We start from the raw sequence: 115,343 nt of genomic DNA on the forward strand, positions 1-115,343 counted from the left end.
CACCCCCGTCGTCACCCTCGACGCCCGACGGCGCGACAGCGCCAAGAGCGCCCTCATCACCCTCGTCGAACACGCCCTCCTCGCCCGCCTCCGCTAGGCCCTGGGCGGGCCGTAACACGGGACGACGCGGCCCACGGACCCTGGGGGAGTCCGTGGGCCGTGGGCGTGCGCCCGCTGCCGCGTGCAGCCCCTTACTCGGTGGGCTCCAGGCCGGCGCGGATCAGGCCGTAGGTGTACGCGTCCTCCAGGGCCAGCCAGGAGGCGGCGACCACGTTGTCGGCCACCCCGACGGTGGACCAGCTGGCGGTGCCGTCGGTGGACTCGATCAGCACCCGGGTCTTGGAGCCGGTGCCGTGCTGGCCCTCCAGGATGCGGACCTTGTAGTCCACCAGCTCCAACGTGGCCAGCTGCGGGTAGATCCGCTCCAGCGCGGTGCGCAGCGCCTTGTCCAGCGCGTCGACCGGGCCGTTGCCCTCACCGGTGGCGATCCGCCGCTCGCCCTTTGCCCAGAGCTTGACGGTCGCCTCGTTGCCCGTGAATCCTCCCCCGGCCTCCGGCCCGGTGGACCCCCCCGGCCCCTGCTCGCTGATGGTCCGCCAGGACTCCAGGCTGTAGAAGCGCTCGCGGCTGCCGCGGACCTCGTCGCGGAGCAGCAGCTCGAAGGAGGCGTCGGCGGACTCGTAGGTGTAGCCGAGGCTCTCCTGCTCCTTGACCCTGGCGACCACCCTGCCGGCGAGGTCCCGGTCGGTGGAGAGGTCGTAGCCCAGCTCCTTGCCCTTGAGCTCGACCGAGGCGCGGCCCGCCATGTCGGAGACCAGCATCCGCATGGTGTTGCCGACCGTCTCCGGGTCGATGTGCTGGTAGAGGTCCGGGTCGACCTTGATCGCCGAGGCGTGCAGGCCGGCCTTGTGGGCGAAGGCGGAGAACCCGACGTAGGGCTGGTGCGTGGAGGGGGTCAGGTTGACCACCTCGGCGATGGCGTGGGAGATCCGGGTCATCTCGGCCAGGCTGCCGGCCGGCAGCACCCGGCGGTCGTACTTGATCTCCAGCGCGCCGACCACCGGGAACAGGTTGGCGTTGCCCACCCGCTCGCCGTAGCCGTTGGCGGTGCACTGGACGTGGGTGGCGCCGGCGTCCACCGCGGCCAGGGTGTTGGCCACCGCGCAACCGGTGTCGTCCTGGGCGTGGATGCCGAGCCGGGCGCCGGGCTTGTAGGTGTGGCAGTCGGCGAGGACGTCGGCGACGATGTCGCGGACACCGGCCGGGAGCATCCCGCCGTTGGTGTCGCAGAGCACCACCACGTCGGCGCCGGCCTCGTGGGCGGCGCGGACCACCGCGAGGGCGTACGCGCGGTTGGCCTTGTAGCCGTCGAAGAAGTGCTCGCAGTCGATGAAGACCCGCCGGCCCTGGGAGCGCAGGTGGGCCACGCTGTCCCGGATCATCTCCAGGTTCTCGTCCAGGGTGGTGCGCAGCGCCAGTTCGACGTGCCGGTCGTGCGCCTTGGCGACCAGGGTGACGACCGGCGCGCCCGAGGTGACGAGGGCGGCCAGCTGCGGGTCCTCGGCCGCCTTGCCGCCGGCCCGGCGGGTGGCGCCGAACGCGACCAGCTGGGCGTTGCGGAGGTCCAGTTCGGCGGCGGCCCGGGCGAAGAACTCGGTGTCGCGCGGGTTGGCGCCCGGCCAGCCGCCCTCGATGAAGCCGACGCCGAACTCGTCCAGGTGCCGGGCGATGGCCAGCTTGTCGGCCACCGTGAGGTTGATGCCCTCCCGCTGCGCGCCGTCGCGCAGGGTGGTGTCGAAGACGTGGAAGCTGTCGTCGGTACGGCTGGCCTCGGCCATGGGGACTCCTTGTATCGAGTCGGTAGTGCTCTGCCGGTTTCGGGGACCCGGCTCCACTGTCCAGCATCCCGCGCGCACCCGGTGTCCCTCGGCCCCTTGTGGGGGCTTCGGCCGGTCCGGGCACTGTGCCGATTGGGGCTGAGCCCAAAAAGCGAAAAGACCCCTCGCGGGTGCGAGAGGTCTGCGCGCGGGTCTGGACGCTGGTGGTCGCTCCGCATCGGGTACTGCGGAAGCGGTCACTGCGGACCGGCGCGCCTGCTGCCAATAATCAGCGAAAGCGAGGACACGTTCGCAGTGTGGCACACCGGTCCGGAGTCCGGCCCGGCCGTCTCGGTATCCGAAACAGCACAGGCCGGACGGGGTGCCGAATCAGACGATCTTGTGCAGCCAGCCGTGGGTGTCGGGGGCCTGGCCGCCCTGGATCGCGAGCAGGGTCCTGCGCAGCTCCATGGTGACCGGGCCGGGCTCGCCGGTGCCGACCGTCCAGTCGCCGCCGACCGACTTGACCGAGCCGACAGGGGTGATGACGGCCGCGGTGCCGCAGGCGAAGACCTCGGTGAGGGTGCCGTCGGCGTTGCCCCGGCGCCACTCCTCGGTGGAGATCTTCCGCTCCTCGACCGCGTAGCCGAGGTCGGCGGCGAGCTGGAGCAGCGAGTCGCGGGTGATGCCGGGCAGCAGCGCGCCGGAGAGCTCGGGGGTGACGATCTTCGCGTCCTTGCCCTCGCCGAAGACGAAGTACAGGTTCATGCCGCCCATCTCCTCGATCCACCGGTGCTCGGCGGCGTCGAGCCAGACGACCTGGTCGCAGCCCTTGGCGGCGGCCTCGGCCTGGGCGACCAGGGACGCGGCGTAGTTGCCGGCGCACTTGGCGGCACCGGTGCCGCCCGGCGCGGCGCGGACGTAGTCCTCGGAGAGCCAGACCGAGACGGGCTTGACGCCACCGGGGAAGTAGGCACCGGCCGGCGAGGCAATGATCATGAAGAGGTAGGAGTTGGCCGGGCGGACACCCAGGCCGACCTCGGTCGCGAACATGAACGGCCGGAGGTAGAGGCTCTGCTCCGGCTCGTTCGGGACCCAGCCCTGCTCCTGCTGGACCAGCAGCTCGACCGCCTCGACGAAGGTCTCGACCGGCAGCTCCGGCATCGCCAGACGGCGGGCGGAGGCCTGGAAGCGGGCGGCGTTGGCCTCCGGGCGGAAGGTGGAGATCGAACCGTCGGTCTGGCGGTACGCCTTGAGGCCCTCGAAGATCGCCTGGCCGTAATGGAGCGTCATGTTCGCCGGGTCGATCTCCAGCGGCGCGTACGGCGCCAGCTGGGCATCGTGCCAGCCCAGGCCCTCGGTCCAGCGGATGGTGACCATGTGGTCGGTGAAGATGCGTCCGAAGCCGGGGTTGGTCAGCCGGGCCTCGCGCTCCGCGTCGGACAGCGGGTGGGCGGAGGGCTTGAGGTCGAACGTGATGGGCGCCTGGGTGGGCGTGCTCATGGCTGTGTGTCCTTCACCGTGGGGTTGGTCCGGGCCGCCTCCGTCGGGTGAACGTTTCGGCGAACGAACGCACGACGGCACGGCCCACTGTCGATACTCGCATCCAGAGGGCCGTGCCGAACAGTCGCGGGCTCCTTGGGGAGCTGCAAGCTGTCGTTATGCGGTCCGGCCCGTCAGCCGGAACACGTGGTGTCGGTTCCGGCCCGCTAGCCGGAACACCGCTCGTCGGTTCCGGCCCGCTAGCCGGAACACCACTCGTCGGTTCCGGCCCGCTAGCCGGATACTCGGTCGGCGAGCGCGTCGCCGACCTGGGAGGTCGTACGGGTGCCGGCGCGGTCGGCGAGGTCCGCGGCGACCGCGGCCTCGACCTTGGCGGCCTCGGCGGCGAAGCCGAGGTGCTCCAGCAGCATGGCGACCGAGAGCACGGTGGCGGTCGGGTCGGCCTTGCCCTGGCCCGCGATGTCCGGCGCCGAGCCGTGCACGGGCTCGAACATCGACGGGAAGTCGCCGCTGGGGTTGATGTTGCCGCTGGCCGCGAGGCCGATGCCACCGGTGACGGCGGCGGCCAGGTCGGTCAGGATGTCGCCGAACAGGTTGTCGGTGACGATGACGTCGAACCGCTCGGGCTGGGTGACGAAGAAGATGGTCGCCGCGTCGACGTGCAGGTAGTCGGTGGTGACCTCGGGGAACTCCCGGCCGACCTGCTCGAAGATCCGGGTCCACAGGTGACCGGCGTGCACCAGCACGTTGTTCTTGTGGACGAGCGTGAGCTTCTTGCGCGGGCGCGCCTGGGCCCGGCGGTAGGCGTCCCGGACGACCCGCTCGATGCCGTACGCGGTGTTGAGGCTGACCTCGGTCGCCACCTCGTGCTCGGTCCCGGTGCGCAGCGTGCCGCCGTTGCCGACGTACGGGCCCTCGGTGCCCTCGCGGACGACCACGAAGTCGATGGCCGGCTCGCCGGCCAGCGGCGACTTCACGCCGGGGAAGAGCCGGCCTGGGCGCAGGTTGATGTGGTGGTCGAAGGCGAACCGCAGCTTCAGCAGCAGCCCGCGCTCCAGCACGCCCGACGGCACGCTCGGGTCGCCGATGGCGCCGAGCAGGATCGCGTCGTGGCCCTTCAGCTCCGCCAGCACGCCGTCCGGCAGCGTCTCGCCGGTGCGGTGGTAGCGCCGGGCGCCGAGGTCGTACTCGGTCGTCTCCAGCTTCACGTCGGCGGGCAGTGCGGCACCGAGGACCTTGAGGCCTTCGGCCACCACTTCCTGGCCGATTCCGTCACCGGGGACAACTGCGAGACGAATGGTGCGAGACATGCTCGGACCCTACTCCGCCGTCCCAGGGGCTGACACCTCGTGTCCACTATCCGGACGAACGGTCAGGTGAGGTCGATGCCGACCGGGAACGGCCGTTCGATCTTCAGCTGCTTGTGGTGGATCCCGGTCAGACCGTAGGACATAGCGGCCGGGTCGAGCTCGTAGGTGTGGACGACCGGGCGCCCCTCGTCGTCACCCTCCACCCACCAGAAGTGCGGGATGCCGGCAGCTACTCGGCCGAGTTCGTCCGCACGTCCCTCCCGCGAGGGAGCGCGTGAGACACCACTCGCACCCAGGGCGCCCTTATGCTCGCGGGGATCTGGTTCGGAGAATCCTCGCAGAACGGGGTGAAACACCCATGGACGCGCGGTGGCGCGAGGCACGGGTCTGCGCGGTGGGGGCCGGGCTGGGGATGGCCGGGTACGCCGTGGCGGCCGGGCTGCGCGGGGCGTGGCCGCCGGAGTCGGCGCAGACGGCGGTGCCGTTCCACGCCCAGCTCTGGGACCTCGTGCACGGGCGCTCCCCCGGCGACCTGCTGTTCAACTGGAACAGCGGCTACGGGGCGCCGTTCCTCGCCGACTTCTTCGCCTACCTGATGAACCCGTTCTCCTGGCTCACGGTCCTGCTGCCGCGCAGCCAGGGGCAGTTCGCGGTGTTCCTGGTGGAGCTCCTCAGCATCGGGCTCGGCACCGGCCTGATGACGTACGCGCTGGGGCGGCTGCACGCCGGGCCGCACTGGCTGCGGGCGCTCGTCGCCGTCGGCTACGGGCTCTGCGCCTGGGTGCCGACCGTCGGCGGGACGGCCCCGATGTGGCTCTGGGGCCTGGTCTCGCTGCCGCTGCTCGTCCTGGCCGGCGACTGGTGCCTGCGCGAGCGGCGCTGGGTGGCCGGCACCCTCTGCGTCGCGCTCGCCTGGGCGGGGAACCTCTACACCGCCGCGATGGCCACCATCACGGCCGGCCTGGTGCTCGCGGTCCGTCTGCCGGCCGTCCGGCGGCCGTTCAGGACACTCGTCCGGGTGACCGGCCGGGCCGTCACCATGGCCGTCGCCGGGGTGCTGCTCGCCGCGCCCGTCCTCTTCGTCGCCGTGCGGGCCGCACAGGAGGCCCAGCCGGAGTCCCCGGTGCAGCCGCTCGGCCCGTCCGGGCTCGGCGGGCACCTGGCCCAGCTGCTGCCGGGCACCCACGGCGGCCCGCCCGTCCCGGACGTCTCCGTCGGCCTGTTCGGCCTGCTGCTGGTGGCCGGGCTGCCGTTCAACCGCCGGGTGCGGGCCCGTGAACGGATCGCCTGGTGCGGGCTGATGGTGCTCGTCGTGCTCAGCTTCGTCTGGACGCCCACCGTCCTGGTCTGGCACGGCCTGGCGATCCCGGCCGGTGGCCCCTACCGGGTGGCCTTCGCGCTCAGCGGCCTGCTGGTGCTGGCCGGCTGGGTCTCGCTGGCGCACCGGCCGGACACCCCGACCCTGCTCGGCGGGGCCGCGGTGGTGCTGCTGGTGGCCGCCGTCGCCGCGGGCCGGCACTCGGTGCGGGCGTCCGCCTGGGTGCCGCTGACGGTCGGCGGGGCCGTCCTGATCGCCGCGCTCCGGACGCTGGACCACCGGCACACCGACCGGCGGGCGGGCGCCGCGGCCACGGTGGCGCTGGGCTGCGTGGTGCTCGGCGGCGCGATCTGGTCCTCGTACACCGCGCTGGGCACCCCGGCCTCCGGCACCGCCTCCGGGGCGCCCGTCCGGGCCGGGTACGCGGCCCTGCAACAGGCCGCCGACTGGCCACGCGCCCGCGCCGACCCCGGCCCGCACGCCTTCACCCGGAACGACCCGCTGCTGCTCGACGGCCAGGGCGGCGGCTATTCCAGCGGCTACCTGCCCACCGTCACCGCGCTGCTGCTGCACGACCTCGGCGCGGGCTGGACGGCCGGCGGGCGGCAGACCGAGAGCGTCACCGACCCGGTCGGACAGGCCCTGTTCGCCGTCCGCACCCACCTCGCCGACGGGCCCCCGCCGGACGGCTTCACCGTCGGCCGGGCCGCCGCTCCCCCGCTGGTCACCGTCCTGCCACCGGGGGCGGCGACCGACACCTCCTCGGTGTGGTCCCGGCAGGAGTCGCTGCTCGGCAGCCGGGTGTACGACGCGCCCGAGCCCGTCCCGGCCGGCGGCCCGGCGCCGGCCGCGCACGGCAGCAGCGGCTGGTCCGTCCCCGCCACCCCGGCCGGCTCGGACGGCACCGCGTTCACCGTGGTCTGCACGCCGGGCGGCACCGCGTACTTCCACGGGGTCTGGTTCGACGGCACGGTGAGCGGCCTCGGCACCGCCTACCGCAGCGACGGCGAGCAGCCGACCACGGCCGTGCCCGTCCACCTGCTGGGGCCGGTGCCGGCCGACGGCGTCGTCCGGGTGGTGCTTCGCGCGGACACCGTCACCCAGGTCCCCGCCCGGCCGGTGGGCTGCCTGCGGCCCGGCGCCCTGGACGCCGCCGTCGCGCGGCTCACCGCCACCGGTGCCACCGGGGTCACCGCGGGCGGACACGCCCTCACCGCCTCCCTCCCGCAGGGCAGCACCGGGACCGCGCTGCTCTCCGTCCCGGCCACCACCGGCTGGACCTGCTCGGCCGGCGGCGGCCCGTACGCGGCGCCGCGGTCCGTCCTGGGCATGATCGGCGTCCCGCTCGGGCCGGGCGCCGACCGGATCACCTGCTCCTTCCGCCCGCCCGGCCTCACCGAGGGCCTCACCGTCGCCCTCGCCTCCGCCGCGGTCACCACCCTCACCGCCGTCTTCGGCCGCCTCCGCCACCGGCCCACCCGGACACCGCGCCGGGTCCGCCGCAGGACGGCCGAGCGGCAGTGACGGGAGGAGTGGAGGCCTCCGGGAGGAACATGGGCCGGAGGTCGCGCCGACCCGGTTGCTCCGGGCGCGGGGCGGGGCAGCACGGAGCCGCCGCCCCTCGCCGGGGCGGCGGCTCCGTGGGCGGGGGCGGGGCGTCAGGGCAGGTTCAGGATCTGGCCCCGCCGGCCGTCGCGGTTGAAGTGGTGCAGGAGCAGCAGGCGCGAGGTGTCCCCGTCGGCCCGGCGGACGTCGAGGACGCTGCCCGGGGGAAGCGGCGCCGCCACCGCGGCGGGGCCGCCGGGGCCGGTGCGGACGTCGAGGGCGGGGTGGAGGACGTCGACGGTGAGGGTGGGCCGGGTGCCGCGCAGGCCGATGGCGGAGAAGGCCTCGGCCGGGTCGGGCTTGCCGGCGGTCGCGGCGCCCGTCCAGAGGCCGTAGCGCACGGTGCTGTGGCCGGCCTTCACGCCGGGCAGGACGCTCAGCCGGACGGGGAGCACCAGCACGTCACTGTCGAGCAGTTCGGTGTCGGTGTCGCCCCAGCGGGCGTTGAGCGGCTGGACGTCCAGCTCGGTGCCCGTGCGGGCGTCCACCGTGCGGGCGACCAGCACGTCGCTGCCCCGCTGCCGGTCGGCCTTGACGAAGACGTCCGTGGTGCCGTCCCCGTCGGTGTCGAGCGAGGCCCGGACGGCGAAGACACCGACCGGGGTGGTGGCGGGGGCCCAGACCTGGGCGGCGAGGTAGAGCGTGCCCTGCCCGTCGCCCACGGCGGGCGCGTCGGAGGCGGCTCCGACGGCGCGCAGGTTGGCGCCCCGGTCCCCGGCGCGTTCGACGCAGACGTCCTGCGGGGCCTGCGGTTCGGTGCTCTCCTCGGGGACGATGCCGGCGCCGGGGCCGACGGCGGCGCCGCTGCCGGGCGGGCAGTCGGGCCAGCGGGCGCCCTCGCCGCCGAGGGCGAACGCGCTGAGCAGGCCGGGCTGTTCGCCGGGGGCCCCGGTGCCGCCGAGAGGGACGAACGCGCCGGAGCGGATGGTGCGGATCGGGGCGGCCGCGCTGAGCTCGGAGGCGGGCCGGGGGGCGGCGAGGACGGGGACCCGCAGCGCCGGCAGGGTGGCGTCGGACTCGGGGGTGAGCAGCAGCCGGCCGGAGAGTTCGCCCCGGTAGCTGCGGGCCTGGCCGCCCTGGAGGGTGGCGATGGTCGGGTCGGGGGTGCGGCCGAGCGCCCCGGGGACGACCAGGGTGACCCGGACGCGGGCGGTGCCGCCGGCCGGGACGTCGATCCGCTCGGGGGTGATCTCGTAGTGGGCGCCGGGCAGTTCGGTGGCGGCCGCGTAGCCGGTGCGGTAGGCCACGGCGGCGCCGGAGAGGTTGCGGACCTCGACCTCGCGGGCCTCCGTCCCGCGGGCTTCGCCGGGCGCCCCGCCGACCGCCACCACCCCGAAGGAGACGCCGACGCTGCCCTGGACCGCGCCCTCACCGGCCGCGTAGGCGACGGCGGGGGTGCGGACGGCGGCGTCGACCCGGGCCCGTCCGGCGCCGGTGCGCTCGGGGCCGTAGACCGGGCCGGTGCCGCCGTCGCCGAGCCAGGTGTCCCCGGCGGTGTTCATCAGCGCGGCCTTGAGCTGCTCGACCGTCCAGTCGGGGTGGGCGGCGCGGACGAGGGCGGCGAGGCCGGCGACGTGCGGGGTGGCCATCGAGGTGCCGTCCTCGCGCTGGCCCCCGCCGCCGCTGCCGGCCTTGGCGGACCAGATGGTCTCGCCGGGCGCGGCCAGGTCGGGCTTGACCACGCCGGGCACGCCGATGCCGCGCGAGGTGAAGTCGGTGAGGGTGTCGGTGCGCTGCGGCTGGTCCTGGGAGACGACGCCGTGCAGCGGGTTGCCGGGCGCGGCCAGACGGATGTCGACCGGGCCGTCCGCCGCTCCCTGGCGCAGCCGTTCGCCGTCGGCGTGGGCGAGCAGGGCGACGGGGATGCGGTCGTTGCCGGCGATCTCGGCGAGGTGGTCGTCGTCGGCGGCGAGCAGGGCGCCGATCGCGCCGGCGTCGGCGGCATGGTCGGCGCGCGGGCCGGAGCCGCAGGCGCGTTCGGACTCCCGGGTGCGCCAGGCGAGCACGGCGATCCTGCCGGCGAGCCGCTGCCTGTCGGCCTCGGTGAAGGCGGTGCAGCCGTCGGCCTGGTCGGCGGGCAGGGCCAGCCGGCCGGCCACGTCGGCGGTGGACCAGCCCTGGTAGCGGCCGCTCCAGTGGGCCGGGACGGTGCCGGCGAGCGGTTCGGGGCCGAGCACGGTGAGGCCGTCGGCGTCGCTGTGCGCGTCGACCGAGGCGGCGACGGCGAGGGCCCGGGCGGCGGTGCCCGGGCTGCCGCCGATGCCGTAGAGGTCGCCCTCGTTGCCGACTGCCGCGACCACCAGGGTGCCCAGTTCGGCGAGGTGGTCGACGGCGACGGCGTCGGCGTCGTCGGTGGAGCCGAAGCGGCTGCCGAGGGAGAGGTTGACGACGTCGAGCCGGTCGCCGAGGTCGCCGTCGCCGTCCGGGTCGGCGGCGACGTCGAGGGCCTGGGCGAGCTGGTCGGTCGCGCCGTCGCAGCCGAAGACGCGGATCGCGTACAGCTGGGCGCCGGGTGCGGCGCCGGGGCCGACCTTGAAGCCGGCCGGGTCGAGGCCGGGCCGGTAGGGGCCGGTGTACGGGTGGCCGTCGGCGGTGACGCCGAGCCCGGCGGCGGTGCCGGCGACGTGGGTGCCGTGGCCGTTGAGCGCGCAGTCGATCGGGTTGGCGTCGGGGTGCGGGTCGGGCTGGTAGTGCGGGGCGGACGGGTCCGGGTTGTAGTCGTCGCCCACCAGGTCCCTGCCGCCGACCACCTTGGCGTTGGGGAAGAGGTCCGCGGGGGCGGGCTTGGCGCCGTCGACGGCCCGGAAGGCCTCCTCGGTGCCGGGGCCGCCGAAGTCGGCGTGGGTGTAGTCGATGCCGCTGTCGATGACGCCGATCCGCACGCCCTGCCCGGTGTTGCCGCCGGCCCCGCCGTCCGCGGAGGGGCCGGACCACACCGCGGGTGCGCCGGTGAGCGGCACGGAGTAGGCGTTGTCCCGCTGCTTGCGGACGATCGGGTGGACGGCCCGGACTCCCGGCAGCGCGCGCAGGGCGGGCAGCCGGTCGGCGGGCACGGTGACGGCGAGACCGGTGAGCAGGGTACGGGTGCGGTAGAGCTCGCGGGCGGTGGGCGCCGCGTCGTGGACGGCGCCGGCGAGCCGGTCGAGCGCGTCGGAGGCGCGCGACCGCTGCCCGGCGCCGGCCTGCGCGGCCTCCCGGCGGACGACCTCCGGCGAGCGCAGGCTCCGCCGCGCCTCGGCGGCCGCCCGCCGCCAGGCCGGTCCGGCCGCCTCGGTGGCGAGTTCCAGCAGGACGGAGGCGGAGCGCCCGGGCGGGGCGTCCGGAGCCGGCGGACTCGTCGGTGGACTGCCGGCCGCCGGGGCCGCGGTGAGCAGCACCGGCCCCGCCAGCAGGGCCAGGGTGAGTCCGATCCTGGCGATCGGACGACGGACGGGTGGCTGACGCACTGGGCCCTCTCCCCCGGCAAGGGGAACTGATCCGCACGCCGTGTCGCTGACGCCCGCCCGCGCGGACGTCGATCACCCCTCCGGGGCCCCACATATAGGAGACCGCACCGGAGAGTGCGAGCAACTTCCCTCCAACGGGCGCTACTTGCACTCTCCCGGGTGACGCGCCGTCAGCCCGTCCGGGCTATTCGGCGGATGAACGCCACGCGCGGGAGCCACCCGCCCGGGAGAGGCTCAGAGGTGCCCGGTCACGCCGCCGTTGTCGCGGCGGTCCAGGGCGCGCTGCAGGGCGTCGGCCGCGAAGGGCGGCCGCTCGGCCGCACGGCGCCGGCGCGGGGTGCGGGCGGGGGTGGCGGCGGGGGCGGGAGTGGCGTGGCGGTCCGCGGTGAGGGGCATACCGGGCTCCTTGAGTCGAATGCGCAAGGGGGGCGCAGAGGGTGGGGCACAAGGGGTGCCGTGCGAAGCACGCCGCAGGAAGGACTGGTGGGCGGCGGGAGGGCACGCGGAGCAGGGATCGCCTGCCCGTCGGGCGCACAGCGACACACGGGCCGCACACCCTGGCTACAGGGGCGGCGCACCGTATGGCTCTTCCACGGTACGACCCCGGCCCTGCCGTGTCTCCACGAATACTTGGATTTCCTACTATCTGAGACGGGAGTCGTCCGCGGGCACGCAACAGGGCCCGGACCACCGGCGAACGGTGGTCCGGGCCCTGCGGGAGCCTCTGGAATCAGGCGCCCAGGTCGACCGAGCGGGCGAAGCGGGCGCCGATCTCGGCGGCGATCGCGGACAGCACGTCCTGCGGGATCTGGCTGTCCACGGTGATGGAGGCCAGTGCGCCGCTGCCGTCGCGGGCCACCTGCATGCCGGCGATGTTGATGCCGGCGTCGCCGAGGTGGCGGCCGAGGACGCCGACCACGCCCGGGCGGTCCTCGTACTTGAAGAACGCCATGTGGTCGGTGAGCGCGACGTCCACGTCGAAGGCGTCCACACCGACGATCTTCTGGGTCTGCTTCGGGCCGGCCAGGGTGCCGGAGATGGCGATCTCGCTGCCGTCGGCCAGGGTGCCGCGAACGGTGATCACGTTGCGGTGCTCGGGGCTCTCGCTGGAGGTGGTCAGACGCACCTCGACACCGCGCTCCTGGGCGAACAGCGGGGCGTTGACGTAGGACACCGTCTCCGCCACCACGTCCTCGAACACGCCCTTGAGGGCGGACAGTTCGAGCACCTTGACGTCGTGCTGGGTGATCTCGCCACGGACCTCGACGTCGAGCCGGACGGCCACCTCGCCGGCCAGCGCGGTGAAGATCCGGCCGAGCTTCTCCGCCAGCGGCAGGCCCGGGCGGACGTCCTCGGCGATCACGCCGCCCTGGACGTTGACCGCGTCCGGGACCAGCTCGCCGGCCAGCGCCAGGCGCACGGACTTGGCGACCGCGATGCCGGCCTTCTCCTGCGCCTCGTCGGTGGAGGCGCCCAGGTGCGGGGTGGCGACCACGTTGTCGAAGGCGAACAGCGGGGAGTCGGTGCACGGCTCCTTCGCGTACACGTCCAGGCCGGCGCCGGCCACCCGGCCGTCGCGCAGGGCGCCGGCGAGCGCGGCCTCGTCCACGATGCCGCCGCGGGCGGCGTTGACGATGCGGACGGTCGGCTTGACCTTGTGCAGCGCCTCGTCGCCGATCAGGCCGATGGTCTCCGGGGTCTTGGGGAGGTGGACGGTGATGAAGTCCGAGACCTCCAGCAGCTCCTCCAGCGAGACCAGCTTGACGCCCATCTGCGCGGCGCGGGCGGCCTGGATGTAGGGGTCGTACGCGACGATCTTCATGCCGAACGCGGACATCCGCTGGGCGACCAGCACGCCGATCCGGCCGAGGCCGACGACGCCGAGGACCTTCTCGCTCAGCTCGACGCCGGTGTACTTGTTGCGCTTCCACTCGCCCTGCTTGAGCGCGGCGTTGGCGGGCGCGATGTTGCGGGCGACCGAGATCAGCAGGCCACAGGCGAGCTCGGCGGCGGTGACGATGTTGGAGGTCGGCGCGTTGACGACCATCACGCCGGCCTTGGTGGCGGCGGAGACGTCCACGTTGTCCAGGCCGACGCCGGCCCGGGCGACCACCTTGAGCTTGCGGGCGGCGGCGAGCGCCTCCGCGTCCACCTTGGTGGCGGAGCGGATCAGGATGGCGTCCACGTCGGCGATCGCGGTCAGCAGCTCGGTGCGGTCGGCACCGTTGCAGTGGCGGATCTCGAAGTCGGGCCCGAGGGCGTCGACGGTGGCGGGCGACAGCTCTTCGGCGATCAGTACAACGGCGTTTTTGGATGTCACAGTGCTCACGACAGTGTGGTCCTTAACTGTCCGGTTCTCCCCGGCACGAAGGTGGCGTGGAAGGCGGGGGGAAGGTGGCATGCCGCGTAGGTAGACGCACGACGCTGTGGGCCTGACGCGCACTCGGAAGTGTATCGACGGGCTGGGTGCCAGGCTGCTCCCGTCCGGCGAAATCACCCGGACGGGAGCAGCCTAGTTGTACAAGGGCCCTACGGAACGGAGCAGAGCCCGGCTGGGGCGGGGACGGAGGCTCAGGCCTCTTCCTTCACCCAGCTCATCAGCTTCCGGAGCTTCTTGCCGGTGGTCTCCAGCAGGTGGTCCTCGTCGGCCTTCTTGTACTCGTTGTACTTGGGCAGACCGGCCTTGTACTCGGCGATCCAGGTGTTGGCGAAGGTGCCGTCCTGGATCTCGGTCAGGACCTTCTTCATCTCGGCCTTGGTGGCGTCGGTGATGATGCGGGGGCCGGTGACGTAGTCGCCCCACTCGGCGGTCTCGGAGACCGACCAGCGCATCTTCTCCAGGCCGCCCTCGTACATCAGGTCGACGATGAGCTTCAGCTCGTGCAGGCACTCGAAGTAGGCGATCTCCGGCTGGTAGCCGGCCTCGACCAGGGTCTCGAACCCGGCCTTCACCAGGGCGGCGGTGCCACCGCAGAGGACGGCCTGCTCACCGAACAGGTCGGTCTCGGTCTCCTCGGTGAAGGTGGTCTTGATGACGCCGGCCTTGGTGGCGCCCAGGCCCTTGGCGTACGACAGCGCCAGCGCGAACGCGTTGCCGGAGGCGTCCTGCTCGACCGCGACGATCGCGGGGACGCCGCGGCCCTCCTCGTACTGGCGGCGGACCAGGTGGCCCGGGCCCTTCGGGGCGACCATGCAGACGTCGACGTCGGCCGGCGGCTTGATGAAGCCGAAGCGGATGTTCAGGCCGTGGCCGAAGAACAGGGCGTCGCCGGCCTTCAGGTGCGGGGCGATGTCCGCCTCGTAGACGTCGGCCTGGATCGGGTCCGGCACGAGGATCATGATGACGTCGGCCTCGGCGGCGGCCTCGGCGGGGGTGACGACGCGCAGGCCGGCCTCCTCCGCCTTCTGGCGCGACTTCGACTCCGGCTTCAGGCCGACCCGGACATCGGCGCCGGAGTCGCGCAGGGACAGCGCGTGGGCGTGGCCCTGGCTCCCGTAGCCGATGACCGCGACCTTGCGGCCCTGGATGATGGACAGGTCGGCGTCGTCTTCGTAGAACAGCTCGGCCACGGGGGCACATCTCCTTGCGTGATGGTCTTGCCGGGTACTGCGATTCCTACGGTACGTGGACCCGGCGGGGGTGTGGGGCGGTGCTTCAGGGGGTGAGACGGGCTCCAGGCCGAGCCTGGCGGGCCGCGTCCTCGGGGGTCACGCGCTCCGGTCGAGGGCGCGCAGCGAGCGGTCGGTGATCGAACGGGCTCCGCGCCCGATCGCGACCAGACCGGACTGGACCAGCTCCTTGATGCCGTACGGCTCCAGCATCCGGAGCATGGCCTCCAGCTTGTCCGAGCTGCCGGTGGCCTCGATGGTCACCGCGTCCGGGGACACGTCGACCGTCTTGGCGCGGAACAGCTGGACGATCTCGACGATCTGCGACCGGGTCTCGTTGTCGGCGCGGACCTTCACCAGGACCAGTTCCCGCTGGATCGCAGCGGACTGGTCGAGCTCGACGATCTTTATCACGTTGACGAGCTTGTTGAGCTGCTTCGTGACCTGTTCCAGCGGGAGGTCCTCGACGTTGACCACGATGGTCATCCGGGAGACGTCCGGGTGCTCCGTCGGGCCGACGGCGAGGGAGTCGATGTTGAAGCCCCGACGGGAGAACAGCGAGGCGATGCGGGCGAGCACGCCGGGCTTGTTCTCGACCAGGACGGAGAGGGTGTGCTTGGACATGTCTCTGGGGTTCCTCGGTCGCTCGGAGGGGCCCGGCGCAGCCGGACGTGAGAAGGGTGGCGGTGGACGGGCTACTCGGAGTCGTCGCCGAAGTCGGGGCGCACGCCCTTGGCGAACTGGATCTCGTCGTTGCTGGTGCCGGCCGCGACCATCGGCCAGACCATGGCGTCCTGGTGGACGATGAAGTCGATGACGACCGGGCGGTCGTTGATCTCCATCGCCTGCTTGATCACCGCGTCCAGGTCCTCCGGGCGCTCACAGCGCAGGCCGACGCAGCCCATCGCCTCGGAGAGCATCACGAAGTCGGGGATCCGGGTGCCCTGGGCCGGCGGCTCGATGCCGTCGTGGCCGGGGCCCGCGTGCAGCACGGTGTTGGAGTACCGCTGGTTGTAGAAGAGGGTCTGCCACTGGCGGACCATGCCCAGCGAGCCGTTGTTGATGACCGCGACCTTGATCGGGATGTCGTTCAGGGCGCAGGTGACCAGCTCCTGGTTGGTCATCTGGAAGCAGCCGTCGCCGTCGATCGCCCAGACCGCCGTCTCCGGGCGGCCCGCCTTGGCACCCATGGCGGCCGGGACGGCGTAGCCCATGGTGCCCGCGCCGCCCGAGTTGAGCCAGGTGGCCGGCTTCTCGAACTGGATGAACTGCGAGCTCCACATCTGGTGCTGGCCGACGCCCGCGGCGTAGATCGCGTCCGGGCCGACCAGCTTGCCGATCCGCTCGATGACCTGCTGCGGGGAGAGCTGGCCGGCCGGGGCCGGCTCGTAGCCCAGCGGGTACGTCTTCTTCCACTCGTTGAGCTTGACCCACCAGTCCGCGTAGTCGCCCTTGTGGCCGGCGTCGAACTCGGCCTGGACGGCGACGATCAGGTCGGCCAGCACCTCGCGGGCGTCGCCGACGATCGGCACGTCGGCCGGGCGGTTCTTGCCGATCTCGGCCGGGTCGATGTCGGCGTGGACGACCTTGGCGTACGGGGCGAAGCCGTCCAGCTTGCCGGTGACGCGGTCGTCGAAGCGGGCGCCGAGGGTGAACAGCAGGTCCGACTTCTGCAGCGCGGTGACCGCCGGGACGGAACCGTGCATGCCGGGCATGCCGAGGTGCTGCGGGTGGCTGTCGGGGAAGGAGCCGAGCGCCATCAGGGTGGTGACCACCGGGGCGCCGGTCAGCTCGGCGAGGATCCGCAGCTCGGCCGTGGCGTTCGCCTTGATCACGCCGCCGCCGACGTACAGCACCGGGCGCTTGGCGCCGACCAGCATCTTCGCGGCCTCGCGGATCTGCTTGGCGTGCGGCTTGGTCACCGGGCGGTAGCCGGGCAGCGAGGTCTCGGCCGGCCAGCGGAAGGTGGTGGTGGCCTGCAGCGCGTCCTTGGCGATGTCGACCAGGACGGGGCCGGGGCGGCCGGTCGCGGCGATGTGGAACGCCTCGGAGATCACCCGGGGGATCTCGGCCGGGTCGGTGACGAGGAAGTTGTGCTTGGTGATCGGCATCGTGATGCCGCAGATGTCCGCCTCCTGGAAGGCGTCGGTGCCGATCGCCTTGGAGGCGACCTGCCCGGTGATGGCCACCATCGGCACCGAGTCCATGTAGGCGTCGGCGATCGGGGTCACCAGGTTGGTCGCGCCCGGGCCGGAGGTGGCCATGCAGACACCGACCTTGCCGGTGGCCTGGGCGTAACCGGTGGCGGCGTGGCCGGCACCCTGCTCGTGGCGGACCAGGATGTGACGCACCTTGGTCGAGTCCATCAGCGGGTCGTACGCGGGAAGGATGGCCCCGCCCGGGATGCCGAAGACGGTGTCCGCGCCCACGGCCTCCAGCGAGCGGATGAGCGACTGGGCGCCGGTCATGGTCTCGACGACGTGCTGGGGAGCGGGAGCGTGGGCGGCCGGGGTGTCCCCGCGGCGGGGGGATGCGGCGTGCTCAGTCATCTGCCTGTCTCTTCTCGGTTTTTGCCGGCCCGGGTGGTTGCGGGCCCCGGTCTTTCGAGGGTGGGGTCCCGGTGGTCGGGCCGATCGCCGGCTCTGCCCCAATCGTCCCCCTTTTCCCGCTGATTCGGGGCGGTCGGGGGCGGCCGGGGCCAGTGGTCTTGCGGAGTGGAACAGTGTCAGTGCAACAAAAAACCCCTCGTGCCAAGGGCATGCGAGGGGTGGCGCGTCGGTCTCTCACGAGTCGGGCATGGCCCGCTCAGCCGACGCGCCCGCCAAGTACGAGAATTCGGGTGCGCATGGCAACGACCTTCCTCCCGTGCGGGGCCGACTGTCAAGCAGGTGGGACGACAGTCTCGCCATGCGGACCATGCCCCGGCCCCCTCACGGCGCGGTGTTCGGGCAGGTCGGAGCCACTGTGGTGATGTACGACACGCCCTCCGGCGGACTCCCCGCGGCCACCCGTCCGGGTGTCCGCGGCGAGGTACGCGCGGCGGGCCGAGAGCGAGCCGAACGGCCGCGGCAGCGGGTACACCCGGCGGACCAGCGCGCGCCGCAGCCTGGTCTCGTCCAGCGGCGGGGCGAAGGCCGAACCCTGGCCCTGCCGGCAGCCCAACTCCTGGAGCAGGGAGACCTGGCGCGGCAGGTCCACCCCCTCGGCGGCGGTGACCAGGCCGAGGTCGCGGCCGAGCCGCAGGGCGTGCCCGGCCAGCGTCCGGCTGAGCCCCGACTCGCCGAGGCCCTGGACGAGCGTACGGTCCAGCTTGAGCCCGTCGAAGGGCAGCCGGGCCAGCGCGCCGAGCGAGCCGTGGCCGGCCCCGAAGCCGGCCAGGGCGGTGGAGACGCCGAGCCGGCGCAGCGCGGCCAGCCGGCGGCCGAGTTCGTCGGCCAGCCCGTCCGGGCCCATCCGGGCCACCTCGACGATCAGTTGGCCGGCCGGCAGCCCGCTGTCCCGCAGCGCGGCCACCACGGCCTCGTACATGCCGGGTGAGCAGAGCCGCTCGGCCGAGAGCCGGACCGAGACCGGGACGGGGGTCGGCGCCGAGCGGGTTCTGACCGGCAGCCCGCGCCGCAGCGCCGCGGCGGTCACCGCCTCGTGGATCAGCCAGCGGGAGAACCGGGTGGCCGCGTCGCCGTGCTCGGCGGAGCGCAGGAACTCGGCGGGGGTCAGCAGCAGGCCCTGGGCCGAGCGCCACCGGGCTTGTGCCTCGACACTGGCGACGGCGCCGGAGGAGAGGTCCACCACGGGCTGGTGCAGCAGCGTGAAGCCGCCCTCGCGGACGGCGACCCGCAGCCGCTCCTCCAGTTCGGTGCGGCGTTCCAGGTCGGCCCGCATGGCCGGGGTGTAGAGCACCACCCGGCCCTTGCCCTCGGACTTGGCCCGGTACATCGCGAGGTCGGCGTTGCGCATCAGCTCGTCGGCGGCGGCCCTGGGGTCGGCGGCCGGGCCGCGCTCGGGGGTGCCGAAGGCGATGCCGATGCTGGCCGCGACGGCGAGTTCGGCGCCGCCGATCCAGTACGGCTCGGAGAGCGCGACCCTCAGCCGCTCGGCGAGCTCCTGGACCTGGAGGCGGCCGAGCGGGCCGCAGACCAGGGCGGCGAACTCGTCCCCGCCGAAGCGGGCGACGGTGTCCCCGCACCGGACGGCGCCCTGCAGCCGGCGCGCGGCCTGCACCAGCAGCTCGTCACCGACCTGGTGGCCGGCGCTGTCGTTGACCGCCTTGAAGCCGTCCAGGTCGAGGAAGAGCACGGCGACCCCGGTGCCGGCCTCGCCCTGCTGTCCGCGCGCGGCGAGAGCGCCCCGCAGGCGCTGGGCGAAGAGCGCCCGGTTGGGCAGGTCGGTGAGCGGGTCGTGGAAGGCGTTGTGCTGCAACTGGGCCTGGAGTATCACGCGTTCGGTGACGTCCCGGCTGTTCAGGATCAGGCCGTCGCGGTACCGGTTGACGGTCGACTCGACGTGCAGCCACTCGCCGGTGCCGGAGCTGATCCGGCACTCCACCCGGGCCGCGGACACCTCGGCGGCGGCGCCCGGCGAGCGGTGCGCCAGCAACCGGCCGCGGGCCAGGAAACGGCGGACCTCCAGCAGCACCCGGTCGACGTCCTCGGGGTGGACGAGGTCCAGCAGGTTCCCGCCGACCAGCTCCTCCGGGTCCCGCCCGTAGACGCCGAGCGCGGCCGGGGAGACGTAGGAGAGCACGCCGCTGGCGCCGGCGATCATGATGACGTCGCTGGAGCCCTGCACCAGGGAGCGGAAGTGCGCCTCCTTGTGCGCGAGCTCCTGCGCCAGCGAGAGGTTGTCCAGCAGCATCACGCCCTGCCGCAGGATCAGCGCCAGGCCGACGGTGCAGGCGGCGGCGGCCACCACCCGGTCCAGCGGCCGGCCGCCGAGGGCGTTGTAGAGGATGCCGGCGGTGCAGACCGCGGCCGCCGCGTACGGGGTGAGGGCACTGAAGGTGGTGGCCACCCGGCGGCGCGGCAGGCCCCCGGCCGAGGGGTGCTCGCGCAGCGGGCGGCGCCAGCGCGAGCACCACGGCGCCCAGGCGAGCAGCAGGCTTCCGGCGAACCAGCCCGCGTCCAGGAGCTCTCCCGAGTGGTAGCTGTTGCGCAGCTCGGGGGAGGTGAAGAGGGCGTCGCAGAGCACGGTGAGGGCCAGGCCGATCATCGCGGTGTGGACCGCCGCCCGGTTGCCGTCGCGGCTGCCGAAGCGCAGCCCGACCACCAGGCTGACCAGCAGGATGTCCAGCACCGGGTAGGCCAGGTTGAGGGCGAGGCGCAGCGGGGAGCCGACCTCGCCGGCGGCGATCCGGCCGAGCGCCAGACTCCAGCTGAGGGTGAACAGCGAGCCGGCCACCAGCCAGCCGTCCAGCATCAGGCAGAGCCAGCCGGCGGCGCTGCGCGGGCGCTGGGCGAGGACCAGCACGCCGGTGATGGCGAGCGGGGCGAACAGCAGGAAGGCGTACTCGGCGAGCGAGTCCTGCGGCAGCTGGGTGCGCTCGACCAGCTCGTACCAGCCCCAGGTGCCGTTGCCGAAGGCGACCATGAGCGAGGAGAGGCCGAACAGCAGCCAGGCCGGCCGGGCGTGGCCGCCGATCGTGCAGCCGTACGCGAGGCAGGACACCGCGGCCGCGAGGGCGGCCGCGGCCAGGCCGAAATCACCCATGAAGATGGCGAGTTGGCGGGACCCCCAGCCCAGGGCCGCGCCCGTCGCGTAGGCCAGGCAGAGGGCGCCGAGGACGGCGCCGGGCAGGCTGCGGCTGTCGAGCAGCCGGCGGACCGGGCTTGGCCGCGCGGTTGCGGACATGTCGGTGTCCGGTACACCCGGCCGTCCGGCCCCGGGCAGCACCGCATCGGTGGAGCTCACTCGGCCTCTCCCCCTCCGGCCCGGGGCCTGGCGCCCCGGCCACGGGCCACCGGCCGCGCACCTGGTGGCCGTACGCGGTGGCCTGGCGCCCCGTCAGGGCGGTGGCCCAGGGGGTGGACGGCCTGCCAGCCGACGCACCGCACCGATGTTCCCACTCGGGACCCTACACCACTTCGGTCACTCAATGACACGCACACTCCACTTAGAGTAATGGTGCGTGCGTGGGGAATTGCACCCGAATCGACCGGAACGGGCCGGTTGGCGGGGGCGCACGGGAAGGGGCTCACGCGGCGCGCACAGGAGCACATGGAGGCGCCCGCCGATCACCGCCCGGTTCGGGCGGTGCGGCCGGCGGGCGCCGACGGCGGCCCGGCTCAGCGGCCGGCGGGCGCCAGGTCCTCCGGGAAGAGCCGCAACCGGTGGGCCAGCGCGGCGGCCTCGCCCCGGCCGGCCACCGCGAGCTTGCCGAGGATGTTGGAGACGTGCACGCTCGCGGTCTTCGGGGAGATGTACAGCTCCTCCGCGATCTGCCGGTTGGTGCGGCCCCGGGTGAGCAACCGGAGCACGTCCCGCTCACGGGGGGTGAGACCGAGGGAGTCGCCGGCCGGCGCCGGCTTGGCAGGCGTGGCCGCCCGGGCGGTGAGGGCCAGGCCGGCTCGCTCGGCCAGGCCGGTGATCTCGGCCAGCAGCGCGCTGTCGGACCGCACCCCGGCCAACGTCCTTGCCTCGCGCAGCAGTTCGGTGCCCGACTCCCGGCAGCCGACCAGCACATCGGCCTCCGCGGCGCGCATCAGCGCCACCGCCAGCGGGCCCGGCAGCCCGGTCGGCCGCAGCGCCTCGACGGCGGCCGCCCAGTGCGCCGGGGTGTCGGTGCCCTCGGCGCGGGCCAGTTCGGCCTCCAGCAACCGGGCCCAGCCGTGGTGCAACGGCGCCTTCGGGGTCAGCCGGGCGGCCAGCTCGGCGATCTTCGCCAGTACCTCGGCCCGGCCCTCGGCGGCCTCCGGCAGGCCCCTGCTGTCGGCCTCGGCCGCGGCGCCGTCCACCAGCAGGGGGTAGAGCGCGGCCTCGTTCCCCGCGGGGACTGGACCGTCGATCACGGCGAGCAGCTCGGCCCGGGCCTCCAGCGGTCGCCCGCCGCGGGAGGCGATCATCACCGCGAGCCGGGAGATCGGCACGGAGTGCTGGAACTGGCAGACCCGGTCCGAGGCCCGGGCCTGGGCCAGCATGCCGGCCGCCGAGGGGAGGTCCCCGCGCATCAGGGCCAGCTCGCCCCGCAGCCGGTCGAGGAACTCGGCGTGGCTGCCCGGGTGCTGGGTCCGCTCGGCGCCGGCCAGCAGCTCGGCCGCCTCCTCGGTACGGCCGACGTCGATCAGCGCCTCGGCGAGGTTGCCGACCAGCAGGGTGCCGATGTTGCGCAGCAGGCCGGTGCCGTCGGCCGTCTCCAGCCCCTCCCGGGCGAGCGCCACGGCCTCCTCCGCGCGGCCGAGCGACTGCAACAGGCTGGCCAGGTTGTTGAGCCCGCGGAGCATGAGGTCCGGGACGCCGAGCTCGCGGGTGGCGGCGACCGCCTCGGTCAGCTCGGCGATGGCGGCGTCGGGGTCGTTGCCCAGGTCGTTGCGCAGGGTGCCGAGGGTCATCCGGGCGTGCTGCTCGACGGCGTGCGCCCCGACCTGGCGGGCGATCGCCGCGGCCCGCTCGGCGAGTTCGATGCTCTCGCCGGTGGGGCTGTTGAGCATGGCGATGCCGGCGCTCAGCGCGAACACCTCGGCCTGGACGGCGGACGGCGGCAGGTGCTCGACCAGGCGCCGGGCGTAGGCCGCCTCGTCCTGGTCCTTGGAGCGGTTCAGGTGGCCGAACATCCGGGCTCGGTTCATCCGGAACCAGGCGGCGCGGGCCGGGTCCCTGGTCTCGTCGACCAGCTTCAGCGCCCGCCGGGAGAGGCTCAGCCCGCGCTCGCGGTCCCCGCTGCGGCGAGCCGCGACCACCGCCTCGGCGAGCACGTCGACCAGCTGCAGCCGCTCGCAGTCCTGGTCGTGCGTCTCCACGTCGCAGGAGCACGGCGGGTAGGTCTCGGCCCAGTCGTACGGGCGCAGGGTGTGCTCCAGCACCTCCTCGGAGACCTCGTCCCACAGCTCCAGGGCGCGCTCCAGCATCCGCAGCTGCTCGGCGAAGGCGTTGCGCCGGCGGGCGGCCCGGGCGGCGTCCAGCGCGCTCGGCAGGGCACGCGCGGGATCGTGCGCGTGGTACCAGTAGTTGGCCAGCCGGGCCGGGCGGACGTCGCTGCCGACCAGGTGCGGCTGCTCCTCCAGCGCGGTGGCGAAGCGGCGGTTGATCCGGTGCCGCTCGCCGGGCAGCAGGTCGTCCGAGACCGCCTCGCGGACCAGGGCGTGCCGGAACCGGTAGCCGTCGCCGTCGGTGTCCGGGCGCAGGATGTTGGCGCCGACCGCGGCGCGCAGCGACTCGATCAGCCCCTCCTCGTCGTCCAGCACGGCGGCCAGCAGCGCGTGTTCGACGTAGGAGCCGCCCTCGGCGGCGATCCGCAGCACCCGCTGGGTCTCCTCGTCCAGCGCCTCGACCCGGACCAGCAGGATGTCCCGCAACGAGTCGGTGAGCCCGGTCGAACAGCCGTCCTGGAAGGCGGTCGCGAGCTCCTCGACGAAGAACGGGTTGCCCTCGGAGCGGCGGTGGATCCGGTCGACCAGCTGCCGGTCCGGATCGGTGGTGCCGAGGATGCCGGCCAGCTGCGCGGCGACCTCGCCCGGGCCGAACCGCTCCAGCTCCATCCGCTGCACGGTGCGCAGCCGCTCCAGCTCGGCCAGGAACGGCCGCAGCGGGTGCCGCCGGTGCAGGTCGTCGGTGCGGTAGGTGGCGACCAGCAGGACGCGGGCGCGGTGCAGGGTGCGCACCAGGTAGGCGAACAACTCCCGGGTGGAGCGGTCCGACCAGTGCAGGTCCTCGACGGCGAGCACGAGGGTACGGTCCGTGCCGAGCCGTTCGAACAACCTCGCGGTGTGCTCGAACAGCCGGGCCCGGCCGTACTCGTCGTTGGGTTCGCCGTCGGCCTCGCCGAAGTCGGGCAGCAGCCGGGCGAGATGACCCTCCATACCGGCGGCGGCCACCTCCAGCTCGGTGCCCAGACCGCGGTGGAGCCGGCGCAGCGCGGTGGCCAGCGGTGCGTAGGGCAGCCCCTCGGCACCGACCTCCAGACAGCCGCCGACGGTGGTGACCACTCTCCCGTCGCCGGTACAGGCGCGGGAGAGGAACTCCTCCAGCAACCGGGTCTTGCCGACGCCGGCCTCGCCGCCGATCAGCACGGTCTGCGGGTTCCCGGAGCCGGCCCGCCGCAGCGCGTCTGTCAGATCGGTGATCTCCGTGCCACGGCCGACGAAGACGGGACTCACCGATATCTGCTGCATGGAGCTGAGCATGCCATAAGCCGATCCGCCCGGCCGAGGGGATATCCCACCTCCCGGACGCCCGGAAGGGGAGGCGCTGGACCGCGCCTCCCCTTCCGTCTCCGCCCCGGCCTCGGCCGGGTGGCGGCCCGTCAGCACTCGCGCAGGCGCGCGGTGCGCCGGTCGGCACGGGTGGCGACCAGGCGGCGGATCCCGCGGCCGGCCTTCGGGACGACGGCCTCGCGGACCATCCGCTCGTGCTCGGCGCGGTGGCGGAGTTCGCTCTGGTGCTGCTGGATGAGCTCGTACTCGATCACGGTGTTTCCCCTCGTGGTGGTCTCTCGTTCTGAGGTAAAGACTCCTCTCCCAGGGGGGTGCACCACATCGGCAGCCTGCCGCATCTTCCGGGCGCCGATCGCCTTAGGGGGAGCCCCGGAAACGGCGAAGGCCCGGTTCTACCCCTCTTATAGGGGTGAAACCGGGCCTTAGACCGCACTAAGGCACCTTAGAAGGCCTTAGTCGCCTTAGAAACTCAGGCCGAGTAGCCGAACCGCTCCGGGCTTTCGGGCTCTGCCCGCTGCCCTTCCACGCCGGGCCGCTCCGGACCGTTCCTACTGCCCTTCCACGCCGAGCCGCTCCAGGATGAGGTCCTTCACGCGGGCCGCGTCGGCCTGGCCGCGGGTGGCCTTCATGACCGCGCCGACCAGCGCGCCCACCGCGGCGACCTTGCCGTCGCGGATCTTGGCGGCGATCGCCTCGTTGCCGGCGATGGCCTGGTCGACGGCGGCACCGAGCGCGGAGTCGTCCGAGACGACGGCCAGGCCGCGCTTCTCGACGACCTCGTCCGGCTCGCCCTCGCCGGCCAGCACGGCCTCGATGACCTGACGGGCCAGCTTGTCGTTCAGCTTGCCCTCGGCGACCAGCGCGGTGACCCGGGCGACCTGCGCCGGGGTGATCGGCTGCTCGCTCAGCTCGGTGCCGGTCTCGTTGGCCCGGCGGGCCAGCTCGCCCATCCACCACTTGCGGGCCTGGTCGGCCGGGGCGCCGGCGGCGATGGTCTCCAGGATCGGCTCGACCGCACCGGCGTTCAGCACCGACTGCATGTCCTTGTCGGACAGGCCCCACTCGCCCTGCAGCCGGGCCCGGCGCACGCGCGGCAGCTCGGGCAGGCCGGCCCGCAGCTCCTCGACCCACTCGCGCGAGGGCGCGATCGGGACGAGGTCCGGCTCGGGGAAGTAGCGGTAGTCCTCGGCGTTGTCCTTGATCCGGCCCGAGGTGGTGCTGCCGTCCTCCTCGTGGAAGTGCCGGGTCTCCTGGACGATCGTGCCGCCGTCGGTCAGGACGGTGGCGTGCCGCTGGATCTCGAACCGGGCGGCCCGCTCCACGCTGCGCAGGGAGTTGACGTTCTTGGTCTCCGAGCGGGTGCCGAAGGTCTGGGTGCCGTTGGGGCGCAGCGACAGGTTGACGTCGCAGCGCATCTGGCCCTTGTCCATCCGGGCCTCGGACACGCCCAGCGCCTTGATCAGCTCGCGCAGCTCGGCGACGTACGCCTTGGCGACCTCGGGGGCGCGCTCGCCGGCGCCCTCGATCGGCTTGGTGACGATCTCGATCAGCGGGATGCCGGCCCGGTTGTAGTCGAGCAGCGAGTGGGTGGCGCCGTGGATCCGGCCGGTCGCGCCGCCGACGTGGCTGGACTTGCCGGTGTCCTCCTCCATGTGGGCGCGCTCGATCTCCACACGGAAGGTCGAGCCGTCCTCCAGCTGCACGTCGAGGTAGCCGTTGAAGGCGATCGGCTCGTCGTACTGCGAGGTCTGGAAGTTCTTCGGCATGTCCGGATAGAAGTAGTTCTTCCGGGCGAACCGGCACCACTCGGCGATCTCGCAGTTCAGGGCCAGGCCGATCTTGACGGCCGACTCCACGCCGATCGCGTTGACCACCGGAAGCGAGCCCGGCAGGCCCAGGCAGGTCGGGCAGACCTGGCTGTTCGGCTCGGCACCCAGCTCGGTCGAGCAACCGCAGAACATCTTGGTCTTGGTGCCCAGCTCGACGTGGACCTCAAGGCCCATCACCGGGTCGTACGACGCGAGAGCGTCCTCGTAGGAGACCAGGTTCATGACGCTCACAGCGTCCCCTTCGCTAAAAGTCTGTGGAGGTACGGGCCCGGCCGCGCACCGGGGTGCGGGCCGGGCCGGGGGCTTCTCAGCCCAGCAGCACGTCGTCGTCGCCGAGGCGGCGCAGTTCGCGCACGAGCAGGGCGGTGCCGGTGACCAGGGCCGCGGCGCCGACCAGGGCGTTGATCAGCTTGAGCGTGTCGTTCTCGCCGCGGGCCTTCTTCACGTCCTTGACGATCGAGACCGCGCCGAAGGCGCTGGTACCGATGGAAAGCCACAGGCCGGGCTTGCTGTGCTTGAAGCCCTTGGCCTTCTCGATCTTGCTCACAGTGCCGGTGCCTCCTCCAGCAGGGGGTGCCCCCACTTGTCGTTGAGTGCGGCCTCGACGGCGCCGCCCACGCGGTACAGGCGGTCGTCCGCCATCGCGGGTGCGATGATCTGCAGGCCGACCGGGAGATTGTCCTCCGGGGCCAGTCCGCAGGGCAGCGACATGGCCGCGTTGCCCGCGAGGTTCGACGGAATCGTGCACAGGTCGGCCAGGTACATCGCCATCGGGTCGTCGGCGCGCTCGCCGATCGGGAAGGCGGTGGTCGGCGTGGTCGGGGAGACCAGGACGTCCACGCCGGCGAACGCGGCGTCGAAGTCGCGCGAGATGAGCGTGCGCACCTTCTGGGCCGAGCCGTAGTAGGCGTCGTAGTAGCCCGAGGAGAGGGCGTAGGTGCCGAGGATGATGCGGCGCTTCACCTCGGGGCCGAAGCCGGCCTCGCGGGTCAGGGCGGTGACGTCCTCGGCGGAGCGGGTGCCGTCGTCGCCGACCCGCAGGCCGTAGCGCATCGCGTCGAAGCGGGCCAGGTTGGACGAGGCCTCGCTGGGCGCGATCAGGTAGTACGCGGGCAGCGCCAGGGTGAACGACGGGCAGGAGACCTCGACGACCTCGGCGCCCAGCTCGCGCAGCAGCTCCACGGACTCGTTGAACCGCTGCATCACGCCGGCCTGGTAGCCCTCGCCGGCGAACTCCTTGACGACGCCGATCCGCATGCCGCGGATGTCGCGCCGCTTCGCCGCCTCGACCACGGCCGGGACCGGCGCGTTGATCGAGGTGGAGTCCAGCGGGTCGTAGCCGGCGATGGCCTCGTGCAGCAGTGCCGCGTCCAGCACGGAGCGGGCGCACGGGCCGCCCTGGTCCAGGCTGCTGGAGAACGCGACCAGGCCGTAGCGGGAGACCGAACCGTAGGTCGGCTTCACGCCGACGGTGCCGGTCACGGCGCCGGGCTGGCGGATCGAGCCGCCGGTGTCGGTGCCGATCGCCAGCGGGGCCTCGTAGGCGGCCAGCGCGGCGGCCGAACCGCCGCCGGAGCCGCCGGGGATGCGGCTGAGGTCCCACGGGTTGCCGGTGGCGCCGTAGGCGGAGTTCTCGGTGGAGGAGCCCATCGCGAACTCGTCCATGTTGGTCTTGCCGAGGATGACCACGCCGGCGTCCTTGAGACGGGTGGTCAGGGTGGCGTCGTACGGCGGGATCCAGCCTTCGAGGATCTTGGAGCCGCAGGTGGTCGGCACACCCTTGGTGGTGAAGACGTCCTTCAGCGCGAGCGGGACGCCGGCCAGCGGGCCCAGCTCCTCGCCCTTGGCGCGCTTCTCGTCCACGGCCTTGGCGGCGCTCAGCGCGCCCTCCGTGTCGACGTGCAGGAAGGCGTTGACCTTCTTGTCGACGGCCTCGATGCGGTCGAGGTGCGCCTGGGCGACCTCGACGGCGGAAACCTCGCCGTTGGCGATGGCGCTCGCGGTCTGAGCGGCGGTGTAGCGGATCAGCTCGGTCATCTCGGTCAGTCCTCCCCGAGGATCTGCGGCACACGGAAACGCTGCTCCTCGGCGGCGGGGGCGCCGGCCAGCGCCTGCTCCGGAGTGAGCGACGGCCGCACCTCGTCCGCGCGCATGACGTTGGTCAGCGGGAGCGGGTGGGAGGTCGGCGGGACGTCCTGTCCGGCGACCTCGGAAACGCGGGCGACCGCGCCGATGATCACGTCGAGCTGCTCGGCGAAGTGGTCCAGCTCTTCGGCCTGCAACTCCAGACGCGACAGCCGAGCGAGGTGGGCGACCTCCTCGCGCGTGATGCCAGGCATGCAGCGATCCTCAGGGTGAGTTCTGGTGAGGCCCGGCGGTGCGGTGAAGCGTGCCGGGCCCGGGCAGGAGCAGCCGGCTCGGCGCTCCCGTCCTCTTGGTCTGTGGCCCCATCCTATGGGGCCCGGCCCGGCCACCGGCCAACGAGTAACGCCGGGGCCCGGTCACCGCGGCGCGGCGCGACGGCTCCCCGCGGCGTCGGGGAGCGCCACTGCGGGCCGCCCGGAGGCTAGTTCGGGCTCCCCGGGGCCCGGATCTCCATCTGCGCGGCCTGCGCGGCCTGGACCACGGGCGGTAGGACGGGCGGGACGACCGGGTTGATCACCGGGTTGATCACGGGCTGGATCCCGGGCTTGAGCACCGGCTGGATCGCGGGTGGCATCACCGGCTGGATGCCGGGCTGGAGCACCGGCGGCAGCTGCGCGGCCGTGGTGAGCCGCTCCACCGGCGGGGCGCCGGTGCGGTGCACCCGCAGCCAGGCGGTGGCCTGCTCCGCCGGCAGCGCCGCGGAGACCAGCCAGCCCTGGACGGCGTCCACGCCCATGCAGTGCAGCCGCTCCCAGGTCTCGTCGTCCTCGACGCCCTCGGCGACCACGGTCAGGCCGAGCGAGTGCGCCAGCTCCACCGAGCAGCGGACCACCGCCGCGTCGTGGTCGTCGGCGACCATCCGGGAGACGAACGAGCGGTCGATCTTCAACTCGCCGACCGGCAGGCTGCGCAGCCGCACCAGCGAGGAGTGGCCGGTACCGAAGTCGTCCAGGGACATCCCGACGCCGTAGCCGCGCAGCTCGGCCAGGGTGTCGGCGGCGCGTCGGGAGTCGTCCAGCAGCAGCCGCTCGGTGATCTCCAGCTGGAGCGCGTGGGCCGGCACCTGGTGGCGGACGAGGTGGCCGGCGACCCGCTGGGCGAAGCCCGGGTTGAGCACGTCGCGCGGCGAGACGTTCACCGCGACCTGCACCTGGAGCCCCTGGTCGCGCCAGTAGGCGAGCTGGCCGACGGCCGCCTCCAGCACGTAGTCGGTCAGCCGTGGCATCAGGCCGCTGGACTCGGCGAGGCCGACGAACTCGTCCGGCGAGACCTTGCCCTGGCCGGGCCGCTCCCAGCGCAGCAGCGCCTCCAGCCCGACCACCCGGCCGTCGAAGGCCACCTTCGGCTGGTAGTGCAGCTGCACCTCGCCGGTCTCCAGCGCCCGCCGGAGATCCCCCAGTAGCCCGATCCGGTACGGCGTGTCGGCGTCCTGGGTCTCGTCGTACTGCTCGACCGAGGTGTGGCCGCGCTGGGCGTGGCCCATCGCGACGTCGGCGCGGCGCAGCAGCGACTCGGCGTCCTGGGCGTGCTGCGGATAGACGCAGACGCCGGCGCTGGCCTCCAGGACGAGCAGCAGCCCGTCGAGGCGGATCGGCGCGGCCAGCTCCGTGATCAGCGCCTTGGCGACCCGCTCCAGGGTGTCCGGGCAGCCGATGCCGGGCAGCAGGACGGCGAACTCGTCGCCGCCCATCCGGGCCACCATCGGGCGCCCGCCCCGGTAGTGCCGGGGCAGCCCGGCGAACACGTCGTCGATGGACTCCCTGGTGGCGCTGCCGGCCGGGCCGCCGGAGCGCAGCGCCCGGTGCAGCCTGCGGGCGATGTGCACCAGCAGCCGGTCACCGGCGGTGTGCCCGAGCGTGTCGTTGAGCGACCGGAACCGGTCGAGGTCGAGCAGTATCAGCCCGACGCTGTACCCCTGGTCGTGTTCGGCGATCGCCTCCTGGGCGGCCAGCAGTAACGCCTGGCGGTTGGGCAGGTCCGTCAGCGGGTCGGTGAGCTGGTCCCGGGCACGGTCGCGGGCGATCCGCCAGGCCGCGACCAGCACGGCCAGCGGCACGGCGAACAACGGCAGCAGCTCGGGCTCGTACCGGTAGACCAGAACGGCCAGCGGAATGAGCGGCGCGGCGCCGGCCAGCAGCACGCCGAGCAGCAGGACCGCACCTGCCACCCCCTGCGGCGGGCGTGTGGGCGCACCGCCGGTCGTACGATCCATAAGCCCTGTCCTCCGTCGGGCCCGCCCCGTCAGGCCGCCTTACGGTGAGGCACCGTGCTGGTGCCGGCAGCTGCCGGGCATGGAGCGACCCCGCGGAGACCGGCTCAGCCGGTGCCCCCACCCCTGCTGACACTCTGTTGCGCTCCAGGGTATTCCGGGGTCCACCGCGCGGGCAGACTTTCGGACAACCGGGAACGCGCCACCGCGTTCGGGTGTCGCACAGTGACACAATGCCCGCTTTCACTGTGGAGCACCCGGTGACGTTGCATCAGGACGATAACAAGACGGACTCGGCGCTTCCGCGCGCGGGTCACTCCCCGGCCGGGGCCGCCTCCTCCTCGGAACCCGCGGCGGACCCCTCGGCGGTCTCCGGTTCGGGCAGGCCGAGGTGGCGGCGGGCGGCGTCCGGCCCCTGCTCCAGCAGGACGGCGAAGCCCGCGTCGTCCAGCACCGGCAGGCCGAGCTGAACGGCCTTGTCGTACTTGGAACCGGGGTTCTCGCCGGCCACCACGAAGTGCGTCTTCTTCGACACCGAGCCGGTCACCTTGGCTCCGCGCGAGGTCAGCGCCTCCTTGGCGCCGTCCCGGGTGTGCCCGGTCAGCGTGCCGGTGACGACGACGGTCAGGCCCTCCAGCGGACGCTCGCCCTGCTCCTCGGCGAACTCCTCGGTGAAGCGGACGCCTGCGCGGCGCCACTTCTCCAGGATCTCCCGGTGCCACTCCTCCTGGTGCCATTCCTTGATCGAGCGGGCGATGATCGGGCCGACGCCCTCGACCGCCGCCAGCTCCTCCTCACTCGCCCCGAAGATCCTGTCCAGATCGCGGAACTCCCGGGCCAGCTCCTGGGCGGCCACCGGGCCGACGTGACGGATCGACAGCCCGTTGATGAATCGAGCCAGCGGGCGGTCCTTCGCCTTCTCCAGGTTGTCGAGAAGCGTCCGGAGCGACTTCTTCGGCACACCCGTCGTGGTGGCGAAGAAGAAGACCTCCTTCTCCTTGCCGGTCTTGTCGTCCAGCTTGGGCATGCCCGTCTTCGGATCGCGGACCAGCACCTTGATCGGCAGCAGCTGCTCCTCGGTGAGGCCGAAGATGTCGCCCTCGTCCTTCACCGGAGCCTCGGCCGGCTCCAGCGGCTGGGTCAGCGCGGTGGCCGCGACATAGCCGAGGCCCTCGATGTCCAGGGACGAACGGCCGCCGAGGAAGGCGATCCGCTCGCGGACCTGGGCCGGGCAGAACTGCGCGTTCGGGCAGCGCAGGTCGATGTCCCCCTCGGCCATCGGGCGCAGCTCGGCGCCGCACTCGTGGCAGTGCGAGGGCATCACGAACTCCTGCTCGGTGCCGTCCCGCAGGTCGTAGACCGGGCCGAGGATCTCCGGGATGACGTCGCCCGCCTTGCGCAGCACCACGGTGTCGCCGAGCAGGACGTCCTTGGCCTTGACGACCTGCTGGTTGTGCAGCGTCGCGTACTGGACCATCGAGCCGGCCACCTTGACCGGCTCCGCCAGCACCGCGTACGGGGTGGCCCGGCCGGTGCGGCCGATGCCGACCTTGATCGCGGCCAGCTTTCCGGTGACCTCCTCCGGCGGGTACTTCCACGCGATCGCCCAGCGCGGGGACTTGGAGGTGGCGCCGAGCCGGCCCTGGAGCGCGATCTCGTCCACCTTGACCACGACGCCGTCGATCTCGTGCTCGACCGAGTGCCGCTGCTCGCCGTACTGCTTGATGAAGGCGCGGACCTCGTCGAGGGTGGCGACCACCCGGTTGTGCCGGGCGGTGGGCAGGCCCCAGTCGTGCAGCAGCCGGTAGGCGTGCGACTGGCAGTCGATGTCGAAGCCGACCCGGGCACCGATGCCGTGCACCACCATGTGCAGCGGGCGGGAGGCGGTGACGTGGGCGTCCTTCTGGCGCAGCGAACCGGCGGCGGCGTTGCGCGGGTTCATGAACAGCCGGATCATCGCCCGGGGCCGCCTGCCCTCCTTGGCGCGCTCCTCGTTCTCCTGCCGGCGGCGTTCGTTCTCCTCCGCGAACGAGGCGTTGAGCGCCTCGAAGGCGTCGGTCGGGAAGTAGACCTCACCGCGGATCTCGACCAGCTCGGGGATGTCGTCGCCCTTGAGCCGGTGCGGGATCTCCTTGATGGTGCGGACGTTGGCGGTGATGTCCTCGCCGACGCGGCCGTCGCCGCGCGTCGCCGCCTGCACCAACTGGCCGTTCTCGTATGTCAGGTTGACGGCCAGGCCGTCCACCTTGAGCTCGCAGAGATAGTGGTACTCGATGCCGTGCAGCTCGCCGGCGACGCGCTCGGCCCAGGCCGCGAGCTCGTCGTCGTCCATGGCGTTGTCCAGGCTGAGCAGCCGCTCGCGGTGCTCGACCGCGGCGAACAGCTCGGCGACGGCGCCGCCGCCCACCTTCTGCGACGGCGAGTCCGGCGTGACCAGGGCCGGGTGCTCGGCCTCCAGACCCTCCAGCTCGCGCATCAGCGCGTCGAACTCGGCGTCGCTGACGACCGGCGCGTCCTGCTCGTAGTAGCGGGCGCGGTGGTCCTCGATCTCGGCCGCCAGCTCGGCGTGCCGTCTGCGCACCTCCGCCGGGATCTCCTCCCAGCCCTCGACAGCCACCACCGCAAGCCCTCCGTTACGTCCTACTCCGGGTTGTCCACCAGGCTCTGGGCCGCCCGCGCGCTGAGCGACAACGCCTGGCGCGCGTACGCCGGGGAGGCCCCGGCCAGCCCGCAGGTGGGTGTCACCAGCACGCGGCGGCCCAGCAGCTCCGGGGCGAACCCGAGCCTGCGCCACAACGTCCTGACACCCTGGACACTACCGGCCGGGTCCGACAGTCCCTGGTCAGTGGACGGGACGACACCCGCGAGGATCATCGTGCCCGCCTCGACCGCCTCGCCGAGGTCGTCGTCCATCCGGTCCGTCAGGAGCGAGAAGTCCAGCGAGATCCCGGCCACCCCGGCCCGCCGCAGCAGGGGAACCGGAACGTCCGGCGCGCAGGAGTGCACCACGACGGGCGCGTCCAGACCACGGATCAGCTCGCGCAGGGCCTCCTCGGCGACCTGCCGGTCCACCGAGCGCAGCCGCTGGAAGCCGCTGGCGGTCTTGACCTGGCCGGCCAGCACCGCGGGCAACGACGGCTCGTCGAGCTGGAGCACCACCTCCGCGCCCGGGATCCGCTTGCGGACGTCGTCGAGGTGGCGGCGCAGGCCCTCGGCGAGCGAGCCGGCGATGTCACGGCAGGCCCCCGGGTCGGCGAGCGCCTTCTCGCCGTGCTTCAGCTCGATCGAGGCGGCCAGCGTCCACGGCCCGACCGCCTGCACCTTGAGCGCGCCCCGGTAGCCCTGGGTGAACTCCTCGAGTGCGTCCAGGTCCTCGCCCAGCCAGGAGTGGGCCCGCCGGGTGTCCCGGCCGGGGTGGTCGGCGAAGCGCCAGCCGCTCGGCTCGGTCTGGGCGAACAGCTCGACCAGCAGGCCGGCCCCGCGCCCGATCATGTCGGCGCCCGGCCCGCGGGCGGGCAGCTCCGGGAGGAAGGGCAGGTGCTCCAGCGCCCCGGTGGCCGTCTTCGCGGCCTCCCGGGCGTCGGTGCCGGGCAGCGATCCGACGCCGGTGGCGGCGCCGACCAGGTCGGGGAAGGGGTGTCCGTTGCTCACCCTCGAAGCGTACGAGATCGGGGGGACGGCGGCGGACGGGAGCGAGTGGGCTGTCCACGGCCACGGACGGCCGCGGCCCCGGCCCCGAGCGTGGAGCTCGGTGCCGGGGCCGCGGGTGTCCGGGCCGACCCGTTCCGGTCAGTACTCCTCGCTGCCGAAGGAGTCGACCACCACGTGGATCGGCGCGCCGCTCGCGTTGTAGAACGACACCCAGTCCCCCTTCACCGGCACCACGACCTGGTTGGCGATGGTCTCGCCGGCCACGAAATTGAGGTTCGAGACGTTGGGCATCACCTGACCGCCCGGGTAGACGGTGAGGTGGCCCTCGGCGCCCGGCTCGGTGACCGTGACGTTCAGGGTCCTCGCGGCGGTGGAACTGCTGGAGCCCACGTAGACCGACAAGGTGCTCCAGGCCGGAACGGCACCTGGGGGACGCGAGTGGTACCGGTCGGTGCTGAAGTACGTCCGGGTGTCCATCACCCGCGTCGGACCGTACGGGCGGTAGCTGAGCCTGCCCTCGGCCGTGTAGTAGCCGGCCAGGTCCGCGAGCAGGTGCACGGTGCCGCCGGAGGCGTTGTAGAACGACACCTTGCCGTCCTTCACCGGGACCGTCACCAGGTTCGGAATCGTCCGGCCCGCCGTCCAGTTCACGTTCGACGCGTTGGGCGCGGCACCACCGTGCGGGTAGACGGTGAGGTGGCCGTCCACCGTCGGCTCGGTCACGGTCACGTTCATCGTCACCGCGGTCACACCCGTCGCCGGGATCCCCGCCACACCCGCGACCGGCAGGTCGACGGTGCCCCACGCCGGGACGGCCTGCGCCGACGCCACCCCGATCGGCTCCCGGGTGTCCAGCAGACGGGACGGACCCTGCGGGTGGAAGAGGTCGCCCTTCGAGCTGTAGTAGCCGGCCAGGTCGGCGATCAGATGCACCGGGCCGTCGGAGGCGTTGAAGAAGGACACCTTGCCGTCCCGCACCGGCACCGTCACCAGGTTGGCGATCGTCCGGCCGGCCTCCCAGTTCAGGTTCGACGCGTTCGGTACCGCGTCACCGTGCGGATACACCGTCAGGTGGCCGTCCTTCGTGGGCTCGGTCACCGTCACGTTCATCATCACCGCCGTCAGGGCGGTGGCCGGCACCCCCGCCCCACCCGCGACCGGCAGCTCCACACTGCTCCAGGCCGGGACGGCCTGCGCCGACGGGACACCGATCGGCTCACGAGTGTCCAGCAGACGGGTCGGGCCGGCCGGCGTGAACGCGCTGCCGACGTTGGTCTCCTCTCTTGAACCGCGGTCGCGGAAGCCGCTGCCGGTACCGGTGTTGGGCACCCGCGGGTCGTCCGCGGGGGCATAGCCGTCGCTGTCGGTCGCCGGCATCCCGGGCGCGTTCTCGTCGGCCGAGTCGATCCTGTGGCTGACGGGTGTGTCCGGTCCCGGCGAGGCGGGCGAGGCCGGCTCCACGTAGTCGTGAACGCCCTGCCCGCTGGCGGCGGTGAACGCCGGCTGGTCGGCGTAGGCGGTGCCGGCCCAGTTGTAGACGAGGCCGTCGCTGCGCGAGTCGACGATGTTGTAGTCCACCTTGGTCCCGGCGGTCGCGGCGGCCGCGACGGTGATGCCGGTGTGCTGCGCCGGGTCCACGCCGGCGCAGGACCCCCCGAACAGGGGCCCCGTCTCGACCACGTTGTTCTCCACCGTGGCACCGCCGGATGCCCCGGTCAGGACCACGCCCGGTCCGCAGAACGACAGCATGCTGTTGCCGACGATCACCGTGTTCGGGGCGCCGTCGACCAGGACGGCCGTGCCGCCGGTGCCGCTGACGAGGTTCGTGGTCAACACGGTCCCGGTGGAGCCGCCGTCCACCGTGAAGGCCGTCCCCTTCACGTTGACGCTGGTTTCGCTGCGGGAGAAGACCACCTGGCTGGAGGCGTTGGTGACATGGGCGCCCCCGGTCATCAGGTTCACACCGGTGAACGACACGTCTCGCGCGCCGTCCACCGTCAGCGGCTTCCCGTCGGGCATGAAGACGACCAGGTTCTCGAACCTGAGGTGCTCGCCCTTGACGACGAAACTGTTGATCGAGTGGCCCCACTCGCCGATGTGGGCCATGCCTCCGGAGTACCGGGCCGGGCCGCGGAAGGTGATCGGCGCCTCGGCCGTACCGGAGCCCGCGACGGTGAGGTCCCCCTCGTCGTAGACGCCGTCGGCGATCTCGACCGTCTGGCCCGGACGGGCGACTGCGGCGGCGGCACCGACGTGGCAGAACGGCGCGGCCTGGGTACCGGCGCCGCTGTCGGTGCAGTTCAGCCCGGCCTTGTTGTTGACGTACAGCGTGGTGGCGCCGGCCACCGCAACGCTCGTACCGACGGCCGGCAGGCCGACCGTGCCGAGCAGCGTGGCCCCGACGGCCAGGGCTGTGCGAAGTCTGGAAATGGGATGCCCCCCTGGGCGGAAATGCGGACCGGTGCCGCGTGTGAGCCCTCGTCGGCCTGGGGTTCCCGGCGGAGGGCGAACGGGATCATGCCACAGGGGTGAAGCCCCCGCCAAGGTGCTTTCCGGGGGCTGCCTGTACGCCCGTGGGGCAGGAAGTCGGACCGGCCGACTTCCTGCCCCACGGGCGGCGCGATCAGTACGCCTGGAAGCCGAAGAAGTCGACCACGAGGTGCAGCGGCGCACCGCTCGCGTTGTACAGGGAGATCATGCCGTCCTTCACCGGCACCACGACCTGGTTGGGGATGGTCTCCCCGGCCAGGAAGTTGAGGTTCGAGGCGTTCGGCGCCGCGTCGCCGTGCGGGTACACGGTGAGGTGGCCCTCGGCCCCCGGCTCGGTGACCGTGACGTTCAGGGTCGCCGCGGCCAGGTACGGCACGTCGCCGACGTAGACGTCGAGGGTGCCCCAGGCCGGAACGGTGCCCGCCGGACGGTCGCCGTTCTCGCGGTGGGTGTCCTCACGGGTGTCCATGAACCGCACCGGCCCCGCGGAGTAGTAGGTCAGCCGGCCCTCGGCTGCGTAGTAGCCGGCCAGGTCGGCGATCACGTGCACCGTGCCGCCGGAGGCGTTGAAGAACGACACCTTGCCGTCCTTCACCGGAACCGTCACCAGGTTCGCGATCGTCCGCCCGGCGGGCCAGTTGAGGTTCGACGCGTTGGGCGCCTTGCCGCCGTGCGGGTAGACCGTGAGGTGGCCGGCCTGCGTCGGCTCGGTGACCGTGACGTTCATCGTCACGGCCGTCACGCCCGTGGCCGGCACTCCGGCCACACCCGCGACCTGAAGATCGACCGTCCCCCAGGCCGGAACCGCCTGCGCACTCGGTACGCCGACCGGCTCCCGGGTGTCCAGCAGCCGCGCCGGACCCTGCGGGTGGAAGAGATCGCCCTTGGCGCTGTAGTAGCCCGCCAGGTCGGCGATCACGTGCACCGTGCCGCCGGAGGCGTTGAAGAAGGACACCTTGCCGTCGTTCACCGGGACCGTCACCAGGTTCGGAATCGTCCGGCCGGCAGCCCAGTTGAGGTTCGAGGCGTTCGGCGCGACGTCACCGTGCGGGTAGACCGTGAGGTGGCCGGCCTGCGTCGGCTCGGTGACCGTGACGTTCATCGTCACGGCCGTCACGCCCGTGGCCGGCACTCCGGCCACACCCGCGACCTGAAGATCGACCGTCCCCCAGGCCGGAACCGCCTGCGCACTCGGTACGCCGACCGGCTCCCGGGTGTCCAGCAGCCGCGCCGGACCGGCCGGTGTGAACAGGCTGCCGAAGGTCAGGGACTCGTAGGCGCCCCGGTCGCGGAAGCCGCTGCCGGTGCCCGTGTTGGGCACGGTCGGGTCGTCGGCGGGCGCCTTGCCCCAGTAGTCGGTCTTCAGCATGCCCGGCGCGTTCTCGTCGGCCGAGTCGACCAGATGGTCGAGCGGCGCGTCCGGGCCCTTGTGGACCCAGGTCGACGCGACGAAGTCGTGCGCGCCCTGACCGCTCGCCGCCGTGAACTCCGGCTGGGCGGCGTACGTGGCGCCGGCCCAGCTGTAGGCGGCGGCGCCGCTGATCGGGTCGACGACGTTGTAGTCCACCTTGGTGCCGGCGGTGGCGCCCGCGGCGACGCTGATGCCGGCCGCCCGTGCGATGTTCTCCCCGCACGGCGTCGTGCCGGCCTGCGCGGTGTTCACCGCGTTGTTCTCCACGACGGCACCGCCCGAGGCGCCGTCGAGCGTGATGCCCGCGAAGCACTCCGTGCGGACGTTGTTGCTCACCACGACGGTGTCGGGGGCGCCGTCGACCAGGATCCCGGGTCCGTCCGGGCTGCCGCCGGTGTCGATGATGTTCGTGCTCAGCACGGTCCCGGTGGAACCGCCGTCGACCCGGAAGGCCGGGCCGCGCAGATTGTGGAGGAAGCCGCCGGCGAAGGTGACCTGGCCGGAGCCGTTGGTGATGTGTGCACCGCTGCCGCCGGAGCCCCAGACGCCCGTGAAGGACACGTCGTGGCCGCCGTCGACCACCACGACCGGCTTCTGGTACGAGCCGAGGGCCAGGTTCTCGAACCTGATGTGGTCGGCGCCCCGGACCACGACGGCGCTGTCCGGGTAGTTCGGTGCGCCGCCGGTGATGTTGGCGTTGCCGTGCTGCTTGTCCGGGCCGCGGAAGGTGATCGGCGCCGCCGCCGTTCCCGAGCGCGTCACGGTCACCGCGGTGTCGACGTAGCTGCCCGCGGCGATCTCCACTGTCTGCCCCGGCTGGACGACGGCGGCGGCCGCGGACACGTGGCAGAACGGGGCGTTACGGGTGCCGGCGCCGGCGCCGCTGTCCGAGCAGTGGGCCTCGGCCGCGTTGTTGACGTAGAGCGTGGTGACCGCTGCTGCCGCGACGCTCGTACCGACGGCCGGCAGGCCGACCGTGCCGAGCAGCGTGGCCCCGACGGCCAGGGCTGTGCGAAGTCTGGAAATGGGATGCCCCCCTGGGCGGAAAATGCGGACCGAATGCCGCGTGCGAGCCCTCGTCGGCCTGGGTCTCCCGGCGCAGGGCCTGGGTCTCCCGGCGGAGGGTCGATCGGGATCATGCCACAGGGGGCGGGAACCGCACCACGCGGCAACCCGAAGCGGCCCCGGCACCGAGCACGGGGCTCGGTCCGGGGCCGCTGCGGTGCCATGGGGCCGGTCAGTACGCCTGGTAGCCGAACAGGTCGACGACGAGGTGCAGCGGCGCACCGCTGGCGTTGTAGAACGAGATCACGCCGTCCTTGACCGGGACCACGACCTGGTTGGGGATGGTCTCCCCGGGCAGGAAGTTGAGGTTCGAGGCGTTGGGGGCCGCAGCGCCGTGCGGGTACACGGTGAGGTGGCCCTCGGCTCCCGGCTCGGTGACCGTGACGTTCAGGGTCACCGCGGTGACGTTCGGGATGTCACCGAGGGGGATGTCCAGCGTGCCCCAGGCCGGGACGGTGCCCGCCGGACGCTCGCTGTCCTCCCAACGGATGTACTCACGCGTGTCGATCAGCCTCCACGGCCCCACCGGGCGGTAGCTCACCTTGCCCGCGGCGGTGTAGTAACCGGCGAGGTCCGCGATCAGGTGAACGGTGCCACCCGAGGCGTTGTAGAAGGACACCTTGCCGTCCTTCACCGGGAGCGTCACCAGGTTCGGGATCGTCCGCCCGGCCGTCCAGTTGAGGTTCGAGGCGTTCGGCGCCTTGTCCCCGTGCGGGTAGACGGTGAGGTGGCCGGCCTCCTGCGGCTCGGTCACCGTCACGTTCATCGTCACCGCGGTCACGCCCGTCGCGGGGATCCCCGCCACGCCCGCGACCGGAAGGTCGACGGTGCCCCACGCCGGCACGGCCTGCGCCGCCGGGACACCGATCGGCTCACGGGTGTCCAGCAGACGGGTCGGACCCTGGGCGTGGAAGAGGTAGCCCTTGGTGCTGTAGTAGCCGGCGAGGTCCGCGATCAGGTGCACGGTGCCACCCGAGGCGTTGAAGAAGGACACCTTGCCGTCCTTCACCGGGACCGTCACCAGGTTCGGGATCGTGCGACCCGCCGCCCAGTTGAGGTTGGACGAGGCCGGCGCCTCGTCGCCGTGCGGGTAGACCGTCAGGTGGCCGTCCGCCTGCGGCTCGGTCACCGTCACGTTCATCGTCACCGCGGTCACGCCGGTGGCCGGGATGCCCGCCACGCCCGCGACCGGCAGGTCGACGGTGCCCCACGCCGGCACGGCCTGCGCCGCCGGGACACCGATCGGCTCACGGGTGTCCAGCAGACGGGTCGGGCCGGCCGGGGTGAACGCGCTGCCCACGTCGAGGTTCTCGTAGGCGCCGCGGTCGCGGATGCCGCTGCCGGTGCCCGTGTTGGGCACCGTCACGTCGTCCGCCGGCGCCCAGGCGCCACGGTCGGACGGCAGCATGCCCGGGGCGCTCTCGTCGGCCGAGTCGACCGTGTGGTCCAGCGGCGCGTTCGGGCCCTTCTGGGACCACGACGGCACCACGAAGTCGTGCGCGCCCTGACCGGTGGCCGCGGTGAAGGCGGCCTGGGTGGCGTAGGTGGTACCGGCCCAGTTGTAGCCGGCGCCACCGCTGCGCGACTCGACGACGTTGTAGTCCACCTTGGTATCCCGGGTGGAGTTCGCCCCGACGGTGATCCCGGTGGCCCTGGCGGCCTTGTCACCGCAGGACTTGTCGAGGTCCGCGGCGGCGTTCACCACGTTGTTCTCGACCACCGCGCCGGTCGACGCGCCGTCCAGCACGACGCCGGGGAAGCAGCGCGTGTTCATGGAGTTGCTCACCACGACGGTGTTCGGGGCGTCCTTGACCAGGATGCCCGTCTCGTCGTCCACGGAGCCGGGCTGCAGGACGTTGGTGGTGACCACCGTTCCGGTGGAACCGCCGTCCACGATGAGCCCCGGGCCCGCCGTGTTGATGTCGCCTCGCCCGAACAGCACCTTGTCGGACCCGTTGGTGATCCGGACGCTGTTGCCTCCGGAGATTCCGGTGTTGTCGAACGCCACGTCACGGGCGCCGTCCACCACCACCGACGGCCCCCGGTAGACCGGGGTGATGACCAGGTTCTCGAAGCGGACGTGCTCGGCACCCTTGACGAAGAAACCGTTGACCGGCTTGTCCCAGCTGCCGAACCGGGCGCCGCCACCCGAGGTGTTCTCGTTCTTCTTCGCGCGGAAGGTGACCGGCGCGTCCGCGGTGCCCGACCGGGTGATGGTCAGGGTCTCGTTGTAGGTGCCGTCGGCGATCTCGACGGTCTGGCCCGGCTGGACCACGGCCGCCGCCGCACCCACGGTGCAGAACGGTGCCGCCTGGGTGCCGGTGCCGCTGTCGGTGCAGTTGGCGCCCGCGGCGTTGTCGACGTAGAGCGTGGTGGCCGCGGCGACCGCGCTGTTCGCTCCGACAGCCGGCAGGCCGACCGTGCCGAGCAGCGTCGCGCCGACGGCCAGCGCTATGCGGGTTCTGGAAATTGGGATGCCCCCCTGGGCGGGAAATGCGGTCGAATGCCGCGTTCATACCCTCGTCAACCTGGGGTTCTCCCGGCGGAGGGCGGAGGGATCATGACACAGGGGGGAAGTCCTCGCCAAGGCGGTTTCAGGGGCCCGTCGTAGCACCGTGGAGCAGGAAGTCGGCCGGACCGACTTCCTGCTCCTCTGCCCTACTTCCCGGGGCGGACGGTGATGTCGGTGATCTCCGCGTCGCGGGAGGCGTCGAGCGCGGCGAGGATCGCCTTCGCCACCGACTCCGGCTCGATCCAGCGGTCCGCGTCGTACGCCTTGCCCTCCTGCTGGTGGACCTTGACCTGCATCGCGGTGGCGGTGCGGCCCGGGTAGACCGAGGTGACCCGGACCCCGTTGGCGTGCTCCTCCTGGCGCAGCGAGTCGGCGAGCGCCCTCAGCCCGTGCTTGCTCGCCGCGTACGCCGACCAGTCGGCATGGGCGTTGAGGCCCGCGCCGGAGTTGACGAACACCACGTGGCCCTTGACCAGCCGCAGCGAGGGCAGAAGCAGCCGGGTCAGCTCGGCGGGGGCGACCAAGTTGACGTTCAGGGTCTCCTGCCAGGCCTTGACCGGCAGTTCACCGACCTGGCCGAGCTCGACCACGCCCGCCACGTGCAGCAGCGAGTCCAGTTCGACCGGGAGCGCCTGGTGACCGAAGGCCCAGGAGAGCTTGGCCGGGTCCTTGAGGTCCCCGACCAGCGTCCGGGCGCCGGGGAAGCGCTCCCTCAGCTCGGCGCCCCGGCGGGCGTCGCGGGCCAGCAGCCAGAGTTCGTCCCCGCGCTCGGCGAGACGTTCGGCGAGAACGGCGCCGATGCCGGAGCCCGCGCCGGTGATCAGATGTGCAGCCATGGCCCCGATCCTCTCAGGCCTTGAGCTGGTCGAAGACCTGAGCCGGAGTGTCCGCGAAGTTGATCAGCTCACCGAGCGGGCGCGGCAGGAAACCCTCGGCGTCCATCCGCTCCAGCTGGGTGCGCAGGCCCGCGTAGAACCCCTCGGTGTCGAGGACGATCACCGGCTTGTCGTGCAGCGCGTGCTTCTTGAGCTCCAGCACCTCGGTCACCTCGTCCAGCGTGCCGAGTCCGCCGACCAGCACGACCACCGCGTCCGCGCGCATCAGCAGCTGCGCCTTGCGCTCGGCGAGGTCCCTGGTCATGACGAGCTCGTCGGCACCCTCGTACCCCTTGTGCCTGAGCAGCTCGACGAGGACACCGACCAGCTTGCCGCCGGCCGCCTTCACCCCGTCCGCGAGCAGCCCCATCAGCCCGGCGTTCGAGCCACCCCAGACGAGGGTGTGGCCGCCCTCCCCGAGGAGCCGGGCGAACTCGGCGGCGGGGGCGGTGTAGCGGTCGTCGAGGGAGTACGCGGAGCAGAAGACAGTGATGTTCATAGTGCTCCCCGGTCTATCACGCCCCGATGATCCTTCTCACCGGCATTACGCGCCACCGGCCGAACAGGGCGGGCGCCGGCCGGCGAACTCAAAGGGTCAGTCCTTGTACGGGACGAGCTCCGACAGTCCCAGTGTGAAGCCGAAGGGCTCCGGGATGCCGATCGGCGTCGTTGCTCATGCGCAGGAGGATAGGAGCCCCGAGCCACCGCGGGCATGTCGGTCCGAGAGGACACACAGGACGGCGACCAGACCGGCGGCGAGGCGGTCCGCAGGGGCGGCGGGGGCGTCCTCCGGCCGGTGGGACGCGAGGCGGGCGGCGAGCCACCCCGGGGACGCCCAGCCGGCCTGGATGGCCATGGTGGTGACCCGGCGCAGCAGGTCGTCCTCCGGGACGGCGCGGGCGCGCTCCCGGAGGTCGGGCGGCAGGTGCACGGTCATCCGCTCCCAGGCCGTCGGGTCGGGCGGTGGCGTGACCGGCGCGGGCGCTTCGCCCGCGCGCGGAGTGGTAGCTGTCACCACAACAGCAACCATCTGCTCTACCTGGTAAGGGACTTCCTGGTTGTGTCCGCACGTGCGGAGCGTCGATCCCGTACGTGCGGACTTGTCCGGCTCCGCACCTGCGGACTTCTGCTCGCCGCAGCGCGGTTGTGGCAACACCGCACGTGCGGACCTGGCCGACTCCGCACGTGCGGGCTTCCCGGAATCGCAGCGGAGCATTTCCTGCTTGACGCGCCGGGCGTCGGCGCGCAGGACGGCGAGGGCGGCGTCCCAGTCGGGGACGCCGCCCAGGGGCATGGTGATGGCGTAGCCGCGCACGCGGGTGCCGGAGGGGCCGTGGACGAGGGCCATGACGCCGGCCGCCTCTGCGGCGCGGTAGAAGCCGGGGACGGAGTCCTTGGAGACCCGGCAGGCGCGGGAGAACCAGAGGTTGGACGGCGGGCAGTGGAGGTTGGTCCCGTCCGCGTCGGCCTTCTGCGCGGCGTGCATGAGGAAGAGGACGAAGGACGGCCCGAGGGACTTCCAGGGCCCGCCGGTCGGGACGCTCTGCATCCACTGGCCGATGCGAACCCGGAACTCGTTCGCGGGTGGTGTGCCGGTGGGACGGGCGAGGGCAAGAGCCTCGGTGGTGACGACGTGCACGTTCGACCTTTCGTGGCCGATATGCGAGCCGGACGACAGCACGGCTGGCATACTGGCCGAGTTCGGTATGACGCGTGCGCCGGAACCGCCAAGTTGTAGGCGTACGCGTGGAAATGGCCACCGCCCGACTGGGCGGTGGCCATTGCAGTTTATGCCACGAGAGCAGCGGATTTGACGGACAGTCATAGATTCGCTGCGGTAAGTGCTCGCGCGCACGGACTGCTTGCTACGCGAGGTAGACCTTCTGCCACTCCAGTGAGGTCATCGAGAGTGCCGCCTCGGCGAGCTCGCGAGCGGAGTCGGTCTTGAGGCTGCCGAGGCTGCTGTCGATCCAGGGCTGAACGTTCTGATAGCCCTGCTCGCGGTACTCGACGGCCTGAAGGAGACATTCGAGCTTGTCAGCATCGTGCGCCACGACGACCTCCAGGCTGTCCGCATTCTCGTACTCCTCCACGATCGCCTGGACACCGGAGACGACAGCCGGATGCGCGGCACTGACCTGGTCGGCCGTGACCCCCTCGTTCGAGGCGGCGGTCAGGTAGCGGCGGCCGATGTGCGGGATGTCGCCGATCCGGGTCTCCTGCGTGTCGTGGAAGAGGCAGAGCAGGGCGACCTTCGCGGGATCAGCGCCCTCCATCATCGCCAGGACCGCGCCGACGAGCCCGGTGCGGAACGAGTGCTCCGCAATGGTCTCGGGGTCCTTCACCCCAGCGATCCACCAGCCCGACCGCTTGGCCCGCTTGAGCATCCCCGCCTCGAAGAGGTAACCCGCCGTGCCCTTCGCCTGCGCTTCCTCGGCCATAGCCGCCCTCTCGGTCATCCGTTGTAGCCCTTGTGAGAACACATCCAGAAGCCTTCTGCTCCCGGCGGCCTGCTCCGCGAGCAGGCCGCCGGCTGCTCCGCGAACGCCTCCGCAAAGACCTCCTTTAACTGCCCCTCAAGATCCGCTGTTTGCTCCCATCCAGGAGGTGAACCGTCACTGTCCCCACGCCTCCGCCCCGTCACGCAGGTACAGGGTGCTGCCGTCAACGAGCGCCTTGACGGCAGCGCGCAGCCGGTTCCGTTGGCGAATGCGCAGCCGGCCTGTGACCTCCGCTGCGGGGAGGAACAGGGCCTCGGACAGTCCATCGTCGTGCGGGCACACCCGCGCTGCCAGCTCAGGTGCAAGGGTGCCAGCGTCGAAGATGAACGCGATCTGGTCGTCCCACGGGCCATGCGGAGAAACCCAGTCCACGACCAGCAGGCGGCGGATGGTGATCTCCAGGGCCAGTTCCTCGCGCAGTTCCCGCACCGCTGCGTCGTCCGGCGGCTCATTGGCTTCTGCCATCCCCCCGGGTAGGTCCCTGCCCGCCTTGTAGGTCGGGTTGACGGTCAGAATGCGACCAGCCTGGTCACGCAGGATGACGTCCGCCGAGACGCGCTTCCGTGCCTGTCGCGCATTGCCCTCGGCGAGGTAGGCGTTCCAGGCGTCGGTGTCGGTGGGTGCGGGCCTCACGTTGAACCGCCCCCAGACGACGGGATGATGTCGGCGAGCAGGGTTGAAGCTACGTACCCGCTCCGGATTCGTACCCAGCCGACGGCCTACTCGCCCAGCAGGCACCGGCCGTCGTGGGAGCGGACACTCGGCGCGGAGTCGTCCCGGAGCGCGTCCAGCAGACGCACGGCGTAGACCTCAGCCATGCGGTCGGACACCTCGGCTGGAGTGAGCCAGTCGACCGCGGTCGACTCGGCCGAGAGCCGTTCGGTCCCACCCTCGGGGTGACAACGGAAGACCAGGGCGACGATTCCGCGGTTGATGTTCTTGTAGATCCCGGTCAGCCGCTCAACACTGACCTTGATCCCGGTCTCCTCGTAGATCTCGCGCCGTACACCGTCCTCGACCGCCTCCGTCAGCTCCAGCACACCGCCCGGCGGCTCCCACGTGCCGTTGTCCGCGCGGCGAATTGCCAGCACCCGGCCGTCCTCCCGCACCACCGCCCCCGCGACGGACACCGAGTGGAGCGGCGTTGACTGGGCCTTCCCGGCGCTGTTACTCATGTGCAGGAGAATAGGAGCCCTGAAAGACTATGGCGAGTGGTGAAGTGGCCTCCTCGGCCAAGGCGAAGTATCTGTAGATCGCGGATGATCTCGCCGCACAGATCAAGTCGGGCGTTCTCGCTCCTGGCGCGGCCGTGCCCAGTGAGGCTGAGCTCATGCAGCGGTACGGAGTCGCGTCCGGGACAGTCCGCAAGGCTGTCGCCGAACTCCGGACGTCTCAGCTGGTCGAGACGCACCACGGTCGCGGTTCATTCGTCCGTTCCCGGCCGCCGGTCCAACGCAAGTCTTCGGACCGTTTCCGCCGCGCCCACCGCAAGGCTGGCAAAGCCGCCTATCTCGCAGAGGCGGAGGTGGCCGGCGGCGTCCCATCCGTGACCGTGCTGTTCGTCGGCCCCACCGAGGCACCACCGGACATCGCCGAGCGGCTGAGCCTCCCTGCCGGCACTCAGGTACTGGCCCGCAAGCGCCGGTACTTCCGAGACGGCGTGCCAACCGAAGAAGCCACGTCGTACCTGCCGTGGGACATGGTCAAGGACATCCCGGAAGTCTTCGCCGAGAATCCCGGCGGCGGTGGCATCTATGCCCGTCTCGAAGAACACGGACATGCGCTCGCGGAGTTCACTGAGTCCGTACGGGCCCGGCTGGCGACCAAACCCGAGACCGCAGCACTGGCGCTGAGCCCTGGTTCGCCGGTGATCCATCTCGTTCGGGATGCGATCACCGCGGACGGCCGTGTGGTGGAGGTATGTGACACCGTCATGGCCGCTGATCAGTTCGTCCTGGACTATCGCTTCCCTGCGTGCGACTGACTCACAATCAACTTCAGTAATCCGACGCGAGGTTACCTCTCGCGGCAGGGTTGACTCATGCACAGGAGTCGGGCACTCTTCTACTCATCACTCATGTACATAAGTGCAGGAATATGCCTCATCTAGAGGAGATAGCCGCCATGGCCGTTCCCCAGCCACGCGCGTTGCTGGAGACTCGCACACGTCCCGGCGCCGAATCGGCGCCGGCCCTTACGCCAGATGAAGTGCTGTTGCCCTATCAGCCCGAGTCGGTGAGCCAGGCTCGAAAGCTGAGCCGCGACAAACTCGCGGAGTGGGGATTGGCGCAGCTGATCGACGCGGCCCAACTGGTCACCAGCGAACTGGTGACCAACGCTGTGAAGACAGGCTGCGGTCATCACATGACGGTCACCGTCCGGCGAGTCTCCGATGGGACCGTACGGATCTCGGTGCGTGACGGCTCGCGATCGCTGCCGGTGCTGATCCGCGCTTCCGACGATGACGAATGCCACCGGGGGCTCGGACTCGTCCACCTGCTGACGAACGGCCGGTGGGGAGTCACGGTCGAGCCGTTCGGCAAGGTCGTCCACGCCGACATCGGTCGGTGACGGAAGCCTCTGCGGCGCAGCTCCCCGACGACCGCGAAGTCGCCGAGCCCGAGCCTCTTCGTGTCTGGACCGCCTACGCCGTATCAGCGGCGGCCCTGTTGCACGTCGTCGCAGCCACGCTCGTGCTGATCTCCCGCGTGTGCCGCTGATACAGCGGCACACGCGGCACTCACCAACCGCGAGGAGCACAGCCATGTCCACCCCGCAGCCCCCGCCGCCACCCGAGCCCAAGCCCGACGGCCACCCCTCGCCCCGGCCGCCGGGCCGGTAGCGCCAGGGCAGGTCAAGCCGGCAACAGGCAGTAACCCCACCAGCTCCCGCTGTCCGGAAAGGCGATCCACGGTGACAGCGGAGGCATCCCCGAGGGCGGTCGCGCGCCCTCGGGGAGCTGCCGCCCGCCATACCTCCTGGAGGATGCGAGAGGCGGCCGGGCAACACCCCGGCAGGCGACCGCCTGTCGGCCCGACCAGCACGGAGGTACGGACATGGGTAAGCGCGGCGGCGGTTCCGGCGACGGCAAGGGCGGCGGCCAGCAGGACGACGGCAACAAGGGCGCCGGCCACGGCGGTGGGGGCTCCGACGAGGGTGGCAACACCTCGGACGGTTCGGCCCCGGCGGGCGGCGGCGGCAAGTGACCGGCGAGACGCACAAGGAGGCGGGCCCCCTGGGGCTCGCCTCCGCGCTGGTGGCCGGCGGCGCGCTCTCCTCGGACTGGCTCCCCTCCTTCAAGGCAGTGCCCCGTGAGCTGTTCGTCCCGGATCGGATCTGGCCGGGCATCGCGGACGGCACCGAGCAGACCCCCGTGGTGCACCGGTCGCAGGACCCCGAGGCGTGGCGGAGGGCGGTCTACTCGGACATCCCGCTGACCACACAGTGGGACGACGGGGACCACGAGGGCGACGGACTCGGCACGACGCCGAGTTCGTCCAACTCCATGCCGACCATGGTGTTCTCGATGCTCCAGGACCTCGACGTGCGCCCGGGCGACAGGGTGCTGGAGATCGGCGCCGGGACCGGCTGGAACGCCGGCCTGCTGGCCCACCGCCTGGGCGGCCCCAACGTGGTGACCGTCGAGTACGACCCGGACGTTGCTCGCGGGGCCCGGGAGAACCTCGACCGGGCCGGACTCGGGCCAACCGTGGTCGAGGGCGACGGGCGGGCGGGGTGGGCGACGGGCGCTCCGTACGACCGGGTGATCGCCACCTGCTCCCTGCTGGAGATCCCTCCGGCGTGGCTGGAACAGACTGCCCCCGGCGGGATCATCGTCGCCCCGTACGGCACCGAGTACGGCGGCGAGCAGATCGTCCGGCTGGCCGTGAACGACGACGGGACCGGCGCGAGCGGCAGGTTCACCCGGAGTTCGGCGTTCATGCGGCTGCGCCAACAGCGCACGGACCGGCCGCCCTTCGAGGACTACCTACGCGGGCAGGAGTGGCCGGCCGACGGGGTGAGGAGCATGACCACTCTCGCCCCTGCGGACACGGGCGGGTGGTTCGAACAGTTCGTCATCGGGTCCGGCGTGCCCGGGGCGTTCTGGCGGGCGGAGCGCTACGAGGACGGCGCGTACACGCTCTGGCTCTACAGCCGCGACACCCTGTCGTGGGCCTCTGTCGACCACGAGCGGGGCCGCACGGAGTACGAGGTGTACCAGTCCGGCCCCCGCAGACTGTGGGACGAGGTGGCCGCCGCGTACCGGTGGTGGGCCGACCGGGGCCGCCCCGGATACGAGCGGTTCGGCCTGACGGTCGCCCCGGACGGGCAGTACGTCTGGCTGGACTCCCCGGACAACCCCGTTCCGCAGCACGCGTGACACGCGCTGGGGCTCGGCCGTCCGGTGCGGACGGCCGGGCCCCCGGAACCGGACTACGCGTTGACCGCCGGGCGCTCCGTCGTCGCGATGGTGGCGGAGCCGACGACGCGGGTGCCGTCGTAGAGCACCACCGCCTGGCCGGGGGCGATGCCGCGGACCGCGGAGTCGAGCTGGACCCGCAGTTCGCCGTCGACGACCGAAGCCGTCACCGGGACCTCCTCGCCGTGGGCGCGGAGTTGGGCGGTGTAGCGGCCGTCGGCGAGCGGCTCGGTGCCGCACCAGCGGGGGCGGATCGCGGTCAGCCCGGTCACGTCGAGGCCTTCGACGGGGCCGACGGTGACGGTGTTGTTCACCGGGGAGATGTCGAGGACGTAGCGCGGCTTGCCGTCCGCCGCCGGGCGGCCGATCCGCAGGCCCTTGCGCTGGCCGATGGTGAACCCGTAGGCGCCGTCGTGCTCGCCGACCTTGGTGCCGTCGGCGTCGAGGATGTCGCCGGTGGCGGTGCCGAGGTGCTTGGCCAGGAAGCCCTGGGTGTCGCCGTCGGCGATGAAGCAGATGTCGTGGCTGTCGGGCTTCTTCGCGACGGCGAGGCCGCGGCGCTCGGCCTCCTCCCGGATGACGTCCTTGGTGGTGTCGCCGAGCGGGAAGAGCGAGTGGGCGAGCTGGTCGGCGTCGAGCACGCCGAGGACGTACGACTGGTCCTTGGCGGCGTCCACGGCGCGGTGGAGCTGGCGCTCGCCGGACGGCAGGTCGACGATCCGGGCGTAGTGGCCGGTGCAGACGGCGTCGAAGCCGAGGGCGATCGCCTTGTCGAGCAGTGCCGCGAACTTGATCTTCTCGTTGCAGCGCAGGCACGGGTTGGGCGTGCGGCCGGCGGCGTACTCGGCGACGAAGTCGTCGATGACGTCCTCGCGGAACCGCTCGGCGAGGTCCCACACGTAGAACGGGATGCCGATGACGTCGGCGGCGCGGCGGGCGTCGCGGGAGTCCTCGATGGTGCAGCAGCCGCGGGCGCCGGTGCGGAAGGACTGCGGGTTGGCCGACAGGGCCAGGTGCACGCCGGTCACCTCGTGGCCCGCTTCGGCGGCGCGGGCGGCGGCGACGGCGGAGTCCACCCCTCCGGACATCGCCGCGAGCACACGCAGGCGGCCAGTGGACGGGGCGGTCGGGGCACCGGGGAAGTCAGTCATGATGCCAACAAGAGTACGTGAGCCGCACCGGCGCTCGACCGGGATCTACCGGGCCCGGGCCGCCGCCGCGAGCCCCGCGTTGCGGGCCCGCTGGACGGCCGGGGCGATGGCCGCGGCCAGCGCGGAGACGTCCTCCCGGCTCGACGTGTGACCCAGCGAGAAGCGGAGCGACGCGCGGGCCAGCAGCGGGTCGACGCCCATCGCCAGCAGGACGTGGCTGGGCTGCGGGACGCCGGCGGAGCAGGCCGAGCCGGTGGAGCACTCGATGCCCTGGGCGTCGAGCAGCATCAGCAGCGCGTCGCCCTCGCAGCCGGGGAAGGAGAAGTGCGCGTTGGCGGGCAGCCGGCCCTCGGTGGCCGGGTCGCCGTTGAGGATCGCGTCGGGGACGGCGGCCAGCACCGAGGCGACCAGTTCGTCGCGGAGCGCACCCAGCACGACGGCGTGCTCGGCCCACCGTTCGGCTGCCAGGGCCGCCGCGGCCGCGAAGCCCGCGGCGGCGGGCGCGTCCAGCGTGCCGGAGCGGACGTCGCGCTCCTGGCCGCCGCCGTGCAGCAGCGGGACGGGGGTGGCGCCGCGGGAGAGCAGCAGGGCGCCGATGCCGTAGGGGCCGCCGATCTTGTGGCCGGTGACGGTGAGCGCGGTCAGCCCGGACTCGGCGAAGGAGACCGGGACCTGGCCGAGCGCCTGGACGGCGTCGGCGTGCATCGGGATGCCGTACTCGGCGGCCACGGCGGCGAGTTCGACGACGGGCTGGACGGTGCCGACCTCGTTGTTGGCCCACATCACGGTGACCAGCGCCACGGACGCCGGGTCGCGTTCGATCGCCTCGCGCAGCGCGGCCGGGTGCACCCGGCCGAGGCCGTCCACCGGCAGGTACTCGACGGTGGCGCCCTCGTGCTCGGAGAGCCAGTGCACGGCGTCCAGCACCGCGTGGTGCTCGACCGGGCTGCTGAGCACCCTGGTCCGGGCCGGGTCGGCGTCGCGGCGGGCCCAGTAGAGGCCCTTGACGGCGAGGTTGTCGGACTCGGTGCCGCCGCCGGTGAGGACGATCTCGCTGGGGCGCGCGCCCAGCGACTCGGCGAGCGACTCGCGGGCCTCCTCGACGACGCGGCGGGCCCGGCGGCCGGATGCGTGCAGGGAGGAGGCGTTGCCGACGACCCCGAGGTGTGCCGTCATCGCGGCGATCGCCTCGGGCAGCATCGGCGTGGTCGCCGCATGGTCCAGGTATGGCATAACCACACGATTGTAGAGGGCGGTCGGCCACCGCTCGGGCCACCGGTGCAATCCGGCCACCCGGCAGCGGTGACGGACCCCCCGGCCCGCCGGACACCCGCGTCCGGGGCCGGTTTGGCCGCCCGCCGGGGCGAGCGGTTAGCCTGGCGGCCCACCGCACAAGAGGCCGGACCGGACAGGGCCGCACGGGACAGGACTGGGGGCGCGATGTCGCAGTCGGTCGATCGCGCGCTCACCCTGCTCGGATCCCTCGGCGACGGCCCGGTGACCCTCGAACAGGCCGCGAACAGCATCGGCGTGCACAAGTCCACCGCGCTGCGGCTGCTGCGCACGCTGGAGGAGCACGGCTTCGTCCACCGCCAGTCCGACCGGCGCTACCGGCTCGGCGGCCGGCTCCTGTCGCTCGCCCACCGGGCGCTGGAGGAGATCGACGTCCGGCAGATCGCGGCGCCCTACCTGGCCGCTCTCAACCGGCGCTTCGGCGTGACCGTCCAGCTCGCCGTCCTGCAGGACGGCGAGGTGCTCTACCTGGACGAGGTGGCCGGCCGCTGGCACCCGGGGGCCGGCCGGGCGTCCCGCATCGGGCGGCGGGCCCCGGCGGCCGGTACCGCGATCGGCCGGGTGCTGCTGGCCGGACTGCCCGAGGACGGTATCCGCGAGGACGAGCTGCCGGCCGATCTGGCCAAGGTCCGCCGCCAGGGCTGGGCGGCGGAGTCGGCCGAGCACCGGGAGCCGGTGGCCTGCGTGGCCGCGCCGGTGGCGGGCAGTGCCGGGCGGCCGGTGGCCGCCTGCGCGGTGAGCGCCCCGACGTACGAGATGGCCCCGTTCGAGCTGGTCCGGCTACTGCCTGAGCTGCTCTGCACGGCCGAGGCGATCTCGCTGGCGTACGGGGGTTCGCCTACTCCTCGCTGGTGCGAGAACCGTTGCGGTGCCAGGCCCGCGGCGCACGCCAGCCGTACTTGAGGGCGAGCATCCTGAGCACGAAGGCGGTCAGCGCGGCGGCCGTGCCGGTGAACGCGGTGAGCCGGTCGAGGCCGATCAGCACCACCACCAGCGCGGAACCGACCAGCGCCGGCACGGCGTAGATCTCCCGGTCCCAGCGGAGCAGCGAGGGGATCTCACCGGCCAGCACGTCGCGCATCACGCCGCCGCCGGCGGCCGTCACCATGCCGAGAGCGACGGCGGCCACGGCGCCGAGGCCGTAGTCGTGGGCCTTGGCCGTGCCGGTGACGCAGAACAGGCCGAGGCCGAGCGCGTCGAGGGTCTGCACGGCGCGGTTGATCCGCTCGACCTCGGGGTGCAGGAAGAACACGACCAGACCGGCGATCAGCGGGGTGACGAAGTACCCGAGGTTGGTGAAGGCGGCTACCGGCGTGGCCCCGATGACGAGGTCGCGCATCACCCCGCCGCCGAGGGCGGTGACCTCCGCCAACACACAGATCCCGAAGATGTCCATGTTCTTGCGGACGGCGAGCAGCCCTCCGGAGAGGGCGAAGGCGAAGATGCCGATCAGGTCCAGCGACTGCTGGACGTCGGAGGGGAAGATCTGCGAGGTCACCGGACAACTATGGACCAGCGGAACCTTCCCCTCCGCATCGCGTCAGACGGAGGGAACGGACGTCACGCCGAGGCGGGCGTTCCGCCGGCGGCCCCGGACGGCGCGCTCTCCGGACGCCGCCGGCCGTTCCCCTCGCCCCTCTCGGGACCCCGCTAGTCGTTCCCCTCGCCCCGCTCGGGACCCCGCTAGTCGTTCCCCTCGCCCCGCTCGGGGAAGTGACACGCCACCTGGTGCCCGGTCTTGAGCGCGGCCAGCGGCGGCTCCTGGGTGGCGCAGATCTCCTGGGCCTTCCAGCAGCGGGTGCGGAACCGGCAGCCGGACGGCGGGTTGATCGGGGACGGCACGTCGCCCTTGAGCAGGATCCGCTCGCGCCCGCCCTGCTGCCGGCGGCGCGGGTCGGGCACCGGGACGGCGGACATCAGCGCGTTGGTGTAGGGGTGCATCGGGCTCGCGTAGAGCGAGTCCCGGTCGGCGATCTCGACGATCTTGCCGAGGTACATCACGGCGACCCGGTCGGAGACGTGCCGGACCACCGAGAGGTCGTGCGCGATGATCAGGTAGGTCAGGCCGAGCTCGCGCTGGAGGTCGTCCAGCAGGTTGACCACCTGCGCCTGGATGGAGACGTCGAGCGCGGAGACCGGCTCGTCGGCGACGACCATCTTGGGCCGCAGGGCGAGCGCCCGGGCGATGCCGATGCGCTGGCGCTGGCCGCCGGAGAACTCGTGCGGGTACCGGTTGTAGTGCTCGGGGCTGAGCCCGCACAGCTCCAGCAGCTCCTGGACGGCCTTCTTGACCCCGCCGGCCGGTTCGGCCTTCTGCAGCCTGAACGGTGCGCCGACGATGGTGCCGACGGTGTGCCGGGGGTTCAGCGAGGAGTACGGGTCCTGGAAGATCATCTGGATGTCGCGGCGCAGCGGCCGCATCGCACCCGTGCCCAGGTGGGTGATGTCGGTGCCCTCGAACTCGATCTTCCCGCCGGTGGGTTCGTCGAGCCGGGTGACGAGCCGCCCCATGGTCGACTTGCCGCAGCCGGACTCGCCGACCACACCGAGGGTCTCCCCCGCGTTGACGGTGAAGTCGATGCCGTCGACGGCCCGCACCGCACCGGTCTGGCGACGCAACAGCCCGCCGTGGATCGGGAAGTGCCGCGTCAGTCCGGTCACCCGGAGCAGCGGCTCGCGGTCGGGAGCGGGCGAGGGCGCCGGCACCTTGTTCGAAGGCGAGGGGGCTGCCGCCTGAGTCTCCGTCATCGGTTCTCTCCAGAATGGTGGTACGAAGCCGGGCTCACAGCCGGGGCGCGATCTCTTCGGTGAAGATGCGGTGCCGGTCGGCGGTGGCGAGGTGGCAGGCCGCGTGGTGCCCGGGCGCGGCCTCGGTCAGCACGGGGGTCTCACCGGCGGATCGGCCGTCGGTCAGCGCGGCATACGGGCAGCGCGGGTGGAAGGCGCAGCCGGTGGGCACGTTGATCAGGCTGGGCGGGGTGCCCTTGACCGGGACGAGCCGCTCCTGTAGCTCGCGGTCGAGGCGCGGCATCGAGCCCAGCAGGCCCCAGGTGTAGGGGTGTTCGGGCGCGTCGAAGAGGGTGTCGGCGGGGCCGCGCTCGACGCACTTACCGCCGTACATGACCAGGATGTCGTCGGCGAGTTCGGCGACCACCCCGAGGTCGTGGGTGATGATGATGACGGCCGAGCCGAACTCCTGCTGGAGGTCGCGGATGAGGTCCAGGATCTGCGCCTGGACGGTGACGTCCAGGGCGGTGGTGGGCTCGTCGGCGATCAGCAGCGAGGGGTCGTTGACCAGTGCCATGGCGATCATGGCGCGCTGGCGCATGCCGCCGGAGAACTGGTGCGGGTAGTCGTCGACGCGGCGGTCGGGCTGCGGGATGCCGACCCGGTCGAGCATCTCGACCGCGCGGGCCCGGGCCTGCTTCTTGGTGGCCTGCGGGTGGTGCACCCGGTAGGCCTCCACGATCTGCGCCCCGACCGTGTAGTACGGGTGCATCGCGGTCAGCGGGTCCTGGAAGATCATCGCCATCTCGCGGCCGCGCAGCTGCCGGACCCGCTCGGGGCCGGCCGCGATCAGGTCCTCGCCGTCGAGGCGGATCTCGCCGCTGATCCGGGCCCGCTTGGAGCGGTGCAGGCCCATGATGCCGAGCGAGGTGACGGACTTGCCGGAGCCGGACTCGCCGACGATGCCGAGGGTCCGGCCCTTGTGCAGGTCGAAGCTGACCCCGTCGACCGAGCGGACCAGGCCGTCGTCGGTGTCGAAGTGGATCCGCAGGTCCCGGACGGAGAGGAACGGGTCCCCCGTCGGGGCGGCCACGGGCGCCGGGGTCTTCTGGAGCTCGGTCACGACAGCCTCACCCGGGGGTCGACAGCGGCGTACAGGAGGTCAACCACGAGGTTGCAGAGAACGATGAAGAAGGCTGCGAGCAGGGTGACGCCGAGGATCTTCGGCAGGTCGTTGTCGGCGATCGCGGAGACCGCGAAGGCGCCGACGCCCTGGAGCGAGAAGACCTGCTCGGTGATGAGCGCACCGCCGAGCAGCAGGCCGAGGTCCATGCCGAAGATGGTGACGACCGGGGTGAGCGCGGAGCGCAGTCCGTGCTTGACGACGACCTTGCGCTCGACCAGGCCCTTGGCCCGGGCGGTGCGGATGTAGTCCTCGCTCATCGTCTCCAGCATGCCGGCGCGGGTGAGCCGGGCGTAGAGCGCGGAGTAGAGGAAGGCCAGCGAGATCCAGGGGAGGATCAGGTTGCGGGCCCACATCAGTGGGTCGTCGGTGAAGTTGACGTACTGCAGGTTGTCCAGGATCGGCCACTCGTAGCTGAAGAGCGTGAGCAGCAGCGCGCCGGTGAAGAAGACGGGCAGCGAGACGCCGGCCAGGGCGATGCCCATGGAGAGCCGGTCGAAGATCGAGCGCGGCTTGAGCGCGGAGATGACGCCGGTGGTGACGCCGGAGACCAGCCAGAGCACGGCCGCACCGACGGCCAGCGACAGCGTGATCGGGATGCGCTTGGTCAGCTCGGGCCAGACCTCCAGGTGGTTCTTGAAGGAGTAGCCGAAGCAGGGCACGTGGCAGGTGGCCGCGTCCGGGCCGAACTTGTACTCGGCCCCGGTGACCAGCGCCTTGAGGAAGCGCCCGTACTGGACGTAGATCGGCTGGTCGAAGCCGAGGTTCTTCTTGACCGCCGCGACCGCTTCGGGGGACGGGTTCTTCCCGATGTACTGCGTGGCCAGCTGGTCGGTCGTCTCGCCGGCCAGGCGCGGCAGCAGGAAGAAGATCGCGAAGGTGACCGCGCTGACCACCAGCAGCAGCACCACGGCCGCGAGCGTCCTGCGGAGGATGTAGGCAAACACAGTTGGGCGGCTCCGGCGGCCCGCCGCCGTCCGGGATCTTCCGGACGGCGGCGGGCGCCGCTGCCTTCACCTGCCTTCAGGGATGCGGAGCCAGGCTCTTACTTGGTCGTACCGATGTTCAGGTAGTCGTACTCACCCGAGAAGGCCGAGGTGGAGACGACGTTGGTGGCGGTGTCCGAGCGGTACAGGAACACCTTGAAGTAGGTCAGCGGGACGTAGACCGCGCTCTCCATGACCTTCTTGTCGATCTCCGCGTAGATCTTCTCGCGGGCCGCCTTGTCGGTGTTGACCGCGGCGTCGTCGATCAGCTTGTTGATCGCGGGGTCGTTCAGCGAGGCCAGGTTGTTGTTACCGGCCTCCTTGATGGCGCGGCCGTCGACGATCTGCTGCAGGAAGCCGTAGCCGGTCGGCCAGTCGGCGCCCCACTGCATCATCATCAGGCCGATGTTCTTCTCCTTGTTCTTCGCCGGCACGCCGACGTTGTCGGAGAGGTACTTGCCCTGCGGGAACTGCTGGATCTCGGCGTTGATGCCGACCTTCTTCAGCGCGGCCTGGATCGAGGTCGCGGCGGCGATCTCGGTGGCGCGCTCGGTGCGGGCGCTGAGCACGGTGGAGAAGCCGTCCGGCTTGCCGCAGGCCTTGAGGGCCTCCTTGGCCTTGGCCTCGTCGCCCTTGTTGTCCTTGGTCTCGTACAGGTTGATGTCCTGGTGGCCCGGGATGTCCGCCGGGAGCACCGAGTTGGCGATCTGGCCGCGGATCGGGCCGCCGATCGCGGTCTGCACCGAGACCTTGTCGATCGCGTACTGGACGGCCTTGCGGCAGTCGACGTTGTCGAACGGCGCGACGTGGCTGTCGATCGCGGTGTAGACCAGGCGGCCGCCGTACGCGTTGTCGGTCTTGGCCTTGAGCTTCGGGTTCTGCAGGATCTGCGCCTGGGTCTGCGGGTCGACGCCGCCGCCGACGAGGTCCACCTGGGCGTTGCCGGCCAGCAGGTCCTTGTCGATGGTGGACTGCTCGATGTTCATCTTGAGCACGATCTTGTCCGCGAGCTGCTTGCGGATCGTGTCGCTGCCCTGGTCCCAGCTGGTGTTCGGCACCAGCGTGAGCTGCTTGCCGTCCTCGTAGGACTCGAACTTGTAGGAGCCCGAGGCGAGCGGGTGCTTCACGTAGTCGGCGCCCTTGTCCTTGTCCTTCGGGACGGGGACGGTCTGCGGGGCGGAGACCAGGTAGTCGAAGTCCGCGAAGGCGTGCTTCAGGTGGAAGACGACGGTCTGGTCGTCCGGCGTCTCGATCGACTTCAGGTCACCCGACGGGTCCTTGTAGGGGCCCTCGTACGGGGTCGGGTTGTCGACCAGCAACTCCTTGAAGTACGTCGGGCCGTTGGAGAACACGTCCGGCGCGAAGTTGGAGCGCTCCACCGCGTACTTGACGTCCTTGGACGTGATCGCGCTGCCGTCCTCGTACTTCAGGCCGGCGCGCAGCTTGTACGTCCAGGTCAGGCCGTCCGCGCTGGGCTGGCCCATGGACTCGGCGAGGTCCGGGACGAGCTTGTTGCCCTCGTCGCCGGGGCCAGGCGCGAAGGTGGTCAGCGGACGCCCGTACAGGCGCGAGAAGTTGTAGATGTAGGCGTAGTACGTGTTGCCCGGGTCCAGGGAGTCCGGGGTGCCCTTCATCTCGTAGGTGACCGTCCCGCCCTTCTTGTCCGAGGCGTTGACGACCCCCTTGGTGGCCGCGTCGGCGCCGCCGCCGGAGGCGGCGGAGGACGAGTTGCTGTCCCCGCTCTTGGAGGAACCGGAGGAACATCCGGTGACGACCAGGACAGCGGCGGCGGCCACTGCGGTCAGCGCGACGGTACGGGACCTACGCATGGTGGGATCAACCCCTTGAGGAGTGGTGGCGGATCGGAGGGTCCTGACCGGAGGTCAGTTGCTCTTGGGATCGAGGGCGTCACGCAGCCCGTCGCCGAGCAGGTTGAAGGCGAGCACCGTGAGGAAGATCGCCATACCGGGGACCACCATGTACTGGGGGTCCACCTGGTAGTACTTGATCGCGTCGTTGAGCATCCCGCCCCAGGAGGCCTGCGGGGCCTGGATGCCGACACCGAGGAAGCTGAGGCCCGCCTCGAAGAGGATGTTGGTCGGGATCAGCAGGGTCGAGTAGACCAGGATCGGACCGACCAGGTTGGGCAGCAGCTCCTTGAACAGGATGAACGGCCCGCGGGCGCCCAGGCTGCGGGCGGCGTAGACGAACTCGCGCTCGCGCAGCGAGAGGGTCTGGCCGCGCACGATCCGGCCCATGTAGGGCCAGTTGAAGAAGCCGATCACGAAGATCAGCACGATGATGTGCAGCGGGAGGCCGTGCAGGCCGAACGCGCCGCCCTGGAGCGAGGCGGAGATCGCGATGGCGAAGAGCAGCAGCGGGAAGGCGAGGAAGACGTCCATCACCCGGCTGATCAGGTTGTCGACCCAGCCTCCGTAGTAACCGGCCATCACGCCGAGCACGGTGCCGATGGTGTTGGAGAGCAGGGTCGCCCCGAAGGCGACGAGCAGCGAGACCCAGGAGCCCTCGATGACGCGGGCGAGCAGGTCACGTCCCTGGAGCGGGTCCACGCCGAGCGGGTGGTCCGCGCTCATGCCGCCCCAGTCCCCGAACGGCAGGCCGCCGAGGTTGGCGTCCAGGAGGTCCTGGTTGAGCGCGTCGGGGTCCAGGCCGAAGACCGACTCGATCGGCTTGGCCAGCACGGCGAGCAGGATGAGCAGGATCACCACGACGCCGCCGGCGACGGCGGCCTTGTCCCGCTTGAAGCGGGTCCAGGCGATCTGGCCGAGCGAGCGGCCCTCGATCTTCTTGGCCGGGCTCGCGGCGGCGTCTGCCTCCGGAGTGTTCCCGGCGGTCTTGATGGGTGCGGTCATGGTCAGTTCGGTCCCCTCGCCGACGGTGGCCGGCCCACGGGTGCCGGTCGCCGGGATCGGCGGTACGGCTGGTGCGGACGTGCGGAGGTGCGGACGTGCGGAGGTACAGGGCGGTGTTCGCAGCGGTACGACGTGCGGTTCTGCGTGCTCGGGTACTGCTGCCGCGCGGGATGGGCATCGCGTGGATCAAGCTGTCCGCCTGCGCGTTCGCCTTTGTGAGGCGCCAACCACGCGCGGTGCGTTTGCAGAACTCTCTGCCATCCGAACTGGCTTGCGCCAGCCCTGACAACCGACAGATGCCCAACTGTGATCTGCGGACATGCACCTCCCGATCTTCGGCATACCGGTCTTCACACAGCTGTAACAGTCATGTCAAGATGCCTGCCAGCGCGAACGGGAAGTTCGTCCGGAAAACGCCGAAACCGGTCCGACGGATCGTCAGACCGGTTTCGTTGATCGGCGTTTACCGCGTCAGCGGGTGGGGTAGCCGGGCCACGGCTGCTGCGGTGGCGGCTGGCCCTGCCAGCCCGGACCGGGCGGCTGGGTGCCGTAGCCGTACCCCGGCCCCGCCTGCGAGGCGTACGGCGGCGGGGGCACCGGCGGGTAGGGCCCGGTCGGCGGCCGGCCCTGGGCGCCCGCCTCGCGGTCGTAGAACGGCCGGGCGTTGGCCCGCATCCAGAGCGCCACCGGGTCGTACTCGTCCCCCATCGCCACCGTGGAGACGGCCAGCCCCTCCGGCGCGACCGCGATCGCCCGCTGCATCAGCGCCCGGACGGCCTCCACGGTGGGCGGCGAACTCTCGTACAGCTCAAGACCGATGGCCAGGTACGGTTCGCCCACGGAGGGCTGCACCCAGGCCCGGCGCAGCGCCTTGACCGCCCGCACCTCGCCCGCCTGGCGCTCCAGCAGCGCGAAGAACTGCTGGGCCGGCACCTGCGGTTCGCTCAGCTTCAGCGGCCCGGCCGGCAGCCGGTCCAGGCCGGCCGCGATCCGCCGGAGGTCCGCCCAGGGCACGCCGACCCCGCCGCCGGGGGCGTGCGGGTTCAGCCAGAGGCCCCAGCGCGTCCGGTACAGCGAGGCGGCGATCTCGCGCCCCGAGATCACCTCGTGCGCCCGCGCCCAGCCGGACGCCGCAAGCTGCTCGGGCGAGGTGACCGCCGGCGCGTAGCCGTGGCCGCTGATCTCCATGTTCCCGTACTGGGCATCCGGGCTGCCCGGCGTCCCGTGCCAGAGCAGCATCAGCACCTGGCCCTCGGCCAGGGCGTGCAGCAGCGCCTCGTACGCCTCCCAGCGTTCCGGCGCGACCTCGCGCAGCGCGTGCTCCAGCGCTCTCGGATCCGCGCCGGGGCGCCCGGCGGGTGCCTGGCCCCAGGGCCCCGGTGCACCGCCCGCTACCGCTCCCGCACTCATGCGCCCACCTCGCTGCGCCTCTTCTTCTCTCACCTGCCGCCGGCCCGACGGGTGTCTGCACGCACCCTATGGGGCGCCACCGACCACCGCCACGCCGACGTGCCTGCCGTGAGCCCCTCCGGCCCGATGGCGGGCTGCCCGACGGCGGGCGGGGAGGGGCACGTCGCTTTCGCGGCGGGTCACATCCGTGTGTAGAACGGCTGGACCCGGTTGAGCAACCACTCGACCACGGGGTCCTCCGCGAGGTCGAGCAGCACGAGGTGGACGCCACCGGGCAGCGGCGCGGTTCCCAGCGCCCGGCCGAGCGCCTCGTTCACGGCGGCCGGTTCGGCCGGGGCCAGCTGGTCCAGCTGGACGCCGACGAACATCACGGTGGGCTCGCCCTCGACACTGGCCAGCGCCCGCCGCGCGGTCACCACACCGGGCAGCGCCGACAGTTCGTTCCGGCAGGCGGCCAGGAAGGCCTCCGGGTCCTCGCCCGGCACCGGCTCGCGCAGCGCCACCCGGCCGCCGGACGGCGCGTCCGGGCCCCCCGCGGCCTCCCAGCGGTCCTCGCGCGGCCCGCGCCGCAGCTCGGCCACGCCCTGCGGCGGCACCGGGATGCCGACCGGGGCCTCCGGATTCACCGCGATGCCCACGCCCAGCGGCAGCCCGCGGGCGAACTCCCAGACCGGCGCGACGGCGAACGCCATCCCCGGCGCCTGCTGGAGGAACACCTCCTGCGAGGAGAAGACCGGCACGTACGGGTCGCCGGCCAGCTCGACGGTGGGCAGGTCCAGCGCCTGCCCCTGCGGATCGGCGCCGACCGGCAGCGGGATCCACACGCGGCTGCGGGCCAGCACCTCGAACACCCGCGGGGTCGCGCCCGGATCACCGAGCGCGGCGGTGAGCACCTGCTCCAGCTCGTTGGCCGGCCATCCACCGCCGGGCGGCGCCGGCTCCGCGCCGCCCCACCCCTGCTGCTGCTCCACCGGGTACCCCATGCGCCCCTTGTACCGCCTCACTGGCTCGTCGACGCGTGCAGCCTAGCGGGCCGTCCGGGGCCCCTCTCCCGCACGGGCGCCGGACGTGCCATGATGTGCGCGGCTCCGCGTTCTCGCACGGGCCGCCCCCTAACTCCATACCGGCCGCTCGAACCCGCGCGGGAGAGTCCGGAGTGCCGCCGACAGGCGGCCGAGCCGGCGCCGAAGGAGCAAGTCCTCCCCGGAATCTCTCAGGCACCCCTACCGCACGGATTAGGCACATCTGGAAAGCGGCGCACGGCCCGGTCGCGCGCCCACCCACGGTGCAAGCCGCCATGCTGTCCTGTTAGCTGTAAGAGCTGCGGGCCCGCGTGCGGTGAAGCTCTCAGGTACGACGACAGATGGGGAGACCCAGCCGCCGCATGCCCGCGCGCAGGCCAGGTCCCTCACCGAGCGGGACCGGTCCGGCGTGCGCACCCCTGAGTGCCCAGACCGAGGAGTTCCAGGCCATGTCGTCCCTCCGCCTCACCGCGCTCGACGCGCTGCACCGCGCCCTCGGCGCGACCATGACCGACTTCGCCGGCTGGGACATGCCGCTGCGATACGGCAGCGAGCGCGAGGAGCACCTCGCCGTCCGCACCAAGGCCGGTCTCTTCGACCTCTCCCACATGGGCGAGATCACCATCACCGGCCCGCAGGCCGGCGAGATGCTGGACCACGCGCTGGTCGGGTTCGTCTCCGCGCTGGGCGTCCTGCGCGCCCGCTACACCATGATCTGCGCCGAGGACGGCGGCATCCTGGACGACCTGATCGTCTACCGCCTGCGCGAGGACGCCTTCCTGGTCGTCGCCAACGCCTCCAACGCCCAGCTGGTCCTCGACGAGCTGATCGCCCGCGCCAAGGGCTACGGCGCCGTCGTCACCGACGACCGCGACACCTACGCGCTGATCGCCGTCCAGGGCCCGGAGGCCACCGCGATCCTCACCGCCACCACCGACGCCGACCTGCCCGGCCTGAAGTACTACGCGATCCTCCCGGCCCAGGTGGCCGGCCGCGACGTGCTGCTCGCCCGCACCGGCTACACCGGCGAGGACGGCTTCGAGATCTTCTGCAACCCGGGCGACGCCGAGCAGATCTGGCAGGCGCTGACCGAGGCCGGCTCCGACCGCGGGCTCGTCCCCTGCGGCCTGTCCTGCCGCGACACGCTGCGCCTGGAGGCCGGCATGCCGCTGTACGGGCACGAGCTCTCCACCGACCTGACCCCGTTCGACGCCGGCCTCGGCCGGGTGGTCCGCTTCGACAAGACCACCAACGAGGGCGCGTTCGTCGGCCGCAAGGCGCTGGAGAAGGCCGCCGCCGAGGCCGAGGCCAACCCGCCGCGGGTGCTCGTCGGCCTGGTCTCCGAGGGCAAGCGGGTGCCGCGCGCCGAGTACACCGTGGTCTCCGCCGACGGCGCCCCGATCGGCCGCATCACCTCCGGCGCGCCCTCCCCCACCCTGGGCAAGCCGATCGCGATCGCCTACGTGGACGCGGCGCACGCCACCCCCGGCACCACCGTCGCCGTGGACGTGCGCGGCAAGCACGAGCCGGTCCAGGTCGTGGCGCTGCCCTTCTACAAGCGCGCCCGCTGACCGTTCGCCCTCCCGAGGCATGCCCGGCCGCCGGGCCGCTTCGTCGTACCCGCTTCCCATCCTGGAGAATGACGCCATGAGCAACCCCCAGCACCTGCAGTACACCAAGGAGCACGAGTGGCTGACCGCCGCCGAGGACGGTGTCTCCACGGTCGGCATCACCGCCCACGCGGCCGATGCCCTCGGTGACATCGTCTACGTGCAGCTGCCCGAGGTCGGCGAGACCGTGACCGCCGGTGAGACCTGTGGCGAGCTCGAGTCCACCAAGTCGGTCAGCGACCTGTACTCGCCGGTGACCGGTGAGATCACCGAGGTCAACCAGGACGTCCTGGACGACAACTCGCTGGTCAACAGCGCCCCCTTCGAGGGTGGCTGGCTGTTCAAGGTGCGCGTCGAGTCGACCGACGAGCTGCTGAGCGCCGCCGAGTACGACGCCCTCACCAACCCGGCCTGAGCCACCCGCCGGGGCGGCCGCAGCGCGGCGGCCGCCCCGCCCTCCCGTCGCCCGCCGCCACCCTTCCGAGGGCGCGCCACGCGCGGCACCTCCTTCTCTCCTCTCCGGGAAGACCACACCATGACGGTTCTCAACCAGTCCCTGCACTCGCTCGACCCCGAGATCGCGGCCGCGGTCGACGCCGAGCTGCACCGCCAGCAGACCACCCTGGAAATGATCGCCTCCGAGAACTTCGCCCCGGTGGCGGTCATGGAGGCCCAGGGCTCGGTGCTGACCAACAAGTACGCCGAGGGCTACCCCGGGCGCCGTTACTACGGCGGCTGCGAGCACGTCGACGTGGTCGAGCAGATCGCGATCGACCGGATCAAGGCCCTGTTCGGCGCCGAGCACGCCAACGTCCAGCCGCACTCCGGCGCGCAGGCCAACGCCGCCGCGATGTTCGCGCTGATCCAGCCGGGTGACACCATCCTGGGCCTGAGCCTGGCCCACGGCGGTCACCTGACCCACGGCATGAAGATCAACTTCTCCGGCAAGCTCTACAACGTGGCCGCGTACCACGTCGACGACAAGACCGGCCAGGTCGACATGGCCGAGGTCGAGCGCCTCGCCAAGGAGCACCAGCCGAAGCTGATCATCGCCGGCTGGTCCGCCTACCCGCGCCAGCTCGACTTCGCCGAGTTCCGCCGCATCGCCGACGAGGTCGGCGCCCTGCTGATGGTCGACATGGCGCACTTCGCCGGCCTGGTCGCCGCGGGCCTGCACCCCAACCCGGTGCCGTACGCGGACGTGGTCACCACCACCACCCACAAGACCCTGGGCGGCCCGCGCGGCGGCGTCATCCTCTCCAAGGCCGAGTGGGCCAAGAAGATCAACTCCGCGGTCTTCCCCGGCCAGCAGGGCGGCCCGCTGGAGCACGTCATCGCCGGCAAGGCCGTCGCCTTCAAGGTCGCCGCCTCGGAGGAGTTCAAGGAGCGCCAGCAGCGCACCCTGGACGGCGCCCGGATCCTCGCCGAGCGTCTGCTCCAGGCAGACGTCGCCGAGGCCGGTGCCTCCGTGCTCTCCGGCGGCACCGACGTCCACCTCGTCCTGGTCGACCTGCGCAACAGCCAGCTCGACGGCCAGCAGGCCGAGGACCGCCTCCACGAGGTCGGCATCACGGTCAACCGCAACGCCATCCCGAACGACCCGCGCCCGCCGATGGTCACCTCCGGCCTGCGGATCGGTACCCCGGCCCTCGCCACCCGCGGCTTCCAGGCCGAGGACTTCCGCGAGGTCGCCGACATCATCGCCGAGGCGCTCAAGCCCGCCTTCGACGAGACCGTCGCCGCCGCGCTGAAGGCCCGGGTCACCGCCCTCGCCGACAAGTACCCGCTGTACCCGAACCTGTAATTCAGTCGTAGGTGACCGGCCTCACCCCGCCGGGCCACCTGGGATTCCGGGGCACCGCGCACACTGGACAGTGCGCGCGGTGCCCCGTTCCGTGCCGGCACCCCGCCTGCTTGTCCTTCCACGAGACCAGACAAGGACGTCCTCCGTGGCCATCAGCGTCTTCGACCTCTTCTCCATCGGCATCGGCCCGTCGAGCTCCCACACCGTCGGCCCGATGCGCGCCGCCCGGATGTTCGCCCGCCGCCTGAAGTCCGAGGGCCTGCTGACGGACGTGGCGGGCGTGCGCGCCGAGCTGTTCGGCTCGCTGGGCGCCACCGGCCACGGCCACGGCACCCCCAAGGCCGTCCTGCTGGGCCTGGAGAACAACTCCCCGCGCACCGTCGACGTCGACCAGGCCGACGCGGACGTCGAGCGGATCACCACCGAGAAGCGGCTCAACCTGCTCGGCAGCCACGCCATCGCCTTCGACCCCGACAGCCAGCTGATCCTGCACCGCCGCCGCTCGCTGCCGTACCACGCCAACGGCATGACCCTCTGGGCCTTCGCCGCCGACGGCTCCCCGCTGCTGGAGAAGACGTACTACTCGGTCGGCGGCGGCTTCGTCGTCGACGAGGACGCGATCGGCGCCGACCGGGTCAAGCCCGACGACACCGCGCTGAAGTACCCCTTCCGCACCGGCGACGAACTGCTCCGGCTCAGCCGGGAGACCGGCCTCTCCATCTCCGGCCTGATGCTGGAGAACGAGAAGGCCTGGCGGACGGAGGAGGAGATCCGGGCCGGTCTGCTGGAGATCTGGCGGGTCATGCAGGAGTGCGTCCGGGCCGGCATGTCCCGCGAGGGCATCCTCCCCGGCGGCCTCAAGGTCCGCCGCCGCGCCGCCTCCGGCGCCCGCGCCCTGCGCGCCGAGGGCATCGGCCCGGCCAACGCGATGGAGTGGGTCACCCTCTACGCGATGGCCGTCAACGAGGAGAACGCCTCCGGCCGCCGCGTCGTCACCGCGCCGACCAACGGCGCGGCCGGCATCATCCCCGCCGTCCTGCACTACTACCTGAACTTCATCCCCGGCGCCGACGAGGAGGGCATCGTCCGCTTCCTCCTCGCCGCCGGTGCGATCGGCATGCTCTTCAAGGAGAACGCCTCCATCTCCGGCGCCGAGGTCGGCTGCCAGGGCGAGGTCGGCTCCGCCTGCTCGATGGCGGCCGGCGGCCTCGCCGAGGTCCTCGGCGGCACCCCCGAGCAGGTCGAGAACGCCGCCGAGATCGGCATCGAGCACAACCTGGGCCTCACCTGCGACCCGGTCGGCGGCCTGGTCCAGATCCCGTGCATCGAGCGCAACGGCATGGCCTCTGTGAAGGCCGTCACCGCGGCCCGGATGGCGCTGCGCGGCGACGGCCGCCACCACGTCTCCCTCGACAAGGCGATCAAGACCATGAAGGAGACCGGCGCGGACATGAAGATCAAGTACAAGGAGACGTCCCGCGGCGGCCTCGCCGTCAATGTCATCGAGTGCTGATCCCGCCGCGGTAGGCCCGAGCCCCCGGAACGCGACCGTTCCGGGGGCTCTGCCGTTTGCCGGTCACCACGCCGTTCACGCGGCGGCCGGCCGGGCGGCGACCGCCGGCAGACCGGCGGCGGCGAACGGGATGCTCATGTGACGTCGCTTGGGCGTACGCATGCGGAGGGACTCGCTTTCGCTGGGGGATGACGGGCGGGAATCACTGCGGGACCACTGCTGAGGGGCGCTTGCGGCACCGCGCCGTCGAGGGACGGGCCGCCGCCGCACCGCAGACTGGCTCCCGGTCCGTCCCGGCCGCCAGCCCTGCCGGGCGGTTCGGGACGCCGGAACGCCGACAGGTACCGTGAGCTGCGGATTCGGGGGAGCCTGGAACGCCGTACCGGGACGAGGGGATGCGAACATGAGCGTGGAGACCGAGGAATTCGCGGCGATGCTGCGCGAGCTGAAGGACCGCTCTGGCCGCAGTTACGGCACGCTCGCGGCCCGGCTGCACGTCAGCACCTCGACGCTGCACCGGTACTGCAACGGCGTCGCCGTCCCCACCGAGTACGCGCCGGTTGAGCGGCTCGCGCGGGTCTGCGGGGCGGGCGCCGACGAACTGGTCGAGCTGCACCGCCGCTGGATCCTGGCGGACGCGGCCCGCCGCCGGGAGCCGTCCGGCCCGCCCGCCCCCGCGGCCGGGCCCGCTACCGAACCGGCCCGCGCGGCGGCCCCCGCGCCGGAGCCGGCACCGCACCCGGCCCCGGAAGCCGAGCCCGCGCCGGAACCGGAACCGCAGTCTCAGCCTCAGCCGGCCGACGACCGGCGACGCCGTCGGCTGCCGGACACCCGGATCCTGCTGAGCGCCGCCGCCGTGGCCGTCGTCGCCGTGGCCGCGATCCCGGTCCTCGATCTGGCGGGCCGCACCGACACCCCGCTCGCGAGCCGCCGGCCTCCGGCCGCCACCGCCTCCTCCCCCGCCGCCACTCCCCCGGCCACCGAGCCGGCGCCCGCCACCCCGGCCGCACCCGCCCCGGCCGCCCCGGCCCCGGCCACCGCCACCGCCACCGCCACCGCCACCGCCACCGCCACCGGGCCGGCCTCGTCGACGCCCGAGGACGACGCACCGCCCTTCCACGTCAACGTCCTGACGGACAACTGGGGCAACCGCTGCGGCCAGTGGTTCCTGACCCCCCGCGCCCCGCGCGCCGTGGCCGCACCCCCATCGAACCAGCGGACGGAGAGCTGGGCCGCCGACCAGCAGGCCCTCCCCGGCGGGCATCTGCGGCTGCAGCTGACGGCGCAGGGCGAGAACGCCAAGCCCGTCGTCCTGAGCGCCCTCTACGTGGAGGTGGTCAGCACCCGGCCGGCCCCGAAGGGGAACGCCTACACCCTGGATTCCGGCTGCGGCGGCGAGATCACCCCGTCGGCCTTCGCCGTCGACCTGGACTCCGCTGCCCCGCGCCCGGTGCCCGTCCCGGCGCTGGAGGGCGCCGTCAAGGGCAGGACCTCCAACTTCCCCTACTCGGTGTCGGCCACCGATCCGCAGGTGCTGAACATCGACGCCCGCACCACCTCCCAGGACGTCAGCTGGAACCTCGTCCTGGCCTGGAGCAGCGGCGACCGCCACGGCACCCTCCCCGTCAACGACCACGGCAAGCCCTTCCGCACCGTCGGCCTGAAGGGCGCGCCGGGGTACTTCTACAAGGACGAGCACACCGGCTGGGTCCCCACCGCCGTCGACGAGTGACCGGCTGATCAGCGGCTGCGCTGCCGCGGGCCCGGCCCTCCGGGGCACGACGAAGGCCGGCACCCCCGGGGAGGGGGTGCCGGCCTTCGGGTCCGGGCGGAGGTCAGGCGACGAGCTCCGCCTCGTCGGCGGCGGCCTGCGCGGCATCGGGCTTGCCGTTCCGCATGACCAGGGTGGCCAGGACGGCCGCGGACAGCATGCTGATCGCGCTGATGGTGAAGGTGGTGGACATCGAGGAGGTGAAGGCCTCCCGGGCGGCGTGGACGAGGCCCGCGTCGCCGTTGGCGATGGCCAGCGCGTCGCCGATGGAGCGCTTGGCCTGCTCCGGCGCACCGGCCGGCATCTCCTGGGCGAAGCGGCTGGAGAGCAGCGAGCCGAGGATGGCGATGCCCAGCGCGGTACCGGCCTGCTGGATGGTGTCGTTGAGCGCGGAGCCGACACCGGCCTTGTCGGCCGGGATGGTGCCCATCAGCGCTCCGACGGCGGCCGGCATGGCCAGGCCGGCGCCGAGGCCGAGCAGGCCGAGGGCGACGGCCGGGAGGGTGAAGCCGCCGTCGGCGGTGACGGTGGTGAGGATGGCGAACGAGGAGGCCATGATCAGCATGCCGCCCAGGATCAGGACCCGGTTGCCGATCTTGGCGGCGAGGCCGGCGCCGGCGCCGTTGCCGATGAGGGCGGCGACGGCCAGCGGGACGAAGGCGAGGCCGGCCTTGACGGGCGAGTAGCCGAGGACGAACTGCAGGTACTGGGTGAGGACGAGGAGCAGGCCGCCGTTGCCGATCTGGACGAGGGTCAGCGAGAGCGAGCCGCCGCTGAAGTTGCGGTGCTTGAAGAGGACCAGCGGGACCATCGGCGACTCGGTGACGTTCTCCCAGATCACGAACCCGCCGAGGGCGACGACGGCGACCGTCAGGGTGATCAGCGACTTGCCCTCGAAGGCACCGTGCTGCGGGATCTCGATGATCCACCAGATCAGGGCGGTCATACCGGCGGCGGAGAGGATCGCGCCCAGCGGGTCCGGCTTCTGCCACGGGCCCTTGGACTCGGGCATGAGGGTGAGGCCGGCCAGGACGGCGAGGACGACGACCGGGACGTTGATGAAGAAGATCGAGTGCCAGGAGAAGTGGTCGATCAGGAAGCCGCCGAGCACCGGGCTGCCGACCAGGCCGAGCATCGACACCGAACCCCAGGCGGCCATGGCCTTGCTGCGCTCGTCCTCCTCGAAGACGGTGATCAGGATCGACAGGGTGGAGGGCATGATCAGCGCACCGCCCACGCCCATCGCGATCCGGGCGGCGATGACCTCACCGGGGTTGGTGCAGAAGGTCGCGGCCAGTGAGGCGGCTCCGAAGAGCAACAGGCCGATGATCATCACCTTGCGGCGTCCGAACCGGTCCCCGAGGCTGCCCGAGGTGAGCAGGAGTCCGGCGAACACCAGGACGTAGGAGTCCAGGATCCACTGGATGTCCTGGGTGCTGGCGCCGATGTCCTCCGTCATGGACGGGACGGCGACGGTGAGCGCCATGCTGTCGATCACCAGGACCAGCGTGCTGAGGCAGAGCACGACGAGGATCCACCAGCGACGTGGGTTGCGGGTTTCCATGGGTCTTCCCTTTCGGCTTGCGCACACTGTTCCTTCGATGCGCACACTGTACGCAGAGTGGAACAGTGTGCGCAACCCCTTGCGGATGTACGCTGGATGCGCACGGTGTACGCAGGAGAGTGAGGAAATCCCATGGCCACCAGGACCAGTCAGAACCCGATCCCGTCCGTCTGGACCCGCCAGCAGCGCGAGCCCGACCAGCCCGCACTCAGCCGCACCGCGATCGTCCGCGAGGCCGTCGCCATGCTGGACGCCGACGGCGTCGAGGCGCTCTCCATGCGCAAGCTCGGCGCCCGCCTGAACGCGGGTGCGACCTCGCTCTACCGGCACGTGGCCACCAAGGACGAGCTGATGGAGCTCGCGGTGGACGAGGTCTTCGGCGAGATCACCATCCCACCCGCCGACAGCCCCGACTGGCGGGCTGCCGTCACCGATGCGGCCGAGTCCTTCCGCGCCACGACACTGCGCCACCGCTGGCTGGCCTCGGTCCTCGGCCAGGCCGGGCTCGCCTACCTGGGCCCCAACCTGATGACCTACTCCGAGCGGCTGGCCTCCCTGTTCACCCTCGCCGGCTTTCCCGAGCCGGCGCGCGCGATCGAGACGGTACTCTCGTACACGATCGGCATGAGTACGACGGAGGCGGCCTGGCTGATGACCGTCGCCCGCTCCGGCGAGACCGAAGCCGACTTCATCGCCCGCCTGATGCCCGCGGCCCGGGAGGCGGTGGCCGACAGCGAGCACCTCGCCCACGCGTACGACGCGGTCGTGGACGTCGACCCGGTGGCCCTGCGCAACGCCAAGTTCACCTACGGCCTGGACGTCGTCCTGGACGGCCTGACCCTGCGCCTCCGGAGCGCATGACCCGAGCGGGACGGATCCCGCCCGGCGGACCGTCGCACCGGGGCCGGACCCCAGGCGCCGCCTGATCACCGAGCCACGGCGTCGGCCGCCGGCCTCGGCCCGGCCGCCCGCACAGGACGTCGGACCGGCCGACCTCCCGTGCGGCGGGCGCCGGGAACGACTAGGTCCTGGCCGGCCGGCCGCCGGCGTCCCGGATCATCTGCCGCGGCACCTTCGGGGCGGTGACGTGGCCGGCGTCGTCGACGCCGTGGTGGATCTGCTCGCGGCCGACCGGGGCGTGCCGCGCGAGGTCGGCACGGGCCGCCTCTCCCGACTCGGTGATCCACAGCCGCCCCTCGCCGTCCCCCGTGAGCCACCCGAGCTCCAGCAGCACCGCGGCATCGGCCCCGAGGTCGTCCCCGGGTCCGAGGTGGGAGCGCATGGCCTCCCGGAGCTCGGCCACGGTCAGGCCGCGGCCGTCGGGCGAGAGGTCGTGCTGCGACAGATGGCGAAGCAGCCGGAGCTGCGGCCGGCTGAAGCCGAAGTCGGCCTGCCGGGCCCGGTCGAACGCGATGAGGGCCTCGTGGGCCTGCTGGTTCGTCATGAACTTCCCCCGTGGACGATCACTTACCAGGGGCACCGTAAAACCGGAAGCCCACTCGAAGTCAACGAGATTTCGTCCCGGCGCGGCCCCGGGCCGTGCTCGGCGGCCTCCGCGGGGCCTGCCGTGCCGGCGCCCCCGCCGCACCGCCGCCACCCCCGCGACCGGCCCCCGCAGTGGTGAGTCGCCAGACCGCCCGCACACGAGCCGGTTTGCATCGATCATGAATAATCTCAGGCGATGGCGTTAACCTATGCAAAATCCAAAGGTGAACCAGGTTACAAACCTTGTAATCCAAGATTCTCGGTTTGCCCACATGCTGAGATCCGTGCGATAGTCGAGGAGTCCGAGGGCGGACGACAGCGAGGTTTCCTCGCCTCCGCCGCGGACACACCGACTACGGCTGGCCCGACCTGGCACGGCCGTCGCCCATCGCGCGGCACGCACCCCCTTGGCCGGCGCGATGACTTGCAGGGGCCCCCAGCCGCCGGACCACGGCGCCATCGGGGGCCCTGCGTGTTTTCCGGGCCCCACGCGCCCCGCCAGGAGCCTCAGTGCCGCTCGCGGACCTTCAGCTCGAACCAGACGCCCTTGCCGCGCGGCAGCAGGTCCGCGCCCCAGCGGTCGGAGAGGTCGTCGACGATCTTGAGTCCGCGGCCGCGCTCGTTGACCGGCAGCGGCTCGGCCAGGATCAGACAGGGCAGGGACCGCGAGGAGTCCCGCACCTCGACCCGCAGCCAGCCCGGCTTGCGCATCACCTGGAGACCGATGGTGCGCCCGGCCGCGTGCCGCACCGCGTTGGCGACCAGCTCGCTGGTCAGCAGTTCGCCGACCTCCAACTGCTGGTGCAGGTCCCAGGATTCGAGGACGGAGAGCACCAGCCGGCGGGCCACCGGGCCGGACTCCGGCCGGGACGGCAACCGCACCTCGCCCGGCTCCGACTGATCGCCGAGCCTGCCGGAATACATCCGCTCCAGCTCCTCCGAGCTGAGCCGCTCCAGGGCCGCGAGCGTGTCCTGGAAGCACATCCACGACGCGTCAGCAACCAAGCTGGACCCAGGAAGTGATGACTGATCTGTTTCGCCCCAACCCGCCATGCGACCCATCATTGCGGAACGCAAGCAGCCGCGTACGGACAATGAGCAAACGATCACGACCCGATCGGCATATGCCCCGTGCAACCCGGACCGGCCCGCCGTCAAGCCCGGGTTGCCACGAACCGGCTCCTACCAGGCGCTCCAGGCCAGGTTCCAGCCGCTGAGGCCGTTGTCCGGCTCCACCTGGCCGCGTGAAGAATTCTTCACGGTCACGATGTCGCCGATCAGCGAGTCGTCGTAGAACTTGCCCGCCGAGGTGGAGTCGCCGCCGCCCTTGACGTCCTTGAGACCGACGCAGCCGTGGCTGACGTTGTCCTCACCGAAGGCGTTGCTCCAGTAGTTTCCGTGCACGTACGTGCCGGACGTGGTCAGCCTCATCGAGTGCGGTACCTGCAGGTCGTACGGCGCGCCGGTCATGCCGGGCATGCTGCTGGACTGCATCCGCACCACGCCCTCCTTGGACATCACGACCATGGTGCCGTTCCAGGTCGGGTGCTCCGGCGAGCCGGAGGTGATGTCGATAGTGGAGGTCTTGCCGTCGTTCACCACCGTCATCTCGTGGGTCTTGGCGTCAACCGTCGAGACCTGCGATCGCCCGATCGTGAAGGGCTCGTCCCGGTCCACGCCGCCGTACACCCCGGGGGCGATCTCCACGCTCTTCAGGCGGTAGTGGACGGTGGCCTTGGTGCCGGGCTTCCAGTACGCCTCGGGGCGGAAGTCCAGCCGGCGGTTGCCGAACCAGTGGCCCTTCACCACCGTGCCGTTGTCGGTCTCGATGGAGATGCCCTTGGCGACGTCGTCCTTGTTCTTCACGTCCTTGTCGAAGTCGACCGAGACGATCATGCCGACGCCGTAGGTGGCGTTGTCCTCGATGTTGTCGCTCGCCTTCGCCTCGCGCTCGGGCGTCAGCGTGGTGAAGCTGCTGTCCGCCGAGGCGACCACGCCGTTGGCGTCCGCGGCCATCGCGCTCACCTGGTAGGCGGTGCCGACCGCGAGGCCGGCGGACGGGGTCCAGCTGCTCCCGTCGGCGGCGATCGTGCCGGCCACCTCCTTGCCGGTCTTGTCGCTCACCTTGACCGTGGTGAGCTTGCCCCCCGCCACCGCGACCTTCAGCGCACCGCTCGGCGCCACGTCCACCGCGCCGCTCTTCGGCTGGATGTCCACCACCGCCGCGGACGTCTTCGGCGTCGCGGCCGCCGGAGCCGACCCCGGCGCGGACGCCGACCCGGTCGCGGACGCCGAGGCGGTCGACGCGGCCCCCGCGGCCGCCCCGCCCCCCAGGTCGGCCTTGGCCGCGCTCCCGCTGCCGCCACCGCCGCAGGCGCTGGTCAGCACCATCGCGCCGCCGAGAACGCCGGCGGCCACCACCTTGCGTATCGACCTCACGTCGACTCCCTCCCTCGATCCCGTCCCTGATCCCGGCGGGATTCGACTGATACACGCCGCAGCCAACGGAAAGGTTGCGCCATTCGAGGGGCAATTACCCCACGAACGACGACCGGCCCGACCCCAACGAGTGAGGATCGGGCCGGTCGTCATCGAACCGGGACTGACAAGGCCGCTACCTGGGTAGAGCAGGTCGCCGGGAGTGCCGGTCGGGGCGCCCCGAGGGCCGCCGGTTCGGCTACCAGTTCGCCCAGGCGATGTTCCAGCCGCCCAGCCCGTTGTCGGGCGAGACGGTCTTCTCCTTGGTGTTCACGATGGTGACGACGTCGCCCACGATCGAGTCGTTGAAGAACTTGCCCGCCACCGAGGTGTCGCTGCCGCCCTTCACGTCCGCCATCGAGATGCAGCCGTGGCTCGCGTTGGTCTTGCCGAAGGGGCTGGCCCAGTAGTTGCCGTGCACGAAGGTGCCGGAGGTGGTCAGCCGCATGGCGTGCGGAACGTCCTGGATGTCGTACTCGCCGCCGAGACCGACGGTCTGCGAGTTCATCCGGGTGACCTTCTCCTTGGACATGATCACCATGGTGCCGCCCCAGGACGGCGTCGCGTCCGCCCCGAGGGTGACCGGCACGGTCGAGCTCTGGCCGTCCCGGACCACCGTCATCTGGTGGGTCTTGGCGTCCGCGGTGGCGACCTGCGAGCGGCCGATGGTGAACGGCTCGTCCTTGTCCACGTCACCGTAGATGCCCGGCGCGACCTCGACGTTCTTCAGCCGGTACTTGATGGTGACCTTGGTGCCGGGCTTCCAGTACTCGGCCGGGCGGAAGTCCAGCCGGCGGTTGCCGAACCAGTGGCCCTTCACCTCGGTGGCGGCGCCGTCACCGGTCTCGAAGGTGATCCCCTTGACGACCGCTTCCTTGTTCTTGACGTCCTTGTTGAACTCCACCGAGACGATCATGCCGACGCCGTAGGTGGCGTTGTCGGCGATGTTGTCGTTGGTGGAGATCTTCTTCTCGGGCGTCAGCGTGGTGAACGAGGTCGTCGACGCGGTCACCAGGCCCTCGGCGTCCTTGGCCTGCGCGTTCACCTTGTAGACCATGCCGACGGCCAGCGCGGCGCTCGGCTTCCAGCCGGTGCCGTCCGGCGTGATCGCCCCCGCGACCGGCTTGCCCTCCTTGTCGGTCACCTCGACCGTGGTGAGCTGGCCGTTGGCCACCGACACGTTCAGCCCGTTGGTCGGCGAGACGTCCTGGGCGCCGTCCTTCGGGTCGACGGTCAGCACCGCGGCCGAGGGCTTCGGCGCCGCCGAGGCCTGGCCCGGCGCCGGGGCGCCGCCGGCCCCCGCCGTCGCGGCCGCGTCACCACCGCCGGTCCCGCTGCCACCGCCCTTGTCGTCGTTGCATGCCGCGGTGAGCAGCAGCACCCCTCCCATCGCCAGTGCCACCGCACTGCGGCGCAGGCCACGGTTGCGACGGTTGATGGTGGTGGTGCGTATTGCGGCGTCGGCCGCCAAAACCGGCTTCACGGTTTCTCCCCTCCCGGTGTCCATCCTGATGGACGCGCATCTACCCGGACGGGTTGCACCTGACCGGCGATCTTTCGCGCCGGGCTTCGGCGCGGACAGCAGGATAGCTAAGCCGAATGAGTGAATCCCGGGGGGAGGTCCGTGGACCGGAGGTGGACTCGGGGTGAAGGGAGGGGCCCGGACGGGGGCAGGGGCGGGCGACCGGGCGGGGCGGGCGGCCGGGCCCGCCGGGCTCAGGGCGTCCCGTGCGGGACGGCGCTGCCGGCCAGCCACTGGTCCCAGGGCAGGTTCCAGCCGTTCAGGCCGTTGTTCGGCGGGACGAGCTCCCCCGTCGAGGCCTTCACCTCCAGCACGTCCCCGGGGATCGTGTGCTCGAACAGCCAGCCCGCAGGGGTGTCCTTGCTCGCCCCGCCCTTGGCGTCCGCCAGGCCGATGCAGCCATGGCTGGTGTTCGCGGTGCCGAACACCTCCGGGTCGGCCCAGTAGTTGCCGTGGATGAACGTGCCGGAGTTGGTCAGCCGCATCGCGTGCGGGACGTCCTTGATGTCGTACTCGTCGCCCATCCCGACGGTCTTCGAGTTCATCCTGGTCACCTTGTACTTCTCGGAGACCACCAGCACCCCCCGGTACGTCGAGTGCTTCGGATCGCCGCCGGACACCTGCAGCGCCTTCACCACCCTGCCGCCCTGGCCGGCCCGCACGGTCAGGGTGTGGGCGTCGAGGTCCACCGTGGAGACCTGTGCCCGGCCGATCGTGAAGCGGACGTCCTTCGTCTGGGTGCCGACCTCGCCCGGCGCCCCCTGCACGTCCTTCAGCCGCAGCGCCACCGACACCCTGGTGCCCGCCGCCCAGTACTTCTGCGGACGCAGGTCGAGCCGCTGGTTGCCGAACCAGTGCGCGGCCACCTCCACGGGCGGGTCGGCGGTCACCGCGACCGCCTTCTCGACGGCCGCCCGGTCGGTGATCGGCCGGCTGAAGCGCAGCGAGACCGGCATGCCGACGCCGACCGTGGAGCCGTCCTCCGGGGTGAAGAAGGCGACGAAGGTGTGGGCGCGGGCGACGGTCGAGAAGTCCGTGTGGTGGGCCGCCTTCTGGCCCTGCCCGTCCTCGGCCACCGCATCCAGGGTGTACGCGGTGCCCTGCGCCAGCAGGCCGTCCGGCCGCCACGTCGAGCCGTCCGCGGAGATCGTCCCGGCCACCTCGGTGCCCTTGGTGTCGGCCAGCCGGACCGAGACCAGCCTGCCCTGCGCCACCGTGACCCGGACCGGGCCCTCCGGCGGCACGTCCTGCGCGTCGTCCGCGGGCAGCGCGGTGACGGCCGCCCGCGAGGCGGGCGGCGGCGCCACGTGGCCCGGTCCCGCCGAGGCGGCGTGGCCCGGGCCCGGAGAGGCCGCGTCGCCGCTCCCCGGGGCGCCGCCGGAGCAACCCGTCAACACCGCCAGGCACCAGGCCAACGCCCCCGCGCGCCGTGCCCAAACCCGTCCTCGGGGCCGCATTCCGGGGCCTCCCGCCATTTCCCGTCCGACACCCCCACAACGAGGGTGATCCCGGCAGGACACGCCCTCACCCCCGGAATCCTCACCACACCGGCCCACCGCCCCCGCGGCGACACCCCGGGGCAAGCCCCCGTTCAGCGGGCTCCGGCGCCCCGCTCCCCCGCCCGCCGCACCGCGCCGGGGGCGGCCCCGTACCACCCCCGAGCCGTAAGCCTCCGTTCAGCGGGCTTCCGGGTCGTGGGATCAGGGAAAGAGAAGGTGAACGGGGTCCGGGACACCCCGGTTCAGGGAGGGTACGGCCATGGCGTCAGGGCAGGAGCTGGAAGCCGGAGTGCGGCCGCGCGGCGGGCCGACCGCCGAGCCGCCGTGGCCCGGCAGCTGGCAGCCGCTCGGCGCGCGCTTCCGGACGGACGCCCAGGGGCGGCAGGGCACCAACTTCGCGCTCTGGGCGGCCGGCGCCGAGGCCGTCGACCTCTGCCTCTTCGACGAGGACGGCCGGGAGAGCAGACACCGCCTCACCGAGCAGGACTTCCAGACCTGGCACGGCTTCCTGCCCGGGGTCCGCCCCGGCACCCGGTACGGCTTCCGCGTGCACGGCCGCTGGGACCCGTGGACGGGCGCCCGCTGGAACCCGGCGAAGCTCCTGCTCGACCCGTACGCCCGCGCCGTCGACGGCTGTTACACCTCGCACGACGCGGTCTGCGCCGCCGTCCGCAACTGGCCCGAGGCGGACGTCGCCGACACCGTCCGGGACAACCGCGACTCGTCCCGGTACGTGCCCAGATCGGTGGTCGTCCACGACGACGACGACTGGTACGACGACCACCGCCCCAAGACCCCCTGGGCCGAGACCGTCCTCTACGAGCTGCACGTGCGCGGCTTCACCATGCGCCACCCGGAGATCCCGCCGCACCTGCGCGGCACCTACGCCGGTCTCGCCCACCCCGCCGCGATCGCCCACCTCACCGCCCTCGGCGTCACCGCCGTCGAGCTGCTGCCCGTCCACCAGCACGCCAGCGAGGACCACCTCCAGGCGCGCGGGCTGGTCAACTACTGGGGCTACAACACGATCGGCTTCTTCGCCCCGCACGCCGGCTACTCCTCCTCGGGCGGCCGCGGCGGCCAGGTCGGCGAGTTCAAGCGGATGGTGCGCGCGCTGCACGCCGCCGGGATCGAGGTGATCCTCGACGTGGTCTACAACCACACCGCGGAGGCCGCCGAGCTCGGCCCTTCCCTCTCCTTCCGCGGCATCGACAACGCCGGCTACTACCGCCTCCCGCTGAACCGCCCGCGCGGCTACGCCGACTACACCGGCTGCGGCAACACCCTGGACACCCGCCGGCCGCACGTCGTGCGGCTGGTCACCGACTCGCTGCGGTACTGGGTGACGGAGATGGGCGTGGACGGCTTCCGCTTCGACCTCGCGGCCGCCCTCGCCCGCGGCAACGACGGCGTCGACATGGACCACCCGTTCCTCGCCGCCGTCTCGCAGGACCCGGTCCTCAGCCGGGTGAAGCTGATCGCCGAGCCGTGGGACGTCGGCGCGGGCGGCTACCAGGTGGGCGGCTTCCCCCCGCTGTGGGCCGAGTGGAACGACAAGTACCGCGACACCGTCCGGGACTTCTGGCGCGGGGCCCGCCCCGACGTGCGCGAGCTGGGCTACCGGCTCTCCGGCTCCTCGGACCTCTACCAGCGCGGCGGCCGGCGCCCGTACGCCTCGGTCAACTTCGTCACCGCGCACGACGGTTTCACCCTGCGCGACCTCGTCTCCTACAACCGCAAGCACAACGAGGCCAACGGCGAGGCCAACCGGGACGGCACCGACGACAACCGCTCGTGGAACCACGGCGCCGAGGGCGAGAGCGCCGACCCGGCCGTCAACGCCCTGCGCCTGCGCCAACTCCGCAACCTGATGGCCACGCTGCTGCTCTCCACCGGTGTGCCGATGATCACCGCCGGGGACGAGTTCGGCCGCACCCAGGGTGGCAACAACAACGCCTACTGCCAGGACAGCGAGGTCAGTTGGCTCGACTGGTCGCTGCTGGACGACCCGCGCTGGGCCGGGCTGCGCGACCTCACCGCCCGTCTGGTCCGGCTCCGCCGCGCCCACCCCGTCCTGCGCCAGCGGGCGTTCTTCTCCGGCCGGGCCGCCGTCCCCGGCGGCCAGCCCGACCTGGCCTGGTTCACCGCGCGCGGCAAGGAGATGACCGAGGCCGACTGGTTCGGCCCGACGGCCTGCCTCGGCATGCTGCTCTCCGGCACCGCGATGTCCGAACGCGACCAGTACGGCCACCCGTTGCGCGACGACAGCTTCCTGCTGCTGCTCAACGCCGGCCCCGACGCCGTTCCCTTCACCCTCCCCGGCGAGCCCTGGGCCGCGCCCGACGCCCAGTACGCGACCGTCCTCGACACCGCCGCCGACGAGACCGGCAACGGCACCCACAGCCACCACCCGCAGGAGACCGTCACCCTGCCCGGGCGCTCGCTGCGGCTGCTGCGCACGCCCGCCGCCTGACGCCCCGCGGTTCATCCCCGCGCGGGTGGCCGGTTCTCGCCGACAGGTGCGAAAAACCGGATGAGAAATGACGGGTGCCCGGCCTACCCTCACGGCGATGGCCGAGAACCAGACCCCCGCCCCCGCGCCCGCCCGCCGGTCGACCGTCCGCTCGCTGCTGCGCCTGTGGCCGTACGCCCGTGTGATCCGCTGGCGGCTGGCCGCCTCGGTCGGCTCCGCCCTGCTCGCCTCGATCAGCCTGCTGGCCGTCCCGACCGTGCTCGGCCGGATCGTCGACGGGCCGATCGCCGACCACGACCTCGACGCGCTCTGGCCGCTGATCGCCCTGCTGCTGGCGCTCGGCCTCTTCGAGGCAGGCCTGTTCTACGCCCGACGGGTGATTCTGGCCAGACCGCTCGCCGGGGTGGAGACCGCGATGCGCGGGGACCTCTTCGCCCGTCTCCAGCGGCTGCCCGTCTCCTTCCACGACCGCTGGGGCTCCGGCCAGCTGCTCTCCCGGGCCACCGCCGACATGTTCACCATGCGGCTGTTCCTGACGTTCCCGCTGGTCTTCCTGATCGTGAACTCGGTGACCTTCCTGGCCGGCACCGCGCTGATGTTCACCCAGGACTGGCGGCTCGCCCTGATCGTGCTGCTGCCCGCCGGGCCGCTGATGGTGCTCACCCGGCGGTTCGAGACCGGCTACTCGGGCGCCGCCCGCCGCGCGCAGGACCAGAACGGCGACCTCGCCACCGTGATCGAGGAGTCCGTCCTCGGCATCCGCATCCTCAAGGCCTTCGGCCGCCACCGCTCGATGGCCGAGCGCTTCCACGGCCAGGCGCACCAGCTGCGCCGCACCGAGCTGCGCAAGGCCGGCCTGCTGGCCAACCTCTGGGCGGTCATCGTCGGGCTGCCCGAGCTGGCGCTCGGCTGCGCGCTCGCGGCCGGCTGCTACCTGGTCGCGCACGACGAGCTGAGCGCCGGCACCCTGGTCGCCTTCCTCTCCACCGCGCTCTCGCTGCGCTGGCCGGTGGAGTCGCTCGGCTGGCTGCTCGCGTACGCCAACGAGGCCGCCACCGCCACCGACCGCTTCTTCGAGGTGCTGGACGAGAAGGTGCCGGCCGACGCGACTCCGGCCGGGAAGGCACCGGCCGCGCCCGGCGGCACCGCCGACGGCATCCGCCTCACCGGCGTCCGTTTCCGCTACCCGGACGCCCCGCCCGACACCCCCGAGCTGCTCCGCGGCATCGACCTGCACATCCGCAGCGGCGAGACGATGGCCCTGGTCGGCGCCACCGGCAGCGGCAAGACCACGCTCACCGCCCTGCTCCCCCGGCTGTACGAGGCCACCGGCGGCACCATCACCCTGGACGGGCAGGACATCCGCGAGCTGTCCCGGGAGCGGCTGCGCGAGCTGGTCGCCGTCGCCTTCGAGGAGCCCACCCTCTTCTCCGCCACCGTCCGGGAGAACGTCCTGATGGGCGCGCCCGACGCCGACGCCGGGCAGCTGACCGCCGCACTCGCCACCGCCCAGGCCGGCTTCGTCGAGAAGCTGCCCGACGGCGTGGAGACGGAGGTCGGCGAGCAGGGGCTGAGCCTCTCCGGCGGCCAGCGCCAGCGCCTCGCCCTGGCCCGCGCGGTGGTCGGCGACCCGGCCTTCCTCGTGCTGGACGACCCGCTCTCCGCGTTGGACGTGCACACCGAGGCGCTGGTCGAACAGGCGCTGCGGCAGGTGCTCGGCTCGACCACCGCGCTGGTGGTGGCCCACCGGCCGAGCACCGTGCTGCTCGCCGACCGGGTCGCCGTACTGGCGGACGGCCGGATCGAGGCCGTCGGAACCCACCAGGAACTGCTGCGCGGCTCGGCGCGCTACCGCGAACTGATGTCGGGCGAGGCCGCCCTCGTACCGGAGGGGAGCCCCGCCCGATGACCACCACGATCGAGCCCACCGAGAAGGCCGCCGCCAAGGCGTCGGCCGAGGCCGTGGCGGAGCTCCCGCCCCCGCCGGCCGACGAGGAGGACATCCCCGTCCCGCCGGGCGCACCCCGCGCGCTGCTGCGCTCGCTGCTCGGCCCGCACCGGACCCGGATCGTCATCGCCATGGTGGTGATCCTGGTCCAGCAGGCGGCCCTGCAGTCCGGCCCGCTGCTGGTGGCGATCGCGATGGACCGGGGCATCCCGGCGCTGCGCGACCACGACGCCGGCCCGCTGATCGCGGTGATCGCCGCCTATCTCTCCTTCGCACTGCTGAGCACCCTGCTGCAGTGGGCGTTCATCAAGATCAGCGCCCGGATCAACCAGGACATCCTGGTGGAGCTGCGCGGCCGGATCTTCCGCCACGCCCAGCGCCTCAGCCTGGACTTCCACGAGCGCTACACCTCGGGCCGGATCATCTCCCGCGCCACCAGCGACGTGGACGCGCTGCGCGAGCTGCTCTCCGAGGGTCTCCAGGAGCTGCTGACGGTCTTCCTCTCGCTCTGTTACATCTCGGTGCTGCTCCTGGTGATGGACTGGCGGCTCGGCCTGGTCTCCCTGGGCTCCTTCGTGCCGCTCTTCCTGATCGCCCGCTCGTTCCGGCGCCGCTCGCGCCGGGTCTACCGCCGCTCGCGCACCGCGGCCGCCTCGCTGATCGTGCGGTTCACCGAGACGATGAACGGCATCCGCCCGGTGCAGGCGTTCCGCCGCGAGCGGGCCAACGACGCCGCGTTCGGCGTGGTGAACCGGCAGGCGGCCACCGCCACCGCCGACGGCCTGCTGGAGATCGCCCGGTACGTCGGCCTCTCCCGCACCACCGCCAACGTCTGGACCACCGGCGTCGTCCTGCTCGGCGCCTTCCTGGTCACCGACGGCACGGTGGAGCTCGGCGTGCTCACCGGCTTCGTGCTCTATCTGCGCCGGCTGTACGACCCGATCGACCAGCTGGCGATGTTCCTGAACAGCTACCAGTCGGCGGCCGCCGCCCTGGAGAAGATCGCCGGCCTGCTCGCCCACGAGCCGACCGTCGCCGAGCCGGCCGAGCCGAAGGAGCTGCCGAAGTCCCGCACCAAGGGGCGCGAGGTGCACTTCGAGAAGGCCCGGTTCGGCTACCGCACGGGCAAGGAGGTGCTGCCCGCCTTCGACCTGGTGCTGCCGGCCGGGCAGACGGTGGCGGTGGTCGGCGCGACCGGCGCGGGCAAGTCGACCGTCGCCAAGCTGCTGGCCCGCTTCTACGACCCGAGCGGCGGGCGGATCTCCCTGGACGGCGTGGACCTGCGCGACCTCGCCACGCCCGAGCTGCGCCGCGGGGTGGTGATGGTGACCCAGGAGTCCTTCCTGTTCTCCGGCACCGTCGCCGAGAACATCGCGATCGGCCGGCCCGGCGCGGGCCGCGAGGAGGTCGAGCAGGCCGCCCGGGAGATCGGCGCGTACGAGTTCATCGCCGCGCTGCCGGAGGGGTTCGACACCGACGTGCGCAAGCGCGGCGGCCGGATCTCGGCCGGCCAGCGCCAGCTGGTCGCCTTCGCCCGCGCCCTCCTGGCGGACCCGGCGGTACTGATCCTGGACGAGGCGACCAGCTCGCTCGACGTGCCGGGCGAGCAGGCCGTCCAGCGGGCGATGCGGACGGTGCTGGCCGGGCGGACGGCGGTGATCATCGCCCACCGGCTCTCCACCGTGGAGATCGCCGACCGGGTGCTGGTGATGGACCAGGGCCGGATCGTCGAGGACGGCTCCCCGGAGGAGCTGATCGCGGGCGCCGGCCGGTTCGCCGAACTGCACCAGGCCTGGCGCGACAGCCTGGTCTGACCACCTCGCTCGCCCGTAATAGCCTCTAGGCCCTTTCATCCATTACCGAAAGGGCCTAGAGTCGTTGCCGTGCCTCACGGCGCTTGCCCAGCCCGGGCCCAGGAGCGAGGGAGCGGACATGACCGACCGGAACCACTGGCAGAACTGGCAGCGCAGCTGGGACCGCCAGCAGGAGTGGTACCTGCCCGACCGTGAGGAGCGGTTCCGCGTGATGCTCGACGTGGTCGAGGCCGTCACCGGCCCCGCACCGCGCGTCCTCGACCTGGCCTGCGGCACCGGCAGCATCACCGAGCGGCTGCTCGCCCGGCTGCCCCGCGCCACCAGCGTCGGCGTCGACCAGGACCCGGCGCTGATGGCCATCGCCCGCGGCCTCTTCGCCGGCGAGCCCCGGTTCACCCTGGTCACCGCCGACCTCAAGGACCCGCACTGGGCCGACCGGCTCCCCGACGGCCGGTTCGACGCCGTGGTGACCGCCACCGCCCTGCACTGGCTGCCCCCGGCCGACCTCACCCGGCTCTACCGGGACCTCGCCGGGCTGGTCCGCCCCGGCGGCGTCTTCCTCAACGCCGACCACGCCCCCGAGGAGGAGTCGATCCCGCTGCTCACCGCCGCGGACGAGGCCTTCCAGCAGCGCCGCCAGGCCCGCGAGAAGGCCGAGGGCGTCCTCGACTGGGCCGAGTGGTGGGCCGCGGCCGAGGCCGACCCGCTGCTCGCCGAGCACGTCGCCGCCCGCAAGGCGATCTACGGCTCGCACGCCGACGGTGCGTCGCACCCGGCCGGCTGGCACACCACCCGGCTGGTCGAGGCCGGGTTCCGCGAGGCCGGAGTGGCCTGGCGCTCCGTCACCGACGCCCTGGTCGCCGCCGTCCGCTGAACACGCGGGTGGGGAGGGCCGACCGACGGCCCTCCCCACCTCGGCGGGCGCTCAGCGCAGCAGCCCCGCGTCCATCCCCGCCGACTCCGCCGGCAGGGCGACCAGGCCCAGCTCGGCCGGTGAGGCCAGCCGCGGATGAGCCGGCAGCACCCGGACGGTGTACCCGAACGGGCCCGTCCGGCAGAGCTCCAGCGAGCCCTCGTAGCGGGTGTGCCCGTCGAGGTCCGGCCCGCCGACCGGCTTCAGGGCGAGCAGGCAGGCCTCCGAGATGCCGTCCGACTCGTCCACCCGCCCGGAGACCGCCTGCACCTCGACGTCGCCGGGCTCCAGCGTGCCGAGCGCGACCTGCACCCGCAGCGCCAGCGAGCTGCCCAGCTCCTGCGCCTCGTCCGGGCAGTCCGCCTCGACGTGCTCGACCCGCACGGCCGGCCAGGCCTCCCGCACCCGGGCCTTCCAGACGGCGAGCTCCCGCGCCCCGGCGTAGGGACCCGTCACCGGCCCACTCGCCTCCACGCGCTCGGACCCGACGCCGACGCCCCCCTCGGCCGGGGACGGACCCGGCACCACCGCCGCCAGCTCCCGCTGGGCCTGCGCGGCCGGCGTGTACAGCCGCTCGACGTACTCGCGGACCATCCGCCCGGCCAGCACCTTGGGCCCGAGGGTGACCAGGGTGTGCCGGACCATGGCGATCCAGCGGTGCGGCAGCCCGTCCGTGCCCCGGTCGTAGAACCGGCCGGCCACCTGGTGCTCGATCAGGTCGTACAGCGCGGCGGACTCGATGTCGTCCCGCCGCTCGGCCTCACTGCTCTCCGGGTCGAGGACGCCGCCGGTCTCGTCGGCGGTGGGGATCGCCCAGCCGTTCTGGCCGTCGTACCACTCGTCCCACCAGCCGTCCAGGACGGACAGGTTGAGGCAGCCGTTGAGCGCGGCCTTCATCCCCGAGGTGCCGCAGGCCTCCAGCGGGCGCAGCGGGTTGTTCAGCCAGACGTCGCAGCCCGGGTAGAGGTGCCGGGCCATCGCCATGTCGTAGTCCGGCAGGAAGACGATCCGGTGCCGGACGGCCGGGTCGTCGGCGAAGGCGACCATCTGCTGGATCAGCCGCTTGCCGCCGTCGTCGGCCGGGTGGGCCTTGCCGGCGACCACGATCTGAACCGGCCGGGTGGGGTGCAGCAACAGGGAGCGGAGCCGCTCCTGGTCGCGCAGCATCAGGGTGAGCCGCTTGTAGGAGGGCACCCGGCGGGCGAAGCCGATGGTCAGCACGTCCTGGTCGAGCACCGAGGAGACCCAGCCGAGCTCGGCCTCGCCGGCGCCGCGCTGGTGCCAGGACGCGCGCAGCCGGCGGCGGGCCTCGTCCACCAGCTGGGCCCGCAGGGTGCGGCGCAGCTCCCAGATCTCGGTGTTGCCGATCCGCTCCAGCCCCGTCCACCGCTTGGCGTCGCCGGTGGTCATGGCGGACTCGGCGCGGTCGGCGCCGATCTCCGCGGCGCCGAGCCGGACGACCGCCGGGTCGATCCAGGTGGCGGCGTGGACGCCGTTGGTGACGGAGGTGATCGGCACGTCGGCGGAGTCGAAGCCCGGCCAGAGGCCGTTGAACATCGACCGGCTGACCTCGCCGTGGAGGGTGGAGACGCCGTTGGCGCGCTGGGCGAGCCGCAGGCCCATGGCGGCCATGTTGAACAGCTTCGGGTCCCCGCCGCGCCAGGTCTCGGCGCCGAGCGCGAGCACCTGCTCGGCGGGGACGCCGGGCAGCGCGGCGTCCCCGCCGAAGTGCCGGGCGACCAAGTCCCGGTCGAAGCGGTCGATGCCGGCCGGGACGGGGGTGTGGGTGGTGAACAGGGTGCCGGCCCGGACGGCCTCCAGGGCGGCGGCGAAGTCGAGGCCGGGGCCGGCCGCGCCGTCGGCGATCAGCTCGCGGATCCGCTCGACGCCGAGGAAGCCGGCGTGGCCCTCGTTGGTGTGGAAGACCTCGGGGGCGGGGTGCCCGGTGAGCCGGCAGTAGGCGCGCACCGCGCGGACGCCGCCGATGCCGAGCAGCATCTCCTGGAGCAGCCGGTGCTCGCTGCCGCCGCCGTAGAGCCGGTCGGTGACGTCGCGCTCGGCGGGTGAGTTGGCCTCGATGTCTGAGTCGAGCAGCAGCAGGGGGACGCGCCCGACCTGGGCCTTCCAGACGTGTGCGGCCAGGGTGCGGCCGCCGGGCAGCGCGAGGTCGACCCGGCAGGGCGTGCCGTCACCCTCCCGGAGCAGGGTGACGGCCAGTTCGTCCGGGTCGAGGAGCGGGTAGCGCTCCTGCTGCCAGCCGTCCCGGTTGAGGGACTGCCGGAAGTAGCCGTGCCGGTAGAACAGCCCGACGCCGATGAGCGGCACCCCGAGGTCGCTGGCGGCCTTCAGGTGGTCGCCGGCCAGGATGCCGAGCCCGCCGGAGTACTGGGGCAGCGCCGCGGCGATGCCGTACTCGGGCGAGAAGTAGGCGATGGCGCTCGGCTGCGGGGCACCGGCGGCCTCCTGGTCGAGGCCGTGCCGGTCCGCCTGGTACCAGCGCGGACCGGACAGGTACTCCCGCAGGTCGTCGGCGAGGTCGCCGAGCCTGCGCAGGAACCGCCGGTCGGTGGCGAGCGCGGCGAGCCGGGCGGCCGGGACCTCCCCCAGCAGGCGCACCGGGTCCTCACCGGTCGCGGCCCAGACCTCCGGGTCCACGGACCGGAAGAGGTCCCTGGTCTCGGGGTGCCAGGACCAGCGCAGGTTGAGGGCCAGCTCGTGCAACGGCTGGAGTTGTTCGGGCAGGACGGTGCGGACGGTGAATCTGCGGATTGCCTTCACGGCGTGAAGCGTAGCCCCGGCCGCTGTCACGATGGTGCGTCAAGTGGGCTATTGGGCCTCCGTTCGGCCTATTGGTGAGATCGCATTCGGCGCATTGGGCTGCACGGGGGGCGCGCGAGGCGCACTTTCCGGGGGAACGCGCTACCAATACGTGAACATCGCGGAACAGCTCCATTTCCAGCCGTGGCTCCGCCCCCACAAAGACTCGAAACTGCTGTCGTACCGCTGCGAAAGTCTTGTCCCCGGTGCGACTATGAACCAAGGTCGTTGATGCTGTGGGGAGTGCGGCGACGGGTGGCGCCCCCCTTGAAGCAGCATGTCCGAATCCTTTTCGCGTTGATCGTTCCTCAACCTCCTTAGCCCATTCGGCGCTCACGGCGCACCGATGCGTGTCCTCGAACTCGGCCTGCTCGTTCACGGGTGGGTTGGGTCACCCAGGGGTGTGCCCCGAGAGGCGTGCGCCGGGACGCGCGCGGGCTCTCGGGCTCCCCGTCACGGGCTTGGCGGGCGCGGGGCAGGTTGCCGGGGACGGCGGCGCGGGCAGGCTTCCGGTCGCACGGCCTCCCCACCCAGCAGTCCTCCCGGTACTCCCCCCGGCCCGTGCGGCCCACGGGAGCTGCCGCCGATCTCGGGCAGGAGCTTGGCATGCACGGCGACACGCGGGACCAGTCCACACCGGTGGCCGACACCCTCGACGCAGCGGTCGCGGAATCCGCCGGACGGATGGATTCTGACACCCGGACAGACGCGCCGATGCCGGCGCCCCGGGGTGCCCGGGCTATCCGTACGGAGCAGCCGACCGAACCGGCCCGACAACCCGGGGCCGAGGAGAGCCGGCCCGCGGCACCGCGCAAGCGCACCACCACCCGGCGCAGCGCCACCGCGACCACGGCCGCCACCGCGAAGGCCGACGCCGGGGACGCCGCCGGCGAGGCCACCGCCACCGCGAAGGCCGGCGCCGAGGCCGCCACCGCACCCCGCAAAGCGCCCGCCCGACCGGCGGCCGCCCGGACCGCGACCGCTCGGACCGCGACTGCCCGCAAGCCCTCCGCCCGCAAGACGACAGAGAGCGACACCGTGATCGGCCGCATCCCCGTCCTGGACGTCAGCCCCCTCGTAGACGCCGGCCGCCGCCCGGCCAAGGCTGTGACCGGCGAGACCTTCCTGGTCAGCGCCACGGTGTTCCGCGAGGGCCACGACGCGGTGAACGCCAACGTGGTCCTGCGCGACCCGCGCGGCCGCAGCGGACCGTGGACACCGATGCGCGAACTCGCCGAGGGCACCGACCGCTGGGGCGCGTACGTCACCCCGACCGCGCCCGGCCGCTGGTCCTACCTGGTGGAGGCGTGGAGCGACCCGCTGGCCACCTGGCGGAAGACCGCCTCGGTGAAGCTGCCCGCCGGGATCGACACCGCGCTGGTGCTGGAGGAGGGCGCGCTACTGCTGGAGCGGGCCGCCGGCGGCGTGCCGAAGAAGGAGGGCCGGGCGCACATCCTGACCGCGGTGGACGCCTTGCGCGACACCGGCCTGCCGCCGCTCTCCCGGCTGGCCGCCGCACTCGCCCCCGAGGTGCTGGACCTGCTGCGCCGCTACCCGCTGCGCGAACTGGTGAGCGCCTCACGCCCGCTGCCGCTCCAGGTGGACCGCGAGCGGGCCCTGTACGGCTCCTGGTACGAGTTCTTCCCCCGCTCGGAGGGCGCGGTGGTGGACCCGTCCGGCGTGGAGCCACCGCGCTCGGGCACCCTGCGCACCGCCGCCGAGCGGCTGCCGGCCGTCGCCGCGATGGGCTTCGACGTGGTCTACCTGCCGCCGGTCCACCCGATCGGCCGGGCCTACCGCAAGGGCCCGGACAACACCCTGACGGCAGGCCCGCACGACGTCGGCTCGCCGTGGGCGATCGGCTCGCCGGAGGGCGGGCACGACGCCGTCCACCCGGATCTCGGCACCATCGAGGACTTCGACCACTTCGTCGCCGAGGCGGAGGCGCTGCACCTGGAGGTGGCGCTGGACTTCGCGCTGCAGTGTTCACCGGACCACCCGTGGGTGAACAAGCACCCGGAATGGTTCAGCCACCGCGCCGACGGCTCCATCGCCTACGCCGAGAACCCGCCGAAGAAGTACCAGGACATCTATCCGATCAACTTCGACCAGGACATGGACGGAATCGTCAAGGAAACCATCCGCGTCCTCCGGTTCTGGATGTCCCACGGGGTGCGGATCTTCCGGGTCGACAACCCGCACACCAAGCCGGTGCTGTTCTGGGAGAAGGTGCTCGCCGACATCGCCCGCACCGACCCCGATGTCGTGTTCCTGGCAGAGGCGTTCACCCGCCCCGCGATGATGCAGACCCTGGGGAAGATCGGTTTCCACCAGTCGTACACGTACTTCACCTGGCGCACCACCAAGCAGGAACTCACCGACTACCTCACCGAACTCAGTGGTGACACCGCCGCCTACATGCGGCCCAACTTCTTCGCCAACACACCGGACATCCTGCACGCCTACCTGCAGACCGGCGGCCGGGCCGCGTTCGCGATCCGCGCCGTCCTGGCCGCCACCCTCTCCCCCAGCTACGGCGTCTACGCCGGCTACGAGCTGTTCGAGAACGAGCCGGCCCACCCGGGCTCCGAGGAGTACCTGCACTCGGAGAAGTACGAGCTGCGCCCGCGCGACTGGAGCCGCACCGACTCCCTGGCCCCGCTGCTCACCGTGCTGAACCGGCTCCGCCGCCGGCACCCCGCTCTCCAGCAGCTGCGCGGCCTGCGCTTCCACCCCACCGACAACGACCAGGTGCTGGCCTTCTCCAAGACCGCCACCACGGCCGACGGCCTCACCGACCACGTCGTCACGGTGGTCAACCTGGACCCGCACCACGTCCAGGAGGCCACCGTCACCCTCGACGGCGACGGGCCCTTCGCGGTGCACGACGAACTCACCGGCGCCGCCTACACCTGGGGCCGGCACAACTACGTCCGGCTCGATCCCTCAGCCGAGCCGGCTCACCTCCTCACGGTTCGGAGGAACCCAGCGTGACAGTGAACGAGCCCGTCCCCGACACCTTCCCCGAGACCTCGAAGAAGAACCTTGACCCCGAGTGGTTCAAGCGTGCGGTCTTCTACGAGGTGCTGGTGCGGTCCTTCCAGGACAGCAACGGCGACGGGATCGGGGACCTCAGGGGGCTCACGTCCAAGCTCGACTACCTCCAGTGGCTCGGGGTCGACTGCCTCTGGCTGCCGCCGTTCTTCGCCTCCCCCCTGCGCGACGGCGGGTACGACGTGGCCGACTACAAGTCGGTGCTGCCGGAGTTCGGCGACCTCGCCGACTTCATGGAGTTCGTGGACGCCGCGCACGCCCGCGGCATGCGCGTGATCATCGACTTCGTCATGAACCACACCAGCGACCAGCACCCGTGGTTCCAGGCCTCCCGGGAGGACCCGGACGGCCCGTACGGCGACTTCTACATGTGGGCCGACGACGACAAGCAGTACCCCGACGCCCGGATCATCTTCGTCGACACCGAGACCTCCAACTGGACGTACGACCCGGTGCGCAAGCAGTACTACTGGCACCGGTTCTTCTCCCACCAGCCGGACCTCAACTACGACAACCCCCGGGTCCAGGACGAGATGATCGCCGGGCTCCGGTTCTGGCTCGACCTCGGCATCGACGGCTTCCGGCTGGACGCCGTGCCGTACCTGTTCGCCCGCGAGGGCACCAACTGCGAGAACCTGCCGGAGACGCACGAGTTCCTCCAGCGGGTCCGCAAGGAGATCGACGCCGACTACCCCGACACCGTGCTGCTCGCCGAGGCCAACCAGTGGCCGGAGGACGTCGTCGACTACTTCGGCGACTTCTCCTCCGGCGGCGACGAGTGCCACATGGCGTTCCACTTCCCGGTGATGCCGCGGATCTTCATGGCCGTGCGCCGGGAGTCCCGCTACCCGGTGTCGGAGATCCTCGCCAAGACGCCGCGCATCCCGCACGGCTGCCAGTGGGGCATCTTCCTGCGCAACCACGACGAGCTGACCCTGGAGATGGTCACCGACGAGGAGCGCGACTACATGTACGCGGAGTACGCCAAGGACCCCCGGATGCGCGCCAACGTGGGCATCCGCCGCCGGCTGGCCCCGCTGCTGGAGAACGACCGCAACCAGATCGAGCTGTTCACCGCGCTGCTGCTCTCCCTCCCCGGCTCGCCGGTTCTCTACTACGGGGACGAGATCGGCATGGGCGACAACATCTGGCTGGGCGACCGGGACGGCGTGCGCACGCCGATGCAGTGGACCCCGGACCGCAACGCGGGTTTCTCCTCCGCCGACCCGGGCAGGCTCAGTCTGCCGCCCATCATGGATCCGGTGTACGGCTATCAGGTGACCAACGTCGAAGCGCAGCAGAGCAGTTCGAGTTCGCTGCTGCACTGGACGCGTCGCATGATCGAGATCCGCAAGCTCAACCCGGCCTTCGGCCTGGGCACGTACACCGAACTGCCCTCCAGCAACCCCGCGGTGCTGGCCTTCGTGCGCGAGCACGAGGGGGACCTGGTCATGTGCGTGAACAACTTCTCGCGGTTCGCGCAGCCGACCGAGCTGGACCTGCGGCAGTACGGCGGACGGTACCCGGTCGAGCTGATCGGCGGGGTGCGCTTCCCCTCGATCGGCGAGTGGCCGTACCTGCTCACCCTCGCCGGCCACGGCTTCTACTGGTTCCAGCTCCGCCAGCCCCCGCGACTGAGCGGGACCAGGCGATCGAAGTAACGATCCGCCGGACCTCGCACTCCGGCACCCCGGCGCACCGGCGCCACCCGCACCACCAAACCCTCCGGGGGCGCGAGTTGAACCCCCGCGCCCCCGGAGGTCTCTGCACCACCGCGTACGGAGAACAGCCCAACGGCCACCCACACGAAGGCGTGACACCTGAGCACCGCTCGCGTGCCGTCGCCGCCGCGCCGCCGAAATCCGGAAGACTGACGGACCCGGCCAGACCCGTCGGGCAGTCCGCCCGCTTCCGGGGAAAGGGAGTCATGTCCGAAACCTCCCGTTCTCAAGCCCATGTGCACCGCGACACCCCCGCCGGCCCCGCGCCGGTGGGCACCCGCGGCACCGGGGCCCGGAGAACCGCTCTGGGGGTCAGCGAGCTCGTCCAGGCGGCCCTGCCGCTGATCGCCGAGTGGCTCCCCACCCAGCGCTGGTACGCCGGAAAGGGACGGCCCATCACCGGCCTCACCCCGGTGGTCGGCACCCCGCTCCAGGTCGGCGACCCGGCCCTGCTCCACCTGCTGCTGCGGGTCGAGCACGCCACCACCGCCGGCGCGCCGCAGGGGGACATCTACCAGCTGCTGCTCGGCATCCGCTCCCAGGGCCCCGCCGGCATCGAGCCCACCGCGGTGCTCGGCCGGCTCACCCAGGGCCCCTACGACGGCGCGGCGCTCTACGACGCGGTGCACGACCCCGAGCTGACCGGGCGGCTGCTCGAACACCTGGCCACCGGCGACCGGTTCGGCTCACTGTCGTTCCGCCGCACCCCCGGCTCCGGACTGCCCGCCAGCCTGCCCGGGCGCGCCTCCACCGCCGAGCAGTCCAACAGCTCGGTCATCTACGGCACCTCGTACATCCTCAAGCTGTTCCGCCGCATCCACCCCGGCACCAACCCCGACCTGGAGCTCTCGCTCGCCCTCTCCCGGGCCGGCTCCACCCGGATCCCCCGGGTCGCCGCCTGGTTCGAGAGCCGGCTGGAACGCGCCGAACCGGCCACCCTCGGACTGCTCCAGCGCTACCTGCCGGAGGCCGAGGACGGCTGGGAGCTGGCACTCGACCAGGTCGGCCGGCTCAAGGGCGACCCGTCGCCCGGCAACTTCGCCATCGAGGCACACCGGCTCGGCCGGGCCACCGCCGAGGTGCACCGGGTGCTGGCCCGCTCGATGCCGGTCGCCCGGCTGGACCGCACCCAGACCCGGCAGCTGGCCACCGCGATGGCCGACCGGCTCGACAGCGCGGTGGCCGTCGTCCCCGGGCTGATGCGCTACCGCGCCGCGCTGCGCACCGCCTTCCAGCAGCTCGCCGACGCCCACCCGGACGGCATGCCGGTCCAGCGGATCCACGGCGACCTGCACCTCGGCCAGGCCATGCGCACCCCGCACGGCTGGGTGCTGCTGGACTTCGAGGGCGAGCCCGCCAAGTCCGTCGCCGAGCGGCGCGAGCCGCAGACCGCGCTGCGGGACGTCGCCGCGATGCTCCGGTCCTTCGACTACGCCGCCGCCCACCTGCTGGCCGGCGGCCCGCACGACCCGGAGCTGGCCCACCTGGCCGCCGCCTGGGCGCAGCGCAACCGCACCGCGTTCTGCGCCGGCTACACCGCCGGCGGCGGCACCGACCCGGCCGCCTCGCCGGAGCTGATGCGCGCACTGGAGATCGACAAGGCGGTCTACGAGGTGGTGTACGAGGCCCGGCACCGGCCCGGCTGGCTGCCGATCCCGCTGGCCGCGATCAACCGGCTCGCCCTCACCGTCTGACCTCCCGCCCCGCCGCCGACCCGCTCCATGCCCACCTGCTCCGTTGCCCACCTCCTCCCCGCCGATCCGCCGTTGACCCGCTCCGCCCTGCCCCGTTCCCGCCCCGCCCCGCTCCCGCCCTGCCCCGCTCCCGCCCCCGGAGCGGACCCACCCCGCCGCCGACGTTCCCGCGGCCACCCCGATTCCGCAGGAGGACCAGCCGTGACGCCGCTCGACCCGCCCGGCCGCACCACCCGCAACGTGCCCGCCACCTTCCTGGCGGACGCGGACTCCCCCCAGCGCGAGCCCGCGGCGCCCCGACGGGCCGAGCCGCGCGCGGCGGCGCGCCCCGCCCCCGCCCCCTCGCCGGACGACGCGCCCGGCGGTGCGCCGAGCAGCCTGCCCGGCGGCGTCCTGCGGCTGCCCGAGGCGCCGCTGCCGCCCTCCGAGGTGGACCGGCTGGTCGGCGGACAGCACCACGACCCGCACGCCCTCCTCGGGGCCCACCCGGTGCACGGCGGCACCGCGATCCGGGTGCTGCGCCCGTTCGCCGAGCGCGTCGTCGTGGAGACCGCGCACGGGCCGGCCGAACTCACCCACCAGCAGGGCGGCCTCTTCACCGGCCTGCTGGCCGGCGCCGAGCTCTACCAGTGCGGCCCGGCCGACTACCGGCTCCTGGTGACGTACGCCGGCGGCGAGCCGATCGCCCAGTACGACGGCTACCGCATCCCGCCCACCCTCGGCGAGCTGGACCTCCACCTGATCTCCGAGGGCCGGCACGAGCAGCTCTGGCGGGCGCTCGGCTCGCACGTGCGCACCGTCGAAGGCGTGCACGGCACCGCCTTCGCGGTCTGGGCGCCGAACGCGGCCGGCGTCCGGCTGATCGGGGACTTCAACCACTGGGACGGCACCGGGCACCCGATGCGCTCGCTCGGCTCCTCCGGCATCTGGGAGCTGTTCGTGCCGGGCCTGGCCGAGGGCACCCAGTACAAGTACGAGATCCACACCCGGCAGGGCTGGGTGCTCGACAAGGCCGACCCGCTCGCCCGGGCCGCCCAGTGCCCGCCCGGCACCGCCTCGGTGGTCACCTCCTCCTCGTACCGCTGGGAGGACGGCGACTGGATGACCCGCCGGGCCCGCGCCGCACACCACCGGGCGCCGATGTCGGTGTACGAGCTGCACCTGCCGTCCTGGCGGCCCGACCTCACCTCCTACCGTGCGATCGCCGAGGAACTCCCCGGCTATCTCAAGGAGTTGAACTTCACCCACGTGGAGCTCATGCCGGTCATGGAGCACCCGTTCGGTGGCTCCTGGGGCTACCAGGTCTCCGGCTACTACGCCCCCACCGCCCGGCTCGGCGGCCCCGACGACTTCCGGTACCTGGTGGACACCCTGCACCGGCACGGCATCGGCGTCATCGTCGACTGGGTGCCCGCGCACTTCCCCAAGGACGACTTCGCCCTCGCCCGCTTCGACGGCGAGCCGCTGTACGAGCCCGCCGACCCGCTGCGCGCCGAACACCCCGACTGGGGCACCCTGGAGTTCGACTACGGCCGCACGGAGGTGCGCAACTTCCTGGTCGCCAACGCCGTGTACTGGTGCGAGGAGTTCCACATCGACGGCCTGCGGGTGGACGCCGTCGCCTCGATGCTCTATCTCGACTACTCCCGCGAGGGCGGCGAGTGGACGCCCAACCGGTACGGCGGCCGGGAGAACCTGGACGCCGCCGCGTTCCTCCAGGAGATGAACGCCACCGTCTACCGCCGCTGCCCCGGCGTCGTCACCATCGCCGAGGAGTCCACCGCGTGGGACGGCGTCACCCGGCCCACCGACAGCGGCGGCCTGGGCTTCGGGCTGAAGTGGAACATGGGCTGGATGCACGACTCGCTGGTCTACATGTCCAAGGAGCCGGTGCACCGCAAGTACCACCACAACGAGATCACCTTCTCGATGGTGTACGCCTACTCGGAGAACTACGTCCTGCCGATCTCGCACGACGAGGTAGTGCACGGGAAGCAGGCGCTGGTCGCCAAGATGCCCGGCGACTGGTGGCAGCAGCGCGCCAACCACCGCGCCTACCTCGGCTTCATGTGGGCCCACCCCGGCAAGCAACTCCTCTTCATGGGGCAGGAGTTCGCCCAGGGCGCCGAGTGGGACCACGAGCACGGCCCGCAGTGGTGGGTGCTCGACAAGGAGTGGCCGGCCGCCGGCGACCACCTCGGCGTCCGCCGCCTCGTCCGCGACCTCAACCGGCAGTACCTCGACGCGCCCGCGCTCTGGGAGCTGGACACCACCCCCGACGGCTTCCGCTGGCTCGACGGCGGCGCCGCCGAGGACAACCTGCTCTCGTTCGTCCGCTACGCCGCCGACGGCACCCCGCTGGTCGCGGTCTGCAACTTCTCCCCCGTCGTCCGCCACGGCCACCGGGTCGGCCTGCCCGCCCTCGACGGCCGCGAGCAGCTCTGGGAGGAGGTGCTCAACACCGACGCCGAGACCTACGGCGGCGCCGGCATCGGCAACTCCCGCCCGGTGAAGGCCGAGCCCGTCAAGTGGAACGGCCAGCCCCGCAGCGCCGAACTGATCCTCCCCCCGCTCGCCACCCTCTGGCTCCGCCCGGCCTGACCGGCCCGACCGGCACCGCGGCACATCGGCACACCGGTCGTGGCCGGACCATTGCGTCCGGCCACGGCCGCCCCTGGGCTCCCCGCCCGAGACCGATCATCAGCAGGCGGGGGCCTTGCGCGTGTTCACGGTTCTGGGGTGGGTCCACGTCCTGCTGCCGCTCGTCCGCGGCCGGCGCAGCGGCCGTCCGGCTGACCATCGAGAGCGACTCCGGCCCCGACCGCGGCTGCAGCCTGCACGCCTGCATCCGGGACCTCTCCATCGGCGGCACCGAGGGCCTACCGGCCGCCGAGATCGCCCGCCGGCTGCGCGCGGGGCTCGCCGCCGACGGCTGGACGGCGGGCCCGAGGAACAGCCTGCACCACCCGCACGGCTGGCTTCTGGACAAACGCGTGACCGAGCTCTACATCACCGAGCGCCCGGAGGCCGTCACGGTGGAGTTCGACGGCCCGGACAACACCTGATCCCCGGCCTCCGGCCCCGCCCCACGGTGACCTTCGTCCCTTGCCCCCGGCGGTCGACTCTGCTCGCGAACGGGCGTTCGTGGTGCGAAGGTATGGTCGACATGACCACTGTCTGAGACAACGGGACGGAGACAGCCGCCGTGGCGCGCAGCGTGTACGTGACCGGGATCAACCGGGGAGACGGCCGGCAGGCGGTCGAACTCGGGGTCATGGAACTGCTCACCCGCCAGGTGGACCGGGTCGGGGTGTTCCGCCCGCTGGTGCACGCCCACGCGCCCGGCGAAGCGGGCTCGGACCACGTGGTCGAGCTGCTCCGCACCCGCTACCGGCTGGACCTGCCGCCCGCCGGGCTGTACGGGCTCACCTACGAGGAGGCGGCCGCGCTCCAGGCCGCCCACGGGCAGGACGAGCTGGTCTCCACCCTGGTCGACCGGTTCCGCGCACTCGAGCGGCGCTGCCAGGCCGTGCTGGTGCTGGGCACGGACTTCGCGGACACCAACATCCCGGACGAGCTGGCCTTCAACGCCCGGCTCGCCAACGAGTTCGGCGCCGCCGTCATCCCGGTGGTCGGCGGGCACGCCGAGGACGCCAAGGCCGTGATCGCCGAGGTCCGCAACGCCCACCGCGCGTACACCGACCTCGGCTGCGAGACCCTGGCGATGATCGCCAACCGGGTCGCCCCCGGCGCCAAGCAGCCGATCCAGCGCACGCTCACCGAGAAGCTGCCGATCCCCGCGTACGTGATCCCCGAGGAGCCGGCGCTGGCCGCGCCGACCGTCGCGCAGCTGGTCGAGGCCACCGGCGCGGAGGTGCTCATCGGCGACGCGGCCGGCCTGGCCCGGGACGTCCGCGGCTTCGTCTTCGGCGGCGCCATGCTGCCGACCTTCCTGGACGCGCTGACCGAAGGCGCCCTGGTCGTCACCCCCGGGGACCGCGCCGACCTGGTGATCGGCTCGCTGGCCGCGCACGCCGCCGGCGCCCCGCCGATCGCCGGCGTGCTGCTGACGCTCGGCCAGCACCCCGGCCCCAACGTGATGGCGCTGGCCGCCCGGCTCGCCCCCGGCACCCCCGTCGCGGTCGTCCCCGAGGGCAGCTGGATCACCGCCGCCGCCCTCACCCACCTGGAGGGAAAGCTCTCCGCGGCCAGCCCGAGGAAGGCCGAGATCGCCCTCGGCCTCTTCGAACTGCACGTGGACACCGCCGAGTTGACCACCCGGATCGAGGTCGGCCGGTCCGAGCGGGTGACCCCGATGATGTTCGAGCACGAGCTGCTGGAGCGGGCTCGATCGGCACGTCGGCACGTCGTCCTGCCCGAGGGCACCGAGGAGCGGGTGCTGCGGGCCGCCGAGATCCTGCTCCGCCGCAACATCTGCGACCTCACCCTGCTCGGCGAGGTGGACGCCGTCCGCCGCAAGGCCGCCGCGCTCGGCATCGGCCTCCCCGCGGAGGGGGCACCTCCCGGCCGCCAGGCCGGGGGAGACCCGGCCGCCGACCGCGCCCAGGTCCGGATCGTCGACCCGGCCACCAGCCCGCTGCGCCGCCAGTTCGCCGAGCTGTACGCCCGGCTGCGCGCGCACAAGGGCATGACGGTCGAGCTGGCGCTGGACGTGGTGACCGACGTCAGCTACTTCGGCACCCTGATGGTCCAGGAGGGCATCGCCGACGGCATGGTCTCCGGCGCGGTGCACTCCACCGCCGCGACCATCCGGCCCGCCTTCGAGGTGATCAAGACCTCGCCGGGCGCGGCCATCGTGTCGAGCGTCTTCTTCATGTGCCTGGCCGACCGGGTGCTGGTCTACGGCGACTGCGCGGTCAACCCCGACCCGGACGCCCAGCAGCTGGCCGACATCGCCATCCAGTCCGCCGCCACCGCCGCCCAGTTCGGCGTCGAGCCGCGGGTCGCGATGCTCTCCTACTCGACCGGCACCTCGGGCTCCGGCGCGGACGTCGACAAGGTCCGCAAGGCCACCGAGATCGTCCGCCGGCTGCGGCCGGACATCCTGGTCGAGGGCCCGATCCAGTACGACGCGGCGGTGGACGCGCACGTGGCGGCCACCAAGCTGCCCGGCTCGCCGGTGGCCGGCCGGGCCACCGTGCTGATCTTCCCGGACCTCAACACCGGCAACAACACGTACAAGGCGGTCCAGCGCTCGGCCGGCGCGGTGGCGGTCGGCCCTGTCCTCCAGGGCCTGCGCAAGCCCGTCAACGACCTGTCGCGCGGCGCGCTGGTCGAGGACATCGTCAACACGGTCGCGATCACCGCCATCCAGTCGCAGGAGCGCAAGGAGTCCAACGGTGAGTGAAGGCACGCGTGTTCTCGTCCTGAACGCCGGCTCGTCGTCGGTGAAGTACCAGCTGATCGACATGCTGGACGGTGCCCGGCTCGCCTCCGGCCTGGTCGAGCGGATCGGCGAGGCTGGCGGCCGGCTGGTGCACACCCCGCGCGCCGGCGAGAGGCGGGAGTCCGCCCAGGTCTTCCCCGACCACTCCGCCGCCCTGAAGGCCGTCGCCGAGGAGCTGGCCGCCGACGGCGTCGGGCTGGACTCCCCCGAGCTGGCGGCGATCGGCCACCGGGTGGTCCACGGCGGCCTGCGGTTCACCGAGCCGACCGTGATCACCGACGAGGTGCTCCGGGAGATCCGCCGGCTGATCCCGGTCGCCCCGCTGCACAACCCGGCGAACATCACCGGCATCGAGGTGGCCCGCGCGCTGCGCCCGGACCTGCCGCAGGTGGCCGTCTTCGACACCGCCTTCCACGCCTCCATGCCGGAGTACGCGGCCCGGTACGCCATGGACAGGGCCGTCGCGGACGAGCACCGGGTGCGCCGCTACGGCTTCCACGGCACCTCGCACCAGTACGTCTCGCGGGCCACCGCCCGGCTGCTCGGCAAGGACCCGGCCGAGGTCAACGTGATCGTGCTGCACCTGGGCAACGGCGCCTCCGCCTCGGCGGTCGCCGGCGGCCGGTGCGTGGAGACCTCGATGGGACTCACTCCGCTGGAAGGCCTCGTCATGGGCACTCGTTCGGGTGACATCGACGCGGGCGTGGTGTTCCACCTGCACCGGGTCGGCGGCCTCTCGATCGACGAGATCGACAGCCTGCTCAACCGCCGCAGCGGCCTGCTGGGCCTGTGCGGCGACAACGACATGCGCGAGATCATGCGCCGCGCGGAGGAGGGCGACGCCGACGCGCGGCTGGCGTTCGACACGTACATCCACCGGCTGCGCAAGTACATCGGCGGCTACTACGCGATCCTGGGCCGGGTGGACGCGATCGCCTTCACGGCGGGTGTCGGCGAGAACGCGGCGCCGGTGCGGGCGGCGGCCACCGCCGGACTGGAGGAGCTGGGCATCGCGGTGGACCCCGAGCTGAACCCGGTGCGCTCCGGCGAGGCGCGGATCATCTCGCCCGCGTACTCCCGGGTGGCGGTCGCCGTGGTGCCCACCGACGAGGAGCTGGAGATCGCGCGACAGGCCTTCGCCCTGGTGCACCGGCAGCCCGGCCGGTGAAGTCCGGGTACTGACACCCCGTCGTCTCGGTCCTCGGGATCCTTCGTCGGCGATTCCTCACGTTTCGTGCCGAATGCACCTATAACACGAACGGATAGACTGATCGATATGCGCCGAGCGAAAATTGTCTGCACCCTGGGTCCCGCGACGGACTCCTACGAACAGCTGAAGGCCATCGTCGAGGCGGGCATGAACGTCGCCCGACTGAACATGAGCCACGGCACCCACGCGGACCACGAGGAGCGGTACCGCAAGGTCCGCCAGGTCTCGGAGGACACCGGCAAGGCCATCGGCGTCCTGGCCGACCTCCAGGGTCCCAAGATCCGTCTGGCGACCTTCGCCAACGGCCCGGTGACCGTCGACAACGGCGACGAGTTCACCATCACCACCGAGGACGTCCCCGGTGACCAGCACATCTGCGGAACCACCTACAAGGGCCTGCCCGGCGACGTCAAGCCCGGCGACCCGATCCTGATCAACGACGGCGTCATCGCCCTGGAGGTCGTCAGCGTCGACGGCCCCCGCGTGAAGACCGTCGTCGTCGAGGGCGGCGTGCTCTCGAACAACAAGGGCATCAACCTGCCCGGCGCGGCCGTGAACGTGCCCGCCCTGTCCGAGAAGGACAAGGACGACCTGCGCTTCGCGCTGGCGCTGGGCGTCGACATGGTCGCCCTCTCCTTCGTCCGCAACGCGGCCGACATCAAGGACGTCCACGCGGTCATGGACGAGGTCGGCATCCGCGTGCCGGTCATCGCCAAGATCGAGAAGCCGCAGGCCGTCGAGGCCATGGAGGAGATCGTCCTCGCCTTCGACGCCATCATGGTGGCCCGCGGCGACCTGGCCGTCGAGTACCCGCTGGAGCGGGTGCCGCTGGTCCAGAAGCAGCTGATCACCCTGGCCCGCCGCAACGCGAAGCCGGTCATCGTCGCCACCCAGATGATGGAGTCGATGATCCACGCCTCGCGCCCGACCCGCGCCGAGGTCTCCGACGTCGCCAACGCCATCCTGGACGGCACCGACGCGGTGATGCTCTCCGCCGAGTCCAGCGTCGGCAAGTACCCGGTCGAGACCGTGCGCACCATGAGCCGGATCGCCGAGAAGGCCGAGGAGGAGCTGCTCTCGCAGGGCCTCCAGCCGCTCAACCCGGGCCGCAAGCCGCGCACCCAGGGCGGTTCCATCGCCCGCGCCGCGTGCGAGCTGGGCGACTTCCTCAACGGCAAGGCCCTGGTCGCGTTCACCAAGTCCGGTGACACCGCGCGCCGGCTCTCCCGGTACCGCTCGCCGATCCCGGTGATCGCGTTCACCCCGGACAACGCCACCCGCAACCAGCTCTCGCTGAGCTGGGGCGTCGAGGCGCACGTCACCGAGCAGGTCGGCTCGACCGACGCGATGGTGGCCCAGGTCGACGGCGAGCTGCTCCGCATCGGCGAGCTGAACGAGGGCGACACCGTCATCGTCACCGCCGGCTCCCCGCCCGGAATCCCCGGCAACACCAACATGGTCCAGGTGCACCACCTGGGCACCCGGAGCGAGTAAGGCCCCGGAAAACGCCCGTGGGGCGGTCCCTCCGTCGAGGAGGGGCCGCCCCACGGGCATGTCGGCCGGGCCTACTTGTTGCCGACGTACGGCTTGTCGTCGTTGTAGAGCTGCATACCGGGGATCTTCAGCGTGCCGCCGAACTGGCCGGACTGGACCGCGGTGACACCGGTCATCTGCATCCAGAGCGGGATCTCCAGCTTGCCGATCAGGTCGTACAGCCACTGCGGCAGCGGCCCGTCCGGGGTGAGGGTGAGCTCGCCCAGGTCGATCGGGATCGGGATGCCGAGCACCTGGGACAGGTGGCCGGACATCCGCTCGACGTACATCGTGACCGGCCCCTGGCGCATGGTGGAGACCGAGCCGGGCGCGCCCTTCACGTGGAAGGTCTTGCCGTTGCCCTCCAACGTCGACATGTCGAGGTTCTCGATGTCCACGCTGTCGACCACGAACTTCAGCACGCGCTTGGTGGTGGTGGGCGTCTGGACCTTGACCACGCCCATCAGGACGGCGTGGTTCAGGGTCAGCCGGCTGGTCTGCAGGGTCCAGTTCTGGTCCGGCACCAGGATCGGGTTGTCCGCCCCGCTCCCGGCCGCGAGGCCCTTCATCGGCACCAGGCAGTTCGGGTCGGCACTCGGCGAGGAGGAGCCGGACGGCGTCGCCGAGCCGGACGGCGTGGCCGCACCGGAGGCCTTGGCGCCGGCGGACGGCTTGGCGGCCGTTGTCGCCCGGCCGCTCGCCGGGGCGGCGGCCGACGGGCTCGACGCACCCGACGGGGCGGTCTTGGGCGCCGGGGCTGCGGTGGACGGCGCGGGCGCGGCGGGTGCCTGGGCGCCTGCGGCCGGCGCCTGGGTACCCGCGACCGGGGCGGCCGGGGCCACCGCACGGTTGCCCGCGGCGGGCGCGGTCGTCGCGGCCGGGGCCTGGCTCGCGGTGCCGGCCGAGGCCGACGGGCTCGGCGAACCGCTCGGGTGGATCAGGTTGGTGATGCCGCCGACGATGTCGCCGATCAGGCCCGCCTGGACCACCCCGCCGGAGGTGCCGGTGGCCGCAGACCGCACGGGGGCACCGGCCGGCGTCGACGCGGGCGCCTGGGCCGGTGTGGTCGCCGCGGCCGTGGGGACGGCCGGGGTCGTCGGGACGGTCGTGGGCGTGCTCGTCGGCGCGGCCGTCGGGCTCTCCGGGAGCGGCACGGACGGACCGGGCAGCGGCGGGGGCAGCTCGCTCTTGGGCACCGGCGTCTCCGCCACGACCGGCGGCTGCGGGGCGGCGTCCGGCGCCGTCGCACACGGCTTGCCGGCGGCGGTCTCGGCGATCGCCGCGTTCGGCGTGTAGGTGGCGGCCATCAGCAGTGCGGTCGGCACCGCGGCCATCGCCAGCGCGCGGCCTCTCAGCCGGACCCGCACCGGCACGCGGCGCGCCGCGTGCCGTCCGGAGCGCTGCTCCGGCAGGGCCGGGCGGTCCTGGTGGCCCTGCCGGTCCGGCTGGTCCTGTGGCGCGGTCACCGGGTCTCCTCGGGGTCGCCGGCGTGCTTCGGGGCGCTGCGCTGGGCCGGGGCCGACGGGCCGCCCTGGCCCGGCACGGCCGGCAGCGGAGCGGTGGCGGCCTCCACGGCGGGGGCGACGGGAGCAATGACCGTGGCCGCTTCGCCCGGGGCCCCGGTGGCGGTGGCCGGCTCGGCGGCGGTCGACTCGGCGGTGGCGACGGCCTCGGCGGCGACGGCCTCCTCGGGCGGGTTGGGGGCCCAGGCGAGCATCAGCCCGCCGCCGATCAGACCCGGCAGCAGCGCCATGCCGAAGCCGGACAGGTTGGAGACCGGGATCGAGACCAGCGTCAGCAGCATGGTGGCGACGCCCGCGAAGAAGCGGACGGCCGGCTGGAACCAGGCGGTCAGGCCCAGCACGATCAGCAGGACCCCGATGATCAATGACCCGGCACCGGCCGTGGTCGCCATGGTGACCGTCATGCCGTTCAACGACAGCTTGGCGTAGGGGAAGTACATGATCGGGACGCCGGCGATCATGGCCATGAGGCCGCCCCAGAACGGGCGGGACCGGCGGAAGTGACGGAACACCCGAAGCACCCAGTGGACGGTGTTCTCGTGCTCGGCGGGCCGCAGCTCGGCAAGGGCGCTGGACACGGTGCAGCTCCTCGATGGTGTGAACGAGGCGAAAAACGGGAGGGGGAGGGCCCGGGGCGGCGCGTGCGCCGCCCCCGACCCCCCGGGTGCCGTGGTCGGCGGCGGATCAGGACGACCCGCCGCCGGTCAGCGACTCAGAAGCACTCGTGCCCGCCGTCGGTGTGCAGCGCGAGCTTCAGGCCCTGGAGCTTGAAGGTGCCGGCCGAGGTGGCCCAGGCGGTCTGCTGCACGTTCGACAGGTCGGCCTTGTCGGCGGCCTGGGCGAAGCCGGTGCCACCCGAGGGCAGGCCGGTGCCGAGCTTGGACTTCCAGCCCTGGGTGGCGCTGCCCTTCAGGGTGGAGGCGTCCTGGCCGATGTTGATGTTGGTGAAGGTGGCGTCCGCGCTCAGCTGGTCGAGGTCGATCAGCAGGTTCTTCGCGGAGACCTGCTTCGCGACGTCGTCGCTCTGGCCGGCCTCGAGGCGCAGGGTGATCTTCGGCAGCTTCCACGGCAGGCCGGGGATGATGTTCGGGTCGGTCACCACCGACTGGCACAGGCCCTTGATCGTGGCCTCGTCGAACGCCGAGACGGCGACCGGGTGCGGCGTGCCGTTGGACTCGGCGTCGATCGAACCGAACTGCGCGAAGTTCGTACCGTGCAGTTCCTGCGTGGAGACCTTGAAGTTCTGGCCGGAGACGCTGAACGAAGCCGCCAGCGCGTTGTTCGCCATCGCGACGCCGACCGCGGCGGTGGCGGCGAGGCCGGGCACCATCACCAGGGCGAAGCGCTTCCAGCGGGTCTTGCCGTAGGTCTGGGACATGCGAGTCCTCCTTCTAGGACGTACATCTCCGGCGCCCGGCGGTGCGTCCCGCACCGGTGGGGGCCTGGGATGGGAGAGAGCTACGTCCTCGGTAGCGGAGAGCGCCTTGGGCGTCGTCGGACGCGGGAGCGGCCGGCACACAGCGGCACTCCCGTCCCTTCACCGACCACCCCTGGGGGGCGGCGGGCAGGACCGACGACATCGGCGATCACCCCCGAGCGACAACCAGCGACCGCGCGGGCCGCGCGGCCGGATCGAAGGACAGGAACCGCCGTGGGACCGCGGATACCCCCCTGCCCTCCCTGCCGACGGCCGGGGCCGGCGGCTTGCCCGGTGGGGATCCCTCGCTGCGTCCGCCGACCGGCTGTCGGCGGGGTGAAGTCTGGGACCGGGCGTCGCCGATGCTGCTTGAATCCCGGGCGAAGCACAAGGGGTTCATTACTGACGGGTAATCCAACATCCAATGACAACGATCATGAAAATGGACCGTCGAGCACCCTGAGTGACGAAATGAAGGAATCGTGACGGCGAAATCCGCCGGAAACACCAGCGAAACACCCGTGGGCGATCACGCGAAGTGACCGCCCACGGGTGTTGTCAAGATTTGGTAAACCTCTTACGCGATGACCGGATTGTCGCCAAATCTCCAGCGACACCGCAGGTCACCCGCCGTGCCAGTACGTACCGGCAGAACCGCTCCGACCGGGCTCAGAAGAGGACGCGGGCCAGCGCCGTGCGCGCCGCCGTCACCCTCGGGTCGTCGGCGCCGATCACCTCGAACAGCTCCAGCAGCCGGAGCCGGACGGTGTCCCGGTCCTCGCCGAAGGTGCGCCCGACGGTGTCCACCAGACGCCCGAAGGCGTCCTCGACATGACCGCCGACCAGGTCCAGGTCGGCCGCCTGGAGCTGGATCCCGACGTCCTTCGGGGCGGCCGCGGCCGCCGCCCGGACGGCCTGCAGGTCCAGCCCCTCCACGCGGCGCAGCAGCTGCGCCTGGGCCAGGCCGAGCCTGGCCTCGGCATTGCCCGGCTGATCGGCCAGCACGTTCTGGTACGCCTGGATCGCGCCGCCCAGGTCCCCGCGGTCCAGGGCCTCGTGCGCGGCCTCCAGCGCCGGGTCCTCCGGCACGAACGGCGCGGCCTCGCCCGGCTCGCCGGCCGGCGCACCCGCGCCGCCGACCACGCCGAAGCGCTGCTCGGCGACCAGGATCAGCTGGTCCAGCACCTTGCGGACGTTGGCCTCGCTCTCGGCGCCCTGGAACAGCGGCACCAGCTGGCCGGCCACCACGGCCATCACGGCCGGGATGCCCTGGATGCCGAACTGCTGCGCGATCAGCTGGTTGGCCTCGACGTCGATCTTGGCGAGCACGATCCGGCCGGCGTACTCCTCGGCCAGGCGCTCCAGGATCGGGCTGAGCTGCTTGCAGGGCCCGCACCACTCGGCCCAGAAGTCGATGACCACCGGCACTTCGGTGGAGCGCTGGACGACCTCGGCCTCGAAGGTGTCCTCGGTGACGTCGATGACGAGCTCGTACGGGGCCTGGGGGGCCGCCACGCCGGATGCTTCGGCGGCGGCCGCCTGACGGGCCCGCTCGGCCCGGGCCTGCTCGGCCTTCTGGGCAGCCTCGCCGGCTGCCTTCACTGCGGCGAGGTCGACTGCACCGCGCAGAGCGGAGCTGTTGAGACGCGAATTCCGTGGCTGCATGGCACTATCCTCCCCCGTCCGCGCTGCTGGCGGGCACCAACCTCCGGAAACTCGCCCCGCGCGGGCTGCGCGGTACCGAATCCCGAGGTGGACGGCCCGTCCCCCGGTAGCCTGAACCGTTCGGCGCGGATCCCCACCCGCACCCGCGCCGCCCCCGTCCCACGGGGTCGCGGCGCCTGGCTGTCACTGCTTTCGCTACGAGTCGTAGCGTAACTGGACCGAGGGCCCCCGCCGCAACCCCATCCGGCCTTCCCGGGACGTGAGCTGTCCCACTTTCCCGGGTGGCCAGGCTGACCTGGACGGCTGGGAGTCGCTACCGTTACCGGTCCCACCCATGTTACTTACCAGTAAATCGCAAGGAGGCCCGGTGTCGGCCGCCCAGCCCCCCCTGACCCCGGCGCGCCCGGCCCCCCGGGAAGACCCCCCACAGGCCCCGGAGGGCCCCGACGGCGCCACCACCCGGGCCAAGGGGAGACCGCGCAGCGCCGCCGCCGACCTCGCCATCCTGGACGCCACCCGCGAAGCCCTCGCCGAACTCGGCTGGGGCGGGCTGACCATGGGCCACGTGGCCACCCGCGCCAAGGTCGCCAAGACCACCCTGTACCGCCGCTGGCCGTCCAAGAACGAGCTGGTGGTGGACGCCGTCGCCAGCCTCTTCGACGAGCTGGTAATGCCCGACCTCGGCAGCCTGCGGGCCGACATCGAGGCGGTGGTCTCCCAGTTCGCCGACCTGCTGGCCCGTCCGGAGACCCAGGCCGCGCTGCTCGCGCTGTTCGCCGAGGGCACCCGCGACCGTCAGCTGCGGCGGCGGATCCGGGAGGCGATCGTCGACCCGCAGAAGCGCCTCGTCCGGCAGGGCCGGGCCGCGGCCCAGGCCCGCGGCGAGCTCGCCCCGGACGACGACGAGGTGAGCGCCGGCGAGGAGATCGACATCATCTTCGACACGATCGCGGGGACGGTCGAGCACCGGGTGCTGGTCAGCGGCGAGCCGATCACCGCCGACTGGACCCGGCGCTTCACCAACCTGCTGCTCGGGCCCTTCCCCAGCCTGACCGGGGGCTGAGCGCGCAGGCCCCCGCAGGCGCAGCACGGAGCCGCCCCGCACGTGAGGACGTGCGGGGCGGCTCTCTGCGTGCTCGCGCCCCGGAACCGGGACCGCGCCGTGCAGGCGCCCTAGAACCGGGCGGTCTCGCGGTAGATCCCCCACTCCTCGCGCAGCGCGTTGCAGATCTCGCCCAGGGTGGCCTCGGCCCGCACGGCGTCCAGCATCGGCGGGATCATCGACGCGCCCGAGCGCGCCGCCGCCAGCATCGCGTCCAGCCCGGCCCGCACCGCCGCCTCGTCCCGGCCGGCCTTCCGCGCGGCCAGCACACGCACCTGCTCGCGCTCGACCTCGTGGCTGACCCGCAGGATCTCCAGCTCGGGGGTGACGCTGCGCGGGTGGCAGTTGACGCCGACGACCCGCTTGTCGCCCTTCTCCACCGACTGCTGGTACTGGAAGGCCGCCTCGGCGATCTCCCCGGTGAACCAGCCCTCCTCGATCCCGCGCAGGATGCCGGAGGTGATGGGGCCGATCTCGTGGTCCTCGCGGCCCTTGTCCAGGATCCGCTGGAAGATCGCCTCGGCCTGCTCCTCGATCCGGTCGGTGAGCGCCTCGACGTACCAGGAACCGCCCAGCGGGTCGGCCACGTTGGTGACGCCGGTCTCCTCCATCAGCACCTGCTGGGTGCGCAGGGCGATCTCGGCGGCCTGCTCGGAGGGCAGCGCCAGGGTCTCGTCCAGGGCGTTGGTGTGCAGCGAGTTGGTGCCGCCGAGCACCGCCGAGAGCGCCTCGACGGCGGTGCGGACCACGTTGTTGTACGGCTGCTGGGCGGTCAGCGAGACGCCGGCGGTCTGGGTGTGGAACCGGAGCCACTGCGCCTTGTCGGTCTTGGCGCCGAAGCGGTCGCGCATCCAGCGGGCCCAGATCCGGCGGGCGGCGCGGAACTTGGCGATCTCCTCGAAGAAGTCCAGGTGCGCGTCGAAGAAGAAGGAGAGCCCGGGCGCGAAGACGTCCACGTCCAGGCCGCGGGAGAGGCCCAGCTCGACGTAGGCGAAGCCGTCGGCCAGGGTGTACGCCAGCTCCTGCGCGGCCGTCGCCCCGGCCTCGCGGATGTGGTAGCCGGAGACGGAGAGCGGCTTGTACGCCGGGATGCCCTCGGCGCAGTACGCCATCAGGTCGCCGATCAGGCGCAGGTGCGGCTCCGGGGCGAAGAGCCACTCCTTCTGGGCGATGTACTCCTTGAAGATGTCCGTCTGCAGGGTGCCGTTGAGCACCGCCGGGTCGACGCCCTGGCGCTCGGCGGCGACCAGGTACATGCAGAAGATCGGGACGGCGGGGCCGCTGATCGTCATCGAGGTGGTGACCTCGCCGAGCGGGATGCCCTTGAACAGGACCTCCATGTCGGCGGCCGAGTCGATGGCCACGCCGCAGTGGCCGACCTCGCCGAGCGACTTGGCGTCGTCGGAGTCGTACCCCATCAGGGTGGGCATGTCGAAGGCGACCGAGAGGCCGCCGCCGCCCGCCTCCAGGATCATCCGGTAGCGCTCGTTGGTCTGCTCCGCGTTGCCGAAGCCGGCGAACTGGCGGATGGTCCACGTCCGGCCGCGGTAGCCGGTGGCGTGCAGACCACGGGTGTACGGGTACTCGCCCGGCCAGCCGATCCGCTCGAAGCCCTCGACGGGCTGCCCGGCGGGCGGGCCGTAGACCGGCTCGACCTCGTCCCCGGAGAGGGTGGTGAAGTCCGCGTCCCGCTTGCGGGCGCTGTCGTACCGCTGCTGCCAGCGCTGCCGTCCGCGCTCGATCTCCTCGGCGTCCATGACCCCGAACTCCGCTCCGTACGGCCGCCACGTCATCGGGACGGCACAGCTATTAGGACGTCCTACTAATTTACTCGGACGTCCTAGTACTTGTCGACGGAAGCCGGGCCGAAACGCCGGAGCGCCCCTCCCCCGGGTCGGGGAAGGGGCGCTCGCGGAGGCTCTGCGATCGGACGCCGGGGGCCGGGGGCCGGGCTCAGACGCCGGCGGTCTGCCGGGCGGCACCGCCGGCCGGGAGCTGCTCGGCGGCCTCGCGGACCACCCGGCGCTCGGCGACGAAGGAGGCGAACGGGATGCAGCCGGCGGCCAGGGTGAGGATCATCCGGCCGAGCGGCCACTTGAGCTTCTGGCCGAGCAGGAAGGTGACCACGAAGTACCCGATGTAGAGGTAGCCGTGCAGCATCGCGACGTAGGTGGTGACGTCCTCGGCGGTGTCGAAGCCGTACTTCGCGACCATGAAGCCGCAGAACACCAGCAGCGCCACACCGGTCGCAATGGCCAGGGCCCGGTACCAGCCCAGCAGGGGGTTCGCCTTCATACTCTTCATCGCCTCGCTCGGCAGGGATCGGCCGGTACGCCCGGATCTGCGCACCGCTCCCACGAGGGTAGCCGCCGCTTACGGGTGCGCCGTGCAGCGGCCTGCCCGGCCGCGGCCGCGCGCTACTCGGCCGTGGCTCCGTCCGGCTCGGTCGCGGTCGCGTCCGGCTCGGTGAAGTCGCCGGCCGCCACCCGCAGCGGCCGGAGCAGCTCGAACACCTGGCGGCACTGCCCCGCGTCGTACTCCTCCAGGCCGAACTCCATCGCCATCAGCTCCCGGGTGGCCTCCTCGACCACCTCGCGGCCGCGGTCGGTGATCGAGGCGAGCACGCCGCGGCCGTCCAGCGGGTTGGGCCGGCGGGCGACCAGGCCGGCCCGCTCCAGGCGGTCGACGGTGTTGGTGACGCTGGTCGGGTGGACCATCAGCCGCTCGCCGATCTTGGAGAGGGAGAGCTCGCCGGTCCGGCTGAAGGTGAGCAGCACCAGCGCCTCGTAGCGCGCGAAGGTCAGCCCGTACGGCTTGAGCACCGTATCCACCCGCGAGAGCAGGATCTGGTGGGCGCGCATGATCGAGGTGATCGCCGCCATCGAGGGGACCCCGCCCCAGCGGCGGGCCCAGAGCTCGTCGGCGCGGGCGATCGGGTCGAAGTCGAGTGCGAGGGGCTTGGCCACCTCCTTACCGTACCGGCGGGTGGGGCCGCCGCTATCAGGCGTCCTGATGGTGGACAAGTGAGACACGTGGCGGGATCCCGCCAGTGGGGCGGCCAGGTCCGTACCAGGAGGTTGCAGGGATGTGAACGCCCGCCAACCCGCCGACGGTGGTTCGGCGTTGGCTCCCGACCTGGCGCCCGGCCCGCTATCAGGCCTCGGTTCGGGCGGTAACCCGCTGCAAGACGGGGCGATTTGACTGATTTGTCGCTCTGTTCACAATCCGCCGGACTGGCGAGACCTGGCCAATTGATGAACAAGACCTGTCATTTCACTTGTTGGATTGTCATGCTTTCGGCCAGCCCCGTCCGGCAGCCACCGCCCCACTCACCGGTGGCTCGCCGCTCGACCGCACGGAGCAGCCCGTCAGCGCCCGTTCCGCCCCTCAGGTGCCAACCCCGGCACCCCGGGACGAGGTGCGACCGCGCACACGCGGTTTCCCGGAAGGACCTGTACGTGAAGCGAAAGCTCGCAGCCGGCGCCGTACTCTCCGCCACCGCGCTCCTCACCGGCGTCATCCAGGTGAGCACCGCCGCCCAGGCCGCCCCGGCCCCCTCGGCCCAGGCGCAGGCGTCGCAGCAGCGCGAGGCCGTCCTCGCCGTGGCGAAGGGTCAGGCCGACCCGCTGGCGAAGGCGCTGGCGCTGGGCGGCCAGGAGAAGCTGGTCGCCAAGGACGCCGTGGTGGACGCCAACGGCACCCGTCACCTCCGCTTCGAGCGCACCTTCGCCGGCCTGCCCGTCCTCGGCGGTGACCTGGTGGTCCACCAGGCCGCCGACGGCGCCGTGAAGGCCGTGGACAAGGCCGTCGGCGCCACGATCGCGCTGCCCAGCCTCACCCCGCAGATCCCCGCCGACAAGGCGGCCGCGCAGGCCTCCGGCGCCGTGCAGGCCACCGTCGGCATCACCGCCGACAAGGACGAGTCCCCGCTGAAGGAGGTCCACCAGACCGGCGCCGCCGAGCTGGTGGTCTGGGCCACGGACGGCAACCCGCGCCTGGCGTACCGGACGACCGTCGAGGGCGTCCGTGCCGACGGCACCCCGAGCAGCCAGCTGCTGGTCACCGACGCCGCCAGCGGCGAGGTGCTCTCCACCCACGAGCAGGTCCAGACCGCGACCGGCAGCGGCAAGGGCGTCTTCGTCGGCTCCGTCCCGCTGACCACCACCAGCGTCTCCGGCGGCTACTCGCTGAAGGACGCCTCCCGCGGCGGCCAGTCCACCGTCGACTTCAAGAACCGGACCTCCGGCTCCGGCACCCTGTACACCGACGCGGACAACGCCTGGGGCACCGGCCTCGCCTCCAACACCCAGTCGGCCGCGGTCGACGCCCAGTTCGGCGCGGCGGCCACCTGGGACTTCTACAAGAACACCTTCGGCCGCAACGGCATCAAGAACAACGGCGTCGGCGCCACCAGCCGGGTCCACTACGGCAAGAACTACGTCAACGCCTTCTGGAGCGACGCCTGCTTCTGCATGTCGTACGGTGACGGCGCGAGCAACAGCCACCCGCTGACCGAGATCGACGTGGCCGGCCACGAGATGACCCACGGCGTCACCTCCGCCACCGCCAACCTGAACTACTCGGGCGAGTCCGGCGGCCTCAACGAGGCCACCTCGGACATCTTCGGCACCATGGTCGAGTTCTACGCGAACCTCGCCACCGACAAGCCGGACTACCTGATCGGCGAGGAGATCGACCTCAACGGCGACGGCACCCCGCTGCGCTACATGGACAAGCCCTCCAAGGACGGCGGCTCGGCCGACTCCTGGTCGTCCGGTGTGGGCAACCTCGACGTCCACTACTCCTCGGGCGTGGCCAACCACTTCTTCTACCTGCTGGCCGAGGGCAGCGGCGCCAAGACCATCAACGGCGTCAGCTACAACAGCCCGACCTCCAACGGTTCGACGGTCACCGGCATCGGCCGGGACAAGGCCGCGGCCATCTGGTACCGCGCGCTGACCGTCTACTTCACCTCCACCACCAACTACAAGGCGGCCCGCACCGGCACGCTGAGCGCGGCGGCGGACCTCTACGGCGCGACCAGCGCCGAGTACCAGGCGGTGGCGGCCGCCTGGAGTGGCGTCAACGTCAACTGACCTGACACGCCCGGGGCCTGGCGGCCCTGCGGACGCCCGGGGCCCTCACTGGGAGGGGAGGCCCCGGGCGTTCGCGCGTCCGGTGGCGCGTGCGCGCCCGCGCGTCCGGCCCGCGTAGCAAGGGGCGGCGGGCCCGGCAAGGCCCGCCGCTGGCGGGATCCCGCCAGCGGGGCGAAACGCCCGAAGCGGACATCCGCCGCACCCGGACCACCCGTACCGGCGCGTGGCGAGACCTGGCCAATCCCCGGCGGCGCCCTGTCCTTTCCGCCTGTCGGATTGTCATGCTTATGTCCAAGCCCCGTTCGACGGCCGTCACCCCCACCCACCGACCGGCCGTCCAGGACCGCACGGGAGCAGCACGTCAGCGCCCTACCGCCCCACGGCGCCAACCCCGGCGCCCCGGTATGCGGCGTGACCGCGCACACGCGGTTTCCCGGAAGGAACCCCGTACGTGAAGCGAAAGCTGACAGCCGGCGCCGTACTCTCCGCCACCGCCCTGCTGGCCGGCGCCATCCAGGTCGCCGCCGCACCCGCCCAGGCCTCCGCCCCCTCCGTCACCCAGCAGCGCGACGCGCTGATCGCCCTGGCCGGCGGCGAGGCCGCCCCGCTCGCGCAGTCGCTCGCGCTCGGCGGCCAGGAGCGGCTGGTCGTCAAGGACGCCGTGCTGGACGCCAACGGCGACCGCCACCTGCGCTACGAGCGGACGCTCGGCGGCCTGCCGGTGATCGGCGGCGACCTGGTGGTGCACCAGAAGGCCAACGGTTCCGTCACCTCGGTGGACCGGGCCTTCACCGGGCAGCTGTCGCTGCCGAGCCTCACCCCGTCGCTCTCGGCCGACAAGGCGTCCGCCCAGGCGCTCGGTGCCGTCCGGGCCACCGTCGGCATCGCGGCCGACAAGGACGAGTCGGCGATCAGCCGGGTCGACGGCGCCGGCGCGGCCACCCTGGTGGTCTGGGCGGCCGACGGCAGCCCGCGGCTCGCGTACCAGACGGTGGTGCAGGGCCAGCGCGCCGACGGCACCCCGAGCAGCCAGCGGCTGGTCACCGACGCGGCCACCGGCGAGGTGCTCTCCACCCACGAGGAGTTCCAGACCGCGACCGGCAGCGGCAAGGGCGTCAACGTCGGCTCGGTCACCCTGACCACCACCCAGAGCGGCTCGACCTACCAGCTCAAGGACGGCTCGCGGGGCAACCAGTGGACCGGAAACGCCGCGTCCGGGAACGCGCTGTACACCGACGCGGACAACGTCTGGGGCAACGGCCTCGCCTCCAACACCCAGTCGGCCGCGGTCGACGCCCAGTTCGGCGCCGGGGCGACCTGGGACTTCTACAAGAACACCTTCGGCCGCAGCGGCATCAAGAACAACGGCGTCGGCGCGAGCAGCCGGGTCCACTACGGCTCCAACTACGTCAACGCGTTCTGGAACGACTCCTGCTTCTGCATGACCTACGGCGACGGCTCCGGCAACACCCACCCGCTGACCGCGATCGACGTCGCCGGCCACGAGATGACCCACGGCGTCACCTCCGCCACCGCCGGACTGGTCTACTCCGGCGAGTCCGGCGGCCTCAACGAGGCCACCTCGGACATCTTCGGCACCATGGTCGAGTGGTACGCCAACCTGCCGGTGGACGTGCCGGACTACCTGATCGGCGAGAAGCTCAACATCAACGGCAACGGCACCCCGCTGCGCTACATGGACAAGCCCTCCAAGGACGGCGCGTCCAAGGACTCCTGGTACTCCGGGGTCGGCAACGTGGACGTCCACTACTCCTCGGGCGTGGCCAACCACTTCTTCTACCTGCTGGCCGAGGGCAGCGGCGCCAAGACCATCAACGGCGTCAGCTACAACAGCCCGACCTCCAACGGCTCCACCGTCACCGGCATCGGCCGGAACAAGGCCGCGGCCATCTGGTACCGCGCGCTGACCGTCTACTTCACCTCCACCACCAACTACAAGGCCGCCCGCACGGCGACCCTGAAGGCGGCCTCCGACCTCTACGGCGCGACCAGCACCGAGTACAAGGCGGTGGCCGCGGCCTGGAGCGCGGTCAACGTCAACTAGGGCCGGGCCCCCGTTCGGCCGGACGGGACCGAGGTCCCGTCCGGCCGGCCGCGCGCCCGGCACGAACGGCCGGCCGGGACCTCAGTGCCCGAGAACCGGCCCGGGGAGGCCGGGCCGCCCCTGAACCACCTCCGGAAACGGCGACAGGCTGCCGGGGCCCTCTGGGAGAGGAGGCCCCGGCAGCCTGTCGGCCGTTGACGGCGTGCGGCTCAGGCCGCGGCGGGCTCGCGGGCCGGCGCCGCTCCGCCGAGCTCCTCCTTCTTCAGGATGCGCTCGGCGAAGAACCCGCCGGTGGGCAGCACCGAGAGGACGAAGAGCAGGACGCCGCGCTTCACGTCCCACTTCTGCGCCTGCCAGGCCATGATCCAGAAGACCACGTAGAGGATGAACAGGATCCCGTGGACCATCCCCATCACCGGGACGGCGTCGAAGCTGGTGGTGCGCTTGAGCACCGAGCAGACCAGGAGCAGGAGGAAGGAGAGGCCCTCGGGGCCGGAGACCAGGCGCAGGCGGTGGACGGCGCTGCTGTTCACGATGGGGTACCTCATACCGGAGTCGGAGATCGCTTGTGAACCGACTCACAAGCATCCCCGCCATTATCACCGAGCACATGCCCGGGCCCGCGTCCGGGGTGCGCCCCCGTGCCGGATGTCACAGCCGTGCAGCAGATCGCCCCCGGTCGCGGCGCCGGGCCGGTCACCACCCCTATCCTGCTGCCGCGCCCGGCGATCCGGGCGCCGTCCGCATCGCAGCACCACGGGGGTACCACCGATGTTCAAGCTGGACTGGGACCGAAGGACCTGCGCCCGGCGCGGGCACGTCACCTACGCGCCGACCGAGCCCGAGCTGAACCGCCGGCTGCACGCCGCGACCTCGCTCGGCGACGCCTGGCGCTGCCTGCGCTGCGGCGACTTCTCGC

General features: G+C 72.3%; 80 protein-coding genes, 2 pseudogenes and 1 riboswitch (1 of these 83 running past the window's edge). Of the genes and pseudogenes, 28 read left to right on the forward strand and 54 right to left on the reverse strand.

Features of this window, described 5'->3' with window-relative positions; all coding sequences use genetic code 11:
• Window positions 1–97: pseudogene (locus tag ACZ3YO_RS07920) on the forward strand (ATP-binding protein); the annotation flags it as partial.
• A 94-nt stretch (window positions 98–191) separates the two neighbouring features.
• Here ACZ3YO_RS07920 and cimA read toward each other — a convergent pair.
• The 4 genes from cimA to ACZ3YO_RS07940 form a co-directional block, all read right to left on the reverse strand.
• The gene (gene cimA, locus ACZ3YO_RS07925; protein ID WP_465566334.1) at window positions 192–1,838 is read right to left on the reverse strand and encodes a citramalate synthase; all 1,647 of its coding nucleotides are present in this window, start codon (window positions 1,836–1,838) and stop codon (window positions 192–194) included.
• A gap of 369 nt (window positions 1,839–2,207) precedes the next feature.
• Window positions 2,208–3,320 carry a branched-chain amino acid aminotransferase gene (locus tag ACZ3YO_RS07930; protein ID WP_465554380.1) on the reverse strand — a complete coding sequence of 371 codons (1,113 nt, stop codon included), beginning with the start codon at window positions 3,318–3,320 and terminating at the stop codon, window positions 2,208–2,210.
• Between the two features lie 272 nt (window positions 3,321–3,592).
• Complete coding sequence (locus ACZ3YO_RS07935; protein ID WP_465566337.1) at window positions 3,593–4,630, reverse strand: 3-isopropylmalate dehydrogenase; 1,038 nt, start codon at window positions 4,628–4,630, stop codon at window positions 3,593–3,595.
• Window positions 4,631–4,692: 62 nt separating this feature from the next.
• On the reverse strand, window positions 4,693–4,833 hold the full coding sequence (locus ACZ3YO_RS07940) for a hypothetical protein (protein WP_465566340.1): 141 nt from the start codon (window positions 4,831–4,833) through the stop codon (window positions 4,693–4,695).
• Window positions 4,834–4,988: 155 nt separating this feature from the next.
• Between ACZ3YO_RS07940 and ACZ3YO_RS07945 the strand changes: the two genes are divergently transcribed.
• Window positions 4,989–7,472: a YfhO family protein gene (locus ACZ3YO_RS07945; RefSeq protein ID WP_465566343.1), complete on the forward strand. Its 2,484-nt coding sequence runs from the start codon at window positions 4,989–4,991 to the stop codon at window positions 7,470–7,472.
• Between the two features lie 134 nt (window positions 7,473–7,606).
• Here the strand turns inward: ACZ3YO_RS07945 and ACZ3YO_RS07950 are convergent, their stop codons facing one another.
• The 25 genes and pseudogenes from ACZ3YO_RS07950 to ACZ3YO_RS08070 form a co-directional block, all read right to left on the reverse strand.
• On the reverse strand, window positions 7,607–10,999 hold the full coding sequence (locus tag ACZ3YO_RS07950; protein WP_465566345.1) for a S8 family peptidase: 3,393 nt from the start codon (window positions 10,997–10,999) through the stop codon (window positions 7,607–7,609).
• Between the two features lie 234 nt (window positions 11,000–11,233).
• Window positions 11,234–11,395 carry a hypothetical protein gene (locus ACZ3YO_RS07955; protein ID WP_396326079.1) on the reverse strand — a complete coding sequence of 54 codons (162 nt, stop codon included), beginning with the start codon at window positions 11,393–11,395 and terminating at the stop codon, window positions 11,234–11,236.
• A gap of 334 nt (window positions 11,396–11,729) precedes the next feature.
• Entirely contained in the window at window positions 11,730–13,319 is a 1,590-nt protein-coding gene (serA, locus tag ACZ3YO_RS07960) for a phosphoglycerate dehydrogenase (protein WP_465567170.1), read from the reverse strand.
• A 251-nt stretch (window positions 13,320–13,570) separates the two neighbouring features.
• Window positions 13,571–14,569 (reverse strand): ketol-acid reductoisomerase, encoded by a 999-nt coding sequence (gene ilvC / locus ACZ3YO_RS07965; RefSeq protein WP_396326078.1) that lies wholly within the window; start codon window positions 14,567–14,569, stop codon window positions 13,571–13,573.
• 138 nt (window positions 14,570–14,707) lie between these two features.
• Window positions 14,708–15,232, reverse strand: a complete 525-nt coding sequence (gene ilvN, locus ACZ3YO_RS07970) for an acetolactate synthase small subunit (protein WP_329927879.1) — start codon at window positions 15,230–15,232, stop codon at window positions 14,708–14,710.
• Between the two features lie 71 nt (window positions 15,233–15,303).
• Entirely contained in the window at window positions 15,304–17,157 is a 1,854-nt protein-coding gene (locus ACZ3YO_RS07975) for an acetolactate synthase large subunit (RefSeq protein ID WP_465566349.1), read from the reverse strand.
• Window positions 17,158–17,488: 331 nt separating this feature from the next.
• A complete protein-coding gene (locus ACZ3YO_RS07980; protein WP_465567173.1) occupies window positions 17,489–20,455 on the reverse strand; it encodes a putative bifunctional diguanylate cyclase/phosphodiesterase in 2,967 nt (988 codons plus the stop codon).
• A 434-nt stretch (window positions 20,456–20,889) separates the two neighbouring features.
• Window positions 20,890–23,931, reverse strand: coding sequence for a helix-turn-helix transcriptional regulator (locus ACZ3YO_RS07985; RefSeq protein ID WP_465566352.1), 3,042 nt, complete (start codon window positions 23,929–23,931; stop codon window positions 20,890–20,892).
• A gap of 131 nt (window positions 23,932–24,062) precedes the next feature.
• Window positions 24,063–24,227 (reverse strand): hypothetical protein, encoded by a 165-nt coding sequence (locus ACZ3YO_RS07990; RefSeq protein ID WP_465554365.1) that lies wholly within the window; start codon window positions 24,225–24,227, stop codon window positions 24,063–24,065.
• Between the two features lie 294 nt (window positions 24,228–24,521).
• Window positions 24,522–26,033 (reverse strand): Asp-tRNA(Asn)/Glu-tRNA(Gln) amidotransferase subunit GatB, encoded by a 1,512-nt coding sequence (gene gatB / locus ACZ3YO_RS07995; protein WP_465566355.1) that lies wholly within the window; start codon window positions 26,031–26,033, stop codon window positions 24,522–24,524.
• Window positions 26,034–26,109: 76 nt separating this feature from the next.
• On the reverse strand, window positions 26,110–26,349 hold the full coding sequence (locus ACZ3YO_RS08000; protein ID WP_396320942.1) for a hypothetical protein: 240 nt from the start codon (window positions 26,347–26,349) through the stop codon (window positions 26,110–26,112).
• Complete coding sequence (gene gatA, locus ACZ3YO_RS08005) at window positions 26,346–27,839, reverse strand: Asp-tRNA(Asn)/Glu-tRNA(Gln) amidotransferase subunit GatA (protein WP_465554360.1); 1,494 nt, start codon at window positions 27,837–27,839, stop codon at window positions 26,346–26,348. Before gatA ends, ACZ3YO_RS08000 begins: the two co-directional genes overlap by 4 nt.
• Window positions 27,840–27,844: 5 nt before the next feature.
• Window positions 27,845–28,141 carry an Asp-tRNA(Asn)/Glu-tRNA(Gln) amidotransferase subunit GatC gene (gatC, locus tag ACZ3YO_RS08010; RefSeq protein WP_035845952.1) on the reverse strand — a complete coding sequence of 99 codons (297 nt, stop codon included), beginning with the start codon at window positions 28,139–28,141 and terminating at the stop codon, window positions 27,845–27,847.
• 392 nt (window positions 28,142–28,533) lie between these two features.
• Window positions 28,534–30,096, reverse strand: a pseudogene (locus tag ACZ3YO_RS08015) (putative bifunctional diguanylate cyclase/phosphodiesterase); the annotation flags it as partial.
• A gap of 373 nt (window positions 30,097–30,469) precedes the next feature.
• Window positions 30,470–32,773 carry an NAD-dependent DNA ligase LigA gene (ligA, locus tag ACZ3YO_RS08020; protein WP_465567176.1) on the reverse strand — a complete coding sequence of 768 codons (2,304 nt, stop codon included), beginning with the start codon at window positions 32,771–32,773 and terminating at the stop codon, window positions 30,470–30,472.
• A 23-nt stretch (window positions 32,774–32,796) separates the two neighbouring features.
• Window positions 32,797–33,807, reverse strand: a complete 1,011-nt coding sequence (locus ACZ3YO_RS08025) for a methionine synthase (RefSeq protein ID WP_465566360.1) — start codon at window positions 33,805–33,807, stop codon at window positions 32,797–32,799.
• A gap of 138 nt (window positions 33,808–33,945) precedes the next feature.
• Window positions 33,946–36,153, reverse strand: a complete 2,208-nt coding sequence (locus ACZ3YO_RS08030) for a right-handed parallel beta-helix repeat-containing protein (RefSeq protein WP_465566363.1) — start codon at window positions 36,151–36,153, stop codon at window positions 33,946–33,948.
• 277 nt (window positions 36,154–36,430) lie between these two features.
• Window positions 36,431–38,551 carry a right-handed parallel beta-helix repeat-containing protein gene (locus tag ACZ3YO_RS08035; protein WP_465566366.1) on the reverse strand — a complete coding sequence of 707 codons (2,121 nt, stop codon included), beginning with the start codon at window positions 38,549–38,551 and terminating at the stop codon, window positions 36,431–36,433.
• A 394-nt stretch (window positions 38,552–38,945) separates the two neighbouring features.
• Window positions 38,946–41,066 carry a right-handed parallel beta-helix repeat-containing protein gene (locus tag ACZ3YO_RS08040; protein WP_465566368.1) on the reverse strand — a complete coding sequence of 707 codons (2,121 nt, stop codon included), beginning with the start codon at window positions 41,064–41,066 and terminating at the stop codon, window positions 38,946–38,948.
• Between the two features lie 365 nt (window positions 41,067–41,431).
• Complete coding sequence (locus ACZ3YO_RS08045) at window positions 41,432–42,121, reverse strand: SDR family oxidoreductase (RefSeq protein WP_465566371.1); 690 nt, start codon at window positions 42,119–42,121, stop codon at window positions 41,432–41,434.
• Window positions 42,122–42,134: 13 nt separating this feature from the next.
• A complete protein-coding gene (locus tag ACZ3YO_RS08050; RefSeq protein ID WP_465566373.1) occupies window positions 42,135–42,659 on the reverse strand; it encodes an LOG family protein in 525 nt (174 codons plus the stop codon).
• Between the two features lie 174 nt (window positions 42,660–42,833).
• Complete coding sequence (locus ACZ3YO_RS08055; protein ID WP_465566376.1) at window positions 42,834–43,841, reverse strand: hypothetical protein; 1,008 nt, start codon at window positions 43,839–43,841, stop codon at window positions 42,834–42,836.
• Window positions 43,842–44,025: 184 nt separating this feature from the next.
• Window positions 44,026–44,601 carry an HD domain-containing protein gene (locus ACZ3YO_RS08060; protein ID WP_465566378.1) on the reverse strand — a complete coding sequence of 192 codons (576 nt, stop codon included), beginning with the start codon at window positions 44,599–44,601 and terminating at the stop codon, window positions 44,026–44,028.
• Between the two features lie 174 nt (window positions 44,602–44,775).
• Window positions 44,776–45,294 carry an NUDIX domain-containing protein gene (locus ACZ3YO_RS08065; RefSeq protein WP_465566380.1) on the reverse strand — a complete coding sequence of 173 codons (519 nt, stop codon included), beginning with the start codon at window positions 45,292–45,294 and terminating at the stop codon, window positions 44,776–44,778.
• Between the two features lie 86 nt (window positions 45,295–45,380).
• Window positions 45,381–45,848: an NUDIX hydrolase gene (locus tag ACZ3YO_RS08070; protein WP_465567179.1), complete on the reverse strand. Its 468-nt coding sequence runs from the start codon at window positions 45,846–45,848 to the stop codon at window positions 45,381–45,383.
• A gap of 65 nt (window positions 45,849–45,913) precedes the next feature.
• Here ACZ3YO_RS08070 and ACZ3YO_RS08075 point away from each other — a divergent pair, with 65 nt between their 5' ends.
• From ACZ3YO_RS08075 to ACZ3YO_RS08090, 4 genes are all read left to right on the forward strand, one after another.
• The gene (locus ACZ3YO_RS08075) at window positions 45,914–46,645 is read left to right on the forward strand and encodes a GntR family transcriptional regulator (RefSeq protein ID WP_465567182.1); all 732 of its coding nucleotides are present in this window, start codon (window positions 45,914–45,916) and stop codon (window positions 46,643–46,645) included.
• A 140-nt stretch (window positions 46,646–46,785) separates the two neighbouring features.
• Window positions 46,786–47,232 (forward strand): ATP-binding protein, encoded by a 447-nt coding sequence (locus tag ACZ3YO_RS08080; protein WP_465566383.1) that lies wholly within the window; start codon window positions 46,786–46,788, stop codon window positions 47,230–47,232.
• Between the two features lie 485 nt (window positions 47,233–47,717).
• Window positions 47,718–47,867, forward strand: coding sequence for a hypothetical protein (locus ACZ3YO_RS08085; protein ID WP_465566386.1), 150 nt, complete (start codon window positions 47,718–47,720; stop codon window positions 47,865–47,867).
• Window positions 47,864–49,042: a methyltransferase domain-containing protein gene (locus ACZ3YO_RS08090; RefSeq protein WP_465566389.1), complete on the forward strand. Its 1,179-nt coding sequence runs from the start codon at window positions 47,864–47,866 to the stop codon at window positions 49,040–49,042. Before ACZ3YO_RS08085 ends, ACZ3YO_RS08090 begins: the two co-directional genes overlap by 4 nt.
• Before the next feature lie 53 nt (window positions 49,043–49,095).
• On the opposite strand, the gene mnmA is transcribed toward ACZ3YO_RS08090, so the two are convergent.
• Window positions 49,096–50,232, reverse strand: coding sequence for a tRNA 2-thiouridine(34) synthase MnmA (gene mnmA, locus ACZ3YO_RS08095; protein WP_465566392.1), 1,137 nt, complete (start codon window positions 50,230–50,232; stop codon window positions 49,096–49,098).
• Window positions 50,233–50,277: 45 nt separating this feature from the next.
• A complete protein-coding gene (locus ACZ3YO_RS08100) occupies window positions 50,278–51,465 on the reverse strand; it encodes a cysteine desulfurase family protein (RefSeq protein ID WP_465566394.1) in 1,188 nt (395 codons plus the stop codon).
• Window positions 51,466–51,672: 207 nt separating this feature from the next.
• Here ACZ3YO_RS08100 and ACZ3YO_RS08105 point away from each other — a divergent pair, with 207 nt between their 5' ends.
• On the forward strand, window positions 51,673–52,428 hold the full coding sequence (locus ACZ3YO_RS08105) for an IclR family transcriptional regulator (RefSeq protein WP_465566397.1): 756 nt from the start codon (window positions 51,673–51,675) through the stop codon (window positions 52,426–52,428).
• Here ACZ3YO_RS08105 and ACZ3YO_RS08110 read toward each other — a convergent pair.
• The 8 genes from ACZ3YO_RS08110 to ACZ3YO_RS08145 form a co-directional block, all read right to left on the reverse strand.
• Window positions 52,364–53,023, reverse strand: a complete 660-nt coding sequence (locus ACZ3YO_RS08110; RefSeq protein WP_396320921.1) for a trimeric intracellular cation channel family protein — start codon at window positions 53,021–53,023, stop codon at window positions 52,364–52,366. The genes ACZ3YO_RS08105 and ACZ3YO_RS08110 overlap by 65 nt on opposite strands.
• Window positions 53,024–53,208: 185 nt before the next feature.
• On the reverse strand, window positions 53,209–54,273 hold the full coding sequence (locus ACZ3YO_RS08115; RefSeq protein ID WP_465566401.1) for an ABC transporter ATP-binding protein: 1,065 nt from the start codon (window positions 54,271–54,273) through the stop codon (window positions 53,209–53,211).
• Window positions 54,274–54,307: 34 nt separating this feature from the next.
• Window positions 54,308–55,375 (reverse strand): ABC transporter ATP-binding protein, encoded by a 1,068-nt coding sequence (locus ACZ3YO_RS08120; RefSeq protein ID WP_465566404.1) that lies wholly within the window; start codon window positions 55,373–55,375, stop codon window positions 54,308–54,310.
• Window positions 55,372–56,382, reverse strand: a complete 1,011-nt coding sequence (locus tag ACZ3YO_RS08125; RefSeq protein WP_396320918.1) for an ABC transporter permease — start codon at window positions 56,380–56,382, stop codon at window positions 55,372–55,374. The genes ACZ3YO_RS08120 and ACZ3YO_RS08125 overlap by 4 nt, the downstream gene beginning before the upstream one ends.
• Before the next feature lie 98 nt (window positions 56,383–56,480).
• Window positions 56,481–58,250, reverse strand: coding sequence for an ABC transporter substrate-binding protein (locus ACZ3YO_RS08130; protein ID WP_396320917.1), 1,770 nt, complete (start codon window positions 58,248–58,250; stop codon window positions 56,481–56,483).
• Between the two features lie 54 nt (window positions 58,251–58,304).
• Entirely contained in the window at window positions 58,305–59,294 is a 990-nt protein-coding gene (locus ACZ3YO_RS08135) for an ABC transporter permease (protein WP_396320916.1), read from the reverse strand.
• Window positions 59,295–59,765: 471 nt separating this feature from the next.
• On the reverse strand, window positions 59,766–60,704 hold the full coding sequence (locus ACZ3YO_RS08140; protein WP_465546536.1) for an enhanced serine sensitivity protein SseB C-terminal domain-containing protein: 939 nt from the start codon (window positions 60,702–60,704) through the stop codon (window positions 59,766–59,768).
• A gap of 179 nt (window positions 60,705–60,883) precedes the next feature.
• Window positions 60,884–61,687, reverse strand: coding sequence for an enhanced serine sensitivity protein SseB (locus ACZ3YO_RS08145; RefSeq protein WP_465566409.1), 804 nt, complete (start codon window positions 61,685–61,687; stop codon window positions 60,884–60,886).
• Window positions 61,688–61,836: 149 nt separating this feature from the next.
• A riboswitch (glycine riboswitch) is annotated at window positions 61,837–61,943 on the forward strand.
• Between the two features lie 232 nt (window positions 61,944–62,175).
• Here ACZ3YO_RS08145 and gcvT point away from each other — a divergent pair.
• The 5 genes from gcvT to ACZ3YO_RS08170 all read left to right on the forward strand — a co-directional run bounded on the left by gcvT (window position 62,176) and on the right by ACZ3YO_RS08170 (window position 68,385).
• On the forward strand, window positions 62,176–63,297 hold the full coding sequence (gene gcvT / locus ACZ3YO_RS08150) for a glycine cleavage system aminomethyltransferase GcvT (RefSeq protein WP_465566412.1): 1,122 nt from the start codon (window positions 62,176–62,178) through the stop codon (window positions 63,295–63,297).
• 76 nt (window positions 63,298–63,373) lie between these two features.
• Complete coding sequence (gene gcvH, locus ACZ3YO_RS08155; RefSeq protein WP_396320912.1) at window positions 63,374–63,751, forward strand: glycine cleavage system protein GcvH; 378 nt, start codon at window positions 63,374–63,376, stop codon at window positions 63,749–63,751.
• A 120-nt stretch (window positions 63,752–63,871) separates the two neighbouring features.
• The gene (gene glyA, locus ACZ3YO_RS08160) at window positions 63,872–65,140 is read left to right on the forward strand and encodes a serine hydroxymethyltransferase (protein ID WP_396320911.1); all 1,269 of its coding nucleotides are present in this window, start codon (window positions 63,872–63,874) and stop codon (window positions 65,138–65,140) included.
• A gap of 145 nt (window positions 65,141–65,285) precedes the next feature.
• On the forward strand, window positions 65,286–66,653 hold the full coding sequence (locus ACZ3YO_RS08165; RefSeq protein WP_465566417.1) for an L-serine ammonia-lyase: 1,368 nt from the start codon (window positions 65,286–65,288) through the stop codon (window positions 66,651–66,653).
• 403 nt (window positions 66,654–67,056) lie between these two features.
• Entirely contained in the window at window positions 67,057–68,385 is a 1,329-nt protein-coding gene (locus ACZ3YO_RS08170) for a helix-turn-helix domain-containing protein (protein ID WP_465566420.1), read from the forward strand.
• Between the two features lie 103 nt (window positions 68,386–68,488).
• Here ACZ3YO_RS08170 and ACZ3YO_RS08175 read toward each other — a convergent pair whose 3' ends face one another.
• Complete coding sequence (locus ACZ3YO_RS08175; protein ID WP_465566423.1) at window positions 68,489–69,988, reverse strand: MFS transporter; 1,500 nt, start codon at window positions 69,986–69,988, stop codon at window positions 68,489–68,491.
• Between the two features lie 132 nt (window positions 69,989–70,120).
• Here ACZ3YO_RS08175 and ACZ3YO_RS08180 point away from each other — a divergent pair, with 132 nt between their 5' ends.
• Window positions 70,121–70,849, forward strand: a complete 729-nt coding sequence (locus ACZ3YO_RS08180) for a TetR/AcrR family transcriptional regulator (protein ID WP_465566425.1) — start codon at window positions 70,121–70,123, stop codon at window positions 70,847–70,849.
• A gap of 160 nt (window positions 70,850–71,009) precedes the next feature.
• Here ACZ3YO_RS08180 and ACZ3YO_RS08185 read toward each other — a convergent pair whose 3' ends face one another.
• The 5 genes from ACZ3YO_RS08185 to ACZ3YO_RS08205 all read right to left on the reverse strand — a co-directional run bounded on the left by ACZ3YO_RS08185 (window position 71,010) and on the right by ACZ3YO_RS08205 (window position 76,930).
• Entirely contained in the window at window positions 71,010–71,432 is a 423-nt protein-coding gene (locus ACZ3YO_RS08185) for a MarR family transcriptional regulator (RefSeq protein ID WP_465566428.1), read from the reverse strand.
• Between the two features lie 548 nt (window positions 71,433–71,980).
• Complete coding sequence (locus ACZ3YO_RS08190) at window positions 71,981–72,457, reverse strand: ATP-binding protein (RefSeq protein ID WP_465566431.1); 477 nt, start codon at window positions 72,455–72,457, stop codon at window positions 71,981–71,983.
• Between the two features lie 198 nt (window positions 72,458–72,655).
• Window positions 72,656–73,912, reverse strand: coding sequence for a L,D-transpeptidase (locus tag ACZ3YO_RS08195; RefSeq protein WP_465566433.1), 1,257 nt, complete (start codon window positions 73,910–73,912; stop codon window positions 72,656–72,658).
• Between the two features lie 238 nt (window positions 73,913–74,150).
• Window positions 74,151–75,434, reverse strand: coding sequence for a L,D-transpeptidase (locus ACZ3YO_RS08200; protein WP_465566435.1), 1,284 nt, complete (start codon window positions 75,432–75,434; stop codon window positions 74,151–74,153).
• Window positions 75,435–75,667: 233 nt separating this feature from the next.
• Complete coding sequence (locus ACZ3YO_RS08205; RefSeq protein ID WP_465566437.1) at window positions 75,668–76,930, reverse strand: L,D-transpeptidase; 1,263 nt, start codon at window positions 76,928–76,930, stop codon at window positions 75,668–75,670.
• A 301-nt stretch (window positions 76,931–77,231) separates the two neighbouring features.
• Between ACZ3YO_RS08205 and glgX the strand changes: the two genes are divergently transcribed.
• The 4 genes from glgX to ACZ3YO_RS08225 all read left to right on the forward strand — a co-directional run bounded on the left by glgX (window position 77,232) and on the right by ACZ3YO_RS08225 (window position 84,081).
• Complete coding sequence (glgX, locus tag ACZ3YO_RS08210) at window positions 77,232–79,445, forward strand: glycogen debranching protein GlgX (protein WP_465566440.1); 2,214 nt, start codon at window positions 77,232–77,234, stop codon at window positions 79,443–79,445.
• A gap of 97 nt (window positions 79,446–79,542) precedes the next feature.
• Window positions 79,543–81,354 (forward strand): ABC transporter ATP-binding protein, encoded by a 1,812-nt coding sequence (locus ACZ3YO_RS08215; protein WP_465566443.1) that lies wholly within the window; start codon window positions 79,543–79,545, stop codon window positions 81,352–81,354.
• Complete coding sequence (locus ACZ3YO_RS08220) at window positions 81,351–83,207, forward strand: ABC transporter ATP-binding protein (RefSeq protein ID WP_465566446.1); 1,857 nt, start codon at window positions 81,351–81,353, stop codon at window positions 83,205–83,207. Before ACZ3YO_RS08215 ends, ACZ3YO_RS08220 begins: the two co-directional genes overlap by 4 nt.
• A gap of 118 nt (window positions 83,208–83,325) precedes the next feature.
• Window positions 83,326–84,081 carry a class I SAM-dependent methyltransferase gene (locus ACZ3YO_RS08225; RefSeq protein ID WP_465566448.1) on the forward strand — a complete coding sequence of 252 codons (756 nt, stop codon included), beginning with the start codon at window positions 83,326–83,328 and terminating at the stop codon, window positions 84,079–84,081.
• A 51-nt stretch (window positions 84,082–84,132) separates the two neighbouring features.
• Here ACZ3YO_RS08225 and glgP read toward each other — a convergent pair whose 3' ends face one another.
• Window positions 84,133–86,898 carry an alpha-glucan family phosphorylase gene (gene glgP / locus ACZ3YO_RS08230; RefSeq protein WP_465566451.1) on the reverse strand — a complete coding sequence of 922 codons (2,766 nt, stop codon included), beginning with the start codon at window positions 86,896–86,898 and terminating at the stop codon, window positions 84,133–84,135.
• Window positions 86,899–87,975: 1,077 nt separating this feature from the next.
• Here glgP and ACZ3YO_RS08235 point away from each other — a divergent pair.
• From ACZ3YO_RS08235 to pyk, 7 genes are all read left to right on the forward strand, one after another.
• Window positions 87,976–89,931 (forward strand): alpha-1,4-glucan--maltose-1-phosphate maltosyltransferase, encoded by a 1,956-nt coding sequence (locus ACZ3YO_RS08235; RefSeq protein WP_465567185.1) that lies wholly within the window; start codon window positions 87,976–87,978, stop codon window positions 89,929–89,931.
• On the forward strand, window positions 89,928–91,652 hold the full coding sequence (gene treS / locus ACZ3YO_RS08240) for a maltose alpha-D-glucosyltransferase (protein WP_396320892.1): 1,725 nt from the start codon (window positions 89,928–89,930) through the stop codon (window positions 91,650–91,652). Before ACZ3YO_RS08235 ends, treS begins: the two co-directional genes overlap by 4 nt.
• Window positions 91,653–91,918: 266 nt before the next feature.
• Window positions 91,919–93,406, forward strand: coding sequence for a maltokinase N-terminal cap-like domain-containing protein (locus ACZ3YO_RS08245; RefSeq protein WP_465566455.1), 1,488 nt, complete (start codon window positions 91,919–91,921; stop codon window positions 93,404–93,406).
• A gap of 27 nt (window positions 93,407–93,433) precedes the next feature.
• Window positions 93,434–96,007 carry a 1,4-alpha-glucan branching enzyme gene (gene glgB / locus ACZ3YO_RS08250; protein ID WP_465566458.1) on the forward strand — a complete coding sequence of 858 codons (2,574 nt, stop codon included), beginning with the start codon at window positions 93,434–93,436 and terminating at the stop codon, window positions 96,005–96,007.
• A gap of 604 nt (window positions 96,008–96,611) precedes the next feature.
• Complete coding sequence (gene pta / locus ACZ3YO_RS08255; protein WP_465566460.1) at window positions 96,612–98,774, forward strand: phosphate acetyltransferase; 2,163 nt, start codon at window positions 96,612–96,614, stop codon at window positions 98,772–98,774.
• The gene (locus ACZ3YO_RS08260; RefSeq protein ID WP_465566463.1) at window positions 98,767–99,981 is read left to right on the forward strand and encodes an acetate kinase; all 1,215 of its coding nucleotides are present in this window, start codon (window positions 98,767–98,769) and stop codon (window positions 99,979–99,981) included. Before pta ends, ACZ3YO_RS08260 begins: the two co-directional genes overlap by 8 nt.
• A gap of 108 nt (window positions 99,982–100,089) precedes the next feature.
• Window positions 100,090–101,517, forward strand: coding sequence for a pyruvate kinase (pyk, locus tag ACZ3YO_RS08265; protein ID WP_396320882.1), 1,428 nt, complete (start codon window positions 100,090–100,092; stop codon window positions 101,515–101,517).
• A 71-nt stretch (window positions 101,518–101,588) separates the two neighbouring features.
• On the opposite strand, the gene ACZ3YO_RS08270 is transcribed toward pyk, so the two are convergent.
• The 4 genes from ACZ3YO_RS08270 to ACZ3YO_RS08285 form a co-directional block, all read right to left on the reverse strand.
• The gene (locus tag ACZ3YO_RS08270) at window positions 101,589–103,022 is read right to left on the reverse strand and encodes a hypothetical protein (RefSeq protein ID WP_465566466.1); all 1,434 of its coding nucleotides are present in this window, start codon (window positions 103,020–103,022) and stop codon (window positions 101,589–101,591) included.
• Window positions 103,019–103,657: a DUF6114 domain-containing protein gene (locus ACZ3YO_RS08275; protein ID WP_465566469.1), complete on the reverse strand. Its 639-nt coding sequence runs from the start codon at window positions 103,655–103,657 to the stop codon at window positions 103,019–103,021. Before ACZ3YO_RS08275 ends, ACZ3YO_RS08270 begins: the two co-directional genes overlap by 4 nt.
• A gap of 134 nt (window positions 103,658–103,791) precedes the next feature.
• Window positions 103,792–104,457: a DUF6230 family protein gene (locus ACZ3YO_RS08280; protein WP_396320879.1), complete on the reverse strand. Its 666-nt coding sequence runs from the start codon at window positions 104,455–104,457 to the stop codon at window positions 103,792–103,794.
• A 708-nt stretch (window positions 104,458–105,165) separates the two neighbouring features.
• Entirely contained in the window at window positions 105,166–106,161 is a 996-nt protein-coding gene (locus ACZ3YO_RS08285; RefSeq protein ID WP_465546488.1) for a tetratricopeptide repeat protein, read from the reverse strand.
• Window positions 106,162–106,528: 367 nt separating this feature from the next.
• Here ACZ3YO_RS08285 and ACZ3YO_RS08290 point away from each other — a divergent pair, with 367 nt between their 5' ends.
• Complete coding sequence (locus ACZ3YO_RS08290) at window positions 106,529–107,224, forward strand: TetR/AcrR family transcriptional regulator (RefSeq protein WP_465566472.1); 696 nt, start codon at window positions 106,529–106,531, stop codon at window positions 107,222–107,224.
• A 110-nt stretch (window positions 107,225–107,334) separates the two neighbouring features.
• On the opposite strand, the gene ACZ3YO_RS08295 is transcribed toward ACZ3YO_RS08290, so the two are convergent.
• From ACZ3YO_RS08295 to ACZ3YO_RS08305, 3 genes are all read right to left on the reverse strand, one after another.
• A complete protein-coding gene (locus tag ACZ3YO_RS08295) occupies window positions 107,335–109,020 on the reverse strand; it encodes an acyl-CoA mutase large subunit family protein (RefSeq protein ID WP_465546484.1) in 1,686 nt (561 codons plus the stop codon).
• Window positions 109,021–109,216: 196 nt separating this feature from the next.
• On the reverse strand, window positions 109,217–109,558 hold the full coding sequence (locus ACZ3YO_RS08300) for a DUF3817 domain-containing protein (protein ID WP_376154994.1): 342 nt from the start codon (window positions 109,556–109,558) through the stop codon (window positions 109,217–109,219).
• Between the two features lie 122 nt (window positions 109,559–109,680).
• The gene (locus ACZ3YO_RS08305) at window positions 109,681–110,229 is read right to left on the reverse strand and encodes a MarR family winged helix-turn-helix transcriptional regulator (RefSeq protein ID WP_465566477.1); all 549 of its coding nucleotides are present in this window, start codon (window positions 110,227–110,229) and stop codon (window positions 109,681–109,683) included.
• A gap of 492 nt (window positions 110,230–110,721) precedes the next feature.
• On the opposite strand from ACZ3YO_RS08305, the gene ACZ3YO_RS08310 reads away from it, so the two are divergent.
• Both ACZ3YO_RS08310 and ACZ3YO_RS08315 read left to right on the forward strand, forming a co-directional pair.
• Complete coding sequence (locus tag ACZ3YO_RS08310) at window positions 110,722–112,359, forward strand: M4 family metallopeptidase (protein WP_465566479.1); 1,638 nt, start codon at window positions 110,722–110,724, stop codon at window positions 112,357–112,359.
• A gap of 451 nt (window positions 112,360–112,810) precedes the next feature.
• Complete coding sequence (locus ACZ3YO_RS08315; protein ID WP_465566482.1) at window positions 112,811–114,424, forward strand: M4 family metallopeptidase; 1,614 nt, start codon at window positions 112,811–112,813, stop codon at window positions 114,422–114,424.
• 209 nt (window positions 114,425–114,633) lie between these two features.
• Here the strand turns inward: ACZ3YO_RS08315 and ACZ3YO_RS08320 are convergent, their stop codons facing one another.
• Window positions 114,634–114,972, reverse strand: a complete 339-nt coding sequence (locus ACZ3YO_RS08320; RefSeq protein WP_396320873.1) for a DUF3817 domain-containing protein — start codon at window positions 114,970–114,972, stop codon at window positions 114,634–114,636.
• Between the two features lie 223 nt (window positions 114,973–115,195).
• Between ACZ3YO_RS08320 and ACZ3YO_RS08325 the strand changes: the two genes are divergently transcribed.
• Window positions 115,196–115,343, forward strand: the beginning of a protein-coding gene (locus tag ACZ3YO_RS08325) for a DUF2127 domain-containing protein (protein WP_465566485.1). 641 nt of this gene lie beyond the right edge of the window; the window shows 148 of its 789 coding nt (coding positions 1–148); it begins with the start codon at window positions 115,196–115,198; its stop codon lies beyond the right edge, outside the window.

The sequence above is a fragment of the Kitasatospora sp. NPDC022785 genome (assembly GCF_055561295.1).

Excerpts from the sequence above, each read along its gene's own strand:
- ACZ3YO_RS08295 (WP_465546484.1), bottom strand. The coding sequence starts at position 109,020 with ATGGACGCCGAGGAGATCGAGCGCGGACGGCAGCGCTGGCAGCAGCGG.
- ACZ3YO_RS08205 (WP_465566437.1), bottom strand. The coding sequence starts at position 76,930 with ATGCGGCCCCGAGGACGGGTTTGGGCACGGCGCGCGGGGGCGTTGGCC.
- ACZ3YO_RS07930 (WP_465554380.1), bottom strand. The coding sequence starts at position 3,320 with ATGAGCACGCCCACCCAGGCGCCCATCACGTTCGACCTCAAGCCCTCC.
- ACZ3YO_RS08280 (WP_396320879.1), bottom strand. The coding sequence starts at position 104,457 with ATGTCCCAGACCTACGGCAAGACCCGCTGGAAGCGCTTCGCCCTGGTG.
- ACZ3YO_RS08080 (WP_465566383.1), top strand. The coding sequence starts at position 46,786 with ATGGCCGTTCCCCAGCCACGCGCGTTGCTGGAGACTCGCACACGTCCC.
- ilvN (WP_329927879.1), bottom strand. The coding sequence starts at position 15,232 with ATGTCCAAGCACACCCTCTCCGTCCTGGTCGAGAACAAGCCCGGCGTG.
- gatC (WP_035845952.1), bottom strand. The coding sequence starts at position 28,141 with ATGCCTGGCATCACGCGCGAGGAGGTCGCCCACCTCGCTCGGCTGTCG.
- ACZ3YO_RS08220 (WP_465566446.1), top strand. The coding sequence starts at position 81,351 with ATGACCACCACGATCGAGCCCACCGAGAAGGCCGCCGCCAAGGCGTCG.
- ACZ3YO_RS08085 (WP_465566386.1), top strand. The coding sequence starts at position 47,718 with ATGGGTAAGCGCGGCGGCGGTTCCGGCGACGGCAAGGGCGGCGGCCAG.
- ACZ3YO_RS08175 (WP_465566423.1), bottom strand. The coding sequence starts at position 69,988 with ATGGAAACCCGCAACCCACGTCGCTGGTGGATCCTCGTCGTGCTCTGC.
- pyk (WP_396320882.1), top strand. The coding sequence starts at position 100,090 with ATGCGCCGAGCGAAAATTGTCTGCACCCTGGGTCCCGCGACGGACTCC.
- ACZ3YO_RS08185 (WP_465566428.1), bottom strand. The coding sequence starts at position 71,432 with ATGACGAACCAGCAGGCCCACGAGGCCCTCATCGCGTTCGACCGGGCC.
- ACZ3YO_RS08060 (WP_465566378.1), bottom strand. The coding sequence starts at position 44,601 with ATGGCCGAGGAAGCGCAGGCGAAGGGCACGGCGGGTTACCTCTTCGAG.
- ACZ3YO_RS08245 (WP_465566455.1), top strand. The coding sequence starts at position 91,919 with ATGTCCGAAACCTCCCGTTCTCAAGCCCATGTGCACCGCGACACCCCC.
- ACZ3YO_RS07980 (WP_465567173.1), bottom strand. The coding sequence starts at position 20,455 with ATGTCCGCAACCGCGCGGCCAAGCCCGGTCCGCCGGCTGCTCGACAGC.
- ACZ3YO_RS08180 (WP_465566425.1), top strand. The coding sequence starts at position 70,121 with ATGGCCACCAGGACCAGTCAGAACCCGATCCCGTCCGTCTGGACCCGC.
- ACZ3YO_RS08115 (WP_465566401.1), bottom strand. The coding sequence starts at position 54,273 with ATGACGGAGACTCAGGCGGCAGCCCCCTCGCCTTCGAACAAGGTGCCG.
- mnmA (WP_465566392.1), bottom strand. The coding sequence starts at position 50,232 with ATGACTGACTTCCCCGGTGCCCCGACCGCCCCGTCCACTGGCCGCCTG.
- glgB (WP_465566458.1), top strand. The coding sequence starts at position 93,434 with ATGCCCACCTGCTCCGTTGCCCACCTCCTCCCCGCCGATCCGCCGTTG.
- ACZ3YO_RS08190 (WP_465566431.1), bottom strand. The coding sequence starts at position 72,457 with ATGTGCTTCCAGGACACGCTCGCGGCCCTGGAGCGGCTCAGCTCGGAG.
- ACZ3YO_RS07945 (WP_465566343.1), top strand. The coding sequence starts at position 4,989 with ATGGACGCGCGGTGGCGCGAGGCACGGGTCTGCGCGGTGGGGGCCGGG.
- ACZ3YO_RS07985 (WP_465566352.1), bottom strand. The coding sequence starts at position 23,931 with ATGCAGCAGATATCGGTGAGTCCCGTCTTCGTCGGCCGTGGCACGGAG.
- ACZ3YO_RS08215 (WP_465566443.1), top strand. The coding sequence starts at position 79,543 with ATGGCCGAGAACCAGACCCCCGCCCCCGCGCCCGCCCGCCGGTCGACC.
- ACZ3YO_RS07955 (WP_396326079.1), bottom strand. The coding sequence starts at position 11,395 with ATGCCCCTCACCGCGGACCGCCACGCCACTCCCGCCCCCGCCGCCACC.
- cimA (WP_465566334.1), bottom strand. The coding sequence starts at position 1,838 with ATGGCCGAGGCCAGCCGTACCGACGACAGCTTCCACGTCTTCGACACC.
- ACZ3YO_RS07975 (WP_465566349.1), bottom strand. The coding sequence starts at position 17,157 with ATGACTGAGCACGCCGCATCCCCCCGCCGCGGGGACACCCCGGCCGCC.
- gcvH (WP_396320912.1), top strand. The coding sequence starts at position 63,374 with ATGAGCAACCCCCAGCACCTGCAGTACACCAAGGAGCACGAGTGGCTG.
- gcvT (WP_465566412.1), top strand. The coding sequence starts at position 62,176 with ATGTCGTCCCTCCGCCTCACCGCGCTCGACGCGCTGCACCGCGCCCTC.
- ACZ3YO_RS08140 (WP_465546536.1), bottom strand. The coding sequence starts at position 60,704 with ATGAGTGCGGGAGCGGTAGCGGGCGGTGCACCGGGGCCCTGGGGCCAG.
- glgX (WP_465566440.1), top strand. The coding sequence starts at position 77,232 with ATGGCGTCAGGGCAGGAGCTGGAAGCCGGAGTGCGGCCGCGCGGCGGG.
- ACZ3YO_RS08050 (WP_465566373.1), bottom strand. The coding sequence starts at position 42,659 with ATGAACATCACTGTCTTCTGCTCCGCGTACTCCCTCGACGACCGCTAC.
- ACZ3YO_RS08100 (WP_465566394.1), bottom strand. The coding sequence starts at position 51,465 with ATGCCATACCTGGACCATGCGGCGACCACGCCGATGCTGCCCGAGGCG.
- ACZ3YO_RS08170 (WP_465566420.1), top strand. The coding sequence starts at position 67,057 with ATGAGCGTGGAGACCGAGGAATTCGCGGCGATGCTGCGCGAGCTGAAG.
- glyA (WP_396320911.1), top strand. The coding sequence starts at position 63,872 with ATGACGGTTCTCAACCAGTCCCTGCACTCGCTCGACCCCGAGATCGCG.
- ACZ3YO_RS08320 (WP_396320873.1), bottom strand. The coding sequence starts at position 114,972 with ATGAGGTACCCCATCGTGAACAGCAGCGCCGTCCACCGCCTGCGCCTG.
- ACZ3YO_RS08145 (WP_465566409.1), bottom strand. The coding sequence starts at position 61,687 with ATGGGGTACCCGGTGGAGCAGCAGCAGGGGTGGGGCGGCGCGGAGCCG.
- ACZ3YO_RS07935 (WP_465566337.1), bottom strand. The coding sequence starts at position 4,630 with ATGTCTCGCACCATTCGTCTCGCAGTTGTCCCCGGTGACGGAATCGGC.
- ACZ3YO_RS08105 (WP_465566397.1), top strand. The coding sequence starts at position 51,673 with ATGTCGCAGTCGGTCGATCGCGCGCTCACCCTGCTCGGATCCCTCGGC.
- ACZ3YO_RS08130 (WP_396320917.1), bottom strand. The coding sequence starts at position 58,250 with ATGCGTAGGTCCCGTACCGTCGCGCTGACCGCAGTGGCCGCCGCCGCT.
- ACZ3YO_RS08135 (WP_396320916.1), bottom strand. The coding sequence starts at position 59,294 with ATGACCGCACCCATCAAGACCGCCGGGAACACTCCGGAGGCAGACGCC.
- ACZ3YO_RS08225 (WP_465566448.1), top strand. The coding sequence starts at position 83,326 with ATGACCGACCGGAACCACTGGCAGAACTGGCAGCGCAGCTGGGACCGC.
- ACZ3YO_RS08045 (WP_465566371.1), bottom strand. The coding sequence starts at position 42,121 with ATGGCTGCACATCTGATCACCGGCGCGGGCTCCGGCATCGGCGCCGTT.
- gatA (WP_465554360.1), bottom strand. The coding sequence starts at position 27,839 with ATGACCGAGCTGATCCGCTACACCGCCGCTCAGACCGCGAGCGCCATC.
- ACZ3YO_RS08285 (WP_465546488.1), bottom strand. The coding sequence starts at position 106,161 with ATGCAGCCACGGAATTCGCGTCTCAACAGCTCCGCTCTGCGCGGTGCA.
- ACZ3YO_RS08300 (WP_376154994.1), bottom strand. The coding sequence starts at position 109,558 with ATGAAGGCGAACCCCCTGCTGGGCTGGTACCGGGCCCTGGCCATTGCG.